The sequence below is a fragment of the Streptomyces sp. P9-A2 genome (genome assembly GCF_036634175.1).
Classification (GTDB): domain Bacteria; phylum Actinomycetota; class Actinomycetes; order Streptomycetales; family Streptomycetaceae; genus Streptomyces; species Streptomyces pratens.
Map to the genome: position 1 here is coordinate 2,515,375 of NZ_JAZIFX010000001.1, position 115,343 is coordinate 2,630,717.

95 protein-coding genes, 2 tRNA genes and 5 pseudogenes (1 of these 102 running past the window's edge) are annotated in these 115,343 nt (G+C 70.9%); 28 read left to right on the plus strand and 74 right to left on the minus strand.

Going from position 1 to position 115,343, the window contains the following annotated elements; translation table 11 throughout:
* Nucleotides 1-119: 119 nt before the first annotated feature.
* Genes V4Y04_RS11450 through V4Y04_RS11470 form a run of 5 tightly spaced genes read right to left on the minus strand, consistent with a single transcriptional unit; the run spans nt 120 to nt 5,688 of the window.
* Complete coding sequence (locus V4Y04_RS11450; protein ID WP_332427485.1) at nt 120-1,154, minus strand: SCO2521 family protein; 1,035 nt, start codon at nt 1,152-1,154, stop codon at nt 120-122.
* A gap of 1 nt (nt 1,155) precedes the next feature.
* The gene (locus V4Y04_RS11455) at nt 1,156-2,121 is read right to left on the minus strand and encodes an SCO2522 family protein (RefSeq protein WP_332427487.1); all 966 of its coding nucleotides are present in this window, start codon (nt 2,119-2,121) and stop codon (nt 1,156-1,158) included.
* Entirely contained in the window at nt 2,118-3,035 is a 918-nt protein-coding gene (locus tag V4Y04_RS11460) for an SCO2523 family variant P-loop protein (RefSeq protein ID WP_332427489.1), read from the minus strand. The genes V4Y04_RS11455 and V4Y04_RS11460 overlap by 4 nt, the downstream gene beginning before the upstream one ends.
* Before the next feature lie 3 nt (nt 3,036-3,038).
* Nucleotides 3,039-4,880: an SCO2524 family protein gene (locus V4Y04_RS11465; protein WP_332427491.1), complete on the minus strand. Its 1,842-nt coding sequence runs from the start codon at nt 4,878-4,880 to the stop codon at nt 3,039-3,041.
* Nucleotides 4,881-4,935: 55 nt separating this feature from the next.
* Nucleotides 4,936-5,688: an SCO2525 family SAM-dependent methyltransferase gene (locus tag V4Y04_RS11470; protein WP_332427493.1), complete on the minus strand. Its 753-nt coding sequence runs from the start codon at nt 5,686-5,688 to the stop codon at nt 4,936-4,938.
* A 347-nt stretch (nt 5,689-6,035) separates the two neighbouring features.
* On the opposite strand from V4Y04_RS11470, the gene V4Y04_RS11475 reads away from it, so the two are divergent.
* Nucleotides 6,036-6,584, plus strand: coding sequence for a GNAT family N-acetyltransferase (locus tag V4Y04_RS11475; RefSeq protein WP_332427494.1), 549 nt, complete (start codon nt 6,036-6,038; stop codon nt 6,582-6,584).
* A gap of 52 nt (nt 6,585-6,636) precedes the next feature.
* Here V4Y04_RS11475 and V4Y04_RS11480 read toward each other — a convergent pair whose 3' ends face one another.
* On the minus strand, nt 6,637-7,338 hold the full coding sequence (locus V4Y04_RS11480) for a TerB family tellurite resistance protein (protein ID WP_332427495.1): 702 nt from the start codon (nt 7,336-7,338) through the stop codon (nt 6,637-6,639).
* A gap of 183 nt (nt 7,339-7,521) precedes the next feature.
* Nucleotides 7,522-9,243 carry a 2-isopropylmalate synthase gene (gene leuA, locus V4Y04_RS11485; RefSeq protein ID WP_332427497.1) on the minus strand — a complete coding sequence of 574 codons (1,722 nt, stop codon included), beginning with the start codon at nt 9,241-9,243 and terminating at the stop codon, nt 7,522-7,524.
* A 352-nt stretch (nt 9,244-9,595) separates the two neighbouring features.
* On the opposite strand from leuA, the gene V4Y04_RS11490 reads away from it, so the two are divergent.
* The 3 genes from V4Y04_RS11490 (at nt 9,596) to V4Y04_RS11500 (ending at nt 12,445) form a co-directional block, all read left to right on the plus strand.
* Complete coding sequence (locus V4Y04_RS11490; protein ID WP_332427499.1) at nt 9,596-10,666, plus strand: M4 family metallopeptidase; 1,071 nt, start codon at nt 9,596-9,598, stop codon at nt 10,664-10,666.
* A gap of 107 nt (nt 10,667-10,773) precedes the next feature.
* On the plus strand, nt 10,774-11,040 hold the full coding sequence (locus V4Y04_RS11495) for a protealysin inhibitor emfourin (protein WP_332427501.1): 267 nt from the start codon (nt 10,774-10,776) through the stop codon (nt 11,038-11,040).
* A 73-nt stretch (nt 11,041-11,113) separates the two neighbouring features.
* Nucleotides 11,114-12,445 (plus strand): GH1 family beta-glucosidase, encoded by a 1,332-nt coding sequence (locus V4Y04_RS11500; RefSeq protein ID WP_332427503.1) that lies wholly within the window; start codon nt 11,114-11,116, stop codon nt 12,443-12,445.
* A gap of 37 nt (nt 12,446-12,482) precedes the next feature.
* Here V4Y04_RS11500 and era read toward each other — a convergent pair whose 3' ends face one another.
* The 14 genes from era to V4Y04_RS11570 form a co-directional block, all read right to left on the minus strand.
* The gene (gene era / locus V4Y04_RS11505; RefSeq protein ID WP_332427505.1) at nt 12,483-13,436 is read right to left on the minus strand and encodes a GTPase Era; all 954 of its coding nucleotides are present in this window, start codon (nt 13,434-13,436) and stop codon (nt 12,483-12,485) included.
* A 161-nt stretch (nt 13,437-13,597) separates the two neighbouring features.
* Nucleotides 13,598-14,074, minus strand: coding sequence for a hypothetical protein (locus V4Y04_RS11510; protein ID WP_332427507.1), 477 nt, complete (start codon nt 14,072-14,074; stop codon nt 13,598-13,600).
* A gap of 221 nt (nt 14,075-14,295) precedes the next feature.
* Nucleotides 14,296-14,649 carry a cytidine deaminase gene (locus V4Y04_RS11515; protein WP_332427509.1) on the minus strand — a complete coding sequence of 118 codons (354 nt, stop codon included), beginning with the start codon at nt 14,647-14,649 and terminating at the stop codon, nt 14,296-14,298.
* A 118-nt stretch (nt 14,650-14,767) separates the two neighbouring features.
* A complete protein-coding gene (locus V4Y04_RS11520) occupies nt 14,768-15,127 on the minus strand; it encodes an MmcQ/YjbR family DNA-binding protein (protein WP_332427511.1) in 360 nt (119 codons plus the stop codon).
* Nucleotides 15,124-16,485 carry a hemolysin family protein gene (locus V4Y04_RS11525; RefSeq protein ID WP_332427513.1) on the minus strand — a complete coding sequence of 454 codons (1,362 nt, stop codon included), beginning with the start codon at nt 16,483-16,485 and terminating at the stop codon, nt 15,124-15,126. The genes V4Y04_RS11520 and V4Y04_RS11525 overlap by 4 nt, the downstream gene beginning before the upstream one ends.
* Nucleotides 16,482-16,979 (minus strand): rRNA maturation RNase YbeY, encoded by a 498-nt coding sequence (gene ybeY / locus V4Y04_RS11530; RefSeq protein WP_332427515.1) that lies wholly within the window; start codon nt 16,977-16,979, stop codon nt 16,482-16,484. Before ybeY ends, V4Y04_RS11525 begins: the two co-directional genes overlap by 4 nt.
* Nucleotides 16,980-16,991: 12 nt before the next feature.
* Complete coding sequence (locus V4Y04_RS11535; RefSeq protein WP_332427516.1) at nt 16,992-18,062, minus strand: PhoH family protein; 1,071 nt, start codon at nt 18,060-18,062, stop codon at nt 16,992-16,994.
* A 210-nt stretch (nt 18,063-18,272) separates the two neighbouring features.
* Nucleotides 18,273-19,457, minus strand: coding sequence for a carbohydrate kinase family protein (locus V4Y04_RS11540; protein WP_332432794.1), 1,185 nt, complete (start codon nt 19,455-19,457; stop codon nt 18,273-18,275).
* A gap of 176 nt (nt 19,458-19,633) precedes the next feature.
* On the minus strand, nt 19,634-20,935 hold the full coding sequence (locus V4Y04_RS11545) for a glucarate dehydratase family protein (protein ID WP_332432795.1): 1,302 nt from the start codon (nt 20,933-20,935) through the stop codon (nt 19,634-19,636).
* Nucleotides 20,936-21,185: 250 nt separating this feature from the next.
* Complete coding sequence (locus V4Y04_RS11550; protein WP_332427517.1) at nt 21,186-22,178, minus strand: adenosine deaminase; 993 nt, start codon at nt 22,176-22,178, stop codon at nt 21,186-21,188.
* Nucleotides 22,179-22,198: 20 nt separating this feature from the next.
* On the minus strand, nt 22,199-23,104 hold the full coding sequence (locus V4Y04_RS11555) for a ribonuclease Z (RefSeq protein ID WP_332427518.1): 906 nt from the start codon (nt 23,102-23,104) through the stop codon (nt 22,199-22,201).
* 10 nt (nt 23,105-23,114) lie between these two features.
* The gene (locus tag V4Y04_RS11560; RefSeq protein ID WP_332427519.1) at nt 23,115-23,468 is read right to left on the minus strand and encodes an HIT domain-containing protein; all 354 of its coding nucleotides are present in this window, start codon (nt 23,466-23,468) and stop codon (nt 23,115-23,117) included.
* 359 nt (nt 23,469-23,827) lie between these two features.
* The gene (locus V4Y04_RS11565) at nt 23,828-27,076 is read right to left on the minus strand and encodes a S41 family peptidase (protein WP_332427520.1); all 3,249 of its coding nucleotides are present in this window, start codon (nt 27,074-27,076) and stop codon (nt 23,828-23,830) included.
* Between the two features lie 45 nt (nt 27,077-27,121).
* Nucleotides 27,122-27,616, minus strand: a complete 495-nt coding sequence (locus V4Y04_RS11570) for a hypothetical protein (RefSeq protein ID WP_332427521.1) — start codon at nt 27,614-27,616, stop codon at nt 27,122-27,124.
* Nucleotides 27,617-27,789: 173 nt separating this feature from the next.
* On the opposite strand from V4Y04_RS11570, the gene V4Y04_RS11575 reads away from it, so the two are divergent.
* Nucleotides 27,790-28,182: a hypothetical protein gene (locus V4Y04_RS11575; protein WP_332427522.1), complete on the plus strand. Its 393-nt coding sequence runs from the start codon at nt 27,790-27,792 to the stop codon at nt 28,180-28,182.
* 85 nt (nt 28,183-28,267) lie between these two features.
* Here V4Y04_RS11575 and V4Y04_RS11580 read toward each other — a convergent pair whose 3' ends face one another.
* The 4 genes from V4Y04_RS11580 to hrcA all read right to left on the minus strand — a co-directional run bounded on the left by V4Y04_RS11580 (nt 28,268) and on the right by hrcA (nt 32,553).
* Nucleotides 28,268-29,008, minus strand: coding sequence for a 16S rRNA (uracil(1498)-N(3))-methyltransferase (locus tag V4Y04_RS11580; RefSeq protein WP_332427523.1), 741 nt, complete (start codon nt 29,006-29,008; stop codon nt 28,268-28,270).
* Nucleotides 29,005-30,078 carry a nitronate monooxygenase gene (locus tag V4Y04_RS11585; RefSeq protein WP_332427525.1) on the minus strand — a complete coding sequence of 358 codons (1,074 nt, stop codon included), beginning with the start codon at nt 30,076-30,078 and terminating at the stop codon, nt 29,005-29,007. The genes V4Y04_RS11580 and V4Y04_RS11585 overlap by 4 nt, the downstream gene beginning before the upstream one ends.
* Nucleotides 30,079-30,399: 321 nt before the next feature.
* Complete coding sequence (gene dnaJ, locus V4Y04_RS11590) at nt 30,400-31,536, minus strand: molecular chaperone DnaJ (RefSeq protein ID WP_332427526.1); 1,137 nt, start codon at nt 31,534-31,536, stop codon at nt 30,400-30,402.
* Nucleotides 31,537-32,553, minus strand: a complete 1,017-nt coding sequence (gene hrcA / locus V4Y04_RS11595) for a heat-inducible transcriptional repressor HrcA (protein ID WP_332432796.1) — start codon at nt 32,551-32,553, stop codon at nt 31,537-31,539.
* A 190-nt stretch (nt 32,554-32,743) separates the two neighbouring features.
* Between hrcA and V4Y04_RS11600 the strand changes: the two genes are divergently transcribed.
* Both V4Y04_RS11600 and V4Y04_RS11605 read left to right on the plus strand, forming a co-directional pair.
* Complete coding sequence (locus V4Y04_RS11600) at nt 32,744-33,469, plus strand: MBL fold metallo-hydrolase (RefSeq protein ID WP_332427527.1); 726 nt, start codon at nt 32,744-32,746, stop codon at nt 33,467-33,469.
* A gap of 43 nt (nt 33,470-33,512) precedes the next feature.
* Entirely contained in the window at nt 33,513-34,325 is an 813-nt protein-coding gene (locus V4Y04_RS11605; RefSeq protein WP_332427528.1) for a DUF3097 domain-containing protein, read from the plus strand.
* Here the strand turns inward: V4Y04_RS11605 and V4Y04_RS11610 are convergent.
* The 4 genes from V4Y04_RS11610 to V4Y04_RS11625 all read right to left on the minus strand — a co-directional run bounded on the left by V4Y04_RS11610 (nt 34,303) and on the right by V4Y04_RS11625 (nt 39,062).
* Complete coding sequence (locus tag V4Y04_RS11610; protein WP_332427530.1) at nt 34,303-34,881, minus strand: Uma2 family endonuclease; 579 nt, start codon at nt 34,879-34,881, stop codon at nt 34,303-34,305. The two genes, V4Y04_RS11605 and V4Y04_RS11610, sit on opposite strands and share 23 nt — an antisense overlap.
* A gap of 100 nt (nt 34,882-34,981) precedes the next feature.
* Entirely contained in the window at nt 34,982-36,214 is a 1,233-nt protein-coding gene (gene hemW, locus V4Y04_RS11615; protein ID WP_332427532.1) for a radical SAM family heme chaperone HemW, read from the minus strand.
* Nucleotides 36,215-36,294: 80 nt separating this feature from the next.
* The gene (locus V4Y04_RS11620) at nt 36,295-38,505 is read right to left on the minus strand and encodes a SpoIIE family protein phosphatase (RefSeq protein ID WP_332427534.1); all 2,211 of its coding nucleotides are present in this window, start codon (nt 38,503-38,505) and stop codon (nt 36,295-36,297) included.
* A gap of 179 nt (nt 38,506-38,684) precedes the next feature.
* Nucleotides 38,685-39,062 carry a nuclear transport factor 2 family protein gene (locus tag V4Y04_RS11625; RefSeq protein ID WP_332427536.1) on the minus strand — a complete coding sequence of 126 codons (378 nt, stop codon included), beginning with the start codon at nt 39,060-39,062 and terminating at the stop codon, nt 38,685-38,687.
* A 94-nt stretch (nt 39,063-39,156) separates the two neighbouring features.
* Here V4Y04_RS11625 and V4Y04_RS11630 point away from each other — a divergent pair, with 94 nt between their 5' ends.
* From V4Y04_RS11630 to V4Y04_RS11645, 4 genes are all read left to right on the plus strand, one after another.
* A complete protein-coding gene (locus tag V4Y04_RS11630; protein WP_332427538.1) occupies nt 39,157-39,300 on the plus strand; it encodes a DUF4291 family protein in 144 nt (47 codons plus the stop codon).
* A 282-nt stretch (nt 39,301-39,582) separates the two neighbouring features.
* A complete protein-coding gene (locus tag V4Y04_RS11635) occupies nt 39,583-40,176 on the plus strand; it encodes a DUF4291 domain-containing protein (protein WP_332427539.1) in 594 nt (197 codons plus the stop codon).
* 109 nt (nt 40,177-40,285) lie between these two features.
* Entirely contained in the window at nt 40,286-40,864 is a 579-nt protein-coding gene (locus V4Y04_RS11640; protein WP_332427102.1) for an IS607 family transposase, read from the plus strand.
* A complete protein-coding gene (locus V4Y04_RS11645; protein WP_332427100.1) occupies nt 40,857-42,494 on the plus strand; it encodes a transposase in 1,638 nt (545 codons plus the stop codon). The genes V4Y04_RS11640 and V4Y04_RS11645 overlap by 8 nt, the downstream gene beginning before the upstream one ends.
* 152 nt (nt 42,495-42,646) lie before the next feature.
* On the opposite strand, the pseudogene V4Y04_RS11650 reads toward V4Y04_RS11645, so the two are convergent.
* Both V4Y04_RS11650 and V4Y04_RS11660 read right to left on the minus strand, forming a co-directional pair.
* A pseudogene (locus V4Y04_RS11650) lies at nt 42,647-42,839 on the minus strand (DUF4291 family protein); the annotation flags it as partial.
* 183 nt (nt 42,840-43,022) lie between these two features.
* Nucleotides 43,023-43,529, minus strand: a complete 507-nt coding sequence (locus tag V4Y04_RS11660; protein ID WP_332427540.1) for an ATP-binding protein — start codon at nt 43,527-43,529, stop codon at nt 43,023-43,025.
* A 136-nt stretch (nt 43,530-43,665) separates the two neighbouring features.
* On the opposite strand from V4Y04_RS11660, the gene V4Y04_RS11665 reads away from it, so the two are divergent.
* The 5 genes from V4Y04_RS11665 (at nt 43,666) to istB (ending at nt 47,425) form a co-directional block, all read left to right on the plus strand.
* The gene (locus tag V4Y04_RS11665; protein WP_332427541.1) at nt 43,666-44,556 is read left to right on the plus strand and encodes a helix-turn-helix domain-containing protein; all 891 of its coding nucleotides are present in this window, start codon (nt 43,666-43,668) and stop codon (nt 44,554-44,556) included.
* Entirely contained in the window at nt 44,546-44,740 is a 195-nt protein-coding gene (locus V4Y04_RS11670) for a DUF397 domain-containing protein (protein ID WP_332427542.1), read from the plus strand. Before V4Y04_RS11665 ends, V4Y04_RS11670 begins: the two co-directional genes overlap by 11 nt.
* A gap of 208 nt (nt 44,741-44,948) precedes the next feature.
* A complete protein-coding gene (locus V4Y04_RS11675; protein WP_332427543.1) occupies nt 44,949-45,080 on the plus strand; it encodes a hypothetical protein in 132 nt (43 codons plus the stop codon).
* A gap of 230 nt (nt 45,081-45,310) precedes the next feature.
* A complete protein-coding gene (istA, locus tag V4Y04_RS11680) occupies nt 45,311-46,591 on the plus strand; it encodes an IS21 family transposase (RefSeq protein WP_332427545.1) in 1,281 nt (426 codons plus the stop codon).
* Entirely contained in the window at nt 46,592-47,425 is an 834-nt protein-coding gene (gene istB, locus V4Y04_RS11685) for an IS21-like element helper ATPase IstB (protein WP_332427546.1), read from the plus strand.
* A gap of 119 nt (nt 47,426-47,544) precedes the next feature.
* Here istB and V4Y04_RS11690 read toward each other — a convergent pair whose 3' ends face one another.
* On the minus strand, nt 47,545-48,024 hold the full coding sequence (locus tag V4Y04_RS11690; RefSeq protein ID WP_332427547.1) for a hypothetical protein: 480 nt from the start codon (nt 48,022-48,024) through the stop codon (nt 47,545-47,547).
* A 91-nt stretch (nt 48,025-48,115) separates the two neighbouring features.
* On the opposite strand from V4Y04_RS11690, the pseudogene V4Y04_RS11695 reads away from it, so the two are divergent.
* The 3 genes and pseudogenes from V4Y04_RS11695 to V4Y04_RS11705 form a co-directional block, all read left to right on the plus strand.
* A pseudogene (locus tag V4Y04_RS11695) lies at nt 48,116-48,469 on the plus strand (MerR family transcriptional regulator); the annotation flags it as partial.
* 186 nt (nt 48,470-48,655) lie between these two features.
* Nucleotides 48,656-48,816 (plus strand): annotated as a pseudogene (locus V4Y04_RS11700) (DUF4291 family protein); the annotation flags it as partial.
* A gap of 77 nt (nt 48,817-48,893) precedes the next feature.
* Complete coding sequence (locus V4Y04_RS11705; protein WP_332427548.1) at nt 48,894-50,255, plus strand: variant leucine-rich repeat-containing protein; 1,362 nt, start codon at nt 48,894-48,896, stop codon at nt 50,253-50,255.
* Nucleotides 50,256-50,637: 382 nt separating this feature from the next.
* On the opposite strand, the gene V4Y04_RS11710 is transcribed toward V4Y04_RS11705, so the two are convergent.
* Together V4Y04_RS11710 and lepA are read right to left on the minus strand one after the other, a co-directional pair.
* Complete coding sequence (locus V4Y04_RS11710; RefSeq protein ID WP_332427550.1) at nt 50,638-52,512, minus strand: AMP-dependent synthetase/ligase; 1,875 nt, start codon at nt 52,510-52,512, stop codon at nt 50,638-50,640.
* A gap of 400 nt (nt 52,513-52,912) precedes the next feature.
* Nucleotides 52,913-54,781 carry a translation elongation factor 4 gene (gene lepA, locus V4Y04_RS11715; protein ID WP_332427551.1) on the minus strand — a complete coding sequence of 623 codons (1,869 nt, stop codon included), beginning with the start codon at nt 54,779-54,781 and terminating at the stop codon, nt 52,913-52,915.
* Nucleotides 54,782-55,138: 357 nt separating this feature from the next.
* Between lepA and rpsT the strand changes: the two genes are divergently transcribed.
* Nucleotides 55,139-55,405, plus strand: coding sequence for a 30S ribosomal protein S20 (gene rpsT / locus V4Y04_RS11720; protein WP_332427552.1), 267 nt, complete (start codon nt 55,139-55,141; stop codon nt 55,403-55,405).
* A gap of 253 nt (nt 55,406-55,658) precedes the next feature.
* On the opposite strand, the gene holA is transcribed toward rpsT, so the two are convergent.
* The 8 genes and pseudogenes from holA to leuS all read right to left on the minus strand — a co-directional run bounded on the left by holA (nt 55,659) and on the right by leuS (nt 66,798).
* Nucleotides 55,659-56,648: a DNA polymerase III subunit delta gene (holA, locus tag V4Y04_RS11725; RefSeq protein ID WP_332427554.1), complete on the minus strand. Its 990-nt coding sequence runs from the start codon at nt 56,646-56,648 to the stop codon at nt 55,659-55,661.
* 58 nt (nt 56,649-56,706) lie between these two features.
* Entirely contained in the window at nt 56,707-56,952 is a 246-nt protein-coding gene (locus V4Y04_RS11730; protein ID WP_332427556.1) for a hypothetical protein, read from the minus strand.
* Nucleotides 56,953-57,067: 115 nt separating this feature from the next.
* A pseudogene (locus tag V4Y04_RS11735) lies at nt 57,068-57,328 on the minus strand (arylamine N-acetyltransferase); the annotation flags it as partial.
* 1,200 nt (nt 57,329-58,528) lie between these two features.
* Nucleotides 58,529-60,670 carry a ComEC/Rec2 family competence protein gene (locus V4Y04_RS11740; RefSeq protein WP_443079995.1) on the minus strand — a complete coding sequence of 714 codons (2,142 nt, stop codon included), beginning with the start codon at nt 60,668-60,670 and terminating at the stop codon, nt 58,529-58,531.
* A complete protein-coding gene (locus V4Y04_RS11745; protein ID WP_332427558.1) occupies nt 60,667-61,896 on the minus strand; it encodes a ComEA family DNA-binding protein in 1,230 nt (409 codons plus the stop codon). The genes V4Y04_RS11740 and V4Y04_RS11745 overlap by 4 nt, the downstream gene beginning before the upstream one ends.
* A gap of 117 nt (nt 61,897-62,013) precedes the next feature.
* Entirely contained in the window at nt 62,014-62,859 is an 846-nt protein-coding gene (locus tag V4Y04_RS11750) for a DegV family protein (protein WP_332427560.1), read from the minus strand.
* A gap of 86 nt (nt 62,860-62,945) precedes the next feature.
* A complete protein-coding gene (locus V4Y04_RS11755; protein ID WP_332427562.1) occupies nt 62,946-63,722 on the minus strand; it encodes a hypothetical protein in 777 nt (258 codons plus the stop codon).
* Between the two features lie 196 nt (nt 63,723-63,918).
* Entirely contained in the window at nt 63,919-66,798 is a 2,880-nt protein-coding gene (leuS, locus tag V4Y04_RS11760) for a leucine--tRNA ligase (RefSeq protein WP_332427563.1), read from the minus strand.
* 524 nt (nt 66,799-67,322) lie between these two features.
* On the opposite strand from leuS, the gene V4Y04_RS11765 reads away from it, so the two are divergent.
* Nucleotides 67,323-68,642, plus strand: a complete 1,320-nt coding sequence (locus tag V4Y04_RS11765) for a ferric reductase-like transmembrane domain-containing protein (protein ID WP_332427564.1) — start codon at nt 67,323-67,325, stop codon at nt 68,640-68,642.
* A complete protein-coding gene (locus V4Y04_RS11770; protein WP_332427565.1) occupies nt 68,639-70,246 on the plus strand; it encodes a ferredoxin in 1,608 nt (535 codons plus the stop codon). The genes V4Y04_RS11765 and V4Y04_RS11770 overlap by 4 nt, the downstream gene beginning before the upstream one ends.
* A 105-nt stretch (nt 70,247-70,351) precedes the next feature.
* Here V4Y04_RS11770 and V4Y04_RS11775 read toward each other — a convergent pair.
* The 8 genes from V4Y04_RS11775 to V4Y04_RS11810 form a co-directional block, all read right to left on the minus strand.
* Nucleotides 70,352-70,424, minus strand: a tRNA-Ala gene (locus V4Y04_RS11775).
* Between the two features lie 125 nt (nt 70,425-70,549).
* A complete protein-coding gene (locus V4Y04_RS11780) occupies nt 70,550-70,783 on the minus strand; it encodes a hypothetical protein (RefSeq protein WP_332427566.1) in 234 nt (77 codons plus the stop codon).
* Nucleotides 70,784-71,169: 386 nt separating this feature from the next.
* Nucleotides 71,170-71,242 (minus strand) — tRNA-Ala (locus tag V4Y04_RS11785).
* Between the two features lie 395 nt (nt 71,243-71,637).
* Complete coding sequence (locus V4Y04_RS11790; RefSeq protein ID WP_443079996.1) at nt 71,638-72,315, minus strand: histidine phosphatase family protein; 678 nt, start codon at nt 72,313-72,315, stop codon at nt 71,638-71,640.
* Nucleotides 72,306-72,752, minus strand: coding sequence for a ribosome silencing factor (gene rsfS, locus V4Y04_RS11795; RefSeq protein ID WP_332427568.1), 447 nt, complete (start codon nt 72,750-72,752; stop codon nt 72,306-72,308). The genes V4Y04_RS11790 and rsfS overlap by 10 nt, the downstream gene beginning before the upstream one ends.
* Nucleotides 72,753-72,882: 130 nt before the next feature.
* Nucleotides 72,883-74,784 (minus strand): LCP family protein, encoded by a 1,902-nt coding sequence (locus V4Y04_RS11800; RefSeq protein WP_332427569.1) that lies wholly within the window; start codon nt 74,782-74,784, stop codon nt 72,883-72,885.
* A 16-nt stretch (nt 74,785-74,800) separates the two neighbouring features.
* The gene (gene nadD / locus V4Y04_RS11805) at nt 74,801-75,565 is read right to left on the minus strand and encodes a nicotinate-nucleotide adenylyltransferase (RefSeq protein ID WP_332427571.1); all 765 of its coding nucleotides are present in this window, start codon (nt 75,563-75,565) and stop codon (nt 74,801-74,803) included.
* Nucleotides 75,566-75,792: 227 nt separating this feature from the next.
* Nucleotides 75,793-75,957, minus strand: a complete 165-nt coding sequence (locus tag V4Y04_RS11810; protein ID WP_332427573.1) for a hypothetical protein — start codon at nt 75,955-75,957, stop codon at nt 75,793-75,795.
* A 503-nt stretch (nt 75,958-76,460) separates the two neighbouring features.
* On the opposite strand from V4Y04_RS11810, the gene V4Y04_RS11815 reads away from it, so the two are divergent.
* A complete protein-coding gene (locus V4Y04_RS11815; RefSeq protein WP_332427575.1) occupies nt 76,461-77,600 on the plus strand; it encodes a M48 family metallopeptidase in 1,140 nt (379 codons plus the stop codon).
* Between the two features lie 10 nt (nt 77,601-77,610).
* Here V4Y04_RS11815 and V4Y04_RS11820 read toward each other — a convergent pair whose 3' ends face one another.
* The 5 genes from V4Y04_RS11820 to proB form a co-directional block, all read right to left on the minus strand.
* Nucleotides 77,611-78,681 carry an SCO2583 family membrane protein gene (locus tag V4Y04_RS11820; RefSeq protein WP_332427577.1) on the minus strand — a complete coding sequence of 357 codons (1,071 nt, stop codon included), beginning with the start codon at nt 78,679-78,681 and terminating at the stop codon, nt 77,611-77,613.
* A 110-nt stretch (nt 78,682-78,791) separates the two neighbouring features.
* Entirely contained in the window at nt 78,792-79,376 is a 585-nt protein-coding gene (locus V4Y04_RS11825; protein WP_443079997.1) for an SCO2584 family spore wall biosynthesis protein, read from the minus strand.
* A gap of 75 nt (nt 79,377-79,451) precedes the next feature.
* Nucleotides 79,452-80,738 (minus strand): glutamate-5-semialdehyde dehydrogenase, encoded by a 1,287-nt coding sequence (locus V4Y04_RS11830; protein ID WP_332427581.1) that lies wholly within the window; start codon nt 80,736-80,738, stop codon nt 79,452-79,454.
* Between the two features lie 437 nt (nt 80,739-81,175).
* Nucleotides 81,176-81,634, minus strand: a complete 459-nt coding sequence (locus tag V4Y04_RS11835) for a hypothetical protein (RefSeq protein WP_332432797.1) — start codon at nt 81,632-81,634, stop codon at nt 81,176-81,178.
* Nucleotides 81,635-81,779: 145 nt separating this feature from the next.
* Complete coding sequence (gene proB / locus V4Y04_RS11840; RefSeq protein WP_332432798.1) at nt 81,780-82,886, minus strand: glutamate 5-kinase; 1,107 nt, start codon at nt 82,884-82,886, stop codon at nt 81,780-81,782.
* 759 nt (nt 82,887-83,645) lie between these two features.
* On the opposite strand from proB, the gene V4Y04_RS11845 reads away from it, so the two are divergent.
* Nucleotides 83,646-85,724, plus strand: a complete 2,079-nt coding sequence (locus V4Y04_RS11845) for a hypothetical protein (RefSeq protein WP_332427582.1) — start codon at nt 83,646-83,648, stop codon at nt 85,722-85,724.
* Here V4Y04_RS11845 and V4Y04_RS11850 read toward each other — a convergent pair.
* From V4Y04_RS11850 to V4Y04_RS11890, 9 genes are all read right to left on the minus strand, one after another.
* Nucleotides 85,690-86,919, minus strand: a complete 1,230-nt coding sequence (locus V4Y04_RS11850) for a glycosyltransferase family 2 protein (RefSeq protein WP_332427584.1) — start codon at nt 86,917-86,919, stop codon at nt 85,690-85,692. The two genes, V4Y04_RS11845 and V4Y04_RS11850, sit on opposite strands and share 35 nt — an antisense overlap.
* Before the next feature lie 239 nt (nt 86,920-87,158).
* Nucleotides 87,159-89,246, minus strand: coding sequence for a hypothetical protein (locus V4Y04_RS11855; protein ID WP_332432799.1), 2,088 nt, complete (start codon nt 89,244-89,246; stop codon nt 87,159-87,161).
* 184 nt (nt 89,247-89,430) lie between these two features.
* Nucleotides 89,431-90,927, minus strand: coding sequence for a bifunctional cytidylyltransferase/SDR family oxidoreductase (locus V4Y04_RS11860; RefSeq protein ID WP_332427587.1), 1,497 nt, complete (start codon nt 90,925-90,927; stop codon nt 89,431-89,433).
* Nucleotides 90,928-91,433: 506 nt separating this feature from the next.
* Complete coding sequence (locus V4Y04_RS11865; RefSeq protein ID WP_332427588.1) at nt 91,434-92,987, minus strand: alkaline phosphatase D family protein; 1,554 nt, start codon at nt 92,985-92,987, stop codon at nt 91,434-91,436.
* 253 nt (nt 92,988-93,240) lie between these two features.
* Complete coding sequence (obgE, locus tag V4Y04_RS11870) at nt 93,241-94,689, minus strand: GTPase ObgE (protein ID WP_332427589.1); 1,449 nt, start codon at nt 94,687-94,689, stop codon at nt 93,241-93,243.
* A gap of 118 nt (nt 94,690-94,807) precedes the next feature.
* Nucleotides 94,808-95,062 carry a 50S ribosomal protein L27 gene (gene rpmA, locus V4Y04_RS11875; protein ID WP_007449530.1) on the minus strand — a complete coding sequence of 85 codons (255 nt, stop codon included), beginning with the start codon at nt 95,060-95,062 and terminating at the stop codon, nt 94,808-94,810.
* 14 nt (nt 95,063-95,076) lie between these two features.
* A complete protein-coding gene (gene rplU / locus V4Y04_RS11880) occupies nt 95,077-95,397 on the minus strand; it encodes a 50S ribosomal protein L21 (RefSeq protein WP_003976204.1) in 321 nt (106 codons plus the stop codon).
* 239 nt (nt 95,398-95,636) lie between these two features.
* Entirely contained in the window at nt 95,637-96,023 is a 387-nt protein-coding gene (locus tag V4Y04_RS11885; RefSeq protein ID WP_332427591.1) for an ankyrin repeat domain-containing protein, read from the minus strand.
* Between the two features lie 166 nt (nt 96,024-96,189).
* Complete coding sequence (locus V4Y04_RS11890) at nt 96,190-97,653, minus strand: catalase (RefSeq protein ID WP_332427592.1); 1,464 nt, start codon at nt 97,651-97,653, stop codon at nt 96,190-96,192.
* A gap of 188 nt (nt 97,654-97,841) precedes the next feature.
* Between V4Y04_RS11890 and V4Y04_RS11895 the strand changes: the two genes are divergently transcribed.
* Entirely contained in the window at nt 97,842-98,255 is a 414-nt protein-coding gene (locus V4Y04_RS11895; protein ID WP_332427593.1) for a Fur family transcriptional regulator, read from the plus strand.
* Between the two features lie 126 nt (nt 98,256-98,381).
* Here the strand turns inward: V4Y04_RS11895 and V4Y04_RS11900 are convergent.
* From V4Y04_RS11900 to V4Y04_RS11940, 9 genes and pseudogenes are all read right to left on the minus strand, one after another.
* Nucleotides 98,382-98,646: pseudogene (locus V4Y04_RS11900) on the minus strand (Rne/Rng family ribonuclease); the annotation flags it as partial.
* 272 nt (nt 98,647-98,918) lie between these two features.
* Nucleotides 98,919-99,512 (minus strand): dTDP-4-dehydrorhamnose 3,5-epimerase, encoded by a 594-nt coding sequence (gene rfbC, locus V4Y04_RS11905; RefSeq protein WP_332427594.1) that lies wholly within the window; start codon nt 99,510-99,512, stop codon nt 98,919-98,921.
* 11 nt (nt 99,513-99,523) lie between these two features.
* Nucleotides 99,524-101,539 (minus strand): glycosyltransferase, encoded by a 2,016-nt coding sequence (locus tag V4Y04_RS11910; protein WP_332427595.1) that lies wholly within the window; start codon nt 101,537-101,539, stop codon nt 99,524-99,526.
* Complete coding sequence (gene rfbD / locus V4Y04_RS11915) at nt 101,536-102,459, minus strand: dTDP-4-dehydrorhamnose reductase (protein WP_332427596.1); 924 nt, start codon at nt 102,457-102,459, stop codon at nt 101,536-101,538. The genes V4Y04_RS11910 and rfbD overlap by 4 nt, the downstream gene beginning before the upstream one ends.
* A gap of 160 nt (nt 102,460-102,619) precedes the next feature.
* Nucleotides 102,620-103,642, minus strand: a complete 1,023-nt coding sequence (gene rfbB, locus V4Y04_RS11920) for a dTDP-glucose 4,6-dehydratase (RefSeq protein WP_332427598.1) — start codon at nt 103,640-103,642, stop codon at nt 102,620-102,622.
* Complete coding sequence (locus tag V4Y04_RS11925) at nt 103,639-104,706, minus strand: glucose-1-phosphate thymidylyltransferase (protein ID WP_332427599.1); 1,068 nt, start codon at nt 104,704-104,706, stop codon at nt 103,639-103,641. Before V4Y04_RS11925 ends, rfbB begins: the two co-directional genes overlap by 4 nt.
* 212 nt (nt 104,707-104,918) lie before the next feature.
* A complete protein-coding gene (locus tag V4Y04_RS11930; protein ID WP_332427600.1) occupies nt 104,919-109,277 on the minus strand; it encodes an Rne/Rng family ribonuclease in 4,359 nt (1,452 codons plus the stop codon).
* 262 nt (nt 109,278-109,539) lie between these two features.
* Entirely contained in the window at nt 109,540-110,316 is a 777-nt protein-coding gene (locus V4Y04_RS11935) for a TIGR03936 family radical SAM-associated protein (protein ID WP_332427602.1), read from the minus strand.
* A gap of 48 nt (nt 110,317-110,364) precedes the next feature.
* A complete protein-coding gene (locus V4Y04_RS11940) occupies nt 110,365-111,489 on the minus strand; it encodes a hypothetical protein (RefSeq protein WP_332427603.1) in 1,125 nt (374 codons plus the stop codon).
* Nucleotides 111,490-111,645: 156 nt separating this feature from the next.
* On the opposite strand from V4Y04_RS11940, the gene tnpA reads away from it, so the two are divergent.
* The 3 genes from tnpA (at nt 111,646) to V4Y04_RS11955 (ending at nt 114,539) form a co-directional block, all read left to right on the plus strand.
* The gene (gene tnpA, locus V4Y04_RS11945; RefSeq protein WP_332432800.1) at nt 111,646-112,068 is read left to right on the plus strand and encodes an IS200/IS605 family transposase; all 423 of its coding nucleotides are present in this window, start codon (nt 111,646-111,648) and stop codon (nt 112,066-112,068) included.
* Complete coding sequence (locus tag V4Y04_RS11950; RefSeq protein WP_332427604.1) at nt 112,065-113,273, plus strand: RNA-guided endonuclease InsQ/TnpB family protein; 1,209 nt, start codon at nt 112,065-112,067, stop codon at nt 113,271-113,273. Before tnpA ends, V4Y04_RS11950 begins: the two co-directional genes overlap by 4 nt.
* A 279-nt stretch (nt 113,274-113,552) precedes the next feature.
* On the plus strand, nt 113,553-114,539 hold the full coding sequence (locus tag V4Y04_RS11955) for an ion transporter (RefSeq protein ID WP_332427605.1): 987 nt from the start codon (nt 113,553-113,555) through the stop codon (nt 114,537-114,539).
* 87 nt (nt 114,540-114,626) lie between these two features.
* Here the strand turns inward: V4Y04_RS11955 and V4Y04_RS11960 are convergent, their stop codons facing one another.
* A protein-coding gene (locus tag V4Y04_RS11960; RefSeq protein ID WP_332427607.1) for a TIGR03960 family B12-binding radical SAM protein crosses the window boundary here: on the minus strand, nt 114,627-115,343 show its 3' end. Its footprint extends 1,248 nt past the window's final position; 717 of the gene's 1,965 nt are visible here — the last part of the coding sequence; its start codon lies beyond the right edge, outside the window; the stop codon is at nt 114,627-114,629.

The window sequence follows — 115,343 nt, forward strand, 5'->3', positions numbered from 1 at the left end:
GCCCTCGGACTCAGATGATGGTGCCGTGCTCATCTCGCTCTTCCCCCCGTTGGGATACACGTCGGATCGGGATGCGGAAATGTGCTTGGGGCCGGGTACGGCGGTTGCCCGGTGTCCGGTCAGGGACCCATGTCCGCCTCCCGGTGGGGGGACGGGATCGCGTGCAGGGTGAGCTGGTCGCGGATGCGCTGCACAAGGGTCTGCCACTGCCGGGTGAAGCCGGGCCGTTCCTCCAGCGCGTCCCAGAGCGGCGCCAGGTCATGCGCCACCCGGGCCCGCGGCATCCACAGGTGCAGCAGATGGTCGACGGTGGGCCGCAGCGCCCTGACCACGGCGGGAAGCTCCTCGCCCGCTCCCTGACGCTGCCCCGGCCGCCGCCGGGCCGGCGGTGCTCCGGCCGCCCCGGCGCCGGCCCCCAGCCGGATGCCGTCGAGGATGCGGACCACGGTGGTGAGCAGCCAGTCGTGCAGGGCGAGGTCGTCGCAGAGCCCGGCGAGCTCTTCGCCGGTGGTGCCCTCGGGCACCCGCAGCCGTACCGTGCGCAGCTCGTCCTCGGCGAGGGTGAACCGCTCGATCGACGGGCCGGCGCCCGGGTCCGCGGGCAGGGCCACCCAGCGGAGCCGGGTGGGGCGGGACCTGAGGGGCGGCCGGTGGTCGAGCAGGGGGTGGCGCAGCAGTCTGGTGTGCAGTCCGTCCGCGATCAGGCCGACGTCGAGATCGCCGTGCCGCCCGCCGGTCAGCACGCCCTCGGCGACCGCCTCGTGGGGCAGCTTCCCGAACGGCTCGACCACGCCGGGCCGTACCAGGTAGTGGCCCCACGGCCGCCGGTGGTCGGGGCCGGTGGCGGGCATCGTGAAGTACGCGGAGGTCTGGAGGAGGCGTCCCTCGGTGAGCGCGGCCCGTGCGGCGACCGTGCCGACGGCGCGGACCCGGGCGCCGTTGGCGCTGGGCAGGGGGCAGTCGACGCCGGTGAGCGTGTCGGGCGAGCGCCCGTAGAGGTTGGGGCGCTCGGAGAGCAGGACGCGTTCGTCGGCTCGCAGTCCGAGGAGCTGGGCGGCGGCCCGGCTGTCGAGGGCCTGCAGGGCCGGGAGCAGCGAGGTGCGGACCTCTCCGCAGGCGAGCACGACACGCGGTGCGGTCTTCGCCGGCCCCATGTCACGGCCCCGCGTAGAAGACGTAGGAGACGCGGTCGGCGACCGAGTCGGGGACGGGCACCTTCTCCCCGGCGGACCGGCGGGCCACCTGGCCCAGCGCTTCGGGGTCCACCTCGGTCTGGTCGAGGATGACGCGGACGGCGTGCTCGACGGGCAGGAACCGGTTGGGCACCACCGAGCAGGTGCGGTACGCGGCGAACGGGTCCGCCCGGGGGTTGAGCCGGAGCAGCGGGGGCAGTTCGTCCCACTCCTCGGGGAAGCCGTCGGCGGTGTGCGGCTGGGGTTCGAGGACGGCCTCGCCCTCGGTGCGCAGCAGCCCGAGGCGGGAGAGCTGCCAGACCGCGGCGAGGAAGGGGCAGGACCAGGTGCGCTGCCCGTCGGGTGCGTCGCTCCAGAGTTCGACGTCCAGGAAGACGGAGTGGCGGCGGGACGCGGTCTCCTTGGGCGGCTGCCAGACGACGGCCTTCTTCATCGCCTGCGGGGCGCGTGCGGCGGGGCTGCGTTCACCGTTGGCCAGCCAGCCGGTCTGCGCGGCCGGCGGGCGCAGGCCGTAGCTGCCGGGCGGTGGTTCCTCGACGAGCCGGCCGGCCACCGCTTCCGCGACCGGCACCTTGCCGGCGACCGCGCAGCCGGACTCTCGTGCCAGGTAGTCGACGGCCAGCCCGGCCCGGTCCGCCTCCGCCAGCAGCAGCGGGACGAGCTCGGCGGGGCTGGAGAAGCGGGTGAAGTAGTCGTCGATCAGGAAGCAGGTGCTGATCCGGGGGCGTTTGCCGTCCGTCCGGGCGGCCGCCGCGGCCCGCGCCGCGTCCGCCCAGGGCCGTACCTGCGCGAAGTGCCGCCGCAGGTTCTCCGGACCGGCCTCGAAGTCCTCCATGTAGAGGTGGCCCAGCTCCAGGGAGAGGTGGGACAGCGGCACCGCCTGGGTGCGCGGTTCGGCGGTGGTCTCGCGGAACACTGCGTCCGTCATGGCCGCCCCCAGCAGGAGTCGTCGGTCAGGCGTCGTGCGATCTCCTCCAGCGCCTCGAGCGTCTCCTTGTTGGCGATCTGGGTGGAGAGCACGTCCTCTTCGGTGATCAGCTGCTCGCGCCACTGCAGGACGGGTTCCAGCGGTACGGCGCCGAGCACCACGCTGTCGCCGATGCGGTGCTCCGAGGCGAGCCGGCGCAGGGAGTCGTCGCAGGACTGCATCCAGGCCGCCTGGGCGGGCGAGCCCTGGGCCCACAGCGGCGAGTCGGGGTCGGGCACGGCGGCCCGGACGAACCGGATGGCGCCGCGCAGGGCCTCCTCGTCGTGCCCGCGGTCGACGCCACCCCTGATGATGCCGTGTTCCTTGTGGACCAGCCCGGCGGCGGCGATCACGTGCTGCCGGGTCCAGCGGTGGAAGACGAGCCAGCGGAAGGGGACGTAGCGCATCCGGGGGTGGGCGGTCGCCGCCAGGACCATGTCCACGGCGTAGCTGCGCCCGGCGCTGAGGTCCACGATGGTCAGGTCGAACTCGCCGTTCAGCCTGAGCAGGAGGTCGACACAGCGGTCGAGGGTGTCCTCGCCGGTGACGAACTCGCCGCCGCCGGCGTCGCCGGGTAACAGGGCCAGGCGGCCGGACTGGTTCGGCCGGGCGTGCAGTTGGGGGTGCTCGGTCTGCCGCCAGATGTCGATCCTGGCCGGTTCCGTGACCTCGCCCTCCAGGTAGGAGTGCAGGCCCCGCTCCGCGATGCCGCGCATCGCGCTCGGTACGTCGAAGACGGCGGCGGCCGTGGGCGAACCGAAGTCGAAGTCCACGTAGGCCACGTGATCACCGGTGAGGGCGCGCTGGTAGGCCAGGTTGGCGCTGGTGACCGAGCGGCCCGTGCCTCCCTTGTCGGAGGCGGCGAAGACGAGCACGGCTCACATCTCCTCTGCGGCGGCGCCGCGGGCCTGGGCCAGGGTGTCGAGTTCCTGGAGCACGGGCAGGGCGAGTGCGAACGCGGTGGCGGGCCGCTCGTCGACCAGGTCGCGGGCGTGGTCCAGGCGGTTCTCGATGCTTCGCATGGCCCGTCCCCGGCTGCCGTCGGCGGTGACGGAGGCTTCCAGCTGTTCCTTGCCGAACAGATGGGCGGCCTCGCTGAGCAGTTCGCGGGCCAGCTCGGCGAGTTCGGGGCTGCGGATGGGCCGCTGCTCGTACAGGCCGCGGGCGGCGACCAGGCACTCGGTGACGCGCTCGGTGATGCTCCAGGAGAGGCGCAGGCCGAGGGCGGCGTCCGGGAAGACGGCTGCCGCGTTGTCCCAGAGGCCGGCTCCGTCGCCGTCCTCGATCCGCCGGTTCCACAGGTGCTCGAACGTCTGCTCGCCCAGGCGGATCAGGCGGTCCTGCGCCTCGATGTTCCGGGAGAGTGCCGCGAGCTGGATGATCCGCTTGAGCAGCTGGGCGGAGAAGTCGGTCATCCGCCACTCCAGCGGCGCGCCGGACCGCTCGGACCCGGCGAGCGGCATGGTGACCCCCGGGTGGTGCAGCCGGACGGTGGGGTCGTTCCTGGTCATCCGGCTGGTGACGCGGCCTCTGTCGGCGAGGCGTTCCATGATGGCGACGGTGCGGGTGAGGTCGTCGTCGGTCGCTTTCCGGCGGATCAGGTCGTGGACGAGGATGGCCGCCACGGTGAGGGAGAAGTACTCCGACTCCAGCCGCAGACCGGTGGTCTGCCAGGGGAGGTCCTCCAGGGGCCAGCGCTCGGTGCCGAAGCGGGCGATGGCCGACCAGTACTGCTGGCTGAGTTCCCAGCGCAGGCGTAACGCCTCGGCGAGCTTCTGCTGGTCCTCGTCGAGGAGCCCCAGGGTGAGGGTGCGCTCGGAGAACAGGTCCTGGATGCCGTCCAGGGCGACGACGGTGAAGTACACGTAGGGCAGCCGGTCGGCGATGCCGTCGGGCTGGCCCTTGACCGGAACGTCCAGGTCGGTGATGGTCGGCGCGCCCTTCACCACGCCCCAGGCCCAGCCGCACTCGAAGAGCTGGCTCTCGTCCCGGATGCTCTCGTCGACCTCGATGCCGCGGCTGAGGCTTTCGATGATCGTGGCGCGCAGCGGGCGGAATCTGCGGGAGAACTGCTGGAGCACGGCCCGGTCGGACTGCTTGTTCTGCCCGATGACCTGGATGAGCCGCCGGCCCTGCTCGGACTCGGCGTCGAAGACGTTGACGGTGAAGGAGCGCAGCAGGCTGACCATCGCGGCGGTCAGCCGGATGTTGGTGGCTTCTCTCAGTTCACCGAGCGACCTGCGCACCTCGGGCCGGGTGGTGTTCTCCTCGTAGACCTTGAGGAATCCCAGGGTGGCCAGGCACAGCGTGACGGACATGGAGTAGGCGTCGACGACGCCCAGCTGGGTCTGTTCGTGGGTGGGTTTCTGCTTCGGGTCGGTCGGCCTGAAGTAGTGCCCGCCGGAGAAGGTGGGGCTGTCGTCCGGCCCGGTGTGGGTGCGCATGAACTGGGACAGGACGGTGATCATGTTGGGCGGGATCTCGAGCCGGCTGCCGACCCGGTCCAGCGCGCGCAGGACGTCCCGCTCGGTGGTGTCCGGTTGGTCGAGACGGAACGCGGGGACCTCGGTGGCGGGGTACAGCAGGCAGAGCAGCCGCTCCGCGTCCGCGACGGAACTCAGCCCGTCGGTTTCCCCCCAGACGAGCTTTCCGTCGTCGAACGAATGGCGGGCCGCGGCCTGCCAGATGTCCAGCAGATGCTGCCGTGGCTTGATCTGCATTCCCGCACCCCTCGTACAGATCTGGTTACCCGGTGTTCAGGGATGGTCCCCGTTCCTAGGGGGCGGCAATCTCCGAATTGCGCCGTCCCAGGGCGAGGATGATTCCCTCGTGACCCGGCCGCACCATGTGGTGCAGATCGTGGAGTTCCAGCTCGGAAGTGAAGGGCTCCAGGCTCTCGCGGACCCGGTTCTCGTTCACCCGGTAGGCCGGGTACCGGTGTTCGCCGACCTGGTAGCCGACCGACTCCTTCATGAACGCGGCGGCGAAGGGGGCCCCTTCGGTCAGCACGTCCATGAAACACCGTACGCCCCGCAGGAATTCGTCGGGGCATTCGGACATCGAGTCCGCCACGAAGAACATCGTCCCGATGTCCCAGCGCCGCTGTCCGTCGAGATCGAGCAGGTTGGCCCGCTCCACGCGGACGATCTCGCTGAACCGGGCTCTCGGTTCGACGGCGGCGTAGGCGGGGGCCTCGCTCAGCTCGTTCCAGAACGCGTCCCAGGCCCCGTCATAACCCTCGGGGGCCGTCTGCCGCTCCAGGTACTCCACGTTCGGCTGCGCGTACTCGAGCAGGACGATCTTCTCGCACCACGGGAGCATGGACAGGCCCGGATAGAGGTTCGCGCCGGCCCCGACGTCGACACCGCGCACCGCCCCCGAAACTCCCCGGCCGAAGCAGCCGCTGAAGTAATCGCGCATCAACCGCACGATCAGCAGGTCGACTTCGAGCGGCGTACGGTAGTTGAGGTCGACATACGCCTCAGGATCGAAATGCGACCACGGCGCGTCGGCGTTGCGATCCATCATCACCTGTCGTTTCCCATCAGTGTCGGACAAGACCCTGCGCCCTGTGCGCGTGTCCTCGCGGACGTCGACAGACGGAACAGCATCTGCCGGTACTTCGCACGGTAAACCGACGCGAAACACGCAGAGAGCCGGGAATGAGACAGTCCCCGACGAACAGGCGCACGACAGGCGCACGTCAGCACTTCGCCGACAAACCTGAACTCACCCTTGCGAGCGGCGAGTTGGACGCTCACTGTAGCGAGGTGAAACCGTCGGCCGCCACCGGGTCACCCATTCCTTATGAGTGAACTGCGCCGGGACCGCCGTGTTGACGCCCACACATCCCGAACGTCCCGACTGGGGGTGGCATGACTGCCGAGCCGCTGGAGCACGCCCTGGACCGCCGTGGGTATATCGGGGAACCGGATCCGTTCCCCGACCCCCGGCCCCTGGTCCTGCGGACGGCACAGGAATCCGACCTGCCCGAGCTTCGACGGCTCGACGAGGCGGTCTTCCAGGAGGTCGCGTACCCCGCGTTCCTGTTCCGCCAGCTCTACGAGATGTACGCCGAGCACCTGCTGGTCCTCGACGACGGCGAGGGACGCCTGCGCGGCTACGTCCTGGCCGCGACCACCGCGCTCAGCCGGGAGAGCTGGATCCTCGGCCTGTGCGTGGCCCAGGAGCGCCGCCGCCACGGACTGGGCCGGGAACTGATGGTGGCGGCCCTGGAACGGCTGCGCGACAGCGGCATCGAACAGGTCCGCCTGACGGTGGAGCCCGCCAACCGCGCGGCCGTCCTGCTCTATCGGTCCCTGGGCTTTCGTCCCGAGCAGCCCGGAGCCGGGCTGCGCCGGGACTACTTCGGCCCCGGCCAGGACCGTCTGATCATGCATCTCGGGCTCACCGGATTCCACTGAGCATTCCATTGAGCATGTGACCGAGCCGGGAGCCGGGCCGGCCCCGGGACGGTCAGGAGGGTGTCCGTGCCGCCGTCAGCAGGCGGGTCACGTCACTCGCGCAGATGGTGAGGGCCGCGCCGACCGTGGCGAGGGCGTCGCGTTCGGCGGGGGTGTAGGGGCCGTCCGCGAGGGCGATACGGGCGCCCTGGAGGAGGATGGATTCGCGGCCGGGGGCGGCCAGGTGGGGGGCCAGGGGGTCCAGGGCCTCGTGGAGTTCGATGGCGAGGCCCGCCGTGCAGGGCTCGCCGGTGAAGCGGCCGGTGTCGGCGGCCAGCGCCTCGACCAGGGCCGCCAGCTGATCCTCGGTGCAGTCGTCGAAGCCGGCCGCGCGCACGCCGGCGGCGGCCGTCTCCAGGGAGGCGCGGGAGCAGATACCGCCCGCGGCCAGCACCGCGAGGGCGACGGTGTGCACGGCGTCGCGGAGCATCGCGGAGAAGCGGGTGGTGGTGGGGTGGTCCAGGACGTCGGTGCCGAAGCGGCTGCGGCAGGCGGCGCATTCGACGACCGGGCCGGTCGCGCCGCGGGGCAGCAGGGGCACGCCGAGGAGGGCGAAGCGACGCTGTCCGGTCAGCCGCTGGTAGTTGCGGTCGCCGCCGCAGCCGGGGCAGAAGAACTCACCGTCGCCCACCGCCGTCCAGGCGGTCCGGTTGCCCAGCAGGCGCGAAAGTCTGGTGACAGCGCCATGGCCGTCGGGTCCCCGTCCTGGCAGCACGTCGCACCTCCGCATCGCCCCGGCTTCATCGCCGTGCCCCGTGATGTTAGCCACATCAGTGAGGCTGAGTCAGCACCTCGGACGAGACCTCTCCGTGACCTCCACCGGATGTGGCCGGTAAACGACGGGGCCCCGCCCGCCAAAAGTGGCGGGCGGGGCCGTCGAACCCCTCGAAGCGGCTGTTCAGCGGGCCGCCCGGTTGACGGCCGAGACGACCGCCTTCAGTGAGGCGCGGGTGGTGTTCGCGTCGATTCCGATGCCCCACAGAACCTTGTCGCCGACGGCACACTCGATGTACGAGGCGGCCTGTGCGGAGGCGCCCTCGCTCATCGTGTGCTCCTGGTAGTCGAGCAGGCGTACGTCGACGCCGACGGACTGCAGGGCCTCGAAGAACGCGGAGATCGGTCCGTTGCCGCTGCCGGTCAGCACGGTGTCGACGCCGTCGACGGCGGCCTCGACGGTGAGTGTGTCGATGCCGTCCCGGTCGGTGGTGGACTGGCCGTTGTTGACCTGGATACGGCCCCAGGGGTTGTCCGGGTTGGGCAGGTACTCGTCCTGGAACACCGTCCAGATGTCGGCCGGGGTGACCTCGCCGCCCTCGGCGTCCGTCTTCGCCTGGATGATCTTCGAGAACTCGATCTGCATCCGGCGGGGCAGGTCCAGCTTGTGGTCGTTCTTCAGGACGTAGGCGATACCGCCCTTGCCGGACTGCGAGTTGACGCGGATGACGGCCTCGTAGGAGCGGCCGACGTCCTTGGGGTCGATGGGCAGGTACGGCACCGCCCACTCGAGGTCGTCGACGGTGACGCCCTTGGCCTTCGCGTCGGCCTCCATGGCGTCGAAGCCCTTCTTGATGGCGTCCTGGTGGGAGCCGGAGAAGGACGTGTAGACCAGGTCGCCCACGTACGGGTGGCGCGGGTGGACGTCCATCTGGTTGCAGTACTCCCACGTACGACGGATCTCGTCGATGTCGGAGAAGTCGATCTGCGGGTCGACGCCCTGGGAGAACAGGTTCATGCCCAGGGTGACCAGGTCGACGTTGCCGGTGCGCTCGCCCTGCCCGAACAGACAGCCCTCGACGCGGTCGGCGCCGGCCATCAGGGACAGTTCGGCGGCGGCCACGGCCGTACCGCGGTCGTTGTGCGGGTGGATGGACAGGCAGACGTGCTCGCGGCGGGACAGGTTGCGGCCCATCCACTCGAAGCGGTCGGCGTGCGTGGACGGCGTGGAACGCTCCACCGTGGCCGGCAGGTTCAGGATGATCTCGCGGCCCGGACCCGGCTGGTAGACGTCCATCACCGCCTCGCAGACCTCCAGTGCGAAGTCCAGCTCGGTGTCGGTGAAGATCTCGGGACTGTACTGGTAGCCGAAGTGCGTCTCGGGGCCCAGCAGCTTCTCCGCGTACTCCACGACCAGACGGGTGCCGTCGACGGCGATCTGCTTGATCTCGTCCCTGGAACCGCGGAAGACGACCCGGCGGAAGACCGGCGCGGTCGCGTTGTACAGGTGCACGGTGGCGCGGTGGGCGCCCTTCAGGGACTCGACCGTCCGCTCGATCAGGTCCTCGCGGGCCTGGGTCAGGACGGAGATCGTGACGTCCTCGGGAATGGCGTCCGGGTCCTCGATGATGGAGCGCACGAAGTCGAAGTCGGTCCGGCCCGAGGCCGGGAAGCCGACCTCGATCTCCTTGTAGCCCATCTTGACCAGCAGGTCGAACATCGCGCGCTTACGAGCGGGCGACATGGGGTCGATCAGGGCCTGGTTGCCGTCGCGCAGGTCGGTGGAGAGCCAGCGGGGGGCGGTGGTGATCCGCTTTTCCGGCCAGGTGCGGTCGGGGATGTCGACCTGCTCGTAGCGGCCGTACTTGTGGATCGGCATGGAACTGGGCTGCTGGCGGTTCGCCATGGTGCGTGGGCTCCTCGATGGTCCGCGGTCATCCGGTGGGATCCGGAAGGGACGGCCGACGGCGCAGCGCCAAACTCCGCGGGGAGGGGGTCGGCCTCGTCTACAGGCCCTCGCCGCGGCAGCTAAGGAGGAGCAGCCCGAAACGCATGATGCCGCACACCCTAACCGAGACGCGCTCCCACGCGAGGGTCCGTATCAGTATGCGGGACCAGGGGGAGGAAGGGGGTAAAAAGTGCCGTATACCACTCGGATACATCCCCATGCGGGGATTGGCGGCACATTTCACCCATCACGACTGAGGATATGGTCGCTGATAGTGACATTTGAGTGACGCAGTGCGATGGTTCGGGGCATGACGACCAACGGGGGCTCCGAGCCCGTCTTCTGCACCATCGTCCCGCCGCACGTCCTGGACCGGCTCGCACAGGCCGACGACCCCGCCCTCTCCGGCCCCGCCCGCCGCACCCTCCAGCGCGACGCCTACGAGCGCACCCAGCGCCGTCTGACCACGGTGGTCGGCGCCACGGCCGTCGCGCCCCTCGCCGGGGCCGAGGCGGGCAAGCCGCACCGGACGATCCACGACGCCCGCCACCGCACCTCGCTGCCGGGGGCGAAGGTCCGCAGGGAGGGCGAGAAACCCGGCAAGGACGCCACCGTCAACCGCGCCTACGCGGGCCTCGGCGCCACCTTCGAGCTGTTCCTCAAGGCCTTCTCCCGCGACTCGATCGACGGCTCGGGCCTGCCGCTGGTCGCGACCGTGCACTACGACCGCGACTACAACAACGCCTTCTGGAACGGCGAGCAGATGGTGTTCGGCGACGGGGACGGGGAGATCTTCCTCGACTTCACGATCCCCATCGACGTCATCGGTCACGAACTCGCGCACGGCGTCACCCAGTACACCGCCAACCTGGCCTACTTCGGCCAGTCCGGCGCGCTCAACGAGTCGGTGTCGGACGTCTTCGGCTCCCTCATCAAGCAGTACTCGCTGAGCCAGAGCGCCGCCGACGCCGACTGGCTGATCGGCGCCGGACTGCTCGCCCCGCGGGTGACGGGGGTGGCACTGCGCTCGATGAAGGAACCGGGCACGGCGTACGACGACGACGTCCTCGGCAAGGACCCGCAGCCCGCCACCATGGACGACTACGTCCACACCGGCCGGGACAACGGCGGCGTCCACATCAACTCCGGCATCCCCAACCACGCCTTCTACCTGGCGGCCACCACCCTGGGCGGGAACGCCTGGGAGCGGGCGGGGCAGGTCTGGTACGACGTGCTGACCGGCGGCGAGCTGGTGGAGGACGCGCAGTTCACGGACTTCGCGACGCTGACGGTGAAGGCGGCGCGGGAGAGGTTCGGCGAGGGCGAGGAACTGCTGGCGGTGTCGAAGGCGTGGGAGCGGGTGGGGGTACCGACGCTGTGACGTCGGCAGGGGCCGGAGAAGCGCCGGGGCGGGCCGGAACGGCGCCAGGGTGGGTCGGAGCGGCGCCGGAGTGGGCCGCGGGCCCGTTCTCGTACTAGACAGGGACCATGCGAATTCAGGTGCGGCGTACGGGCGGCTTCGCGGGGATCGAGCGGCAGGCCGAGGTGGACACCTCGGGCCGGGCCGACGCCGGCGAGTGGCACGCCCTGGCCGAGCGGGCCGTCACCGCGGGCCGGGGCACACCACCGGCCGGGGTCCCGGACGGCTTCAGCTACCGGATCACGGTGGACGGGAGGTCGGTGTACTGCTCCGACCCCCGACTGACCGAGGAACAGCGCGCGCTGATCAGCAGAGTGCTCAAGGAAGGGGCGTAACCTCCCTTTCCAGCAAGGGAGTTGGCCGCACGGGCGTTGACTTCCCCCGCCGTCGGTGCGGATGATCCACCCCATGGTGACGACGAACCCGATCCCCCGCTTCCCGGACGGCTTCCTGTGGGGCGTGTCGACCTCGGCGCACCAGATCGAGGGCGCGGTGGACGCACGCGAACCGTCCGTGTGGGACGTGTTCACGGCCGAGCCGGGCCGGGTGCGGGACGGTTCGACGGCGGCGGTGGCCTGCGACCACGTGCACCGGTACCGCGAGGACGTGGCGCTCCTGTCCGGCCTGGGTGTGGACGCGTACCGCTTCTCCGTCTCCTGGCCCCGGGTCCGTGCGCGGGGCGGACTGGACTTCTACGACCGTTTGGTCGACGAGCTGTGCGCCGTGGGCGTACGGCCGGTGCCGACGCTGTTCCACTGGGACCTGCCGGCCGGCCTGGACTGGCTGGATCGGAGCACCGCGGAGCGGTTCGCGGAGTACGTGTCCGAGGTCGCCGGGCGTCTCGGCGACCGTGTGGAGCGCTGGATCACCCTCAACGAACCCGCCGAACACACCCTGCTGGGCCACGCGCTGGGCGTCCACGCCCCCGGACGGAAGCTGCTCTTCGACGCGTTGCCGGTGGCACACCACCAACTCCTCGCGCACGGGCTGGCGGTACGCGCCCTGCGCGCCGCCGGTGCCGGTGACATCGGCATCGCCAACTCCCACGGCCCGACCTGGCCGGCCTCCCCCGACCCGGCGGACGTGGCGGCGGCGGACTTCTACGACACGCTCCTGAACCGCCTGTTCGCCGACCCCGTACTGCTCGGCCGCTACCCGGACGGCCTCGGCGACCTGATGCCGGGCGACGTCGAGGCGGACCTGAGGATCATCGCGGAACCGATCGACCGGTACGGCGTCAACTACTACGCGCCGACCCGGGTGGGCGCCCCGCAGGGCACGGAGATCGACTTCGGCGGCGTCCGGATGCCGGCCGACCTTCCCTTCTCCGTCCGGGAGATCGAGGGATACCCGGTGACGGACTTCGGCTGGCCGGTGGTCCCCGAGGCCCTGACCGAACTCCTCACCACCTTCCACGCCCGCTACGGCGACCGGCTCCCCCCGATCGTCATCACCGAGAACGGCTGCTCCTACGAGGGCGTCGACGACCAGGCCCGCATCGCCTACCTCGACGGCCACATCCGTGCCCTGCACCGGGCGCTGGAGGCGGGCGTGGACATACGCGGCTACTTCGTGTGGTCCCTGATGGACAACTTCGAGTGGGCCGAAGGCTTCGCCCGCCGCTTCGGCCTGGTCCACGTGGACTTCGAGACCCGGCGGCGCACACCGAAGTCGTCCTACGGCTGGCTGCGGGAGACGCTGCGCGAACAGCACCGGGGCCGGAACCCGTCCGGAACCTGATCCCGTCCCGGCCCCCGGCCCCGCGCCCGGTGCGGCGTCAGAACCCCAGCTTCCGCAACTGCTTCGGATCCCGCTGCCAGTCCTTGGCCACCTTGACGTGCAGGTCGAGGAAGACGGGGGTGCCGAGCAGGGCCTCGATCTGCTGGCGCGACTTGATGCCGACGTCCTTCAGGCGCTTGCCCTTGGGGCCGATGACGATGCCCTTCTGGCTGGTGCGCTCGATGTAGAGGTTGGCGTGGATGTCGAGGAGGGGCTTGTCGGCGGGGCGGTCCTCGCGGGGCAGCATCTCCTCCACGACCACGGCGATGGAGTGCGGCAGTTCGTCGCGGACGCCTTCCAGGGCGGCCTCGCGGATCAGCTCGGCCACCATGACCATCTCGGGTTCGTCGGTCAGGTCGCCCTCGGGGTAGAGGGCGGGGCCCTCGGGCATCAGCGGGACGAGGAGGTCGGCCAGCAGGTCGACCTGCTGGTTCGCGGTCGCCGACACCGGGACGATCTCCGCCCAGGTGATCCCGAGCTCCTTGCCGAGCAGGTCGACGGCGATCAGTTGCTCGGCGAGCGCCTTGCCGTCCACCAGATCGGTCTTGGTGACGATGGCGACCTTCGGGGTCTTCTTGATCCCGGCCAGTTCCTTGGCGATGAAGCGGTCGCCGGGGCCGAGCTTCTGGTCCGCGGGGATGCAGAAGCCGATCGCGTCGACCTCGGCCCAGGTGGTGCGGACCACGTCGTTCAGCCGCTCGCCGAGCAGGGTGCGCGGCTTGTGCAGGCCGGGGGTGTCGACGAGGATCAGCTGCGCCTCGGGGCGGTGGACGATGCCGCGCACGGTGTGCCGGGTCGTCTGCGGCCGGTTGGAGGTGATCGCCACCTTCTGCCCGACCAGAGCGTTCGTGAGGGTGGACTTGCCCGCGTTGGGGCGGCCCACGAAGCAGGCGAAGCCGGCCCGGTGGTCTGCTTCGGCCGGCTGGTCGGATGACTGGGTACGAACACTCATGCCGCCCATTCTCCCTGATCCCCGGAGCCCCGCCGTACCACCCGCCCGCGACGGGCCTCGGGGGCCGGGCACCCCGTGAGATGCCCGGCCCGGGAGACGGCGGGATCAAGCGGCGATCGAGCCGTGGCCGTCCAGGCCTCGAGTGGGGGGCGAGGCCTGGATCAGTCGAAGACGAACGGGCCCGGGGACTGCGGGCCCTGCGCCGTGCACGTGATGGTGATGAAGCCGAACGCGGTCACCTTCAGCGTGCCGCCGAACGCCTCCAGGCTGTCGCCGGACGCCACGGTCCCGGAGAGCGGGCCGACCTCGAGGGCGTCCCCGGTCGCCATGGCCGGGTTCTTGGTGCCGGAGAACTGGACGGTGCCGCCGCCGGCCTTGACCAGGGTGAGCCGCGAGACGAGCGAGTCCTTGCTGATCGCGAGGGGCGCGGTGACCGCGGAGGTGTTGATGGTGATGGTGGCGGACGTGCCGCTCTGGGTGGCCGTGAGGGTGGCGTCGCCACCGCCCCAGCTTCCGCAGTCGGCGTTGACGGTCGCCGTCCCGGGGGCGACGGCGGCGGCGGAGGGGGCGAAGGCGAGCCCGCAGGCCGCCACGGCGGCGACCAGGGACGCGCCGGTGCCGATTCGTGTGCCTCTCATGGAGTCCGGTTCCCTTTCCGTGGGGGGAAACGCCCGGCAGGGAGAGCGGTCCTCACGCTGCGCGGGGCAGGGGACCGACGGACCGTGTCTGACGGTCCGTCGGGACAACGGTTCCATTGATGCGCGGGAGGCAGAGGGCGGCAAGGTGGAATTCCAGCCTATTTACCGCCGGTAACCCCGAGGGGGCCGAGGGCGGGGCGGGTTCTCCGAGGCCCCCAGGGTCACCCCGCGGTCGACGTCTCCCGCACCGTCCCGTCCGGGGCGGCCAGGAGCACCGGGGTCCCGGGGCCGCCGAGGTCCCGTACCGCCGCGCGGTCCGCCTCCGGCACCGAACCGGCCTCCGTCACCACGGCCGCCGCCTCCAGCGACTGCGCCCCGGACGCCACCGCCATCGCCACCGCCGTCTGCAGGGCGGTCAGCTTCAGGGAGTCCAGGGCCACGGTCCCGGCGACATAGGTCCGGCCGTTCTCGTCCCGTACGGCGGCCCCCTCGGGCACACCGTTGCGGGCCCGCGCGGAACGGGCCAGGGTGACGATCTTGAGGTCCTCGGGGTCGAGCGCGCTGCTGTCGGTCATGGCCCCGAGCATACGGAGCGCGGACCCTCGAGCCCGCCCCAGGGCTGCTCACGGCGCCGCGCCACGGGACCGCGCCACAGGACCCGCGCCGCCTCAGCGTCTCAGCGTCTCAGCGGCCTCACGGCCGGTCGAGGCGGAGGCGTTCGGCGCGCGGCAGGCCGGCGACGACCAGGTCGTAGGAGTCCTCGACCAGCTCCCGGACCAGCCGGTCCGGGAGGCCGCCGTCGACGGTCACCGTGTTCCAGTGTCTTTTGTTCATGTGCCAGCCGGGGACGATCAGCCCGGGATGCCCGGCGCGGAGCCGGATCGCCTCGTCCGGGTCGCACTTGAGGTTGGCCTTCAGGGGCCGCGCGTCCAGGTTCGTCAGGGCGAAGAGCTTGCCCCCGACCTTGAAGACCGAGGTCTCCGGGTTGAACGGGAAGTCCTCCACGGCCGCGTCGAAGGAGAGGCAGAGGGCCCGCAGTCGTGCCGGGGTCATGCCGACGGCTCCCCTGCCCGCTCGTCCCTCTCCCGCGCCTCTTCCTCCCCGTCCCGGGACGGGTCGGTCGACTCCCCCGGGTCCTCGGGGCCGACCGGCTCCACCAGCACGGTGACGATCTTGTTCCGGCGGCCGGCCGCCGCCTCCGCGGTCAGCCGCAGCCGGCGCTCGTCGGGGAGGTCGACCACCGCGGACGCGCCCGCGATCGGCACCCGGCCGAGCCGCTTGGCGAGCAGCCCGCCGACGGTCTCCACGTCCTCGTCGTCGTACTCCTCCAGGCCGTACAGCTCGCCGAGGTCGGTGATGTCGAGGCGGGAGGTGACCCGGTAGCGGCCCTCGTCCAGTTCCTCCACCGGCGCGATCTCACGGTCGTACTCGTCGGTGATCTCGCCGACGATCTCCTCGAGGATGTCCTCGATGGTGACGATGCCGGCGGTGCCGCCGTACTCGTCGATGACGACGGCGACGTGGTTGTGTTCCTTCTGCATCTCGCGCAGCAGGTCACCGGCGTTCTTGGTGTCGGGCACGAAGTACGCGGGCCGCATCGCCGTGGACACCAGTTCACTCTCCGCGTCCCGGTTGATGTGCGTCTTGCGGGCCAGGTCCTTCAGATACACGATGCCGACGACGTCGTCCTCGTTCTCGCCGGTCACCGGCATCCGGGAGAAGCCGGAGCGCAGGGCGAGGGTGAGGGTCTGCCGGATGGTCTTGTAGCGCTCGACCACCACCAGGTCCGTGCGCGGGACCATGACCTCACGGACCAGGGTGTCGCCCAGTTCGAAGACGGAGTGCACCATGCGGCGCTCCTCGTCCTCGATCAGGGACTCCTGCTCGGCGAGGTCGACCAGCGCGCGCAGTTCCGCCTCCGAGGCGAAGGGGCCGCGCCTGAAGCCCTTGCCGGGGGTGAGCGCGTTGCCGATGAGGATCAGCAGACTCGGGATCGGGCCCATGATCCGGGCGAGCGGCAGCAGGACGTACGCCGCGGCCGTGGCCGTGTTCATGGGGTGCTGGCGGCCGATGGTGCGCGGCGAGACGCCGACGGCGACGTAGGAGACGAGGACCATGACCGCGATGGCGATCAGCAGGGCCTCGGCGGTGCCGTTGAACTGGCTCAGGCAGGCGTAGGTGACCAGCGCGGCGGCGGCCATCTCGCAGCCGACGCGGACCAGCAGCGCCACGTTGAGGTAGCGGGTGGGGTCGGCGGCGACCCTGGCCAGCCGTGCGCTGCCCCGGCGGTCGGAGCGCACGGCCTCCTCGGCCCGGAAGGTGGAGATCCGGGCGATGCCCGCCTCCGCGCAGGCGAACAGCCAGGCGACGACGACCAGGGCGATCGCGCCGAGAACGAGGTGCGGACTCATGACACGGTCGGGGCGGGGGACGGGCCGCTGATGCCCTTCTCCGCGCGCCAGCCGTCGACGATGGCGGCCTGGAGGCCGAACATCTCGGCCTTCTCGTCGGGCTCCTCGTGATCGAAGCCCAGCAGGTGCAGCACACCGTGGACGGTGAGCAACTGGAGCTCCTCGTCCATGGTGTGCTGCGTCGGCGCCTCGGCGCCCTGTCTGGCGGCGACCTCGGGGCACAGCACGATGTCGCCGAGCAGCCCCTGCGGGGGCTCGGTCTCGTCCTTCGTGGGCGGCCGCAGCTCGTCCATCGGGAACGACATGACGTCCGTCGGCCCCGGCAGGTCCATCCACTGGATGTGGAGCTCTTCCATGGCGGCGGCGTCCACCACGATCACCGAGAGCTCGGAGAGCGGGTGGATGCGCATCCGCGCGAGCGCGTAGCGGGCGATGTCGAGGACCGCCTGCTCGTCGACCTCGGTTCCGGACTCGTTGTTGACGTCGATCGACATCTGCTGCTCGGTCTACTTCCCCTTGTGCCCGGACCTGCCCCGGCCGCTCTGGTGCGTGCCGTTCTCGGTGCCGTGCTCGCTGTCGTACTGCTCGTACGCGTCGACGATACGGCCCACCAGCCGGTGACGTACGACGTCCTGCGACGACAGCCGGGAGAAGTGGACGTCCTCGAGGCCCTCCAGGATGTCCTGCACCTGCCGCAGCCCGGACTTGGTGCCGCTCGGCAGGTCGACCTGGGTGACGTCACCCGTGATGACGATCTTCGAGTCGAACCCGAGCCGGGTGAGGAACATCTTCATCTGCTCGGCGCTGGTGTTCTGCGCCTCGTCCAGGATGATGAAGGCGTCGTTCAAGGTCCTTCCCCGCATGTATGCGAGTGGCGCGACCTCGATCGTGCCCGCCGCCATCAGGCGGGGGATGGAGTCGGGGTCGAGCATGTCGTGCAGGGCGTCGTAGAGCGGGCGCAGGTACGGGTCGATCTTCTCGTAGAGGGTGCCGGGCAGGAAGCCCAGGCGCTCTCCGGCCTCGACCGCGGGGCGGGTCAGGATGATGCGGTTGACCTGCTTGGACTGCAGGGCCTGCACCGCCTTGGCCATGGCGAGGTAGGTCTTGCCCGTACCGGCGGGGCCTATGCCGAAGACGATGGTGTGCTTGTCGATCGCGTCCACATAACGCTTCTGGTTGAGCGTCTTGGGTCGGATCGTGCGGCCCCGCGAGGACAGGATGTTCTGGGTGAGCACCTGGGCCGGGGTCTCCTGGCCGTCGCTCTCCCCGTTCTCGTTCGCCTTCAGCATCGCGATCGAGCGTTCCACCGCATCCTCCGTCATCGGCTGCCCGGTGCGGAGCACCAGCATCATCTCGTCGAACATGCGCGAGACGAGGGCTACTTCCGTGGCATCGCCGATCGCGCTGATCTCATTGCCCCGGACGTGGATGTCGGCCCCCGGGAAGGCCTTCTCGATCACGCGGAGCAGGGAGTCGCCCGACCCCAGCAGGGTCACCATGGGGTGCTTGGCCGGGACGGTGAGCTGTACTCTCGCCTGCTCCTGCGCGGGGGTGCGAGCTGTGGGTGTCTGAGTCATGGGCCGGCGCTGAAGGCCTGCGATTCCTCCTCGTCAGGGCCGCGCAGCTGAGGGCGGCCTCGCGACTCCCAGCGTACGACGCGGGAGTGACAACCCCGTAGGCCTTTTCACAGCGGGGTGGTTGCGGGAGGGTGGGGGCGAGGTGACGGCCGCCCGCACCCGCCACCCGCACCGGCGGGCCGAGGCGAGGCCGGGACGAGGCCGGGGTGGTCAGGCCGACCGGCCGAAGCCGATCGTCGGGACCGCACGGCGCAGGGGCCAGGGGCGGATCAGGTCGTCGGGGACCAGGTCCGCCAGGAACGCGTACCGTCGCAGGGCGGCCGGGTCCTGGCCCTGCAGGGACTGGACCTCGCGCCACCAGGCGGCGATCTCCGACCAGCCGGGGGCCGACAGGGAGCCGCCGAACTCCTGGACGGAGAGGGCCGCGGTCAGGCCGGCGAAGGCGAGGCGGTCGGCGAGCGGCCAGCCGGCCAGGCTGCCGGTGACGAAGCCGGCGACGAAGACGTCCCCGGCACCGGTCGGGTCGAGCGCCTCGACGGCGATGGCGGGCACCTCGGCGCTCTCACCGGTGCGCCGGTCCACGGCGTACGCCCCGTCCGCGCCGAGGGTGACGACGGCGACGGGCACATGCTCGGTGAGGGCGTGCGCGGCGGCGCGGGGGCTGTCGGTGCCGGTGTAGCGCATGGCCTCCTCGGCGTTGGGCAGGAAGGCCTCGCAGTACCGCAGGTCGGGCAGCGCGGCCAGGTCCCAGGCGCCGGTGTCGTCCCAGCCGACGTCGCCGAAGAAGCGGGTGCCCTGCGCGGCGGCGCGGGCGATCCAGGCGTCGCTGCGGCCCGGGGCGAGGGAGGCGACGGCGGCGCGCGCGCGGGGCGGGCAGGGCGGCAGGGCGGCGCCGGGAGGGAGCCGCTTGCGCGCGGTGGGGTCCGACGTGCGGGAGGGCTGTTCCGCCTGTTCCGCCTGTTCCGGGGGCGGTTCGTGGCCGTGGGAGATCATCGTGCGCTCCCCCTCGTACGCCATCGAGACGGTGACCGGGGAGTGCCAGCCGGGCACGGTGCGCGACGGGGAGAGGTCGATGGCCTCGCCCTGCTCCAGGGCATCCCAGCAGTACTCCCCGTAGTGGTCGTCGCCGAAGGCGGCCGCGAGGGAGGTGCGCAGGCCGAGGCGGGCCAGGGCGGTGGCCATGTTGGCGACGCCGCCGGGGCTCGACCCCATCCCGCGCGCCCAGGACTCGGTCCCGCGCACCGGGGCGGAGTCGAGCCCGGTGAAGATGATGTCGAGGAAGACCGTGCCGGTGAGGTAGACGTCCCAGGGCGGGTCGTCGGGTGTGCGCAGCGCGGCGAGCGGGTCGGTCTGCGGCTGGCAGTGCGCCCCCGCCGGGACGCCGCCGTGGCCGATGACGTCCTGAGCGGCGCTGTCGGTGGTTGCCTCTCCGGCTGATGTGGCGGACGCCTTCACGATGCGCTCCCTGGCCTGGTGCGGTTCCGGCCAGTGTGCACCACGCCACCGACAACGCACCGCCCGTCACGCCGGAGCCGCTCCCCGCTCCCGGATCCGGCGTGCCGCCGGACCTCTCACCAGCGGGGCACCGCCGGGGGGAGCCAGTCGGGGTCGGCGATCCGCATGGCCGCCGCGTCGTCGCGGTCGCGGTGCGCGCCGTCGTCCTCCAGCCACCGCCGGTGCAGCGCGGCGAGCCGGTCGCGGTCGAGGGTGACGCCGAGGCCGGGCGCGTCGGACACCCGTACGGCGCCGTCCTCGAAGGTGAGGCGTTCGGTGAGGACGTCCTCGGACTGCCACGGGTAGTGGGAGTCGCAGGCGTGGTGCAGGCCCGGGACGGTGGACGCGACATGCGTCATCGCGGCGAGGCTGATCCCGAGGTGGGTGTTGGAGTGCATGGAGACGCCCACCCCGAAGGTGCGGCAGACGGCGGCGAGGTGCAGGGTGTTGCGCAGTCCGCCCCAGTAGTGGTGGTCGGAGAGGACGACCTGGACGGCGTCCGTGGTGAACGCCTCCTTGATCTCGGCGAACGTCGTCACGCACATGTTGGTCGCCAGCGGCACGCCGGTGCGTGCGGCGACCTCGGCCATGGCGGAGGTGCCGAGCGTCGGGTCCTCCAGGTACTCCAGGATGCCGCCGACCGCCTCGGCCACCCCGACCGAGGTCTCGACGGACCAGGCACCGTTGGGGTCGAGCCGCAGCGGGTGGCCGGGGAAGGCCTCGGCGAGGGCGCGGACGGCGGCGATCTCCTCCTCGGGCGGGAAGACCCCGCCCTTGAGCTTGAAGGAGCCGAAGCCGTACCGCTCCTTGAAGGCGCGGGCCTGCGCGACGACGCCGGCCGGGTCCAGGGCGGCACCCCAGTCGTCCTTCTCGGCCGGGACGCCGTCGGGGTGGCCGGCCCACTTGTAGAAGAGGTACGCGCTGTACTCCACGGTGTCGCGGAGCTTGCCGCCGAGCAGTGCGTGCACGGGCAGGCCGAGGGTCTTGCCGAGGGCGTCGAGGCAGGCGACCTCGAAGGCGGAGGCGATGGACAGCCGCAGCTTGTCGGCGGTCTGCACACCGCGCAGCCCGCCGACGTCGACGGCGTTGTCGACCCGGGCGGCCGCGACGGCGATCTCGTCCAGGAGCGCGAACAACTCGTTCACATCCGTGACCTTGCGGCCCTTGAGCTGCTCGGCGAAGGGGCGGGCCAGTTCCAGGTACTTGGTGTCGCCGTAGGTCTCCCCCACACCGGTGGTCCCGTCCGCCGTGACGATCTCGACGATCAGCCGGGGCGTGTACGGCTGGTGGACGCCCTGCGTGTTCAGCAGCGGCGGGTCGGCGACCAGGATCGGCGTGAGCCGTACCTCGGTGATGGTCAGGTCACGGGCGGTCGGCACGGCCGACACGGTCTGCGCGGTCACAGGGCGGCTCCTACGAGGTCAAGGCCGGCGGCGGGCAGGGCCTTGAGGTCGGCGAGACCGGCGGACGAGGGGCGCCGCCTCCGTTCCCGCACCGCGACCCACCCGCGCCGTCCTCCCGGACGGACGTCATCCACGTACAGGAACAGAGGTTAAATAGGCGAACAGGGCCCGTCAATGGGAAAGGGCCCGTCAATAGGTAAGGCGGCACCGTGTTCGACGCCGGGGTCTACCGGAAGGCGTACGCCTCCACCTCGGCGAGGTATCGGCTCCGTCGGTCCTCGTCGTCGTCCAGGAAGGCGGCGAGGAAGGAGTTGCGGGCCAGCTCGCGCAGCCGCTCCGGGCCGAGGCCGAGGGTGTCGCGCACCGCGTCGAAGTTGTCGCCGGCGTAGCCGCCGAAGTAGGCCGGGTCGTCGGAGTTCACCGTGCACAGCAGGCCGGCGTCGAGCATCGCGGGCAGCGGGTGGTCGGCGAGGGTGTCCACGGTGCGCAGCCGGACGTTCGACAGCGGGCACAGGGTCAGCGGGATCCGGTCCCGCACCAGCCGTGCCACCAGTGCCGGGTCCTCCACGCAGCGCAGCCCGTGGTCGACCCGTTCGACGCCGAGGACGTCCAGCGCCTCGGTGATGTACTCCGGCGGCCCCTCCTCGCCGGCGTGCGCCACGCGCCGCAGCCCGAGCGCGGCGGCCGCCTCGTACACCTCGCGGAACTTCGCCGGCGGGTGGCCGACCTCGGCCGAGTCCAGGCCGACACCGGTGATCCGGTCCAGGTGGGGCTTCGCCGCCTCCAGGGTCGCCAGGGCCGACTCGGCGGACTCGTCCCGCAGGAAGCACATGATCAGCCGGGTCGAGACCCCGTGCGTCTCCTCACTGCGACCCAGCGCCCGCCACAGGCCCTCGACCACCGTGTCCATGCCGACGCCGCGCGCCGTGTGCGCCTGCGGATCGAAGAAGATCTCGGCGTGCCGTACGCCCTGCGCCGCGGCGCGGGCCAGGTAGGCGTCGGCGAGGTCCTCGAAGTCCCGCTCGGTGCGCAGCACGGCCATGAGCTCGTAGTACAGGTTCAGGAACGACTGGAGGTCCTGGAACCGGTACGCCTCGCGCAGGGCGTCGGTGTCGGCGTAGGGCAGGTCGACGCCGTTGCGGGCGGCGAGGGCGAAGGCGAGCTCGGGTTCGAGGGTGCCTTCGATGTGAAGGTGCAGTTCGGCTTTCGGTACGGGCATCGAAGCATCGTACGGGGGGCTCAGCGGCGTTTGGGGAGCGGCACTCGCAGCAGGTCGCGGGCCACGGTCAGCTCGCCCGCGTACCCGGCGGCCCGCGCCTGCCGCTCGAACTCCTCCGGGTCGCTGTAACGCTGGCTGAAGTGGGTGAGCACCAGATGCCGCACGCCCGCGTCCCGCGCCACCCCGGCAGCCTGACCTGCCGTCAGGTGACCGTACTCGACGGCGAGTTCCTCGTCCTCGTCGAGGAACGTGGACTCGATGACGAGCAGGTCGCAGCCCTCGGCGAGCGCGTACACCCCCTCGCAGAGCCGGGTGTCCATGACGAACGCGAACCGCTGGCCGCGCCGCGCCTCGCTGACGTCCTCCAGCGCGATCCCGTCGAGCGTGCCCTCGCGCTGGATGCGGCCGACGTCCGGGCCCTTGATGCCGTGCGCGGCGAGCCGGTCGGGCAGCATCCGCCGGCCGTCGGGCTCGACCAGCCGGTAGCCGTACGACTCGACGGGGTGCGACAGCTTCCGCGCCTCCAGTGTGTACCCGGGGGTGCGGGCGAGCGGCCCGTCGGCGCCGACGGGTTCCTCGGTGATGCCGACCGTCTCGCGGTAGGCGGTGGCGTACCGCAGCCGGTCGAAGAAGCGCTGCCCGGAGCCCGGGTAGTGGGCGGTGACGGGGTGCGGGACCCGGTCGAGGTTGATGCGCTGGATCACTCCGGCGAGGCCGAGCGAGTGGTCGCCGTGGAAGTGGGTGACGCAGATCCGGTTCAGGTCGTGCGCGGCGACCCCGGCGCGCAGCATCTGGCGCTGGGTGCCCTCGCCGGGGTCGAACAGGATGCCCTCGCCGTCCCAGCGCAGCAGATAGCCGTTGTGGTTGCGGTGGCGGGTGGGGACCTGGCTGGCGGTGCCGAGGACCACCAGTTCGCGTACGGACAAAGGGGGCTGCCTATCCGGGCGGCCAGTGGAGACCGCGGCCGCCCAGGACGTGGGCGTGCGCGTGCCAGACGGTCTGGCCGGCGCCGCCGCCGGTGTTGAGGACGATGCGGTGGCTCTCCAGTTGCTCCTGGTCCGCGACGGCCTGCGCCTCGCGCAGCACGTCCGCCGCGACCTCGGGGGCGGCCGCGGCGAGGGCCGCCGCGTTCTCGTAGTGCGCCTTCGGAATCACCAGGACGTGCGTGGGCGCCTGCGGGTTGATGTCGCGGAAGGCGACGGTGGTGTCCGTCTCCCGGACGATCGTCGCCGGGGTCTGCCCTGCGACGATCTTGCAGAACAGGCAGTCGTCCTGCGGTTCCCCTGCCATGGGCCCTCCTCGCTCCGTGGTGATCACGCGTACGAGGGCATCGTAGTCGCCCGGACCACCACGGGCGGGCGTCCCGCAGAGGACGGTCGGTCCCGCACCGGACGGCCGGTGCCACAGAGGGCGGGCGGTGCCACGACGAGCGGCCGGTACCACAGAGGGCGAGCAGCCCCATGACGAGCGGCCGGCACCGCGACGGACAGCCGGTCCCGCGACGGGTGGCGTCCCGCGACGGACAAGCGGTCCCGCAGCGGGCAGCCGGCCTTGTGGCAAGCGTCCGGTGCCGCGACAGGCGGGCGGTGCCGTGGCGGTGGCCCGGGTGGACGTGGGGCGTGCCCCGGGTCCACCCGGTACCGGTGTGCCTACTCCACCGTCGGCGGCGTCTTCGCCGGTGCCTCCTCGAGCGCGGCCAGCGCCAGCCGTACCGCCTCGTCCAGCTGGACGTCCCGGCCCGCCGCGTAGTCCTGCGGGCGCTGGACGACCTCCACGTCCGGGTCCACGCCGTGGTTCTCCACGCCCCAGCCGTAGCCCTCCAGCCAGAAGGCGTACTTGGGCTGGGTGACGAGGGTGTGGTCGACCAACCGGTAGCGGCTGTCGATGCCGACCACACCGCCCCAGGTGCGGGTGCCGACGACCGGGCCGATACCGAGCGCCTTGATCGCCGCGTTGACGATGTCGCCGTCGGAGCCGGAGAACTCGTTGGCGACGGCGACGACCGGGCCGCGGGGCGCGTCCTGCGGGTAGCTCTCCGGACGCATGCCGCGCGGCAGGTCCCAGCCGACGATCCGCCGGGCCAGCTTCTCCACGACGAGCTGGGAGGTGTGGCCGCCGCGGTTCTCCCGGACGTCCACGATCAGGCCCTCGCGGATCACCTCGACCCGCAGGTCCCGGTGGATCTGGGCCCAGCCGGGAGCCTGCATGTCGGGGACGTGGATGTAGCCGAGCCGGCCGCCGGACAGCTCGTGGACATGGGCCCGCCGGTCGGCGACCCAGGCGTGGTAGCGCAGCGGTTCCTCGTCCGCGACGGGGACGACGACCGCGTGCCGCGGGTCGCCGCCGCCGGCCGGGGAGACGGTCAGCTCGACGGGCTTGCCCGCGGTGCCGACCAGCAGCGGGGCCGGTCCGGCCACCGGGTCGACCGGCTGCCCGGCCACGGCGACGATCGCGTCACCGGTGCGGATCGCGACGCCGGGCGCGGCCAGCGGGGAACGGCCCTGAGGGTCGGAGGTCTCCGCGGGCAGGATGCGGTCGACGCGCCAGCTGCCGTCCTCGTGGCGGGAGACGTCCGCGCCGAGCAGGCCCTGCCGGGCGCCGCCGCCGAAGCCGCCGCGCGGGGTGACGTAGGCGTGCGAGGTGCCGAGTTCTCCCTGGACCTCCCAGAGGAGGTCGACCAGGTCGTCGTGGGTGGCGAGCCGGTCCAGGATCGGCCGGTAGCGGTCGAGGACGGCGTCCCAGTCGACGCCGTTCATGTCGGGCCGCCAGTAGTTGTCCCGCATGATGCGGCCGGCCTCGTCGAACATCTGCCGCCACTCGGCGGCCGGGTCGATGAACTGGCGGACCCGGTCGAGGTCGACGGTGATGTTGCTGTCGCTGTCGTCGTCGCCCGACGCGCGCCGGTCGCTGGGAACGACCTTGAGCCGGCTGTCGGTCCACAGCAGCACCCGCTTGCCGTCACCGCTGACCTCGAAGTGGTCGGCGTCCGAGGCCAGATGCTCGAGGCGCTGCTGGGCGAGGTCGTACCGCTCCAGCTCGGTCTTCGGGTCGGGGTCGTCGGGGGTGGCCCGGGTGGCGCCGAGGACGCCGCGCACCGGGTGGCGCAGCCACAGCACCCCGTCCTTGGCGGCGCGCAGGTCGGAGTAACGGGCGGCCTCGACCGGGAACGGCACGATCCGGTCGGCGAGCCCCTCCAGATCGATCCGGGTGGTGGGGGTGCCCTCGCTGTCGGGGGTCTCGTCGCGGTCCGGCGTCTCGAAGGGGCGGCCGTGCCGCTGCGGGCCGAACGGCGACGGCGTCGTCGCGGCGAGGGTGATCAGGTGCGGCCGGGCGCCCTCCACGAAGGCGAGGTCGAAGACGTGCTCGTCGTAGACCGGGTCGAAGGAGCGGGTCGACAGGAACGCGAGGTGTTTGCCGTCGAGGGTGAAGGCGGGCGCGTAGTCCTGGAAGCGCAGCGGGGTCGCCTCGGTGACCTGGAGGTCGGTGGTACTGGCGAGCCTCAGCTGGCTGAGCGGGCGGGGGCCGGGGTGGGACCAGGCGAGCCAGGCGGAGTCGGGCGAGAAGGCCAGTCCGGAGACGTCGCCGTCCTCGCTGCGGTCGACCTCGCGAACCTCACCGGTCTCCCGCTCGACGAGCAGGACGCGGCCGTCGTGCGAGGCGACCGCGGCGCGGCTGCCGTCCGGCGCCATCGCGAGCCCCAGGACCCGGCCGAGCTGTCCGGCGGCGATCCGGCGCGGGGTCGCGCCGGGGGCGAGGCCGGTGGCCGGGGCGAACTCCAGGGCGTCGTCGCCGTCGGCGTCCGTCACCCACACCACCCACTCCTCGCCGTCCGCGCGGAAGGTGCGCGGGCGCCGGGCGCGGACGCCGGGGGTGGCGGCGAGGGCGCGGGCGGGCCCCGACCGGTGGGTGACCCAGTGGACGGTGCCGCGCACACAGACGGCACTGCCGCGCGCGGTGTGGTCGGGGGCGGCGGAGCCGAACCAGCGGGCGGCGTTCACCGGGAACGGCTGGAGGTCGACGCGCTGGCCGCCGAGCCGGATGTCGAGCGGGCGGGGCTCGGCGCCGTCCAGGTCGTCCAGTATCCACAGCTGCCCGGCGCTGGAGTAGACGACGCGGGTGCCGTCGGTGGCGGCGTGCCGGGCGTAGAACCCACCGAGAGGGGTGTGCCGGCGCAGGTCGGACCCGTCGGCGAGGGAGGAGTACAGCGCGCCGGTGCCCTCGTGGTCGGAGAGGAAGGCGACTCTCGTTCCCACCCAGAGCGGATACTCGATGTTCCCGTCGAGGTCGGCGTGCAGGCGGGCGAACTCGCCGGAGGGCGCGGTGCCTTCGGGAGCTCCGGTGGCCTCGGGGTCTCCCGTCTCCTGCTCGATCCACAGCTTGCCCGCCGTGCCGCCCCGGTAGCGCTTCCAGGAGGCGGCCTCGCGGCCCATCGTCGCGGACAGCAGTACGGTGCGCGGCCCGTGGGCGATGTCGCCGACGGGGCCGTAGGGCAGTGTGGTGGCGGGCCCTCCGTCGAGGGGGATCGCACGGGCCCAGGTGCGGCGCAGGCTGGCCTGGCCGTGGGTGCTGAGCGCCAGGACCTTCCCGTCCGGGGTCCAGCCGCGCACCTGGGTCTTCATGCTCCCCCAGTGCGTCAGGCGCCTGCCGGGGCCACCCTCGACCGGCGCGACGTGCACCTCGGGGGCGCCGTCACGGGTGGAGGTCCAGGCGACGGTGGTGCCGTCGGGCGAGATGCGGGGCGTCGTCACCGGCACGTTGTCGGCGCTGGCCCGCCAGGCGCGGCCACCGTCGAGCGGGGCGAGCCACACGTCGTCCTCGGCGGTGAAGGCGACCAACTCGCCGTGCAGATGCGGGAACCGGAAATAGGCGGCGGAGGCAATCGATGCAGGCTGTGTCACCCGGTCACCCTATGCAAGCGCGGTCGGCGTGGACAGGGGCTCGGATCACTTGCCCTCGACAGGGCGACAGGAGGGGTACTGGTCGCACCACACGGTCGTCGTGACGGTGACCGTGACGGTGGGTCGCGGGCCGCGGTCCGTGGGCTCGCCCACCGCCGGCGGACTGGTGGCGTCGCAGTCGCCCAGGCCGTCGACCCGGAACACCTGTTTGCCGTCCACCTTCGCGGTGATGTCCCCGCGCACACAGGCGCCGTTGACGGCGTGGGTGATCTTCCCGGTGACGGTGATCTCCTTGCCGCTCTCGGTCTCCCCGTCGCAGTCCACGGTAGCCACGGTCCTCGCGCTCGCGCTCGCGGACCGCGACGACGCGCTCGCGTCGTTCCCGTAGGAGGCGGCGCAGTTGAGCCACCGCACGCCGTCCTTCTGGCGGTTGAGCTCCTCCGTGACCGTCTCGTCGGTCGTGAGTGCCACCGCGGCCGAGCCGACCGAGCCCGGCTCGCACGCCACCGCCCCGCCCACGGCGGCCACGGCGAACCCCACGGCCAGTACCGGCCGCCGCCACCGTGCCCCTCGCCGGGTCCTTGACCACGACCTCGGCCGGGTCCCGCGCCAACTCCCTGTCAGTGCCCTCTTGGACGCCATGAACGGCAGCCTGCCACCGTCCCGGGCGTGACGGTAGGGCGCATACGGCCACCGCGCACTACCGTGGGCGGATGCGCAGCGAACGCCGGCTCAGAAGGCTCGTCGTGGACGGTCCCGTCACTGGTGGGACAGCCGTCTATCTGTGGTCGGTGCGTCATCGGCACAGTACCGAGGACCCCTGTCAGGAGGTACTCACCCTGCATGGCGACGGGAGGACGGCGCGCCTCGTGTTCCGGGGCGGCGAGGGGCGTTTCGTCCCCGACGGCTTCCTGCACTCGGGGTGCGTGGCCGTCAGTGGCCAGGGGACGCTGAACCTGCACGAGCCCGGTGTCGTACGGGCCTTCATCGACGAGGCGGCCCGGCGCGGGCTGCTCCCCGGGGCCGGATCCGGGCCCGGTTCCGCGGAGCTCGACGGCTGGGAGCTGTTCCCCGCGGTCGCCGCCGGCCGCGCGGCGGACGACTGACCGGGGCCCGGCAGCGCGGACCGTCAGGGGCCCGGGGCCCGGCAGCCCGGACCCGTCACGACCAGCGGCCCGACAGCCCGGCCCGTCACGACCAGCGGCCCGTGCGGGCCAGGAGTACGGCCGTCGCCGCGGTGCCGGCGGTGGAGGTGCGCAGGACGCTGCGGCCCAGGCGGTAGGGCTTGGCGCCGGCCTGCGCGAAGAGCTCCAACTCCTCCGGCGAGACGCCGCCTTCGGGGCCGACGACCAGCACGATGCTTCCGGAGGAGGGGAGTTCGGCCCTCGCGAGGGGTTCGGTTCCGCTCTCGTGGAGGACGGCGGCGAAGTCCGCTTCGGCGAGAAGTGACGCAACCTGTCGGGTCGTGGCCGCGTCCGCGACCTCCGGGAAGCGCGTACGGCGGGACTGCTTGCCGGCCTCGCGGGCCGTCGCCCGCCATTTGCCGAGGGACTTCAGCCCGCGCTCGCCCCGCCACTGGGTGACACAGCGCGACGCCGACCACGGTACGACCGCGTCGACGCCGACCTCGGTCATCGTCTCCACGGCCAGCTCGCCCCGGTCCCCCTTGGGCAGGGCCTGGACGACCGTGAGCCGGGGCGACTCCACGGGTTCCTCGACGACGTCGCCGAGGCGCACGATCAGCCGGTCCTTGCCTTCGGTGCCGGTGACCTCGCCCTCGGCCCGGCGGCCGGCGCCGTCGGTGAGGACGACGGTCTCCCCGGCCCGCAGCCGTTTCACCGAGACGGCGTGCCGTCCCTCGGGGCCGTCGAGCACATGCCGGCCGGAGCCGTCCGTGCCGAAGTCGTCCACGACGAAGACCGGGGCGGTCATCGGGCACCTCCCGCCGACAACGCGTTCCGGGTGGCGGCGAGTTCGGCGGCCAGCACCTCCACCAGCTGCCCGGCGGGCAGCTCACGGGCCATCCGGTGGCCCTGTCCCGCCCACAGCGCCATGCCCTGCGGGTCCCCGGCGGCGGCCGCGGCCTTGCGCAGCGGGGCGGTCAGATGGTGGACGTCCGGGTAGGCGGCGGGCGCGTACGGGCCGTGCTCGCGCAGGAAGCGGTTGACCAGGGCGCGGGCCGGGCGTCCGGAGAAGGCGCGGGTCAGTTCGGTGCGGGCGTACAGGGGGTCGGTCAGCGCCCGCTTGTGCAGGGCGTGCGCGCCGGACTCGTGGGTGGCGAGGAACGCCGTGCCGAGCTGGGCCGCCGAGGCGCCGGCCGCGAGGACGGCGGCGATCTGGCTGCCGTGCATGAGGGCGCCGGCCGCGACGACCGGGATGTCCACGGCTTCCCGTACCTGGCTGATCAGGGACAGCAGTCCGAAGCCGGCACCGTCGGCCTCCGGGTCGTCCCGGTGGGTGCCCTGATGGCCGCCGGCCTCGACACCCTGCGCGATCACCGCGTCGGCGCCCGCCTCCTGGACGGTCCGCGCCTCGTCGGGGGTGGTGGCGGTGGCCAGCGTGAACGTGCCGGCGCGACGCAGGGCGTCCAGGACGTCACGGGAGGGCACGCCGAAGTGGAACGACACCACCGGCACCGGGTTGTCGAGCAGGACGGCGAGTTTGGCGTCGTAGCCGTCGTCGCGGCCGCAGTCGGGGTCACCGAGCTCGGTGGAGTACCAGGGGGCCTCACCTGCCAGCTGGTGGGCGTAGACGCCGACGGCGGCGGGGTCGGCCGTCTCGGGCTGCGGCATGAAGACGTTGACGCCGAAGGGGAACCCGGTCAGCCCGCGCAGCTGTTTGATCTCCTGGTACATCCCGTCCGCGGTCTTGTACCCGGCGGCCAGGAACCCGAGTCCGCCCGCCTCGGACACGGCCGCGGCGAGCTGCGGCACGGCGACTCCACCCGCCATCGGGGCCTGCACCACGGGGTGCCGGAGGAGGTCGGTGAAGGCCAAGGACATGACGGCATGTTGCCACGTCCTTCGGACATCTCCGAATTGGATCAGGACGGATCGGAGACAGATCGGGGGGGGCGGACCGGAGACGGATCAGGGAATGGACCGGGGGTGGATCAGGGAGCAGACCGGGGGCAGACCAGGGAGCGGACCGGAGACGGATCAGGGGGTGGACCGGAGACGGGCCGGAAACGGTTCGGGCCCGGATTCGAGGCCGACCCCGCCCTTGGCGCGGCACGCTTCCGGGAGGGTGCCGCGGAGACCTGGTCCGGTCCCCGCGGAAAGCACCCGCCCGTATGTCCGCCCGTCCGTATCCCTCAGCGCGTGTCAGCGCCCGTTGAAGGCGTCCTTCAAGCGGGAGAACAGGCCCTGCTGGCCCGGCTGGAACTGGCCCAGCGGCCGCTCCTCGCCACGGAGCTTGGCGAGTTCGCGCAGCAGACGCTCCTGCTCGACGTCGAGCTTGCCCGGGGTCTGCACCTCGACGTGCACGATGAGGTCGCCCCGGCCGCCGCCGCGCAGATGCGTGACGCCCCGGCCGTGCAGCGGGATCGACTGGCCGGACTGGGTGCCGGGCCGGATGTCGACCTCCTCCATGCCGTCCAGTGTCTCCAGCGGCACTTTGGTACCGAGGGCGGCCGCCGTCATCGGGAGGGTGACCGTGCAGTGCAGGTCGTCGCCGCGCCGCTGGAACATGTGGTGCGGCAGCTCGTGGATCTCGACGTACAGGTCGCCGGCGGGACCGCCGCCGGGGCCGACCTCGCCCTCACCGGCCAGCTGGATCCTGGTGCCGTTGTCCACACCGGCCGGGATCTTCACCGTCAGGGTGCGGCGGGAGCGGATCCGTCCGTCGCCCGCGCACTCCGGGCACGGGTTCGGGACGACGGTGCCGAATCCCTGGCACTGCGGGCAGGGGCGCGAGGTCATGACCTGGCCCAGGAAGGACCGCGTGACCTGCGAGACCTCGCCCCGGCCGCGGCACATGTCACAGGTCTGCGCGGTGGTGCCGGGTGCGGCGCCCTCACCGCTGCAGGTGGTGCAGACGACCGCCGTGTCGACCTGGATGTCCTTGGTCGTGCCGAACGCGGCCTCGTCCAGCTCGACTTCGAGGCGGATCATCGCGTCCTGGCCGCGGCGGGTGCGCGAGCGCGGACCGCGTTGCGACGCCGTGCCGAAGAACGCGTCCATGATGTCGGAGAAGTTCCCGAAGCCGCCCGCGCCGAAGCCGCCCGCGCCACCGCCGCCGGCCTGCTGGAGCGGGTCGCCGCCGAGGTCGTAGACCTGTTTCTTCTGCGGGTCCGACAACACCTCGTAGGCGGCGTTGATCTCCTTGAACCGTTCCTGCGTCTTCGGATCCGGGTTGACGTCCGGATGCAGCTCGCGGGCGAGTCGCCGGAAGGCCTTCTTGATCTCTTCCTGCGACGCGTCCCGGCGTACGCCGAGTACGGCGTAATAGTCGGTGGCCACTTACGACTCCGCCAGGATCTGTCCGACGTACCGTGCCACTGCGCGTACCGCTCCCATCGTTCCCGGGTAATCCATGCGTGTCGGTCCGACCACGCCGAGCTTGGCAACAGCCTCGCCGCCCGAACCGTAGCCCACCGACACGACGGACGTGGAGTTGAGTCCCTCGTGGGCGTTCTCATGACCGATACGGACGGTCACGCCCGGATCCTTCGCCTCTCCGAGCAGCTTGAGAAGCACGACCTGCTCCTCGAGCGCCTCCAGAACAGGCCGGATCACCAAGGGAAAGTCATGTCCGAAGCGGGTCAGATTGGCGGTGCCGCCGATCATCAACCGCTCCTCGTTCTCCTCGACCAGTGTCTCCAGCAGAGTGGAGAGCACGGTCGAGACCGTACCGCGTTCCTCGGGGTCGAATCCCTCGGGAAGGTCCTCGACCAGGGATGGTACGTCGGTGAAACGGCGGCCCGCGACACGGCTGTTGAGCCGCGCCCGCAGATCCGCCAGGGTCGCCTCGCCGACCGGCGCCGGGCAGTCGACCATGCGTTGCTCGACTCGCCCGGTGTCCGTGATCAGCACCAGCATGGCGCGCGCGGGCGCCATCGCGAGCAGTTCCACGTGCCGCACGGTCGAGCGGGTCAGCGACGGGTACTGCACGACGGCGACCTGCCGGGTGAGCTGCGCGAGCAGCCGCACCGTGCGGGCCACGACGTCGTCCAGGTCGACGGAGCCCTCGAGGAAGTTCTGGATGGCGCGCCGCTCGGGCGCGGTCATCGGTTTGACGCCGGCGAGCTTGTCCACGAAGAGCCGGTAGCCCTTGTCGGTGGGGATGCGCCCGGCGCTGGTGTGCGGCTGGGCGATGAAGCCCTCGTCCTCCAGGGCCGCCATGTCGTTGCGCACGGTGGCCGGGGAGACGCCGAGGTTGTGACGCTCGGTGAGGGCCTTGGAGCCGACGGGCTCCTCGGTACCGACGTAGTCCTGGACGATGGCGCGCAGCACCTGGAGCCTGCGTTCACTGAGCATCACGCATACCTCCTCAAACCGTCCGCCCGGTACCTTCTCTGGCACTCTTCGCACGCGAGTGCCAGACTCCCCGCCCAGTGTACGACCGGGGGGTACTCCCCGGGCAAGGCCGGTCCCGCACCGTCCCGCACCGTCGCGCACCGTCGCGCACCGTCGCGCGGCGAAAGCCGTAGGCCGTTAGCGTCGCGGTATGACGGTGGCTTGGGAAGAGTCGGGATGGGAACGGCTGGCGCCGGGAGTGGGGCGGTGCCGGCTTCCGGTGTGGGACTGCACGGTGGGGCTCGTGGCCGGTACCGGCGCGGTGCTGCTCGTGGACGCCGGTTCGTCCCTGCGCGAGGGCGCGCGGTTGCGGGCCGAGGCGCAGGCGCTCGCCGGGCGGCGTGTGACGCATCTCGCGCTCACCCATCCCCACTTCGACCATGTGCTGGGGGCGGCGGTGTTCGCGGGCGCGGAGGTGTTCGGCGCGGTGGGCCTGGACACGGTGCTGGCGCGGGGCCGCGAGGAACTGTGCGCGGACGCGGAGCGCCACGGTCTGGACGCGCGGGCGGCCCGGGAGGCGGTGGACGCGCTGGTCCGCCCCCGGCACACGGTGTCCGGCGAGTGGACGCTCGACCTGGGCGGCGGACGGCGGGCACTCCTCGCGAACGTGGGCCCGGGGCACACGGCGCACGATCTCGCGGTGCTGGTGCCCGGCGATCCGGATGTGGTGTTCTGCGGCGACCTGGTGGAGGAGTCCGGCGAGCCGCAGGCCGGCCCCGACGCCGTGCCGTCGCAGTGGCCGGGCGCCCTGGACCGGCTGCTGGCCCTGGGCGGCGAGGACGCGGTGTACGTTCCCGGCCACGGCGCGGCGGTGGACGCGGTGTTCGTACGGGCCCAGCGCGACGCCCTCGCGGCTCGCTTCGGCGTGTCGTGCTGAGCCTTCGGCCGAACGGGGGGCCGCTTCTCCTATCGTCATCAGAATGCGCTCGTACTCTCCTGATCTGACTCCTGGGTGGAAGAAGTCCCGGCCCGTCCCCGAGGTGCCGGCCGAGCCCGGTCTGGTCGTGGAGGAGCCCGGCAGCGGATTCTGCGGCGCGGTGATCCGCTGCGAGGCGGGCACGGTGACCCTGGAGGACCGCTTCGGCAAGCACCGGGTGTTCCCGCTGGAGCCGCGCGGCTTCCTGCTGGAGGGGCGCGTGGTGACGCTGGTGCGGCCCGCCGCCGGTCCGTCCCGGCCGACCCGTACGGCGTCCGGTTCGGTGGCGGTCCCGGGCGCACGCGCGCGCGTGGCGCGTGCCGGGCGCATCTACGTCGAGGGCCGGCACGACGCCGAACTGGTCGAGAAGGTGTGGGGCGACGACCTGCGCATCGAGGGCGTGGTCGTGGAGTACCTGGAGGGCGTCGACGACCTCCCGGCGATCGTCGAGGAGTTCGGTCCGGGCCCGGACGCACGGCTGGGGGTCCTGGTGGACCACCTGGTGCCGGGTTCGAAGGAGTCGCGCATCGCCGAGGCCGTCACCAGTGAGCACGCCCTGGTCGTCGGCCACCCCTACATCGACGTCTGGGAGGCGGTGAAGCCGTCGTCCCTGGGCATCCCCGGCTGGCCCCGGGTGCCGCGCGGCCAGGACTGGAAGACGGGGGTGTGCCGGGCCCTGGGGTGGCGTGTGGCGAACACCGGCGAGGCGTGGCAGCACATCCTCGGCTCGGTGCGCTCCTACAGGGACCTGGAGCCGGCGCTCCTGGGCAGGGTCGAGGAACTGATCGACTTCGTCACGGAAAGCGGTGGGGCCTGACGCCCGGGAAGGTGCCGAATTCACTGGTGTCCAGGCCGATGCCCAGCATGTCGAGCGGCAGTCGATCACCGAAGTCCAGCTTCAGCTGTGCCTTGTAGTCGGCTGCGTCCCCCTCTCCGACGGGCATCGTGAGCAGGACGCAGTGCTCCATGATCGGGTCGATGATGAGGTACCCGGGAACCTTGCCGGCGGCGTAGATCGACCGCTTGACGAGGTAATCCCGCACCACACTGGTCTTGGAGACGACCTCCACCACCAGCGTGATCAGCTCGGACGGCAGCAGCCGCCCTGCCTCGGGCGTGGCATCACGCTTGAGGACCACCAGATCCGGCACGGGCTCACTGGCCTCGTCGATGATGTCGACGTCCTGGGTCTGAAGGCGGGCCCACTGCTTGCGTGGGATCTGGTCCAGGACGTCTTCCACGATCATGTTGTGCACAAGATCGGGACCGGCCATCATGACGATTTCCCCCCGGAGAAGCTCGACCCTGGCCCCCTCGGGAGGCTCGAACTCCTCGAAGAACCTGGTCATCCCACGCTCGTCCACAGCGGTCATCTCCGTGGCCCTCCACATCCGCCGCGTCCTTTTAGCGGCAGCCTACGAACCAGGTTAGGGACCGAACCCGCGTTCCGTGGTGATTCACTCCGCCGAGTGATCAGTCCACCAGATCCCTGACCACGGCGTCCGCCAGCAATCGTCCGCGCAGGGTGAGGGCCGCGCGCCCCTCCTCGTACGGGCCCGGCTGGAGCAGGCCGTCGGTGCGGGCCCTGCCGGCGGCCCGGAGGCCCTCCGCGCGGAGCAGCGACAGCGGGACGCCCTCCTTGAGGCGCAGTTCCAGCAGGATGCGCTCCACCCGGCGGTCCTCCTCGGAGAGAATCTCGCGCCCGGCACCCGGTGAGCGGCCCTCGGCCAGGGCCGCCGCGTACGCGCCGGGGTGCTTCACGTTCCACCAGCGCACCCCGCCCATGTGCGAGTGTGCCCCGGGGCCCGCGCCCCACCAGTCGGCGCCGCGCCAGTACAGCTCGTTGTGCAGGCAGCGGCCCGCGTCCGAGGTGGCCCAGTTCGACACCTCGTACCAGTCGAATCCGGCCGCCGACAGAATCTCCTCGGCGATCAGATAGCGGTCGGCGTGGACGTCGTCGTCGGTCATCGGGACCTCGCCGCGCCGGATGCGGCGGGCGAGCTGGGTGCCCTCCTCGACGATCAGGGCGTAGGCCGAGACGTGGTCGGGGCCCGCGCCGAGGGCCGCGTCCAGCGAGGCCCGCCAGTCGTCGTCGGACTCGCCGGGGGTGCCGTAGATCAGGTCGAGGTTGACGTGCTCGAAGCCCGCCGCCCGCGCCTCGGCGACGCACGCCTCCGGACGGCCCGGGGTGTGCCTGCGGTCCAGGACCTTCAGTACATGCTGCCGGGCGCTCTGCATGCCGAAGGAGATCCGGTTGAAGCCGCCCTCGCGCAGGGTGGCCAGATAGGCGGGGTCGACCGACTCCGGGTTCGCCTCGGTGGTGATCTCGGCGTCCGCCGCGAGCCCGAACTCGTCACGGATCGCGGCCAGCATCCGTACGAGGTCGTCGGCGGCCAACAGGGTCGGCGTACCGCCGCCGACGAAGACCGTGCGGACCTCGCGCGGGTCGTCGCCGAGCACCTTGCGGGCCAGGCGGACCTCGTCGGTCAGCGTGTCGGCGTAGTTGTCGCGGGACGCCAGGACTCCCCCGCTGCCGCGCAGCTCGGTGGCGGTGTAGGTGTTGAAGTCGCAGTAGCCGCAGCGGGTCGCGCAGTACGGCACGTGCAGGTAGAACCCGAGGGGGCGGTCGGCGGCCCCGGCGAGCGCGAACGCGGGGAGCGCGCCGTCGGCGGGGACGGGATCGCCGTCGGGGAGTGCGGAAGGCATGTGCTCCATTGTCCCGCACTGGTCCCGGTCCTTTCCCGCGTCTCCTTTCCGCCCCTCCTTTCCGCTCCGCGTCGCGGGTGTCAGTCCGCCTGGAGCACGAGCAGGGCGAGATCGTCGGCCGGCGGCCGCTCGCCGAACTCGTGGACGAGCTGATGGATGCGTTCCGCCGTCAGCTCGGCGTCCAGTCCCACGCACCCGGCCAGCGCCGTGGCGAGCCCGTCCCCGTCGTCGAACTGGCGGGAGCCGGAGCGCCGCTCGGTGACGCCGTCGGTCACGCAGAGCAGGGTGTCACCGGAGCACAGCTCGAAGGTCTCGCTGGTGTAGGTGGCGTCCTCGACGACCCCGAGCAGGGTCTGCGGCTGGGCGACGGTACGGACCGTCCCGTCGGGCGAGAGCAGCAGCGGCAGGGGGTGCCCGGCGGAGCCGAGGGTGACACGGGCACGAACACGGCCGCCGCCGGCATCGGCACCGCCGCCGTCTCCGTTGCCTTCCTCACCTTCGTCTTCGACGAGGGTGAGCTCGCCGTAGAGGAGGGACAGGAAGCGGGTCTGGGGTCCGTCCCCGGGTGCGGTCGGGCGGGCGCCGGCGGCGACGAGGGCACGGGCGGCGGCGTCGGCGGCTTCCGTGGCGTCGTCCAGGAGCAGCTGGTTGACGCGGTCGAGGACGTCGGCGACGCGGTAGCCCTCGCGGGCGAGCAGCCGCAGCCAGGGGCGGGCCAGCCCGATGACGACGGCGGCCTCGGGGCCCTTGCCCTGGACGTCGCCGATGGCGAAGCACCAGCGGCCCTCACCGGCCTGGAACAGGTCGTAGAAGTCGCCGCTCGGTCCCCCCTTGTCGAGGGGCTCGTGGACGAACGCGGAGCGCAGGCCGGGGATCTCGGCGACGGCGCCGGGCAGCAGCCCACGCTGGAGCACGGCGGAGATGGTGGCCTGGCGCGCGTACTGCCGGGCGGCGCCGATGGCGAGCGCCACGCGCCGCCCGAGATCCTCCACCAGCCCGGTGACCTCGTCCGGGAACCGCCCGATCCCGGCCCGCCCGATCACCAGTGTCCCCAGCGGCCGCCCACCGGCGACGAGACGGTAGGCGAGGGCGGTACCGAGGGCGGTGCCTGGGGCGGTGCCTGGGGTGGTGCCTGGGGTGGCCACGGAGACGCCGTAGTCGTACGGCAGGGTGTCGTACGACACTTCCGGCAGGCCGAAAGGCGTCTCCGGCAGACCGAAGCCCTCCGGCAGACGGCCGAGTCCGGCCTGCGGCGGGTCGAGCGCCTTCTCGGGCCAGGGGTAGCCGAGCGGGCCGGGGCACAACGGGTCGGAGAGAGGCGGCGGATTCTGCTCGAGCGCCCTGCTCAGTTCCTCGACGCGGCTCTCGTCCGCGTGCCAGACCCGGACGAGGCGGGGCCCGCCGGCCCGTGACCCGTCGCTCCAGTCGCCATGGCCGGTGCTCTCGTCCTCCAGCCACACCGCGCACCAGTCGGCCAGCCGCGGCACGATCAGCTGCCCGGTGAGCGCGGCGACGAGATCCTCGTCGAGCTGCCCGGCGAGCAGGTCGGACGCCTCGGCCAGGAACGACAGCGCCCCGCGCCCCAGCCAGGCCCCGTCCCGCCGGTACGGCCGGGACGCACGCCATGCCTCCCCGTCGGCCCCGTCCCGCGCAACGGGGACTCCGGCCCCGCGCGGTAGCCCCGGCTCCGACTCCCCCTCGTACGCGTACGCCTCGATCCAGTCGTCCGCACCTGCCGATTCGTCGATGCCGTCCGAGTCGCCCACGTCGTCCGTGCCGTCCACCGCGAGGCCCCGGGCCGGGATACGGGCCCAGACCGACTTCGTGTGCGTGCCGGGCCGGTAGGTGATCCCCCAGGCTTCGGAGAGCGCGGCCACGAGCCGCAGACCGCGCCCGTGGTCGGCGCTCTCGGGGCCCTCGCCGGGCGGCGCGTCCGACTCGCTGTCGCGCGGGGAGCGGGAGGGGTGGCGGTCGGCGACCTCGATGAGGAGCGCGCCGGTCTCCGCCTCGAGCCGGCAGCTCAGCCGTACCTCGGTCCCGGCGTGCACGACGGCGTTGGTGACCAGTTCGCTGGCGATGAGCGTGGCGTCGTCGCCGGCCCGGGTGGTGAGGTGCTCGGCACCGGGCAGTGCGCTTTCCGTCCACTCGGCGAGCGCCGCCCGCACCAGGGCCCGCGCGGACCCCGGGGCGAGAGGGCCGCCGGTCAGGGTCGCGTCCGCCCGCGCATAAGCCCGCGTGGACGCCTCCGAGGCGACACACGAGGTCTCCCGTTGCGTCGGAATGGCCCCCATGGGCAGCTCCCGGACTGTTCGTACGAATACACCTCGATCAATACCGTCAGGGTGACAGACCGACCCTACCCATAAGCAACGAGTTACCGAAGTGGACCACCGAGAGCGGGAACAGTGCCCCACACCCGGTCAGGAACTGGCCGAAAATCGATCACTTTCGAGCAATCACGTCGGAACGCTCAGATGCGCTGAACGTAGGGAGCCCGCCACGCGGGCGAAGGGTCCGCGCCGAGCTCCGTCCAGTATTCGCGGCCGCTGGTGATCAGACCGTCGTGAACGGTCCAGAAGGACGCCACCCGGTGAACGCCCATCGTGTCGTGCGGGACCTCGACCTCGGAGACCACGTCGTCCCCGGACGACACGATGCGCAGGACGTCGATCGACCATCCCTCCGGGTACTCCGCGTTGATCCGCACGTAGTTCTCCCGGCCGAGGATGCGCTCACCGCTGACCGGCCACTCCACGACGACATCGGCTGCCAGCAACTCGCCGACGCCTTCCCAGTCCCGGTCCTGCATGCGACCCCAGAGCATCCGAACAGTGGCTGCAGATTCCATGACCGCATCCTGCACCGCACCACTGACAGCGGGGTCGGGCTCCCGCCACCGTAATTCGATGGCGTGCGCGCACCAGCGTGCCCACCCTGTTCCCGTGACAGAACCCAAGTACCGGATCCGCGCCCTGCACACGGACTCCACGATCACCGTCCACCAGGCGTACCCGCCGGAGATCGGCCTGCCGGCGGCCGGGGAAGGCCGTTTCCCCCCGGTGCGGCAACGGGACCGGATGACATGAGCCATCAAGCCGCGTTCACAGACCTTGCACGTCTCCGGGCACCTGACGACGGCCACACGTAGCTGATTGCCCTGGTTGGAACGAACCGGGGGGCGTCTTGTGCGATAGGGATCGCCTCAGCACCGCAGACCACGAATAGCCGCCCTTTGTGAATCCGGTGTCTGAAGAAGGTGGCCATGAGACCGGCAACTCGCACGGTGCTGCGGCTGGTGTGCTCCGCTGTAGCGAGCAGCGGTCGAAAATCGGTGGCCACCTGAGCCGGCCGCCCCCACGCTGTACGCCATGGAAGAACCGCACCGCGGGATCCGCGCGCTCCACACGGCATCCACGATCACCGTCTACCAGGCGTACGCCCCGGAAATCGGACTGCCTGCCGTCCGCGACGGCCGCTTTCCGCCCGCGTGGCTGCGGGATCGCATGACGTGGATTAAGCCCAGCTTCCTGTGGATGATGTACCGCTCCAACTGGGGCACGAGCACCGGGCAGGAGACCGTTCTTGCTGTGGAGATCGCTCGCGACGGCTTCGACTGGGCGCTGCGCCACGCCTGTCTGTCGAGCTACGTCCGCGGGCTGCACCCTGATCGAAGCACCTGGCAGCGCGACCTCAAGCGCGCACCGGCCCGTGTCCAATGGGATCCCGAACGCGATCTGAACCTACGTCCCCTGTCGTACCGCTCGCTGCAACTCGGGCTCTCGGGTGAGGCCGCGACGCGTTACGCGGACGAGTGGACCCTGTCCATCAGAGACGTGACACCACTCGCCCGCGAAATCCGCACGCTCGTCAGTCGCGGCGATACGGCCTCCGCGACACGGCTGCTTCCCCAGGAACAGCGATATCCCGCCAGCGACGAACTGCTGGCCCACCTGTGTCCCTGACCAGCGATCCGAACAAGGGGAGGTCGGCATCGCTCAGGGGTTGTAACTGCTCTCGAATGAGTGTTCATAAGTGTCTTTTAGGTGTTATGAGTGCTGTATGGTCTCGTGTATGAACCTGACGGAATGGGCGCGCGCACAGGGAATCGCCCCGCGTACCGCGTATCGCTGGTTCCGTGAGGGCACGTTGCCGGTCCCTGCGGAGCGAGTGGGGCCGCGCACGATCCTGGTCAACATCGACGCGAACACCTCACCCTCGGCGACAGGTGGTGTGGGCCTGTATGCCCGCGTCTCCTCTCACGATCAGAAGGCCGACCTGGAGCGGCAGACCGCCCGCTTGTCGGCGTGGGCCGCAAAGGCCGGACACCAGGTCGTCCGTGTCGAATCCGAGATCGCCTCGGGCATGAACGGCGCCCGTACCAAGGCGCGTCGCCTGCTGGCCGACCCGAAGGTGACCACCGTGGTGGTGGAACACAAGGACCGCCTCGGCCGCATGAACGTCGAACTCGTCGAAGCCGCACTGTCCGCCACTGGCCGCCGACTCGTTGTCCTCGGTGACGGCGAAGTCGAAGACGACCTGGTACGCGACATGGTGGAGGTACTGACCTCGTTCTGCGCCCGCTTGTACGGCCGCCGCAGTGCGAAGAACCGTGCCGAGAAGGCCCTGGAAGCGGCTGCCGCCGATGAGTAAGAAGCAGATCCGTACCCTCGACGATCCGTTCGTCGCCCCCGGCCCGTCCGGGGTGGCGATACGTGACCGCCTCAAGCAGCTCACTCCAGAAGACGAGAAGGTGTTGCGCCTGGTCGGCGGACACCTGGGGCGCCTGGCATCGCTGGACCTCAAGCAGCGGTGCTCCGACGGCCTGGAGCACAACAGTGACATGTGGGCGGCCCGTAAGCAGGCACTGACGGCCGAGTCGTCCTCACGCTGGGCCGGGAGCATCACGAAGGCGACCCACGATCAGTGGGCGCTCTCCCGGCGTTGTCAGCTTGCGCACCTCCAGGGCCTTGAGGCCGGTGCGCGGACGCTGATGCACCGCCTGTCGCAGCCCATCGGGGAGAAGGGAACCAAGCGGGCTCCGGGCGGCTACCGGTCGAAGGGAGAGTGGTTTTACAAGTCCCGACGCCTGGCGGTCCTGGAGCACCGTCTCGACGTGGCTCGCGCTGAGCGTGAGGCCGGCGTCGTGCACGTCGTTCGCGGCGGCAGGCGGATGCTCAACACCCGGCACAACCTGGAAAAGGCCGGGCTCACCGAGGATCGGTGGCACGAGCGTTGGGAGGCCGAGCGCTGGTTTTTCGCCGCCGACGGCGAATCCGGGAAGCGGTTCGGGAACGAGACGATCCGCGTCACCCCGGACGGCGAGGTGTCCATCAGGCTGCCGGCACCGCTCGCCCACCTGGCCAACAGCAAGCATGGCCGGTACGTGCTCGCCTCGAAGGTCGCCTTCGTCCACCGGGGCGGCGAGTGGCGCGACCGCATCGAGCAGAACCGGGCCGTCGCCTACCGCGTCCACCTCGACGTGCGGCGCGGCCGCTGGTACCTCACCGCCTCGTGGACCAAGCCCGTCGTCAAGACGGTTCCGCTGGAGACCGCCCGCGCCCGGGGCATGGTCGGTGTGGACACCAACGCCGACCACTTCGCCGCCTACCGGCTCGACCGGCACGGCAACCCGATCGGCTCTCCGCGCCGCTTCGCCTACGACCTGTCCGGCACCGCAGAGCACCGCGACGCCCAGATCCGGCACGCCCTCACCCGGCTCCTGCACTGGACCAGGCAGACCGGCGCGCAGGCGGTCGGGATCGAGAACCTGGACTTCGCCGCCGAGAAGACCCGTGAGAAACACGGCCGCAAGAAGCGGTTCCGGCAGCTCATCTCCGGCATGCCCACCGGCAAGCTCAAGGCCCGCATCGTGTCCATGGCCGCCGAACACGGCATTGCCATCGTCGCCGTCGACCCGGCGTACACCTCCATGTGGGGCGACCAGCACTGGCGCAAGCCCCTCACCGGCAAGACCCGTCACATGACCCGCCATGACGCCGCCTCGGTGGCGATCGGCAGACGCGCCCTCGGGCACCCGATCCGGCGACGGACGGCACCGCCCCGGCATCACCAGAGCGATGGTGCCGGGCATCGGACCGTCCAGGCCGATCGTGGTGACCGAGGACGTGAGGAAACCCGCCACCCCGTCACGGAACGTGCACAGGATGCACGCCGCCGGACAGGGACAACCAGAACGCGGGAGACCAGCACATCCAACACCGTTCGGGATGCGCGCAGTTCCGGGACGTGGGTCCAAGACCCACTCCTGGACACTGTTTAGGAACGGTTACATGGCAGCACAGGCTCACTGGGACGGAGGGCAAGCCAGATGACCTCCCGCCTCAGGGCCGCTGTCCGTCCCACCCGCGAGGCGAGGTACACGCTGGCAGCCGTTCTCGGTCATGCGAGCAGCATGGATGAGGTCTGTGAACGCGGCTTGATGACCCACGTCATTCGATCTCGCTGCCAGGCTGCGGGGAAGCGGCCCTCCCGGGCTGCGGGCAGGCCGATCTCCGGTTGGATAGGCCTGGTGGACGATGACCGTGGAGTCGGTGTGGCGGGCGCGGATCCGGTGCTTGATTTCTCCCACGGTGACAGCGTGCGGAACCTGTTCGACGCGCGCCATCGAATTATCCGGGCACTCAGTCGCGTTCCGCGCCACGCGTAGCGACGGTGCAGCCGTCGACACCCCGACCACCACGTCACTATGCGTTCCACGGTCCAGCGACGGCGGCCCGGCCGACGCGACCCCTCGACGTCTCGACGGGCCGCGTGAGGTGCCGTCACCATCCGGGCCGAGGCGTACGGGTCAGGCTCGGGGTGGCAGGACTCGCGCGGGGCCCGCTCCGGCGGGGCCTCGCAGCTCGGCCCAGACGGTCTTGCCGGAGGGGTGACGGGGTGTGACCCCCCACCGGGCAGCGAGTGCGTTCACGAGGAGCAGTCCCCGACCGTGCTCGCCGGTCGGGCACGAGGTCTCCGCCGGGGCGGGCAGCCGCTCGCCCCGGCAGTCGGCGACCTCGACCCGCAGGGTGCTCACGCAGCTTCCGGGGAGCGGGGTGAGGGTCATCGTGAGCAGGAAGTCCCGCCCAGGCACGACACCGTGCGTGACCGCGTTCGCGGCGAGTTCACCGACGACCAGTGCGGCGGACTCCAGATGTTCGCTGCCCGTGGCCCACCCCCAGTCCGACAACTTCTGGACCGCCAGCAGGCGTGCGAGGCGCGCCCCGTGCCGCGTCGAACTGAGCTGCCGGCTGAAGCGCGCGGGAGGGGACGCGATGGGAGACGAGAGGCGATGGTCACCGATTTCATACTTCATGTGACAGAGCGTGTCCAAGTGGTCGTACGCTGACCAGAGGAATCATCGGTACCACAGGCGCCTGTACCGCCGCTGACGGTTGCGTGTCCGTACTGACGGAAGTAACCGTGCGGCGCGCGAGCGAGTTGGGGGACGAGTGACGACATCAGGATCCCGGCAGAACGACACCGGAAACCACCCTGCTGACACTCCGGAGGACGCAGACGGCCTGCTCGACCTGAACCGGGCCGTGGGCAGGCAGGTCAAACTGCTGCGGGAACGGGCAGGCATGACCCAGAAGGAGTTGGGCGACCGGCTGGGGTACAGCGAGGACCTCGTCTCCTCCCTGGAGCGCGGCCGGAGAACGCCTCAACCGGAGTTCCTCGACGCGGTGGACGGCCTGCTCGACGCCGGAGGGATGCTGAAGGCGACGAAGGAGGACGTCGCGCGGGCGGAAGCCCGTGCCCGGGTCCGCCACCCGGCGTGGTTCCGGGACTATGCGCGGCTGGAGGCGGAGGCGGTAGAGATCAACTTCTACAACAACCACGACATCCCCGGGCTGTTCCAGACCGAGGGGCGCACCCGCGCCTTGTACGAGATGCGCAAACCTCTGCTCGACGAAGAGATGATCGAACAACGCGTGGCCTCACGCATGGACCGCCAGGGAGTCCTGACCCGACGTCCCCTTCCCATACTGACCGTGGTGATCGAAGAGGTGGTACTCCGTCGACCGCTGGGAGGGCGCGAGGTCCACAAGAAGCAGTTGGGCCGACTGCTCGAACTCGGACGGCTGCGTACCGTCGAGTTGCAGGTCATGCCCACGCACCGGACCGAACACTCAGGCATGGGAGGCTCGTTCACCCTGCTGATGCCGAGGGGGAAGCCGCAGGTGGCGTATACGGAAGTGCAGACCTCCGCACGGCTGGCCACAGAGCTGGACGAGGTCCGTATCCTGGCCGCACGCTACGGCAGCATCAGGGCCCAGGCGCTCACTCCGCGAGAGTCTCTGACCCTGATCGAGAGGATGCAGACGGAAGATGCGCACTGAGAGCCGTCGACGACTTGTCTGGCACAAGAGCAGCTACAGCGGTAACGAAGGCGGCGAGTGCGTCGAAATAGCCGTCACCCCGGGAACCGTCCACGTCCGCGACTCCAAGGACCTGGACCGACCGCAGCTCACCGTCCACGCGGCCGGCTGGACCGCGTTCGTGAACTTCGCGACGGACCGCTGAGCCCTCCCCAAGACCTGTCCGGAAAAGCGTGAGCACTTCGGCCACCACTGCCCATATTCCGCTCATTTGAGCGCTTAAGTGACATTAGGTCGTGGGCTGCTCACGCCTCTCGCGTGCCCGAGTGCATCTCGTCAATGAGGTGCCGGTACTCGTCTGCTCGCGCTCGGCCACAGGGGCGCTTCAGCCTCAGGCTCAGGCTGATCTCGCCATGCTCGATGTCGCGGAGCGGGAAGCGGGTTTCCCTCCCTCCGGGAAGACCCTCGCCGTCGCGACGAGCAGTGAAGTGTCTCTGTGGACCCGTCGAGCCGAGCGCAGCAACGGCAGCAACGCCCAGCGCTGACCGGTCCGCGACCCGGGCTCCGCACCCGAGCGAGCCAAGAGGTCTGTGAACACGCCTTGACGTGGGGCATCAAGCCGCGTTCGCAATCCGTTCCGCAGATGGAAACCGGTGGAACGGGAAGGCGGGCTGTCGGCGTCGTCTGAACGGTGACCCTCTGGCGGCGGATCAAAACTGACTCACTTCGTGGCATCCATACCAACCTGATCTTGATTGGAGATCGGGAGGAGAGGGTGATCCAAGTGGAGGACTGGGCAGAGATCCGCAGGCTGCACCGGGCCGAGGAGATGCCGATCAGGGCGATCGCAAGGCATCTGGGCATCTCGAAGAACACCGTGAAGCGGGCGCTGGCCACCGACCGGCCGCCGGTGTATTCCCGGCCGCTGAAGGGCTCGGCGGTCGACGCGGTCGAGCCGCAGATCCGTGAGCTGCTGAAACAGACCCCGACGATGCCGACGACGGTGATCGCGGAGCGGATCGGCTGGGACCGCGGGATGACGATCCTCAAGGACCGCGTCCGCGAGCTGCGGCCCGCCTACCTCCCCGTCGATCCGGTCTCGCGCACCACCTATCAGCCCGGCGAGCTGGCCCAGTGCGACCTGTGGTTCCCGCCGGTCGACATCGCGCTCGGCTATGGCCAGTCCGGGCGGCCACCGGTGCTCGTGATGGTCTCGGGCTATTCGAGGATCATCGCCGCGCGGATGCTGCCGAGCCGGACGACAGGTGATCTGATCGACGGTCACTGGCAGCTGCTGACCGGCTGGGGCGCGGTGCCGAAAATGCTGGTCTGGGACAACGAGGCCGGTATCGGCCAGGGCAAGGTCACCGCCGACTTCGCCGCCTTCGCCGGACTCCTCGCGGTCAGGATCTTCCTCTGCCGGCCCCGTGACCCAGAAGCGAAGGGGCTGGTCGAGAGGGCCAACGGCTACCTCGAGACGAGCTTTCTACCCGGCCGCACCTTCAGCGGACCCGGCGACTTCAACATCCAGCTCGAACAGTGGCTGGCCATCGCCAACCGGCGCATCCACCGCACCCTTGGCACCCGCCCCATCGAGCGGTGGGACGCCGACCGGGCCGGCATGCTCGCCCTCCCACCCGTCGACCCGCCCCGCTGGTCGCGCTTCTTCACCCGCATCGGACGCGACCACTACATCCGCGTCGACACCTGTGACTACTCCGTGCACCCCCTGGCGATCGGCAAGAAAGTCCAGGTCACCACCAGCACCGAGGAAGTCGTCGCCACCCTCGCTCCCGGCGGGGCCGTCGTGGCCCGCCATGCCCGCTGCTGGGCCAAACACCAGACCATCACCGATCCCGACCACGCCCGCACCGCCGCTGCCCTGCGCGGTGAGTACCGCCACCACACCGCGGCCCGGGCCGCCCGACTCCGCGCCACGGCCGCCGCCGACCACCTGGTCGACGTCGAGCAACGCGAACTGACCGACTACGACCGCGTGTTCACCCTCATCGAGGGCGACGCCGGCCGCGACGAGACCGGGGACGGGGTGTCCTGAATGGCCCGCACCACCACCAAGCCCACCGCCTCCTCGCAGAAGACCGGCAACGGCCGGACCGGCGAGCAGACCGCATCCGACCTGGCCTTCTACTCCCGTGCGATGAAGGCCCCGGCCCTGCTGGACGCCGCCGAGCGCCTCGCCGAGCGGGCCCGCACCGAATCCTGGACCCACGCCGAGTTCCTGGCCGCCTGCCTGCAGCGCGAAGTCGCCGCCCGCAAGAGCCACGGCGGCGAGGCCCGCATCCGCGGCGCCCGTTTCCCCGCGATCAAGACGATCGAGGAACTCGACGTCACCCATCTGCGCGGCCTGACACGACAACAGCTCGCGCATCTGGGCACGTTGGACTTCATTACCGGCAAAGAGAACACAGTTTTCCTGGGACCACCGGGGACGGGAAAGACCCATCTGGCGATCGGGCTCGCGGTCCGCGCCTGCCAGGCCGGCCACCGCGTCGCATTCGCCACCGCCGCCGAATGGGTCGACCGCCTCGCCGCCGCCCACCACGCCGGAAACCTCCAGGCCGAGCTCACCAGACTCGCCCGCTACCCGCTGATCGTCGTGGACGAGGTCGGCTACATCCCCTTCGAAGCCGAGGCCGCGAACCTGTTCTTCCAGCTCATCTCGAACCGATACGAACGCGCGTCCGTGATCGTCACCAGCAACAAGCCCTTCGGACGCTGGGGAGAGGTATTCGGCGACGAGACAGTGGCCGCCGCGATGATCGACCGCCTCGTCCACCACGCCGAGGTCCACTCCCTCAAAGGCGATTCCTACCGCATGCGTGGACGGCAACTCGGCCGGGTCCCCACCGCCACAACAGAAACCGACTGAACCACCACCAACCACACGCCACACGGGTCACGGTTCAACCGACCAGGATGGGTCCGCGTTCAACCGCCGCCGACACGGGCACGCTCACCGGTGCGCGGCACGGGTGAGCGTGCCCCACGTCACGGACTGGCTGTGCCGAGCGGGCGTCCGCCGGCCGGGCCCGCGTCGTTGCCTACGAGGTCTGCGTTCCGGCCCCACCTCCACGGGACGAGCTGAAGAGCGCCGAACACCACCTCGACGCCAAAGAACAGCCACAGGATCCGCGACGCGCCGTGGACCAGTGCGTATGCCTGCCACGTCGCGAACAGGGTGCGCGCGATGCCGTCGAACAGTCCGTGCTCCGGCAGCGGCCCGACGATGCGCAGAACGGCCCAGACGACCACCACCGAGCCCATCAGGTTGGCGAACAGGGTCTGCCACAGGTCGGGTTCGGGTAAAGCGCCGAGCCCGAGTGCGCTGCCGCCCGATGACAGCGCGTCGTGTACCAGCGCGTAGGTCCACGGGGTTGCGAATCCCGCCGTGACGACCAGGTCGTACCAGGCGCTCGTGCGTACGACGCGGAGGTAGGCGGGGTGCGTGGGGACGCGAAGACGGCTCACGATGAGGCTCCTGCTGGTCCGGTGGCGGCGATGCCTCACGCTAAACAGTGGAGTACGGTCCAAGGTCAAGCTCGGCATCCGACGGAGGGGCATGCGCATCGGGGAGCTCGCCGCGCAGGCAGGCATGACCAGAGACACGATCCGGTTCTACGAGAAGGTCGGCCTTGTCGAAAGCCGGCGTCTGTCCAACGGGTATCGCGACTTCCCGCCCGAGACGGTGGCCTGGCTGCAGTACATCCGCACTGCGCAGGCGCTCGGATTCTCCCTGGCGGAGATCGCGCGGACCGGCGAGAAATTACGCGAGGCACCGGACACCGCGGTAGCGCTGTCCGCGCTCTTCGAGGAGAAGATCCAGGTCATCGAAACCCGTATCACCGAACTTGCCGCACTGCGGGCCGACCTGGCCGCGCGCGTCGGTACTGGATGCCCCCTGCGGACGTCCGGCCGGTCCGCCGGAGCAGCGGATCGAGGGCGTCACGGCTCCGGGCGGTATGTAGCGACCGACGGGATTGATCGACCGGGCGGGCAAGCCGATCACCATGGACATGCGCGGGATTGATCGACGACTGCCGGTAGTCCCGGCGGTCCGTCCAGGGCTCGCTCCGCGAGAAAGGGCTGTGAGCACGGTTCGACATGGATCGAGCCGTCGTTCCGTGGATGATGTACCGCTGCGGACGGGGCACCGAGGAAGGCCAGGAAACCGTTCTCGCCGTCGAGGCCACCCGGGAAGGCTTCGAGTGGACCCTGGAACACGCCTTCCTGTCCCACCACGAGCACGGGCTCCGCGCCGACCTCACGAAGGGCCCTCTGCCCGGGCACGGGGAGGTGGGCCGGCAGAAGGTACGCACAGGGCCGATTAGGTTGGGCGCATGACGAGCCTCGCTCATCCGCAACTGTCCGGGCTGGGGCGGAACCCGGCGGCCCCGCAGGATGTACTGGTGCGCTTGGCCGCACACGCGGCCGGCCGACATGGGATATCACTGCGTCGCGGGCGGCTGGCGGACGCGGTCGTCGAGGCTCTGCTGACGCACGGCGGCAGGGGAACCGCGACAGGCCTCCACGGGGACCGGCTCTCCCCGGCGATGCGCCGCAGGGTCGCCGAGCATCCAGATCCGGCGATCCGTGACGCGTACCCGGACTTCGTCCGAGGCACGGTGGACCTTGGGGTTCCGCTCGGCATCGACGCCTTGGAGGAAACCTACGGCCGGCCCCGGGCGGTACTCGCCGGCGCGCCGAGCCCGAAGCTGCGCGCCGCGGTCGCACGCAGCTGGCACGACCGGCCTCCCACCGTGCAGGAGGGGCTGCTCGCCGACCCGGATCCACAGGTCCGCGCGGCCGCCACCGAGCACAAGCAGCCTGGTGTCCCGCCCGAGTGGAGGGACCGTTGTCTTGCCGACCCGGCCGTGCGCGCCAACGTGGCACGCTACGTCCCCCTCGCCTCGGACCGGTTCGCACAGCTCATGCGGAGCGAGGACGAGACGGTCCATCAGGCCGTCGCCGGAAACCCGCATCTGTCGGCGGAGATGGTGGCCCGGCTCCTGGACATCGATGATCCGTTCGTGCGCGTCGCGGTGGCGCAGAGCCGCCATGTGGACGCCGAAACCCGGGACGGACTGTACGCGCTCGTGGAAGCCGAGCTCGCGGACGGAAACATCGAGGCCGAGGTGGCTCTGAGCTGGAACTTCACCGGGCCGGACTGGCTGCGCGATGTGCCCCTCGAGGAACGGATGACCTACCTGGACTGCCCGTACGCGGCATTCCGGCGCGTACTGGCCTCCTGCCACGACCTGCCCGAAGAGGCATGGCACCGGCTGGACAACGATCGGGAGCTCATGGTCCGCCGTGCTGCCGCCCGTCGACCGGATGCACCACCGGAAGTCCTGGAACGGCTGGTCCGCGCCCACGGCGACGTGTTCCACATCCGACCACTGCTCGTCGATCACCCCAACTTCCCTCGTCACACACTGCACACGTTCGTCGACGAACCCAGCCCGAACGCACGCTACGTCGCCCTGCAGGACCCGGAACTGCCCGTGGCATCCCTTCAGCGACTCGCCGGCGATTCCGAACCCTTCCTGCGTCGCGGGGTCGCCCGTCATCCCAACGTCACGGAAGCGCTGCTGGAGCAACTGCTGTCGGACAGGGATCCCGAGGTCGTCGACGACGCCGCTGCCAACTCCGCGCTGCGGCTCTCGCCGATGCACCGAATCCTCGCCACTGCCGGCTTGTGATTCCAGACAGCACGAGGCGCGCCCTCACTCCCCAGAGCCGCCGCGAGGCCGCGGACCTGCCGGGCAGCCGTCACCACCGGCCCGACCCTGCCCTGGAGTTCGGGCGTAACGGACCACTGAGCCTCCCCAGGGTGTGTCCGGGAAGCACGCCACTGGACCACACTGTCCGTGCTGTGCAAGGAGCCCCGAAGCCTCCAGCCATGCGTCAAAAGCGTGAGCACTTCGGCCGTTCCTGCCCACGCGCCGCTCGTTCGAGTGCTCAAGTGGCATTGGGCTGCCGGCTGCTCACACTCTTCCGCAGGGCCTCCGCTTCCGGCTCCGCGGTTCCGAGAGCGCGCGTTCCGCCCCGGTGCTCACGTCCTGCGGGGGCGTCCCGTGCGGCTCACGCCTCGCGGGCGCCCGCGTACATCTCGTCGATCAGGTGCTTGTACTCCCGCTCGACCACCGGGCGCTTCAGCTTCAGGCTCGGGGTGATCTCGCCGTGCTCGATGTCGAGGTCGCGGGGCAGGATGCGGAACTTCTTGATGGTCTGCCAGCGCTGGAGGCCCTCGTTGAGCTGCTTGACGTAGCCGTCGACCATCTCGACCGTGGCGGGCGCGGCGACGATCTCCGCGTAGGGCTTGCCCCCCAGGCCGTTCTCCTGGGCCCAGGGCGCGAGGGCCGCCTCGTCGAGGGCGATGAGGGCGGTGCAGTAGTTCCGGTCGGCGCCGTGTACCAGGATGTTGGAGACGTACGGGCACACCGCCTTGAACTGTCCCTCGACCTCGGCGGGCGCGATGTACTTGCCGCCGGAGGTCTTGATGAGGTCCTTCTTGCGGTCGGTGATGCGCAGGTAGCCGTCGGGAGAGAGCTCGCCGATGTCGCCGGTGTGGAACCAGCCGTCGGACTCCAGGACCTCGGCGGTCTTCTCGGGCAGGTTGTGGTAACCCTCCATGATGCCGGGGCCGCGCAGCAGGATCTCGCCGTCGTCGGCGACGCGCACCTCGGTGCCGGGCATCGGCTTGCCGACGGTGCCGGTGCGGTAGGCCTCGCCGGGGTTGACGAAGGAGGCCGCGGAGGACTCGGTGAGGCCGTACCCCTCCAGGATGTGGATGCCGGCGCCGGCGAAGAAGTAGCCGATCTCGGGGGCGAGGGCCGCCGATCCGGAGACGCAGGCGCGCAGGTTGCCGCCGAACGCCTCACGGATCTTGGCGTAGACGAGCTTGTCGGCGACGTTGTGCTTCGCGGTGAGGCCGAAGGGGGCACTGGCGGTGCCGGTGCGGCGGAAGTTGTCCTGGGTGACCTTGGCGTACTCGCGGGCGACGCCGGCGGCCCACTGGAAGATCTTGTACTTGGCGCCGCCGCCGGCCCGTGCCTTGGCGGCCACCCCGTTGTAGACCTTCTCGAAGATGCGAGGGACGGCCGCCATGTAGGTCGGCTGCACCACCGGCAGGTTCTCGATGATCTTGTCGACGCGGCCGTCGACGGCGGTGACGTGGCCGACCTCGATCTGTCCCGAGGTGAGTACCTTGCCGAAGACGTGCGCGAGCGGCAGCCACAGGTACTGCACGTCGTCCGGCCTGACCAGCCCGGTCGTGGCGATCGCCTTCGCCATGTACGACCAGTTGTCGTGCGGCAGGCGTACGCCCTTGGGGCGGCCGGTGGTGCCCGAGGTGTAGATGAGGGTGGCCAGCTGGTCCTTGGTGAGCGCGGCGACCCGCTCCTTGACCAGCCCGGGGTCCTTCTCCAGCCGGGCCGCCCCCCGGCGCTCCAGCTCGGCGAGGCTGATCACCCAGTCGTCCGTCTGGACGCCGTCCGTGTCGATGACCACGACCTGGCCGATGTGGGGCAGCTCGGCGCGCTTCGCCACCGCCTTGGCGACCTGCTCGGCGTTCTCCGCGATCAGCACCCGGCTGTCGGAGTCCGACAGGATGTAGGCGGACTCCTCGAGGTTCGTCTGCGGGTAGACGGTGGTGGTGGCGGCGCCCGCGCACATGATTCCGAGGTCGGCGAGGATCCATTCCACCCGGGTGGCGGAGGCGAGCGCCACCCGCTCCTGCGGGTTCACGCCCAGCTCGATCAGTCCGGCCGCGATGGCGTTGACCCGCTCGGCGGCCTCGGCCCAGGTGAGCGACTTCCAGTCGTCGGGGCCCTCGCCGGTGGCGGACGGGACGGGGTAGCGATATGCCTCGGCGTCCGGTGTGGCGGCGACACGCTCCAGGAAGAGGGTCGCCACGCTCGGCGGCCGGTTCTCGATCAAAGTCTGTGTGTCGCTCAAGACATCCTCCGGGGCCCGCGACGGTGCGGCTGGCTCAGATGCGGCTGGTGTACGACTGACGTGCGGGTGGTGATCGGCTGGTTACACTCACGTACCCTTGTTTAACTCGCGAGTAACCGTCGGGCAGGGACAGAGTAAAGGCCCACCGGCGGCTGCGTAAGGGGCCACGGCCTGTCACTTCGCACAGAGATCCCTTTGACGCGTCACAACGGAACCGACGACGGGCCGGCCACAGGACCCCGCCCACGGGCCGGCCGCGAACGCGGAAGGGCCCGCCGTGCGTGCGCACGACGGGCCCCGCTCCGCCCGGAAGCGGCCGGAATCGCTCCCCCGGGAACCCCCGGGAACCCCCGGAGCCCCCGGTGACCCCCGGCGGCCCCAGTGACCCACAGCAGCCCGGTTACTTCTTGCCCTTGCCCGATCCCGCGTTCTCGTCGCTGGAGAGAACGGCGATGAATGCCTCCTGCGGGACCTCCACGGCACCCACCATCTTCATCCGCTTCTTGCCCTCCTTCTGCTTCTCCAGCAGCTTGCGCTTGCGCGAGATGTCACCGCCGTAGCACTTGGCGAGGACGTCCTTGCGGATGGCGCGGACGGTCTCGCGGGCGATCACCCGGGAACCGATGGCGGCCTGGACGGGCACCTCGAAGCCCTGCCGCGGGATCAGCTCCCGCAGCTTGGCGACGAGCCGCACGCCGTACGCGTACGCCTGGTCCTTGTGGGTGATCACCGAGAAGGCGTCCACCTTGTCGCCGTGCAGCAGGATGTCGACCTTGACCAGGCTGGAGGACTGCTCGCCCGTGGGCTCGTAGTCCAGCGAGGCGTAGCCGCGGGTCTTGGACTTCAGCTGGTCGAAGAAGTCGAAGACGATCTCCGCGAGCGGCAGCGTGTAGCGGATCTCGACCCGGTCCTCGGAGAGGTAGTCCATGCCGAGCAGGGTGCCGCGCCGGGTCTGGCACAGCTCCATGATCGCGCCGATGAACTCGGTGGGCGCGAGGATCGTGGCCCGCACCACCGGCTCGAAGACCTCGTCGATCTTCCCCTCGGGGAACTCGCTCGGGTTGGTGACGATGTGCTCGGCACCGTCCTCCATGATCACGCGGTACACCACGTTGGGCGCGGTGGCGATCAGGTCGAGCCCGAACTCGCGCTCGAGGCGCTCACGGATCACGTCGAGGTGCAGCAGGCCCAGGAAGCCCACGCGGAAGCCGAACCCGAGGGCCGCGGACGTCTCCGGCTCGTAGACCAGGGCCGCGTCGTTGAGCTGGAGCTTGTCCAGCGCGTCGCGCAGCATGGGGTAGTCGGAGCCGTCCATCGGGTACAGGCCGGAGAAGACCATGGGCTTGGGCTCCTTGTAGCCGCCCAGCGCCTCCTCGGCCCCCTTGTGCTGGCTGGTGATGGTGTCACCGACCTTGGACTGGCGGACGTCCTTCACACCGGTGATGAGGTAGCCCACCTCGCCGACGCCGAGACCGTCGGAGGACAGCATCTCCGGCGAGTTCGTACCGATCTCCAGCAGCTCGTGCGTCGCGCCCGTGGACATCATCCGGATGCGCTCGCGCTTGTTGAGCTGGCCGTCGATGACCCGGACGTACGTCACGACGCCGCGGTACGAGTCGTAGACCGAGTCGAAGATCATCGCGCGGGCCGGGGCGTCCTTGACGCCGACCGGGGCGGGAATCTCGGCGACCACCCTGTCGAGCAGCGCCTCGACGCCGAGCCCGGTCTTGGCGGACACCTTCAGCACGTCGTCGGGCTCGCAGCCGACCAGGTTGGCGAGCTCCTCGGCGAACTTCTCGGGCTGCGCGGCCGGCAGGTCGATCTTGTTGAGCACCGGGATGATCTTGAGGTCGTTCTCCATCGCCAGGTACAGGTTGGCGAGGGTCTGCGCCTCGATGCCCTGCGCGGCGTCCACCAGCAGGACCGTGCCCTCGCAGGCGGCGAGCGACCGCGACACCTCGTAGGTGAAGTCGACGTGCCCCGGCGTGTCGATCATGTTGAGGATGTGCGTGCTGCCCTTGTCGTGAGTGGGCGCCCACGGCAACCGCACCGCCTGGGACTTGATCGTGATGCCGCGTTCGCGCTCGATGTCCATGCGGTCGAGGTACTGGGCGCGCATCTGCCGCTGCTCGACCACACCGGTCAGCTGGAGCATCCGGTCGGCGAGCGTGGACTTTCCGTGGTCGATGTGCGCGATGATGCAGAAATTGCGGATCAGAGCCGGGTCGGTACGGCTCGGCTCGGGCACGTGGATGGGGGTCGCGGGCACGCAGGGTCCTGATTCTTGAGGCGTCCGCAGTGTCTGCGGTCTCGGGTCGGATCGGATCTATACGTAGCTTCCATGGTCCCACGGGCGAGGGGTGTGGCGCCCCTGGTGGGAAACAGAAGCCCGGCCGGTGCCGGACCGGGCCTGTGCCGGACCAGAGCCGTGCCGGACCGGGCCTGTGCCGGAGCCGTGCCGGACCGGAGCCGTGCCGGACCGGCGGGGCCGGGTTTGGGCCGCTCGTCGGACCGCTGGTAACGTGGGGCGTTGTGTCTCTTGCCCTCTCGGTGCGGGGCACGTCTCAAGAAATTCACCGGTCCGGGACCCGTGCGGCCCCGGACCAGAACCTGTAGAGGCTCATTCGTGGCGAACATCAAGTCCCAGATCAAGCGGAACAAGACCAACGAGAAGGCCCGGCTGCGCAACAAGGCCGTCAAGTCCTCTCTGAAGACCGCGATCCGCAAGGCTCGTGAGGCCGTCGCCGCGGGCGACGCCGAGAAGGCCGCCGAGTACCAGCGCGTCGCCGCGCGTCAGCTCGACAAGGCCGTCTCCAAGGGCGTCATCCACAAGAACCAGGCCGCCAACAAGAAGTCGGCGCTGGCTCACAAGGTCGCGCCCCTCAAGGGCTGAACCACTCGCTGATCTGATCGGATTCGATCCGACCGCCGGCAGGACCCAGGGCGGGCCCTCTCTCTCCGCCCCCGACCGGCACCCCGAGCCTGTACGCGGCCTGCGTTCGCCACGCGGGTACGGGCTCCGAGCTTCACCGAGGACCCCGCTCCGCCCGCCCTTCCCCGGGCGGCGGAGCGGGGTCCTCGGCTTTGCACGGAGCAGTGGCACAGGGCGAGCAGTGGTACGGAGCAGTGGCACGGGCCAGAACGTCCTACGCCCGGCCCTTCGACCTGGCCGCGCGGGCGATGATGACGACCGCCTTCTCCAGGGCGTACCCCGGGTCCTGCCCGCCGCCCTTGACTCCGGCGTCCGCCTCGGCCACCGCGCGCAACGCCACGGACACGCCGTCGGGGGTCCAGCTCCGCATCTGCTGCCGCACCCGGTCGATCTTCCACGGCGGCATGCCCAGCTCCCGCGCCAGATCGGCCGGTCTGCCCCCGCGCGCCGACGACAGCTTCCCGATCGCCCGTACACCCTGGGCGAGCGCGCTGGTGATCAGCACCGGTGCCACCCCCGTCGCCAGCGACCAGCGCAGCGCCTCCAGCGCCTCCGCCGCCCGCCCCTCGACCGCGCGGTCGGCGACCGTGAAGCTCGACGCCTCGGCCCGCCCGGTGTAGTACCGGCCGACGACGGCCTCGTCGATCGTGCCCTCGATGTCCGACGCCAGCTGGGACACGGCCGCCGCCAGCTCCCGCAGATCGCTGCCGATCGAGTCGACCAGCGCCTGGCACGCCTCCGGTGTGGCCGACCTCCCGGTGGCCCTGAACTCGCCCCGCACGAAGGCCAGCCGGTCCGCCGGCTTCGTCATCTTCGGGCAGGCCACCTCCCGCGCCCCCGCCTTGCGCGCCGCGTCGAGCAGGCCCTTGCCCTTGGCGCCGCCCGCGTGCAGCAGGACGAGCGTGATCTCCTCGGCGGGCGCCCCGAGGTACGCCTTCACGTCCTTGACGGTGTCGGCCGACAGGTCCTGCGCATTGCGCACGACCACGACCTTGCGCTCGGAGAAGAGCGAGGGACTGGTCAGCTCGGCGAGGGTGCCGGGCTGGAGCTGGTCCGGAGTGAGATCGCGTACGTCCGTGTCGGCGTCGGCCGCCCTCGCGGCGGCCACCACCTCCTGCACGGCACGGTCGAGCAGGAGGTCCTCCTGGCCCACGGCGAGCGTCACCGGGACGAGAGGGTCGTCTTGAGCTGTCTTCCTGGCCATCGCGACAAGCATCGCACGCACCACTGACGGCGATGGTCGTCGACCTCACGACGCCGGGTCAGGGCTCTTCGCGCCAGCCGTCCCACTGAGCCGCGAACTCGTCCAGCGCACCGGGGTCCAGCCGTTCCCTCTCGTCGCGCAGGACGACGAGCCACTGGGCGTCCTCGGCGTCGTCCTCACCGGCAAGGGCGTCCCGGACGAGCTGCGGCTCCTCGTCGACGCCGAACCGCTCACCCAACTCCTCCACCACCGCTTCCGCGGCATCCCGGTCGGGCAGCACCAGCACATGTCTCACATCGCTCACGGCAGCCATTGTGTCGGGCACCCGGCGGACGGCGAAGACCGGGCCGTCCGGTCACCTTCCAGCCGCCGCCCGGCCGTCGCCCGGTCGCCGTCCGGTGCCGCCGACGGGTTCCCGATCAGCCGGCCCGGTGGGGATTCCTCACGGTCGGCACCTGGGCGAGGCGGATCGCGAACCGGTCCCGGTAGTACGCGAGTACCTCCTCGTCCGTCCCCAACTCCCGTTCCTCCCGCGTACCGGTCGCCGTCGTCGTGGTGACCCGGCGGCCGGCGAGCGTGATCCTCCCTCCGTCCTCGGTGACCCGAGAGCAGACGAGCGACCGGGTGAAATGCGACTGCGGCGAGGTGCTGTGCCACCACACCCCGGCCACGAAGTCGCCGGGCCCTCAGGCTTTACGCCATTGTTACCGCCACGTCTATGGCGTCCAGATGCGTGGGCGATTCTTCCCCCTTCCAGTGTTGCGCATGACGATCAGCATATTGGTGATCCAGGTGCGCTCAGGATCTCACATTGTTCCCTCAGTTACCAATTTCTCAAGCTTTGGCATTGCCTTCCCAAGCTGGCGTCAATTACAAGTGCCATCAGATCTCCACCCTGCAGTTTTAGCAAAATAATCTTACAGATTACCGACCGTCATATTCATACCATGCGACGGGTGATATAATGCCAAGGCGTGAAACACAAAATACCGGGAGCCAAGCCCAGGATTATTTGGGCTCTCTCGCGGCGCTCACTGCCTTCCAGCGTGTTCAGTCAGCACGATCATCATGTGAAGATGAGTTGAGGTTCCTCATTTGGTCTATGAATTAAGTGCTGAAAGATGTGAAAATCTTTTGCATCATGTTGAGTTATGGTTTGGGCGACATCGACGCCATTATATGGAAGTAAATCTTTGCTTTGCGCATCGGGTGACTACCGCGTTTAAGCATCATGTCGTAACCGAGACCTGGTTATCTCAGATGTGACTCCAGTTTGGTTCATCTCAGATCAACATTCCACAGTTAAGACATCCACGCGTTATAATATTAGTGCGCATTTATCATTTTATCGTTGTTTGCGATTCTCATTCATCACTATTAACGGCCGTTTTTCAGTTGCCGTAAGGTCCGCTCCGTTTTCCAATTTGTTTCCACCAGCACAGCGATGTACTCATGGCGGAGTGCCATGAGTGCATGCCGGCAGATCAGTGACCGGAGCTTTCCATTATTCTCACGGGATGAGATCCGATATGTTAGTTGCTGCGGAAGTGAGCAGCCTGGGCGTCGAGCGTCGCAGTCTTTTTGCGGCGAAGCCTAACGAGCCGCTGTTTGATGGATTTCTCCATGTCTGATGTTTGGCATGCGCGAGCCGCGACTCCGGACGGGTGTTTTACTCGGGTCAGTTCAGCGCTCGCCGGAGCATTAAGCGCAAACGTGATGTTCAGTGGTGGCCACCACCTCAAGATTACACGGTTTTATGTTACGCCACTTTCACCTGACGTTATATCTGGTGGTATGATCGTGCGAAATCGCCGGCGAAGCTTTGATCGGCGGGCGATCTTCTGGATGCGTGGTCTTTGTAGCAGCCACCAGAAAAAATATCACGTGCGGGTACCGAGCGACCGCCATGCGGCGCTGGTCGGCGTGAGATGATTAACCACGTTCCAGTGGTTCCGGTTGCCACAGAAGCTGGCGGCGTGCGGGGCCGGGTCCGGACCGGCGTCCACGACCACACCGGTGTCCTCGCCCGCCGCCAGCACCATCGCGTCGCCCTGCCCCACGTCGCACATCACCATCCGCCAGCCCGGCGGCGGCCAGCCCGTGACCGCACGGGTCAGCGGTGGCGGCTGCACCACCAGCAGGACCAGGAGCAGGGCGCAGGCCCCGCACCACCAGGGGTGCCGCAGCAGTCTCCGGCCGACCGGCAGGAGGACCAGGGTGAGAGCCCCGAGCAGTGCCGCCCCGGCCCAGCCGCCCGGCCAGTCGACCCCGGCGCCGGGCAGCGCCGCCCCGGTCCGGGCGATCCACGCGATCCACTCCGCGGGCCAACTCGCGCACCAGGCCAGCGCCTTCGCCACCGACAGCGCCGGCAGGGCGGTGGCCAGAGCCAGGAAGCCCAGCACGGTGGCCGGGGCGAGCGCGAACTCGGCGAGGAGGTTGCACGGTACCGCCACCAGGCTCACCCGCGCCGACAGCACCACGACCACCGGCGCGCACACCGCCTGCGCGGCACCCGCCGCGGCCAGCGCCTCCGCGAGCCGTGGGGGCATTCCGCGCCGTCGCAGCCCAGTGCTCCAGCGCGGCGCGAGGGTGAGCAGGGCGCCGGTGGCCAGCACGGAGAGCAGGAAGCCGTAACTGCGGGCCAGCCACGGGTCGTAGAGGACCAGCAGCAGGACGGCCGTCGCCAGCGCCGGGATCAGGGACCGGCGGCGGCCGGTGGCGAGCGCGAGCAGCGCGACGGATCCGCAGGCGGCGGCCCGCAGCACGCTCGGGTCCGGCCGGCACACGACGACGAAGGCGAGCGAGAGCGCCCCGCCGAGCAGCGCGGTCGTACGCAACGGGAGACCGAGGCGGGACGCGAGCCCACGGCGCTCGGCATACTGCGCCAGCCCCGGCGGGCCGAGGAGCAGGGCGAGGAGGATCGTGAAGTTCGCCCCGGAAACAGCCAGGGTGTGCGTGAGGTCGGTTTCCCTGAACGCCTCGTCCAGTTCCGGGGTGACGCGTGAGGTATCGCCCACGACCAGTCCCGGCAGCAGGGCGCGCGCGTCCGCCGGCAGCCCGTCGGTCGCCGCCCGCAGTCCGGCGCGCAGCCGCCCGGCCAGCCGCTGCGGTGCCGACGGCTCCCCCACCGTCTTCGGCCCGTCCGTTCCCCTGACGCGCAGCACGGCCGCGAACCGGTCACCGCCCGCCGTCGCGGGTACGAGCCGGGCCTCGACCCGCAGCCGGGTGGACGGCAGCAGCCCCAGCCACGGCGAATTTCCCTCCGGGCCCCGCGCCCGCTCCTGCCCGTCGTCCCGTGTGACGGGACGGGCCGAACGCGCATCGACGATCATCAGCACCGGCGCCCGGGTCGCCACCTCCGCTCCGTCCCTCGCCGTCTCCACCCGCCGCACGTCGGCCTCGATGAGAACGGCAGTCGGGACCACATGGCTGCCGCCGGCCCGCGGCCGACTGAGCCGGGGGTCGGCGGTGAGTTCGACCTCGGCGGTGACCGAGGCGTACTCCCGCGCCAGCTCCGGCACCGGCCCCCGCCGCAGATCGGCACCGTGCAGACCCGCCGATCCGGCGGCAGCGGCGACGCACAGCAGCACCGCGGCTCCGGAAACCCGCGACCGGACCCGTCCACGTGCGCGTCCCGGCACCGCGGGTCCCGGAGCCGTCCGCCGGCTTCGCACCGTGAGGAGGACTCCGGCCAGGAGCAGGGAGGCGATCACTGTGCTCGTCACGAGGCCGGGAGGGGTGTGCAGCATCACCGCCGCCGTGGCCCAGGCCGCCAGCGCGGGTGGTACGAGCCGCAGGTCGGCCGGTCCCTCCTGCCGGGGATGGGAGGCCCCGAGCCGCTTCCCGGAGGCGGCGTGCACGGCCGGCCGGGCGGTGGCAGCGGGGTCCGTGGGGTCCGTGGGAGCGACGTGCCCCGTATGCGTCCGCCCGGGGTCCGTCGTGTCCGTCCGGCTCCTCACGCCCGCCACGCCCGCCACGCCCGTAGCACCCGTCACGCCCGCCATGCCCGCCACACCCGTCATGGCCGTACGAGATTCCGCAGGTCCGCGAAGCGGCGGTCGCCGATGCCGTTCACTTCCCGCAGTTCGTCCACCGAGCGGAAACCACCGTTGCGGGTGCGGTAGTCGAGGATGTGCTGGGCCAGTACGGGGCCGACCCCCGGGAGGCCGTCCAGCTGGTCCAGCGTCGCGATGTTGAGGGACACCGGTGTCGCGGCTCCGGCGCCCGGTGCCGTTCCGGCCGGGCCGCCCGCCGCCGGTGCCGGACCGACTCCCGGCGCCGATGCCGGTGCCGGGCCACCGACGATCAGCTGCTCCCCGTCCACGAGGAAGCGGGCCCGGTTGAGCCCTTCGGTGCTGGTTCCGGGCCGTACTCCGCCCGCCGCCCGCAGCGCGTCCGCGACCCGTGAGCCGGCCGGGAGACGGTGGACCCCCGGGTCGCGCACCTTGCCGCCGACGTCGACCACGATCTCGGGCAGCGCCGTACCCGCGCCCGCCACGCCCGTGCCCGTACTCGTGCCGCCGGCCTCGTCAGCGGCTCCCGCCGAGGCCACCGGCGGGCTCTCCGTTCCGTTCCCGCGGTGGGGCACGGCCGCCCCGACCACCTCCGGTGCCCGCACGGGCTGCGTCCGCCCGGCCCAGAAGTGCTGCACCGCGAACCCCACCGCCACCACCAGCACCACCGACAGCGCGACCACGCTCCGCCGTTCCAGCCCGCACCGCGTCCGCACCCACAACGGCAGCCGTTCCCTCAACGCGAGCCCCACCCGACCGGTCGGCCGACGCTCCCCCGGCACCACCGGGTCCGGGGCGACCGGCTCGGGAACCTCCTCCCACGTCCGCCCGCCCCCGACGTCCACATCCCCCTCGGTCGCGACCGTGCCCCTCCGGGATCGCGCCACCGGCTCGTCCCCGTCATCCACGGCCCAGTTCGGCACACCCCGGGCACGCCCGGCCCCTCCGACGCCCCGGCTGTCGCGTCCGGCCGGTTCCCCGAACAGCGCCTCCGCCCTGCGCCGAAGCTCCTCCGCCGAGGCAGCACGGTCCCGTCCGTCCCGGAGCCGGTACGCGCGCCGAGCCCGCCCGCCGGGCCTCGGCCCGGTCCCCATGGCGATCCCGGCCCCGGCCCCGACAGTGGCCGGCCGACGGTGCCGGGCGCGGCCGTCGGACGCGGGCGCGCGGCCCGGGCCACTGGTCGCCGCCGCCGAACGTGAAAGGGAACGCGAACGTGATTGTGATCGAAGTGCCATGCCAGGAGGATCGGGCACACCACCGCATTCGCGATGATCTTGCTTGATTCCCGTGGATTACTGCCTGGTTGTGGACAACTCCCTCACCCGCACGGGCCTGCGCAGGCCCGTGCGGCCTCACCGGGCCGAGACCACGACCCCCAGCAGGCCGGGCCCCGTGTGCGCCCCGATCACCGCGCCGACCTCACTGACGTGCAGCTCGGTCAGCCCGGTCACCCGCACCTTCAGCCGGTCCGCGAGGGCCGAAGCACGTTCCGGGGCGGCGAGATGGTGGACGGCGATGTCGACGTCGGCGGCGCCCGCCCGCTCGGCCGCGATCTCCTCCAGGCGGGCGATGGCCTTCGACGCCGTGCGTACCTTCTCCAGGGGTTCGATACGGCCGTCGGTCAACTGGAGCAGCGGCTTCACGGCGAGTGCCGACCCCAGCAGGGCCTGCGCGGCCCCGATACGGCCGCCCCGGCGCAGATAGTCCAGGGTGTCGACGTAGAAGTAGGCGGCGGTGCCGACGGCCCGTTTCTCCGCGGCCGTGACGGCCTCGTCCACGCTGCCCCCCGCCTCCGCGGCCTCCGCCGCCGCGAGCGCGCAGAATCCGAGCGCCATGGCGATCATGCCGGTGTCCACCACCCGCACCGGCACCGGCGCCTCCCGGGCCGCGACGACCGCCGCGTCGTAGGTGCCGGAGAGTTCGGCGGAAAGGTGGAGGGAGACGATGCCCGTGGCGCCGGCCTCGGCGACCCTGCGATAGGTCTCGGCGAAGACCTCGGGGCCGGGCCGGGACGTCGTCACCGGCCGCCGCTTCTGGAGGGCCTGGGCGAGGGAGCGAGTGGAGATCTCGGTGCCCTCCTCGAGCGCTCGGTCGCCGAGGACCACGGTCAGAGGGACCGCCGTGATGCCGTGCCGCTTCATCGTCCGGTCCGGAAGGTAGGCCGTTGAGTCGGTGACGATAGCGACATGGCGGGACATGAGCTGGAGGTTACCTGGCGTACCGCCCTCTGGGCAGCCCGGCCCCGCCCGCCGGGTGGGGCCGTGTCCGGATCAGTGCGCCCGGATCAAGTGGTGCTCTCCGGGCGGGGCTTCTTCTGCCACGGGTAGGTGGGACGCGGCGCGGCCGGTGTGATCGCGGGCCGCGCCGGTTCGGACGCGGGTTCCCGCGCGGCGTCGGACCGCGAGGTGTCCGGCCGGGTCCGACCGGCCGCCGGGCCGTCCGGGGCATGTGCTTCGGGCCGGCTCGGGGGCGAGGACGCCGACGTGGCCGCGGGCCCGGGTGCGGGCTGCCGGCCGGTGGTCGTCCAGTGCCGCAGGGCGCCGCTCTCGAGGTCGATCTGGGTGCTGAGCGAGTCGAGGTCGTCGTCCGCGAAGTGCTGGGCGCGGTCGCGGGCCGCCCAGCGCAGGGAGTCCGCCGACCGCGCGATGCGGTGGGTTCGCTCACGCAGCTCGGGCAGCCGCTTGCCGAGGGTGCCGCGGTCCGGTTCGGACTCCAGGCGCTTCAGTTCGGCGTCCAGTTCGTGCCCGTGCGCGCTGAGCCGCTCGAAAAGGCCGAGGGATTCCTTGAGGGACTGGTCCTCCGAGGCTCCGGACTGCAGCGCGTCCTGGGTGGCGCGCATGGACGTCCGCAGCTTGAGCCTGAGTTGGGCGATCTCACCGGCAGGGCCGGACTGGGCGAAGGACTTGACCTTCAAGGTGTGGTCCTCGACCGTGCGGCGGGCCTGGGTGAGGTGACGGTCCGCACTGCGCTTGGCGGCGCCGACGACCTTCACGGTGGCGTACACGCCCAGTATGACGAAGAGCATGAAGAGGAGGGCCATTACTGCGATCGCTGCTTCCACGAGACTCCTCCTCCGGGCCCTGGGGCCGCCCTCCACACACCGCGCCGTTCTTCCACGGTAAACGCTACGGGCAGGCCCGGAGTTCCGGAGGAACCCCGGGCCTGCCCGTAGGGGATCACCCCGAAGCCGCAGCCCACGACCGGCCGACCGGCCGACCGGCCGACCGGTCGGCCGTCGCGGCCCCGGGCCTACGCCGTCACGCCGTCACGATGTTCACCAGCTTGGGCGCCCGCACGATCACCTTGCGGATCCCGGCCCCGTCCAGCGCGGCGACGACCTTCTCGTCGGCCAGCGCGGCCTTCTCCAGCTCCTTCTCGGAGATGGCCGGCGGGACCTCCAGGCGGGCCTTCACCTTGCCCTTGATCTGCACCACACAGGTGACGGTCTCGTCGACGACGTACGCCGGGTCGGCGACCGGGAAGTCCTGGTGGACGACCGAGTCGGTGTGGCCCAGCGCGCGCCACAGCTCCTCGGCGATGTGCGGGGCCAGCGGCGCCACCAGCAGCACCAGGGCCTCGGCGACCGGGCGCGGTACCGGGCCTCCCTGCTTGGTCAGGTGGTTGTTCAGCTCGGTGACCTTGGCGATGGCGGTGTTGAAGCGCATCCCCTCCAGGTCCTGGCGCACCCCGTCGATCGCCTTGTGCAGGGCGCGCAGCGTGTCCTCACCGGGCTCGCCGTCGACGACGGTCACCTCGCCGGTGTTCTCGTCGACGATGTTGCGCCACAGCCGCTGCAGCAGCCGGAACTGGCCGACCACCGCGCGGGTGTCCCACGGCCGTGACACGTCCAGCGGGCCCATCGCCATCTCGTACAGGCGCAGCGTGTCGGCCCCGTACTCGGCGCAGATCTCGTCCGGGGTGACCGCGTTCTTCAGGGACTTGCCCATCTTGCCCAGCAGCCGGGAGACCTTCTCGCCCTGGTGGTAGTAGGCGCCCTCGCGCTCCTCCACCTCGGCGGCCGGCACCGCGATGCCGCGGCTGTCACGGTAGACGTAGGCCTGGATCATGCCCTGGTTGAACAGCTTGTGGAACGGCTCCACCGACGACACGTGCCCCAGGTCGTACAGCACCTTGGACCAGAAGCGCGCGTACAGCAGGTGCAGGACGGCGTGCTCGGCGCCGCCGACGTACAGGTCGACGCCGCCGTGCGGCATGCCCTCGCGCGGGCCCATCCAGTACTGCTCGATCTCCGGGTCGACCAGCTTCTCGCTGTTGTGCGGGTCCAGGTAGCGCAGCTCGTACCAGCAGGAGCCGGCCCAGTTGGGCATGGTGTTGGTCTCGCGCCGGTACGCGCGCGGGCCGCGGCCGTCGCCCAGGTCCAGGGTGACGTTGACCCAGTCCGCGTTGCGCGACAGCGGCGTCTCGGGCCGGGTGTCGGCGTCGTCCGGGTCGAAGGTGCGCGGGGAGTAGTCGTCGACCTCGGGCAGTTCCAGCGGCAGCATCGACTCGGGCAGGGGGTGGGCGGTGCCGTCCTCGTCGTAGACGATGGGGAAGGGTTCGCCCCAGTAGCGCTGCCGGCTGAACAGCCAGTCACGCAGCCGGAAGTTGACGGTGCCCTCGCCGATGCCCCGGCGCTCCAGCCACTCGGTGATGCGCGCCTTGGCCTCGGCGACTCCCAGGCCGTCCAGGCTCACCTCGTCGTTGGACGAGTTGATGATTTTCGCGTCGTACGACGCGAAGGCGTCCTCCCACGTGGCGGTGTCCGTGCCGCGGCCGTCCGTCGGCTCGACGATGCAGTGGATCGGCAGTTCGAAGGCGCGCGCGAACTCGAAGTCGCGCTGGTCGCCCGCGGGTACGGCCATGATCGCGCCGGTGCCGTAGCCCATCAGGACGTAGTCGGCGATGAAGACGGGCACCTGCTCGCCGTTGACCGGGTTGGTCGCGTAGGAGCCGATGAAGACGCCGGTCTTGTCCTTGGCCTCGGCCTGCCGCTCCACGTCGGACTTGGAGGCGGCCTGCGCGCGGTAGGCGGCGACGGCCTCGGCCGGGGTGGCGTGACCCCCGGTCCAGACGTCGTGGGTGCCCTCGGGCCAGGCGGCCGGGGTGAACTTCCCGACCAGCGGGTGCTCGGGGGCCAGCACCATGTAGGTCGCGCCGAACAGGGTGTCGGGGCGGGTGGTGAAGACGGTGATGTTCTCGCCGTCCACGGGGAAGTCGACGCGGGCGCCCTCGGAGCGGCCGATCCAGTTGCGCTGCTGCAGCTTGATGGCCTCGGGCCAGTCCAGGGCGTCCAGGTCCGACAGCAGCCGGTCGGCGTAGGCGGTGATGCGCATGTTCCACTGGCGCAGCTTCGCCTTGAAGACCGGGAAGTTGCCGCGCTCGGAACGGCCGTCGGCGGTGACCTCCTCGTTGGCCAGTACGGTGCCCAGCCCGGGGCACCAGTTGACCGGCGCGTCGGAGGTGTAGGCCAGCCGGAAGCCGCCCAGGACGTCGGCGCGCTCGGCCTCGCTCAGCTCGCTCCACGCGCGCGTGTGGCCCGGTACGGGGCGCTCACCGGACTCGAAGCGGGCGATCAGCTCGGTGATGGGGCGGGCCCGGCCGGCCTCGTCGTCGTACCAGGAGTTGAAGATCTGCAGGAAGATCCACTGGGTCCACTTGTAGTAGTCCGGGTCGATCGTGGCGAACGACCGGCGCCGGTCGTGGCCCAGGCCCAGCCGGCGCAGCTGGGCCTTCATGTTCGCGATGTTGGCCTCGGTGGACACGCGCGGGTGCGTGCCGGTCTGGACGGCGTACTGCTCGGCGGGCAGGCCGAATGCGTCGAAGCCCAGGGTGTGCAGGACGTTGTGGCCGGTCATGCGCTGGAACCGGGCGGAGACGTCGGTGGCGATGTATCCCAGGGGGTGGCCGACGTGCAGTCCAGCACCCGAGGGGTAGGGGAACATGTCCATGATGAACTTCTTGGGCCGGGCCACCGTCTCCGGGTCGCCCGCCAGGTCGCCCACGGGGTTCGGTGCGGCGTACGTCCCCTCGGCGTCCCAGAAGTCCTGCCAGCGTGCCTCGATCTCGGCCGCCAGGGCGGCCGTGTAGCGGTGCGGCGCGGCCACTTCGGGGGTGGCCACGGGGTTCGTCTCGCTCATGATCCTCAAAGCTCCATCGATCGTCTGCGCCCACGGCTGCTGCGACATTCGGAAATGAAAAATCCCCTCGCGCAGGAGGGGACGCCGCACCGATTCCGACCGACTGGTTCGACCACGGTCGGGACTGATCAGTGCGGCTCGCTAAGCAGAAGGCGTACGGCACGCATGGCGCCAGGGTACCGCAGGCCCGGAGCGCACCGCGACGCACTTCGCCGCGCCCGCGGGAAGCACTCCACCCGACCAATTTTCTGAATATCAGTCAAAACTTACTCCGCGTAACATCCCCTATGGGGCATTACAGCAGCCGGATTGTCTTTTGATAACAGCGCAATAACTCAAACCTCGTACTCCCCGGTACAACGAGGTTTAGAGTGCGCCCCGGGACCGCTTCTCCCGAACGTTCGGAGTTCCCCCATGAACCCTCGTCCAGACAGCAGCCCGCCGCCCGTTCAGGGCCGGTCGGCTGCCGGTCGGTCGTACCCGCATGCCGTCGTTCTTTCCGTCGTGACGTGGGGAGGTAGGGCATGAGGCCGGACGACAGCACGGCGGACGACTGGTTCGCCGAGTTCCTCAACTTCGGCGTGGGCGTTCTGTCGCTCGTTTGCCTGAGCTGCTCGGTGATCTGGGGACTGGTCGCCCAGGACCGGGTCCTGCTCGGTCCGCGCCAGCGCATCCTGGCGCAGGCGGTGCACCGGACGACCGCGGTCGCCTCGGTCGCCTTCCTGCTGGTGCACATCGGCATCAAGCTGGCCCTGGACCACACGACGTGGATCGCCGCGGTGATCCCCTTCGGCCTGCTCCTCACCGACGACGAGGCGGTGACCGGCAGGTCCTTCCTCATCGGCCTGGGCACCCTGGCCGGAATGCTGATGATCTTCGTCGGCATCACCGGCGTCCTGCGCAACCGCTTCGCCTCGCCGGCCCCCGTCGCGGCCCGCTGGCGCGCCATGCACATGCTGGCCTACCCGGCCTGGTGCGCCGCGCTGGTGCACGGGCTCTACGCGGGTCGATCGGCGAAGCCGATCTTCCTGATCCTGTACGGCCTGTCCCTGCTCGGCGTCATGGCGGCCCTCTTCCTGCGCGCCTCCCCGGCGCGGGTCAAGCGCAAGGTCGCCGACCGGGTCACCGCCGTGCTCGGCCTCGCCGAACAGCAGGGCCGCGACAAGCTCGACGAGAGCCGGGCCCGCTCCGCGGAGGCGTCGTCTCCCGGGTACGAGGGCGGCGGCAGACGGGACTCCCGGCCCCGTTCCGAGCGCCCCGCGCCGGCCGCCCGGCCGTTGTACGAGACCGCCGAACGCGTCGCACCGCCGGCCCCGGACCCCGCGAACGGCTTCGCGGCCGCCTACCGCGCGGTCTCCACCCCGCCCCAGCCGCAGCAGCCCCTCTACGCCGACCAGACCGCCCGCATGGAGCTGCCTCTGGACATGCAGCCCACGCAGGCCGTCCCCACCTTCGACGGCCAGATGATGGGCGGCCAGGCGATGGGCGGGCCGACCATGGGCGGACAGACCATGGAGGCACCGCGTGTGGACGGCCCCTCCAGCACCTCGGGCAGCTGGCCCGTCCCGTCCCCGCCGCCGGTCGGCGAAGCCCCGCCGTCGGCCTACGACCCGCTCCAGGACACCGGATACAGCATCCCCACCTACGACAATTCGGCCGCCTCCGGCTACGGCTCGAGTGATGTGCGCGACACCGGTGAGTCGAACGGCCTCTACAACGCGTACAACCCGAGTGACACGTACAACAGCGGTCCCGCCACTGATCCATCTCCCGGTGCGTCGTACGACTTCGACGCACCGGGATCGGGCGAACCTTGGAACACGCCTTCCGGAGGCTTTAAGTGAACGAGGCTCTGCCCGACGTACCCGAAGTCCGCGTCGTCGGGCTTCCCCAGCTCACGTCGGGCTTCGACCTTGTCGACCGGCTCGATCTCCCCATGCACCTCAAGGTGCACGGGCCACTCGAACCCATGGGCGGCGAACAGCTCGCCCAGCTCTCTGAACGCATCAACCTCAGGGGACGCGGCGGCGCCGGCTTCCCCTTCCACAAGAAGCTGCGTTCGGTCGCCGAGACGGCGATCAAACGCGGCGTCCGGCCGGTCGTCGTCGTCAACGGCAGCGAGGACGAACCGGCCTGCCGCAAGGACACGGTGATGATCAACCGTGCTCCGCATCTCATCCTGGACGGCGCACTGCTGTGCGCCGAGGCCATGGGTGCCCGCACGCTCGTGGTGGGGGTCACCCGGGAGTCCACCAAGCGCTCCATGGAGGCCGCGCTCGCCGAACGGGGCCTCAACAACGGGCGCCGGTCCGCGATGCGCGCCCGCGTGCAGCTCAACCCGGTGCGCATGGTCACGGGCGCCGCGGCCTCACTGATCCGCTCCATCGACGGTGGTCCGGCGATCCCGCCGGGCCGCAAGGTCAGCGCCTCGAAGAACGGTGTGGGCGGCGCGCCCACCCTGCTCTCCAACGCCGAGACCTTCGCGCAGCTCGCCATCGCCGCCCGCATCGGCCCGGAGCGCTACTGCAACACCGGCTTGTACGACGAGCCGGGCACCGTCATGCTCACGGTCTCCGGGGCGGTCGCCCGCCCCATGGTGATCGAGGTCCCGACGGGCGTACCGCTGCGTTACGTCCTCCAGCTCGCCGGCGCGCCGCCGATGCCGCAGGGCGTGCTCACCGGCGGCTACCACGGCAAGTGGATCGACGCGGCGACCGTCAACGAGGCGATCGTCTCCCGCAACTCCCTGGACGCGGTGGGCGGCGCGCTCGGCGCGGGCGCGATCCTGCCGATCAGCCAGGACACCTGTCCACTGGGCGAGTCCCTGATGGTGGCGAAATGGCTGGCCGAGGAGAGCGCCGGCCAGTGCGGCCCCTGCTACCTGGGCCTGCCGGCCGCCGCGCGCGGCCTGGAGGACATCCTCAACGGCGGCGGCCCGGCCGCCCTGGAGGCCGTCAAGCAGGTCGCCAAGAGCGTGAAGCGGCGCGGCGCGTGTTCGCATCCGGACGGCTCCGCGATGTTCCTGGAGTCGACCGTCAAGGCGTTCACCGACGACCTCACCGCCCACGTCATGGGCAACGGCTGCGGGCGCCCCGTGGAGGGCGTGCTGCCGCTCTTCGAGGGCGGCAGGGCCCCTACGGGCATCCCGGGCGGGGGCGGGGAGGAGAACGGCCCCAGCCGCCAGAAGATCTTCGTCGACTGGACGCTGTGCCGGGGCCACGGCCTGTGCGCGGACATCCTCCCCGAGGTCTTCCAGCTCGGCGCGGACGGCTTCCCGACCGTCGCCCAGGCCCAGGTGCCACGCGACGCGGAGGCCAAGGCGATGCGCGCGGTGCGCCGCTGTCCGGCGCTGGCCCTGCGCGTCGAGGAGGGAGCGCAGTCCAAGGCGCCCTCCCGCAATCTGCCGGTACTCTCCCAGGGCCGCGGCCGGCGAGCGCTGGGCCGCTGACACGGGTCCGTGCGGGCCGCCCCTCAGGGGCGGCCCGCACGGCCGCGCTTCCGACAACGCGTAGAGGGCGGATCATCCGATCGGATGATCCGCCCTCTACTGCTGTGGAGCTAAGGAGAATTGAACTCCTGACCTCCTGCATGCCATGCAGGCGCTCTACCAACTGAGCTATAGCCCCAGGTCACATCCCGCCCGGTTGCCCCGGCGGCGACGCCAACTTTACACGGTCATCCGGGCCCGACACCACATCGATTCCGTTGCGCCCCGTTCTGTCCGTATTCTCACCTCAACCGCAACGCGCGGTCACGCGGTCACGAACGAATAGAAGCGTTTGAGCGTGCAGTGCTCCTCGAGGAGCCGGCCGTAGATCGGTTCCCCTTCGAGCTCGCGGTAGGTCTCGATCGGGTCGCCTTTTATGATCAGCGCCCGCGCGCACTCCTCGCACCAGTACTGGTAGTCGGGATTGACCGGCTCCATGTCCCGGACGATCGGCGTGCCTCTGCGGCACCAGTCGCACCTTCGCCTGTGGGCACCCATCGCTCAGCTCCAGCTGTGGCCGCAGGCCGTACATACGTAGGAGACACCGCCGTTGCCACCGAGGACCGGGGCCGTGTCTGCGGAACCGGAGGAAGGACGGCGGAGTCGGGTCGAGGTCCGTCGTGTCAACACCCCGCCGAAGAGGTGGTCGACCTCCCCGTGGATGCTCGCAGGCATCAACAACTCCCTCCCGTCGGGCCGCGCCCCCTTCCGGCCGTTTGATTCTGCCACGGCCGGACCAATACGGTCAGCGACGCCGGGGTACCGGTCGGGATACGGCCGGGCGTCTCACAGAGGTATACGCCCGTCGGCGTCTCCCCGCTCAACCAGGGACAACGAAAGATCCCGCCCTCGTACCGAGGACGGGATCTTCGTCATGTGATCTGTGGAGCTAAGGAGAATTGAACTCCTGACCTCCTGCATGCCATGCAGGCGCTCTACCAACTGAGCTATAGCCCCGAGTGTTCTTCCCGCTCGGCGGGCGAACAAGAAGAACTTTAGCCTGCGACCTGCCGGAAAGTGAAATCCGGCCCCCGGGCCACGCCCGGGGTTCAGGGCAGGCCCTAGGGCCTGTCCGGCGGATCATGCCGGAGACGTGGGGTCTGGCACGCTCTCCCCCGAGCTCTTCGAGCAGGGGGGACCCCCAGCGGCGTTGTCGTCGGTTGCCGACTCCCCCACTCTCGACTGCGCTCGAGCGGGAGGGACCCCCATGCGCGGGAGGGACCCCCATGCGCGGGAGGGACCCCCATCGCGTCGGCGCCCTCCTCCGCCTTGCAGCTGAACGCACCAGACCCCACTTGTCCCAGATGGACGGACACCGCCGATTACCTCCGACTTGATCCGCCGGACAGGCCCTAGTCGTCGTCGCCGAGCACCGGTTCCGGCAGGGTGCCGGCGTTGTGCTCGAGCAGCCGCCAGCCCAGGGCGCCCTCGCCGAGGACGGACCAGCAGCAGTTGGTGAGCCCGCCCAGGCTCTCCCAGCTGCGCGGGTCGAGGCCGATCAGCCGGCCGATGGTGGTACGGATCGTGCCGCCGTGGCTGACCACCACGAGTATGCCGTCGTCCGGGAGCTTGTCCGCGTGCCGGAGCACCACCGGAGCGGCGCGGTCGGCGACCTCGGTCTCCAGTTCGCCGCCGCCCCTGCGCACCGGCTCGCCGCGCTTCCAGGCGGTGTACTCGTCGCCGTACCTGGCGATGATCTCGTCGTGCGTCAGGCCCTGCCAGACGCCCGCGTAGGTCTCCCGCAGGGCCTCGTCGTGGACCGGCTGCAGGCCGGTGAGGGCGGCGAGTTCCGCGGCGGTGTCGGCGGCCCGCCTCAGGTCGGAGGCGATGATCGCGTCGGGCTCGAGACCGGCGAGGAGGCGGGCGGCCCGGCGCGCCTGGGCGACGCCGGTCCCGGTCAGCTCCACGTCGGTACTGCCCTGGAAGCGGCGCTCCACGTTCCAGGAGGTCTGGCCGTGCCGCCACAGGATGACGCGACGGCCCCGGCTTCCGCCGGAGCCGAACGTCTCAGCGGCAGGGCTCACCGCCACTCACCACCCGGCTCCACGGTCTCCTCGGCCTCCTTCTGCCGGGCGTGCTCGGCGGCCTTGCCGCGGGTGGCCACGGCGTCCTCGGGCAGCTCCAGTTCGGGGCAGTCCTTCCACAGCCGCTCCAGGGCGTAGAAGACGCGCTCCTCGCTGTGCTGGACATGGACGACGATGTCGACGTAGTCGAGCAGTACCCAGCGGGCCTCGCGGTCGCCCTCGCGGCGGACCGGCTTGGCGTCGAGCTCCTTGCTGAGCCGCTCCTCGATCTCGTCGACGATCGACTTGACCTGACGGTCGTTGGGCGCGGAGGCCAGCAGGAAGGCGTCGGTGATGGACAGCACGTCACTGACGTCGTAGGCGACGATGTCGTGCGCGAGCTTGTCGGCCGCGGCCTGGGCAGCGGTGGAGACGAGCTCGATGGAACGGTCGGTTGCGGTCACTACAAGGCTTTCGCTCGGCGGTCGTTTGCCTTCAAGGGTCTCACGGACCGCCGGGCGCGCCCCACGCGTTTCGGGGTGGGCCCGGCCGGACGCCCCGTGAGGGCTTCCGGCCGGGCGTACCGCGGTCCGGTCAGGTGCCCGGCTCGTAGTCCTGGCCCAGGACCACCGAGACCCTGGCGTTCCCGGAGACCTTGCCCTTGGTGACGGACTCGGTGGGCAGTCCCAGGGTCTTGGCCACCTCGGAGGCGTTCTCCTTGTCGGCGTCGTCCGCGTAGACGACCTCGGAGGCCGCGGCCGCGGTGGCGGTCCCGCCCTCCAGGAAGGTGAAGCCGCCGTTGAGGAGCACGACCCTGGCCTTCTCGGTGTTGTCCGCGACACCGGTGGCGTTGCGCACGGAGACGCTGACGGCCGCGTCCTTGTCGGGGCTCTTCGCGGTGCCGCCGAGCACCTCCTTGACCACGCTGTCGCTCGTCTCCGCGGTGAGCGTGCCGTCGTCCTGGACCGGCAGCAGCGTGGTGCCGTGGTCGCCGCCCTTGGCCAGGTCGGCGAGCCGGGCGAGGAAGGAGCCGAGGTCCTTGTCGGTCAGGGGCGGCTCGATGATCTGCCCCAGGGTCTGGATGGTGGTCGTCGCGGCGCCCGCGTCGGACGTCATCTTCCGCAGCACCCCCTGCATGACCTGCCCGAACCGCTCCAGCTGGGCGTTCTGCGCCTCGCCGGAGGCACGGTGGGTGGCGTAGGCGACGGCCGCCTTCCCGCTGAGGGTCTGGCCCTTCCCCTTCCTCACCAGGGGGGTCTCGCCCTTCTTCTTCGCGTCCGGGTCGGGCACGTCGGCGTCGGTGTCGATGACGATGTTGCCGATCAGGTCGACGAGGTTCTGCAGATAGGGCGTGTCCAGCCGCCAGGTGCCCTCGATGTCGGTGCCGAGGGCCGTGTCGAGGGCGCTCCGGGTGCCGCCGGATCCGTCGTCCTCGACCGACTTGGCGAGTGTGGTGGTGGTGCCGTCCTCCGCGGCGAGGGCCAGGGAGTTGGGCAGCAGGACGGTGGTGCCCTGCTTGGTGGTGGTGTTGTCGACGAGCAGCGCGGTGGCGGTGCCGCCCCCCTTGGTGTCGTGCAGGTGGACCACGAGGACGTCCCGCTTCTGGGCGCCCGCGGCCGTCGTGGTGCCCGTACCGGTGTCGGAGCCGGACAGGCCGGGGAGCTTTCCGGCGTACCAGAGGTAGCCGACGCCGCCGGCCGCGACCAGGGCGAAGACCACGACCAGGGCGACGACCCGGCTGCGTGCGCGGCGTTTGGCCTCTTCGCGGCGCTCGGTGCGGTTCTCGGTGAACTGCAGCCAGTCGATGACGTCCTCGGAGTCGCCGTCCGGTTCCTCGACGAAGGCGAACTGCTCGGTGCGGTATTCCCGTTCGGGCGTCTCGGAGTCCGCGGCCGGGCGGTCGTCACGGTCGTCACGGTCGTCACGGTCGTCGGGTCCGTCATAGCCGTCGGGGCCGGTTCCGTCGTCGGCCGGGCCGGGCTGCTGCGGGATGTGCGCGGTCTGTTCGGCGACCCGGGGCTGCTGCCCGGTGCCGCCCTGCGCGGTCTGCCCGTAGGAATCACCGTAGGGGTCGCCGTAGGGGTCGTACGGGGCGGCCGTTCCGCCGCCCTGGGGGGTGCCGTAGCCGCCCTGGGCCCCGTAGGGGTCGTAGGAGGGCGTCTGCGACTGCTGCCCCGTCCCGGTCCCGGCCCCGTAGGGGTCGTAGGACTGCGGGGGGTGTTGCTGCGAGCCGCCTCCGGGGACGTACGGGTCGTAGTCGTAGCCGCCGTCGTAGCCCTGCCAGCCCTGCCCGTACGGGTCCTGCTGCCCCTGCTGCCCGTACGGGTCCTGCTGCCCCTGTGACCGGTACGGATCGTACGGCTGCTGCGGGGCCTGCTGGGCCGTTGCCTGGGTGTCGGCCTGGCGGTAGACGGGCCGGCCGTACTCGTCGTAGCCCACGAGCCCGTAAGGATCGTCCCCTCCGTCGCCGTATCCCGCGTCGTATCGGTCGTTCACCGGTGCCCCTCTCGGCTCACTCGCCGCGGTACAGCTCACGCTTGGCGATGTAGCGCACGACCCCGTCCGGCACCAGGTACCAGACGGGATCTCCCTTGGCGACTCTCGCACGGCAGTCCGTCGAGGAAATGGCCAGGGCGGGAACCTCGACGAGCGAGACGCCCCCCTCGGGCAGGCCCGCGTCGGTCAGATGATGGCCGGGCCTGGTGACGCCCACGAAGTGCGCGAGGGAGAACAGTTCCTCGCTGTCCCGCCAGGTGAGGATCTGCGCGAGGGCGTCGGCTCCGGTGATGAAGAACAGGTCTGTGTCGGGGTTGAGCGCGCGCAGGTCACGCAGGGTGTCCACGGTGTAGGTGGGCCCGCCGCGGTCGATGTCGATCCGGCTCACCGAGAACTGCGGGTTCTCGACGGTCGCGACGACCGTCATCAGGTAGCGGTCCTCGGCCGCGGAGACCAACCGGTGGCTCTTCTGCCACGGCTGCCCGGTGGGGACGAAGACCACCTCGTCGAGGTGGAACCGCGCGGCGACCTCGCTGGCCGCCACCAGGTGCCCGTGGTGGATCGGGTCGAAGGTGCCGCCCATGACGCCGAGGCGGCGCCTGCCAGGCTGCGGCGGGCCGTTGCCCGGGCCGCCGGCCCGGCGCGGCGCCGGACGGTGCTCGGCGCCGCTCACCGGCTGCCTGGCCGTGCCCTCGGCCCCCGCCCCGGTCGTGACTGCGGCCTCGATCGGTTCCCCGGCCGTGTCATCCACCGGACCGGTAGGCATGTCCTGCTCTCCCATGCGTGCAGACCCTACCGGCCCTCCCTGAACGCTCCGGCCGCCAGGTGCACCCTTTGGCCACGCCCGAACGGGATCCGGGGATCCGGGGATCCGGGGATCCGGGGATCCGGGGATCCGGGGATCCGGGGATCCGGGGATCCGGGAGTCCGGGAGTCCGGGAGTCCGGGAGTCCGGGAGTCCGGGAGTCCGGGAGTCCGGGAGTCCGGGAGTCCGGGAGTCCGGGGAATCTACCGGTCGCGGTTGAAGCGGGTCGTGATCAGCAGCAGGAGCAGCAGGCCGGCCAGGACGCAGCCGCCGACCAGGTAGGGGTTGAGGCTCTCGTGGTTGCCACTGTGCTCTCCGCCCTCGGCGGCGAGGGTGACCAACTGGGCAGCGGCGCTGTGGAAGCTCATCTTCGGCAGTACCTATCACGTGTGGGCGGGATAAAGACGTCGGCTCATCGTATGCGGGCGTCTTCGCGCCGATCACTCCGACTCCGCCGTTGCGGGCCCCGGCCGCCTCTCCGGTACCTCCCCGCGCCTCCCCGGCGTCCCTCCGTCGCCTCCACGGTCGTCTTCCCACCGGTCTTCCCACCGGTCTTCCCACCGGTCTTCCCGCCGGCTCTTCCCGAGCGGGTGGGCCGGCAGGGTCACGCAACCATCCCGCGGTCCTGATCGTCCTTCCCGGAGAGCCGGGCGGCTCGGGAACGACACTCCACACGCGCGCTCCCGGCCTCGTTGCTCTTCCGCTCCACCGGTCCGCTCCACCGGTCTGCCGGTCCGCGCCTTCTCCACCTAGGCTGGGCCCCGCCCCGGGGCGGTCGAAGGACCGAACAGGGGACCGCCGAGGGACGGTACCGGTAACCGCGAAGATCACAACGGACCGCGAAGGTCACACAGACGCACATGGGGGACACATGTCCGACGGCCATCAGCACAACGGGCACGAGAAGGTGCCGAGCAGGCAGCGCAGGCGTTTCCCCGGAATCTCCTCGCGTGCGTACGAACACCCCGCCGACCGCTCCGCCCTGGTGGCGCTGCGCAAGCTGACCGGTTTCGACACGGTCTTCAAGGCTCTGAGCGGCCTGCTGCCCGAGCGCAGTCTGCGGCTGCTCTTCCTGTCCGACTCGGTGCGCGTCTCGGAACGGCAGTTCGCGCACCTCAACGTCATGCTGCGGGACGCCTGCTACATCCTGGACCTGGAGAAGGTCCCGCCGATGTACGTGAAGCAGGACCCGACGCCGAACGCGATGTGCATCGGCATGGACGAGCCGATCATCGTGGTCACCACGGGGCTGGTCGAGCTGCTCGACGAGGAGGAGATGCGGGCCGTCGTCGGGCACGAGGTCGGGCACGCGCTGTCCGGGCACTCTGTGTACCGGACCATCCTGCTGTTCCTGACGTCCCTCGCGGTGCGGGTGGCCTGGATCCCGCTGGGCAGCGTCGCGGTCATGGCGATCGTGACGGCGCTGCGCGAGTGGTTCCGCAAGTCGGAGTTGTCCGCGGACCGTGCGGGGCTGCTGGTGGGCCAGGACCCCCAGGCCTCGATGCGCGGCCTGATGAAGATCGCCGGCGGCAACCACCTGCACGAGATGAACGTCGACGCGTTCCTGGAGCAGGCCGAGGAGTACGACGCCGGGGGCGACCTGCGCGACTCCGTGCTGAAGATCCTCAACGTGCTGCCCCGCTCCCACCCGTTCACCACCGTCCGGGCCGCCGAGCTGAAGAAGTGGGCGGAGACCCGCGAGTACCAGCGGGTCATGGAGGGCCACTACCCGCGACGCGACGAGGACAAGGACGCCTCGGTACGGGACTCCTGGCGCGACTCGGCGAGCAGTTACGCCGGCGACGTGAAGAACTCCAAGGACCCGCTGATGAAGCTGGTCAGCGACATCGCGGGCGGCGCCGGCGACCTGGGGGGCCGGGTCCGCCGCGGCTTCGGCGGCTTCACGTCCTCGGGACCGGGGTCCGCGCAGGCGCCGGGCGGGACCCGGGAGCCGGGCACGTCGTCGGACCCGGACGCCGGGGACGACCGGCCGCCGCGCGACGGCGCCTGAGACGCGGGCGTCACACCCTGGGCTGTGCTGCCGCCGCCAGCGAGCCGCACAGGGCCGGGGTGCCGTCCGTGGCGTACGGGTCGGTGCCGGCGGGTCCGCCCTCCTTGGCCGTGCCGCCCGCCAGCAGGGGGCGCAGACGGCTCGTGGAGTCCTCGGCGCAGGACAGCGGGCCGGCCTGGACGTGGGAGACGACGAGCTGCGTCTGGTGCAGGCGCAGGTCCTCGCGGTCGAAGCGGAAGTGCAGTTCGCGCCGGACGGTGAACAGCGACACCCGGGCTCCCTGGCCCGCGTCGGCCGGCCGCAGCGCGTACACCGAGGTGTGGTCCGCGGTGACCTCGAGGGTGCCGGAGTCGGCCTCGGACGCCTGCAGGGTGCCCCGGACGCGGATCCTGCGGTCGGCCAGCTCCGTGCGGGAGGGATCGAAGCGGACGAGCCATCCGGTGGGCGCGTGCCGCCCGTCCGGGGCCGGCCGGGTGAAGCTCCGGTCGAACTGGTCCTGCTGGTCGACGCCGAGCAGGACGCGTACGGAGCGGGTCTCCCCGCCGGTGAGCACCTGGGGGTCGAGGGCGGACCGGACGATGTAGTCCTTCGCGGTGAGCAGCGCCGTCACGACCTGCCCGTCCGAGAAGTGCTCGGTACGCCGGGATGCCGGGAGGGGCACCCCCTTCGCCCCGACGCTGAACTGCGCCGCCGGGCTGCTGTCGTACAGCCGTTGGGAATCGGTGGTGCCGGGCACCTTGCCCTCGGGGGCGAGCGGGATCACGGTCATGCGCAGCGACTCGGCGGCCTCACCGGCGCCGGGCGCCCGGGATGGATGGCGTACGCCCATGTAGATCGCGGTGCCGAAGGCCATGGCGATCAGCACCACGAGGAGCAGCACCTGCCGGGACAGGCCCCGGTGCCGGGGCGGCCGGCGGCGCACGGCGGGGGCGTGGTCGGTGATGCGCTCCTGGGCGGAGAACTCCTGAAGGCGGGCAGCCCGGACAAAGGTCTCGTCGAAGACGACGGACCGGTACTCGTCCTCGCCACCTCCGGGGGTGCCCTCGGGTGCTCCTCCGGGTGGGTCCGCAGGCCCTGCCATATCTTCAGAGTAGGTCGCGGGAGGCCCGTGTAAACACCGTGGCGTGCGCCAAGTCGTGGCGGCTTCCCGGCTCGGGCGGACGGCCTCGCCGCCCGCCCGCACGACGAGCCTCAGGGGCTGCTCGGGATCACCGTGACGTCCGGCCGGGAGTAGTCGGCGGAGGCGGACGGAGCCGCGCCGCCGCCCTGCTCCAGGCCGGTCGAGGCGGGCGGCGGCACCGGGTCCTGCCGGTTGTTGGCGGAGGACCCCCGGTAGACGGCCGAGAAGGCGAGCGCGACCATGCCGACGCCCATCACCAGGGCGAGCATCCAGGCGACCGGGCGGTGCCAACGGACCTGTCTGCCGTACGGCCCCGGGGAGCCGTAGTCGTCCTCCGGGGTGTCGGGGCCGTCGTCCCCGCCGGTGAGGTCGTCACCGGCGCCGTCGTCCCGGTGGCGGCGGCCGTACCATCCGTGACCGTCGTACCGATCGGTCGTCGGGCGGGTGCGGTGGGCCTCCGCCTCGGAGGCCTCGGCTCTGGCCTGCGCGGCGGCGAGGAGGCGTTCGACGGCGGTCGGCTCGTGGACCACGGCCGCGCCGATGAAGGCCTCGTCGAAGACCACGGGGCCGAACTCCTCGTCCGACACTCCGCGGTCGTGGTCGTCGTCGGGCTCCCCGCCGTCAGGGAACGGCGTGCCCCCCACGTCCTCCGGCACCCCTCCAGAGTAGACCGGAGGGGTCATTTTGGGCAGACGGTACGGAAATTCGTCCGTCCGCCCCCGCGGTGTGGGTCAGCGGCGGACGTGCCCGTCGCCGGTCACGATGTACTTGGTGCTGGTCAGCTCCGGCAGGCCCATCGGCCCCCGGGCGTGCAGCTTCTGCGTGGAGATGCCGATCTCCGCGCCGAAGCCGAACTGGCCGCCGTCGGTGAACCGGGTGGAGGCGTTGACGGCGACGGTGGTGGAGTCCACCAGTTGGGTGAACCGGCGGGCCGCCTGCTGCGAGGTGGTGACGATGGCCTCGGTGTGGCCGGAGGTCCACAGCCGGATGTGCTCCACGGCCCGGTCGAGCGAGTCGACGACGGCCGCGGCGATGTCGTGGGAGAGGTACTCGGTCTCCCAGTCCTCCGTGGTGGCCTCCACGACCGTCGCCGCGGAGTCCTTGGCGTATGCCATCACCCGCTCGTCGGCGTGCACGGTGACCCCGGCTTCGGCCAGGGCCTCCAGGGCGCGCGGCAGGAACGCGGGGGCGATGTCCTGGTGGACCAGGAGGGTCTCGGCGGCGTTGCACACGCCGACCCGCTGGGCCTTGGAGTTGACCAGGATCTCCACGGCGGTGTCGAGGTCCGCGTCGGCGTCGACGTAGACGTGGCAGTTGCCGGTGCCGGTCTCGATGACCGGGACGACCGACTCCTGGACGATCGTGTTGATCAGGGAGGCACCGCCGCGCGGGATGAGGACGTCGACCAGGCCGCGGGCGCGCATCAGCTCGCGCACGCTGTCCCGGCCCTCGCCGGGCACCAGCTGCACGGCGTCGGCGGGCAGCCCGGCGCCGCCCACGGCGTCGCGCAGCACCCGGACCAGTGCGGTGTTCGACCGGTACGCGGAGGACGAGCCGCGCAGCAGGACCGCGTTGCCGGACTTCAGGCACAGGGCGGCGGCGTCGACCGTGACGTTGGGGCGGCCCTCGTAGATGATCCCGACGACGCCGAGCGGCACCCGGACCTGCCGCAGGTCGATGCCGTTGGGCAGGGTGGAGCCGCGGACGACCTCGCCGACCGGGTCGGGCAGCGCGGCCACGTCCCGCACGTCGGAGGCGATCGCGCGCACCCGCTCCGGGGTGAGGGTGAGCCGGTCGATCATGCCCTCGCTGATGCCCGCCTCACGTGCCTTGGCGACGTCCTGGGCATTTGCTTCGACGATCTCGCTCGCCCGGACCTCCAGCGCGTCCGCGACGGCGAGCAGCGCGTCGTCCTTCGCCGCGCGTGGCAACGGCGCGAGGGTGGCGGCGGCCCCCTTGGCCCGGTATGCGGCCTGGTTGACCGGAGACATCGAGTCGTATGGCGAAAGCGTGGTCATGGGGGAAGGGTAGTGCGGCCGGAGGGCCTGATCACCGGTATCCCGAACCCCGAGACACCGGGAGCCGTGACCGGCCGGTACACGGGAGCCGTGGCCGCCGGTACAAAGGGCCGTGGTCGCTCGCGGAGGGCCGAACCGATCCCCCGGGTCGGAACGGATGCACCCCCACCGACGTCGCCGGCGCCGGGCCGTAGCCCGCGCTCCTCTTTGCGCCTCGACCGGCGCCGCTCTCGCGTATGCGGTGGCGCGCCGTAGGGGTTGCTCAGTTGCTGGTTGCGGTGCGTGGCCGTATGTGGTGGTTGCGGGCCGTGGTCGCCGTCCGTGCTCGCCGTCCGTGGTTGCGGGCCGTGCTCGCCGTCCGTGGTTGCGGGCCGTGCTCGCCGTCCGTGCTCGCCGTCCGTGGTTGCGGGCCGTGGTCGCGATCGGCCGCTGTCGGTCTAGAACGGATGCACCCCTACCGGCGTCGCCGGCGCGGGGCCGTAGCCCGCGGCGATGCGCTGGTGGTAGGTGACCCGGTCGATGACCTCCAGGCCGACGATCTCCCAGGGCGGCAGTCCCGCGGTCTGCCGGTGCTCGCCCCACAGCCGCAGCGCCACGGCGGCGGCGTCGTGCAGGTCACGGGCCTCCTCCCAGTAGCGGATCTCCGCGTGGTCCTCGGCGTACCGGCTGGTCAGCAGGAAGGGGTGGTCGTGAGCGAGCTGTTCCAGGGCGCGGCGGACCTCGGTGATCGGCGCCCGGCCGCCGGAGACGCTGAGGGTGATGTGCCACAGACGCGGGAGGTCCCGGGACTCGCCGCTCTGGAACCGGTCGCCCGCCGCGACACTGGCCAGTGCGCGTTCCTCGCCGACCGCGCGGGAGCCGGCACCACCGCGGGACGTCGTCGTCCCAGGGCGCACTCGTCTCACGACGGCCTCCTTCACGCACAGGCCGGCCCCTGAGGCCGGGCAGATGTGTTCCCTGGAACAAAGTGGAGCAGGCCGCCGGGCGTCGTGGGGCGGTTTTGCGGAACGTCCACCACGGGGGGCGCGCGATCCGGCACATTTACGGATGCAGGACCACCAGATCGTCCCTGTGTACGACCTCGCGTTCGTACTCGGGGCCGAGGTCCCGGGCGAGGTCGTGGGTGGAGCGGCCGATCAGCCGGGGGATCTCTTTGGCGTCGAAGTTGACCAGGCCGCGGGCCACCGGCCGCCCCGCGCGGTCCCGCAGCTCGACCGGGTCGCCCGCGCTGAACTCGCCTTCGACGCCCGCGATCCCGGCCGGCAGCAGCGACTTGCGGCGCTCGACGACCGCGCGCACCGCGCCGTCGTCGAGGGTGAGCGAGCCCTGCGGGGTGGACGCGTGCTGGAGCCACAGCAGCCGGTCGGCGGAGCGCCGGCCGGTGGGGTGGAAGTAGGTGCCGGTGTCCGCGCCGGCGAGGGCGTCCCCCGCGTGGACGGTGCTGGTCAGTACGACCGGGACGCCCGCGGCGGCGGCGATCCGGGCGGCCTCGACCTTGGTGACCATGCCGCCGGTGCCGACGCCGGCCTTCCCGGCGCTGCCGATCTCGACGTGGGCGAGGTCCTCCGGGCCCCGCACCAGCGAGATCCGCGAGGTGCCGGGCCGGGCGGGGTCGCCGTCGTACACGCCGTCCACGTCGGACAGCAGGACCAGCAGGTCGGCGTGGACCAGGTGGGCGACGAGGGCGGCGAGGCGGTCGTTGTCCCCGAAGCGGATCTCGTCGGTGGCGACGGTGTCGTTCTCGTTGACGACCGGGAAGGCGCCCATCGCCAGCAGCTTGTCGAGGGTGCGGGAGGCGTTGCGGTGGTGGGCGCGGCGGCTCATGTCGTCGGAGGTGAGCAGCACTTGGCCGACGCGGACGCCGTAGCGGGCGAAGGATGCGGTGTAGCGGGCCATCAGCAGACCCTGGCCGACGCTGGCGGCGGCCTGCTGGCGGGCGAGGTCGCGCGGTCGCCGGGTGAGGCCCAGGGGGGCGAGCCCGGCGGCGATGGCACCGGAGGAGACGAGGACGAGTTCGCGCTCTCCCCCGGACCGTACTTTGGCGAGCACGTCGACGAGTGCGTCGACCCGGTCGGCGTCCAGGCCGCCCGCCGCGGTCGTCAGCGACGAGGATCCGACCTTGACGACGATCCTGCGGGCCTCGCCCACGGCCTGCCTTGCCCCTGCCACCTGGTGTGCCGTCCCCTCGCGTCTGACGCGTGTCGATCGATCGCTCACCGGGAAATCTACGGGAAGGGGCGGTGCGGTGCGCTGCCGTTTCACGCTGCGGACCGCACCGCGGAACCGGTTCGGGCTCCGCGAGCGGCTGCGTCCTCAAGACTGCCGGGCACGGAGAAGCGCACCGTACGTCCGGGTCCGAGCCGGCTCGTCGCATGGCCGGGCGGCCTTCCAGCGCGTGTTCATGGGTGAACCTACTCGAAACAACTCAGCCACTGAACCCACGCTGGAGCAAGGCGCGGACTCCCTGGGAATCGAGGAGTCACGGCCACACCACAGCAGACGGGTGCCTGAAGCCGGAATCGGCCAACCCCGGTCATTCCCCCCGCACACGGCGCGGATCGACCTTCACCGGCTCCGGCTCTTCCTCCGTCCTCACCGCCCGGCCTGAAACGGGATCAGCATCACGCTCATCCGGATCACCGTGACCTGCTTGAGAGGAAATGCCCGCTCGGTCCTGACTGTCGGGGAGCGGTGACGGGTCATAGCAGTTCACGGTCGGGCCGGCAGGTGGACACGCCCGTGTCGTCCGGGGGTCGGTGCACGTTAATCCCCAGACGTCCTTCGTGTGACGACTTTGGAGTGACCGCAGTGCACGTACCTCTTCCCCTCCGATGGTTCGCGGCAGGACTTCCTCACCGACGAACCGCCCTGAAAGCGTGTGTCGCCACCGCTCTCGTGGGAGCCGTCGTGGCGCAGGCCGTCGGAGCCCTGCTCGCGAACGTCCCGCTGCTGCTCACCGCGACCGTCGTGTCCCTGGCGGTCGAGGGCGTCCTGTACCGGTGGCAGCCCGGCATGCTGCCGTTGTTCGTCAAGGCGCACGCGGACATCACCGTCCGCCACCTGCTGCGGGACCTGCTGCTGGTGGTGGGTCTGCTGCGGCTCACCGAACAGCACCGGGAGGCCCAGTACACTCCGCTCGTCGCCGGTCTGCTCGTCTTCTACGCGCTGCACTGCGCGATCCAGGCCGTGTCCGTGCTGGTCCGCCGCACCCGCACGCCGCCGGTGCTGACCCGGAACATCGACGCCTCGGTCCTGCGGCTGCCCCCCGCCCCGGCCGCGCTGCTGCGCCGCCCCGGACATCGGCTGCTGCTCCTGGGCCTGCCCGCGACCGCCGGCCTGGCCACGGCGGCGGTGACCCGGGAGTCCTTGCCCGCGGCGGCCGGGGTCGCGGTGTCGGTCGTGCTCGCGGCGGCCGGCCTGGGCGCCCTGCTGATGCGGCTGCTGCCCTCCCGGCGTCCGGCGGGCGAGCAGGAGGTGCTCGACTGGTTCGACGCCTGGCTGGCCGAGTACCGGCCCACGGTCGGCCTGTACTTCTCCGGCGGGGTGTCCTCCGCCTACCAGGCCAACATGTGGCTGGAGACGATGAGCAGACTCGACGGACGGCCCGTCGTCATCCTGCGCGAACGGTTCATGACGGCGAGGATCGCGACGACCGACCTCCCCATCGTGTGCCTGCCGAAGGTGTCCACCCTCATGCGGCTCGAGCACTCCACGCTGCGGGTGCTCATCCACCCGTCGAACTCCGGCAAGACCTCGCAGGTGCTGCGCATCCCCACGATCAAGCATGCCTTCGTCAACCACGGAGAGAGCGACAAGCTGTCGTCCTGCAACCCGTACGCGAAGGCCTACGACGAGGTGTGGGTGGCCGGCCCCGAGGCGCGTGAACGGTACGCGCGGGCCGGGGTCGGGGTCGAGGACAAGGACGTGGTGGAGATCGGGCGTCCCCAACTGGACGCCGTACGACCCTGGTCGGGCCCGCCGGCGGCCGGCGCCCGGACCACCGTGCTGTACGCGCCGACCTGGGAGGGATGGGACGGCGACCCGGGCAACACCTCGGTGATCGCGGCCGGGGAGAACCTCGTACGGGTGCTGCTCGCGGACCCGGGTGTGCGCCTGCTGTACAAGCCGCACCCGCTGACCGGCTCGGTGGAACCCGCGGCGGGCGCCGCCGACCGGCGCATCCGGGAGCTGATCCGGGCGGCGAACCGGGAGCGGCCCTCGGCATCCGCGCGACCCGCGCGATCCGCCTCGGAGCTGGACCGGCTCACGGCCGAGCTGGACCGGCTCACGGCGGCCGGGGTCCGGGAAGGCGCCGACCAACTGGAGCGGATGCTGGCCCAGTCCGTCCCACCGCCCGGCCGGGCCGAGGCGGTGGCGAGGGCCACGGCGGCCTGGGAGGAGGCCTACTGGGCGTCGCTGCCGGAGGCGGAGCACCAGATCGTCACAGGCGTACGGCCCGCCCTGTACGCCTGCTTCAACATCGCCGACCTGCTGGTCAGCGATGTGTCCAGCGTCATCAGCGACTTCCTCGCCAGTGGCAAACCGTACGCGGTGGCGAACACCAGCGGGCTGTCCGAGGACGCTTTCCGCGCCGCGTTCCCGACGGTGGCGGCGGCGACCGTGCTGCTCCCGGACGCGGGCGGGGTGCCGGCTCTGCTGGAGGCGGTCCGGCACCCGGAGAAGGACGAACTGGCGGACGCCCGTACGGAATTGAAGCTGCGGCTACTGGGCCCCGACGAGCCGACGTCACAGGAGCGCTGCAACGCGGCCCTGCGCGACCTGTCCGCGGCGGCCCTGGACACCAGGGCACACCGTGACCGGGCCGGGGCACGGCACCCGCGACCGCAGCGGCTCGCGGAGGACCTGCCCGGTCCCCGTCGGGATTCCGACGCCGCCCCGGGTGCCGGCACGCACTCCGGCACCGCGGCCGACGCGGCTGCGGCGAGGCCCGTCACGCCGCCGTCGCGGTCGGTGCCTCCGGGGTGACCTTCTCGGCGGGGGCCAGCAGGCGGCGGGCCCGGCGGGCGACGCGGCGCAGGACGGTGGGCGTGCCGCCCTCCCGGTAGCCGGGGAAGGCGCGGGCCTCACGGGGCTCGGCGAGGTAGACGGCGTCGGGGATGCCCGCCGCCCGGTCACGGAAGTGCGGATACCCGAGGTAGAGGCGTCGGCCCCGCCGTTCCAGGAGGGGCGGCGCCTGCTTCTTCGACGCCGTGAACCTCACCGCTTCGATGAGGAGTTCGAGCCGCTGTTCGGCCACCAGGTGCAGCCGCAGCCGCTCCCCGACCTTCAGATGCCGGGCGACGCCCTCGGTCCAGTGGGCGTCCGTCAGCGGCTTCGCCAGCTCCAGTTTGCGCCGCCGCACCCGGTCGCCGTCCTTGAGGAATCCGGGGCCGAACTGCGGGAGCAGGGTGATGGTGAAGGGCCGCACCATCAGCCTGTCACGCCGGGGGCCCTCCGGGACGAGGCCGGCGATCAGGTTCATGAGAAGTCGGGCGGAATCGAACCGCAGGGCATAGCCCCCGCTCTTGGTCACGTGCTTGCCGTCGTCGCGGCCCACCAGGTAGTAGCAGGTGTGGTCGGCGACCACGGAGACGCCGTCCGCCCTGAGGTACGCCTCCATGGTGAACAGCGCGTCCTCGCCGGTGTAGAGCGACTCGTCGAACCGTATGCCGTGCCGGTCCAACAGGGCGCGGCGGAACAGCTTCTGTGCGCTGAGCGTGTACATGATGTTGGAGGAGTGCACGTCGGTGCGCTCCACCGTACGGCCGAACATCGACTTCGGGGCGCCGCGGTCGACGCCCTCGATCCGCCCCAGGACGACATCGGTGCCGGCCCGGTCCGCCATGGCGACCATCCGCTCGAGGGCTTCGGGGCCCAGCCGGTCGTCGGCGTCCAGGAAGAAGACGTACCGCCCGCGGGCCCTGTCCAGTCCGACGTTGCGCGGGCCGCTGGGACCGCCCGAGTTCGCCTGCCGGAGCACGGTGACGCGCAGGGGCGCACGCTCCGCGAACTCCTCCAGGTACTCCCCCGTGCCGTCGGTCGAGCCGTCGTCGACGGCGACGACCTCGATGCGCTGCGGACCGATGGTCTGCGCCTCCACGGAGGCGAGGCAATCGACCAGGTACGGCATCGCTTCGTACGCCCCGATGACCACGGTGACGTCAGGCTGCGCCACGGTCACGTTTCCCCCTTGTTATGGGATATTTCCCTCTGTATCGCCTCATTCGCTACTTGGTTAGACGGGTGTTCGAGGTAGGAGGTTGCTTCAAACTCCCGTTCAAGTGGTCTACACCCCAAGGGTGTTGGGGAGACTCGGCCAACGGCTGCCCGTACAGAAGGGCTCGGCTCCGAGGAGTTGTTCCTCGGAGCCGAGCCCTGTCAGGTGTTCGGGTGTCCGGGTGTCCGGGTGTCCGGGGCCGGTCAGTTCGCTCCGGTACCGTCCGTCTCGCCGGTCACCGACGCCGCCTGTGCGGGCAGCGCGTCCGCCGGCTCCACGTCCGGGCCGCCGACCACGGTCCGGGACTCCTGGCCGAGGTTGCGCGTCTCGGCCTTCCGGGCGAGCCGCGCGACCGCGGCGTTGAACTGGTCGATGGAGGCCGGCTCGTCCGAGCCCAGCAGGTAGCGCTTGAGTTCGTCCCGCTCCCCGGCCAGCGGATCGGCCTGCGGGTCGCGGACCGCCTCGAGCAGCTCGGCCAGCCCGGTCGCGTCATTGGACAGGACCACCGCGGCGCGCACCGCCGTGTTCTGCCGCTTGAACTTCTCCGCCCCCAGCCCGGCGGAGTCGGTGACCGCGTACGGCTTGCCGCTGGCGATGAAGTCGGAGACCACGCTGGAGATGTCGGAGACCATCGCGTCGGACACGTTGAAGCAGTCGTACAGGCGCGGCTGGGCCTCCGTGATGACGCGGTGCTCCCAGTCGGGGAAGGAACTCCAGTACGCGGTGTTCCACTCGGCGCGCAGCCGGGCGGTCTCCTCGTGCAGCGCCACGTCGATCAGGCCGTCGCGGCTGGTCTCGGCCTCGTCCCCCTTGTCGGTGGAGCCGGCCAGGTCGGCCAGCCGGGCCTCGATACGGGCCAGCTCGGCCCGCGCCCGGTCCTGCGCCGCCGTGTCGACGGTGAAACGGGCGTCGGCGGCGCGCTCGGCCGCGGCCTGTTCGATCAGCTCGGTGATCCGCCGGTGGGCGGCCTTGGCCTGCCCGCTGCGGGTGCCGGTGAAGGGGTGCGGCTTGTAGAGGACGCGGACCGCGGGGTCGGCCGCGATCAGCCGCTTCACGATGTTCTCGCCGGCCAGCAGGAGCGAGGTGTTGCCCGGGTTGTCGTCCCAGCCCTCCCAGGTGGGGGCGTAGAGCACCGTCGGGCGGTGGTCCTCGGCGGAGCCCGCGGCCGTGGCCTGCCAGGTCTCGATGGGGGCCAGTTGCGGGCGGCCGACCTCGACGATGTCGTCGTCACGGACGCCGACGTCGGCGATGGCATAACGGTCGCGGCCCGCGCGGCCGGCCGTCCACACCTCGTCGTAGACCTTGCTGAACGGGTTGACGCTGGCGATCTTGTCACTGTCGCCGTGCCCGACGAAGACGTGCTTCATGGTCGGCACGCGCAGCAGGTGGATGTTCTTGCCGACGTTCGCCGCGTACAGCGCGACCCGCACCGTGGACAGGTCCAGGTTCATCAGGTGCACCCCTCCGGGCACGCAGATGACCGGCACCGTGGCGGGGGCCAGGTTGGTCAGTATGGCCCGCTCGCGCAGGATGACCAGCGGCCGGGTGTCCAGCTGCTCCATGGTCTCCAGCCACATGTTGACCTGGTACACGGAGTCCCTGGAGCCGGAGAAGTACAGCACCGTCTCGGGCCGGTACTCGCGCAGCCAGTCGTCGACCGCCACCAGAACCTGGTCGGCCTTCGGCGGTATCCGTTGGCCCCGCACGTAGGGCACCAGGGCCAGCACGTAGGCGAGGCTCAGGACCACCGTGATGCCGATACCGACGAAACCGAGGAGGGCCGAGTCGAGGGCCGCGGCGAGCAGTATGCCGCCGACCGCCGCCAGGTCGAGGTGGAGCATCTTCTCCGCGGCGCGGTGCGTCAGCGCGCGCGGCGGCGCGTCCGGGATCCGGATACGGGACGCCAGGTCCACGTTGCGGGTGGCCACCGGCATGCGCCGGCGGCTGCGGATCAGTGTAGTCAGCGCGCCGTGCGGGGCCTGAAGGCCGTAGAACGCGATGAAGCAGGCGATCGCCCCGTAGTAGATCAGGTTGTCCGCGAGGGACATCCGGGCCAGCAGCAGGATCAGCAGCAGCTGGCGGATCAGGAAGCGGATCGACAGGCCCGCCCGCACCTTGCTGAGGCGGTTGACCAGGTAGCTGCCCCTGCGGTGCAGATAGTGGTCGGCCAGGTAGGTCACGGCGGCCGCTGCGGCGAAGGCGGGAACGCTCGGGACGAGCGCGGCCAGCATGAGGCAGGGGAAGCCCAGCATCACGAGGACCGCTGCGGCCAGCTCGGCCGCGCTGCCCACCCGGGCGACGCGAATAGCGGTGGATATCAACGGAGAAACCTGCTCTTGGAGGGGGGAGTGCGGGTTTGTACCTGTGGGTAATTCGTTGACGACGGACTCAGGCCCCCGCGAACACCCGCGCAGGAACTGCGTAAACGGGAGGCCGCAGAGGCCTGAATTACCGAATTCTATTTGCCGCCAATTATTACACGCCGTCCTGACGGTCCAGCACCGACGCGAGTGCCTGCTCGAAGCCGCTGGCACGGGCCGCGCCCGCCGTCGGGTCCTGCTGCCGCACGTCGATGACATGGCCGGTGAGCTCGGAGAGCAGCACGTCCAGGGACGTACGGGCCACCGCCTCCGAGGACAGCAGACTGCCCGCCGGCTCCTGGCCGAAAGCCTTGGTCCGCATCGGCGTGGCGGTGCGCTCCGGGTTGACGCAGTTGACGCGGACACCCTCGCCGGCCCACTCGTCGGCCAGCGCCTGGGTGAGGTTCACCATCGCGGCCTTGGTGGAGGAGTAGAGGCTGTACTCGGCGCGCCCCCGGGTGTAGCTGCTGGAGGTGTAGAGCAGCAGCTGGCCCTTGCTCTCGGCGAGGTACTTGTAGGCCGACCGGGCGATCTGCACGGGGGCCAGGTAGTTGACCTTCAGCGCCTCCTCGATGGTGGCGTTGTCGGTCTCGGCCAGCTTCCCGATGCGCAGCACACCGGCCGTGTTGACGACGTAGTCGATGCGGCCGGTCTCGGCGTACGCCTTGGACAGCGCGTCGTCGACCTCCTCCGGGTTCTCCACGTGGGTGCCGGTGGTGGAGCGGCCGAGCGCGTACACCGTGGCGCCGTAGGACTCGGCGAGCTCGCAGATGTCCTTGCCGATGCCGTACGAACCGCCGAAGACGACGACGGTCCTGCCGGTGAGCAGCTCGCGATAGGCGGCCTCCCCCATCTGCTCGGGGGTGGCCGTGGAGGCGAGCTGGAACAGCTTGTCGGCGATGAAGACGTCGACCGGCTGGGTGACCTTCATGTTGTACTCGTCGCCCGCGACGACGTGGATCGGCACGTCGGGCAGGTACTTGAGTACGACCGAGCAGTCGTCCGTGGCCTGGAAGTTGGGGTCGTTGGCGGCGACCTCGTAGGCACGGCGGATCGTGGACAGCTTGAACGCCTGCGGGGTCTGGCCGCGGCGCAGCCGGGCGCGGTCCGGGATCTCGGTGATGAACTCGCCGTCGTCGCCGTGGGTCCGCGTGACGATGATGGTGTCGGCGGACGGGATGGCCACGTCGACGGCCTGGTAACGCTCCAGGGCGCTCACACAGTCGTCGATGACGCGCTGCGACAGCAGGGGGCGGACGGCGTCGTGGAAGAGGACGTTGCGGTCCTCGCCCTCGGCCAGGCCCTCGCCGAGCGCCGAGATGGCCCGCTCGGTGGTCTCGTTCCGCGTCGAGCCGCCCTCGATGACCCGGGTGACCTTCTTGAGCCCGGCCTTGGCGACGATCTTCTCGATGTCGGGCACATAGCCCGGCGCCATCAGCACGATGATGTCGTCGATCGAGTCGGCGTTCTCGAAGGTGGTCAGGGTGTGCTCGATGACTGCCTTGCCGGCGATCTTCAGCAACTGCTTGGGAATCGAAAGACCCACCCGCTGACCGGTGCCACCGGCCAGGATCACTGCGGTGGTACGGGGCTTGGCTATGGACTGGGACACAGGTGACCTACCTTGAGGCATCAGGGAACTGCAAAATGGTCCCACTTGTGGTTACCGCGATGCAAGGTGAGCGCCCTTCATCGCATATGTGCGCGCAACCTTTCATTCACCTTAGACCCCTGGTGGCCGGACGAGGGTTCCCGGGTCGCCCGGATCGTTGCTGTGAGTAACCGCACAGGCGGGAAGCCCGTGACCGCGTGTACGCCGACGGTCGCCGCGGCAGCCCGGCCCTCTTCCGGAAGGTACGGATCTTCACGGCCCGCAAGGCGGGGCTGCACCTTTTCTTCATATTCGGGGTGCGGTAAAGGGGGAAGCGCCCGACAACAGGAAATTCATCTTGTCCGTCCACCCTTTACCGAAGAATTCTCCATAAAGATTCGGCGACTTTTCGGTGTCGGTGAGGAAAACGGAGCGGAGCCCGGGACCGTACCGGTCCCGGGCTCCGCCCTCGTCGAGTGGCGGCCCGACGACTGAAGGCCGGCCATCAGCCGGCCGTCAGTCGGACGTCACACCACGTGGACGCCGGGGCGGCCCGCCGCCACCCGCAGCCGCGCCAGCGTACGGGGCGTGGCCTGCGGCTTCACCACGGTGTCCACCACCCGCACCCGCGCGTCGATGCCGCCCTGGCGGATGTCGAACAGGTGGTAGCCGCGGTGGGCGTCGAGCAGCTTCCAGTGCGGGTTGTCCGCGCGCCGCGGGTCCCACTGCTCGCGGAAGGCGGCCTGGTCCTGGTCGCCGTTGCTGGAGATGGACGTACCGACGAACTCGGCGCCCACGACCGCGGAGGACGGGTCGGCGAAGTCCTCCTTGAGGTCGCTGATCATCGTCAGATGGCGGTCTCCGGTGAGCACGACGGGATTGCTCACCCGCCGGAACTCCCGGAGCAGCGCGTTGCGTTCGGCCTGGTAGCCGTCCCAGGCGTCGTAGAACCAGAGCTTGCCCTCACCGGCCTGGAGGTCGGTCTCGGCCATCATGATCTGCGAGGCGATCAGGTTCCAGCGGGCGGGCGAGTGGCGCAGTCCGTCGACCAGCCACCGTTTCTGCGCGGCGCCGAGCATGGTCAGCGACGGGTCCTGGGCGCCCTCCTGGCTGGTCGCCTGGTCGCTGCGGTACTGCCGGGTGTCCAGCACGTTGAGCCGGGCGAGCCGGCCGAACTCCAGCCGGCGGTGCATCCGGATGTGCGGGCCGTCGGGGACGGCGCTCGCGCGGACCGGCATGTGCTCGTAGTACGCCTGGTAGCCCGCGGTCAGCCGGGCCGTGAACGCGTCGTGCGGCTGCTTGCCGGGGTCCTGCGGGATCTCGCCGGCGAAGTCGTTGTCGATCTCGTGGTCGTCGAAGGTGACCACGAAGGGGGCGTTGGCATGCATCGCCGCGAGGTCCGGGTCCGAGCGGTACTGGGCGTACCGGTTGCGGTACTGGGTCAGGCTGTACGGCTCCCCGCCGCCCTCGTGACGGCGTACGCCGGTCGCCGACGGGGCGGACTCGTAGATGTAGTCGCCGACGAACACGACGACGTCCGGGTCCTGCCGCAGCATGTCGGCGTACGGCGTGAAGTAGCCGTGCTGCCAGTTCTGGCAGGAGGCGAGCGCGACCCTCAGGTGGCCGCCCGTGCTCCGCGCGGGGGGCGCGGTGCGGGTGCGGCCGACCCGTGAGAGCTGTCCGTCGGCGCGGAAGCGGTACCAGTACCGCCGGTCCGGGCGCAGCCCGCGTACGTCGACGTGGACGCTGTGGCCGTAGGCGGAACGGGCCCAAGCGGTGCCCCGGCGGACGGTCCTCCTGAAGCGGGAGTCCTCGGCGAGCTGCCACTCGACGGGTACCGCGCGGTCCGGCATCCCCCCGCCGTTCAGGGGGTCGGGGGCGAGCCGGGTCCACAGCACGATCCCGTCCGGCAGAGGATCGCCGGAGGCTACACCCAGGCTGAACAGCCCGTCGGGCAACGGTTTCCGCTCCACCGCGCGAGCCGTGGCCGGCAGCCACAGCTGGGCGGAGGCCGCCGCGCCGAGCGCGGCGGCACCGGCGGTCAGAACGCGGCGGCGGTCGGGTGACACTGCTCCGGACATAGGTGGACTCCCCTGCCTCGCATGCGACGTGGACACTGGGAAGTTCTCGGTCCGGAAGGTCCCCGCACTGAACTCAGCGGGGTGCGTGCATGACAAGAAAGCGGACAAGAGGAAACCCGCCCCGGCACGGGAACGTCCCCTTGCCTGGGCGGGTCCTGAAGGTGAGCGGCGGACGGCGGACAGGGATCCCGCCGTCGGAGCCGTCCCGGGGTTCTCCACAGGCCCTACAAGCTCTGCAGGTCCCCCGCGGGGCTTACGACTTGTCGCGGAACGGGTCGAACTCGTCGTACTCCTGCTCGGCCTCGTCCCGTTCGGCCTGCCGGTCGCGACGGCGCTGGGCGGCCGGGCGGGGCTCCTCGAAGCGGTGGTCCTCGCCACGCCGGCCGAGCATCTCCGCTCCGGCGGTCACCGTCGGCTCCCAGTCGAAGACGACGGCGTTGTCCTCGGGGCCGATGGCGACACCGTCGCCGGTGCGGGCCCCGGCCTTCAGCAGCGCCGCTTCCACCCCGAGCCGGTTGAGCCGGTCGGCGAGGTAGCCGACGGCCTCGTCGTTGGTGAAGTCGGTCTGGCGGACCCAGCGTTCGGGCTTCTCGCCACGTACCCGGAACAGTCCTTCGTCCTCGAGGGTGACGGCGAACCCGGCGTCGTCCACGGCCTTGGGCCGGATGACGATGCGCGTCGACTCCTCCTTCGGGCGGGCGGCCCGCGCCTCGGTCACCAGCTGGGCCAGCGCGAACGACAGTTCCCGCAGCCCGAGGTGGGCGACGGCGGACACCGCGAAGACACGGTAGCCGCGTGCCTCCAGGTCCGGCCGCACCATCTCGGCGAGGTCCTTGCCGTCCGGCACGTCGGTCTTGTTGAGGACGACGACGCGGGGCCGGTTGTCGAGGCCGCCGTACTGTCGCAGCTCCTCCTCGATGATGTCGAGGTCGGAGACGGGGTCGCGGTCGGACTCGAGCGTCGCCGTGTCCAGCACGTGCACGAGCACACTGCACCGCTCCACGTGCCGCAGGAACTCGAGCCCGAGGCCCTTGCCCTGGCTGGCGCCCGGGATGAGCCCCGGCACGTCGGCGATGGTGTAGACGGTCGAACCGGCGGTGACCACACCCAGGTTGGGCACCAGGGTGGTGAACGGGTAGTCGGCGATCTTCGGCTTGGCGGCGGAGAGCACGGAGATCAGCGAGGACTTGCCCGCACTGGGGTAGCCGACCAGCGCCACGTCGGCGACGGTCTTCAACTCCAGGCCGATGTCCCGCAGGTCTCCCGGCTCACCGAGCAGCGCGAACCCGGGCGCCTTGCGCCGCGCGGAGGCGAGGGCGGCGTTCCCGAGCCCGCCCCGGCCGCCCTGCGCGGCGATGTACGAGGTCCCGTGCCCCACCAGGTCGGCGAGTACATTGCCCGCCTTGTCCAGGACGACGGTCCCGTCCGGCACCGGCAGGACCAGGTCCTGGCCGTCCTTGCCGCTGCGGTTGCCGCCCTCGCCGGGCTTGCCGCTGGTGGCCTTGCGGTGCGGGGAGTGGTGGTAGTCGATCAGGGTGGTCACGGACTGGTCGACGGTGAGGATCACATCGCCGCCCCGCCCGCCGTTACCGCCGTCGGGTCCGCCCAGCGGCTTGAACTTCTCACGGTGGACGGAGGCACAGCCGTGACCTCCGCTACCCGCGGCGACATGCAGCTCGACGCGGTCCACGAAGGTGGTCATGTGGGGTGCCTCCAGAGGCGGTGAGGTGTACGTACGTAGGTGTTTCCTGTGCCAACACGCGAAAGGCGGACCCACCTTCCCGTCAGGGAAGTGAGGTCCGCCTCGCGAAAGCTTCCGATCAGGCGACCGGAACGATGTTCACGACCTTGCGGCCACGGTGGGTGCCGAACTGCACCGCACCGGCCTCCAGCGCGAACAGCGTGTCGTCGCCACCACGGCCGACGCCGGCGCCCGGGTGGAAGTGGGTGCCACGCTGACGGACGAGGATCTCACCCGCGTTGACGGCCTGACCGCCGAAGCGCTTCACGCCGAGCCGCTGGGCATTGGAGTCGCGACCGTTCCGGGTGGACGATGCGCCCTTCTTGTGTGCCATCTCTCCTCAGTCCCTTACTTCGCAGCCGCGGGGATCTCAGTGACCTTGATCGCCGTGTACTGCTGGCGGTGGCCCTGACGACGGCGGTAGCCGGTCTTGTTCTTGTAGCGCAGAATGTCGATCTTCTGGCCCTTGTGGTGGTCCACGATCTCAGCCTGGACCTTGATACCGGCCAGCACCCACGGGTCGCTGGTCACGGCGTCGCCGTCGACGACGAGCAGGGTCGAGAGCTCGACCGTGTCGCCGACCTTGCCCGTGGAAATCTTGTCAACCTCAACGATGTCGCCGACAGCAACCTTGTGCTGGCGACCACCGCTGCGCACGATGGCGTACACGCGGATCTCACTCTCACTCGAAGAACGGCACCCCGCAGGCCAGCCGCCCACCGGATACAGGGGGCAACCTCTCCCGAGCCGGTCCATGCACCCGGGAGGAAAAGGTTTACGGGGATGTGGCGGTCCCGATGGACACGCCGAGGGTCAAGGTTACGGTGCGTGGCCCCAAGGGGTCAAACCGGGCCCGAACCACCGGTGACGGTGACGGGCGCCCGGTGGACGGGGTCCCGCCCGGCGGGTCAGCCCCCGAGCAGGTGGGCGCGCCCGAACATGGTCGCCGCGACCCGCGCGGTCGGCGTGCCGGAGTCCAGATCCGCACCGGCCTCCCGCAGCACCCCGACCACCTCGTCCGCGCCCTTGAACAGGGCGCCGGCGATGGGGGTCTGGTCCCGGGCGTTGCGCAGATCCGGGTCGGCGCCGAGCCGGATCAGGGCCCGCACGGTGTCGGCGTGGCCGTGATAGGCGGCGAGCATCAGCAGGGTGTTGCCGGCCGCGTCGGTCACGTCCACCGGCAGTCCGTGCTCCACGAACTGCACCACCTGCTCGGTGCTGCCCTCGCGGGCCAGATCCATGGCGAGGGCCACGACGCGCTCCGTCTGCTCAGGTGTCAGACCGTCCCTGCTCATGCGCATCTCTCCTGATCGAGCGGTCGTGCCGGTCCAGCGGTCGTGCCGGTCGCGTCCATGAGGACGTCGGGGGGTGACTGCGCCGTGCCCGGCGCGGACCACCGGGTGGTCCGCGCCGGGCACGGCGGGGGGGCGTACCGCCTGCCCCTCCTTTGAGCGGTCAGGCTCAGAGGTTGCCGGCGGCCAGGGCCTCGATCGCCTTGCGGACGCCTTCGCCGTAGGCCGGGTCGGCCTGGGTGCAGTTGGCGATGTGCCGTTCGACGGTCTGCTCCGACGCGCCGTTGATGGCGCGCGCCGTGTTCTCGAAGAGAACCTGCTGCTGCTCGGGGCTCATCAGGCGGAAGAGGTTCCGGGGCTGCTCGAAGTAGTTGTCGTCGTCCTCACGGAAGTTGAACCGGTCGGCGACGGCGCCCACGGCCTGGCTCGGCTCGCGGTAGGCCGGCTGGTCGGCCCAGCGGCCGTAGGAGTTGGGCTCGATGCCCGGGGTGGATCCCTGGTTGCCGTCGATCCGCATGGCACCGTCGCGGTGGTAGGTGTTCACCGGGTTCTTCGCGGCGTTGACCGGGATCTGGTGGTGGTTCACACCGAGGCGGTAGCGCTGGGCGTCGCCGTAGGAGAAGAGGCGGCCCTGCAGCATCTTGTCGGGCGAGTAGCTGATGCCCGGAACCACGTTCGCCGGGGTGAAGGCGACCTGCTCGACGTCCGCGAAGTAGTTCGCGGGGTTGCGGTTGAGCTCCCATTCGCCGACCTCGATCAGCGGGTAGTCCTTCTTCGACCAGACCTTGGTGAGGTCGAAGGGGTGGAAGCGGTAGTTCTCCGCGTCGGCCTCCGGCATGATCTGGACGAACATCTTCCACTTCGGGAAGTCGCCGTTCTCGATCGAGTCGTAGAGGTCGCGCTGGTGGGACTCTCGGTCCTTGCCGACGAGGGCCTCGGCCTCGGCGTCGGTGAGGTTCTTGATGCCCTGCTGGGTGCGGTGGTGGAACTTGACCCAGAACCGCTCGCCCTCGGCGTTGATCAGGCTGTAGGTGTGCGAGCCGAAGCCGTGCATGTGCCGGTACGAGGCGGGGATGCCGCGGTCGGACATGACGATCGTGATCTGGTGCAGGGCCTCGGGGAGGTTGGTCCAGAAGTCCCAGTTGTTCTCGGCGTCGCGGAGGTTGGTGCGCGGGTCGCGCTTCACCGCGCGGTTGAGGTCCGGGAACCTCAGCGGGTCGCGGAAGAAGAAGACCGGGGTGTTGTTCCCGACCAGGTCCCAGTTGCCCTCGTCCGTGTAGAACTTCAGGGCGAAGCCGCGGATGTCGCGCTCGGCGTCGGCCGCGCCGCGCTCACCGGCGACGGTGGAGAACCGGACGAACAGGTCGGTCTTCTTGCCGATCTCGGAGAAGATCTTCGCGCTCGTGTACTGCGTGATGTCGTGGGTCACCGTGAAGGTGCCGAAGGCGCCCGAGCCCTTGGCGTGCATCCGGCGCTCCGGGATGACCTCGCGGTCGAAGTGCGCGAGCTTCTCCAGGAACCACACGTCCTGCAGGAGCATCGGACCGCGGGGACCGGCCGTCAGGGCGTTCTGGTTGTCGGCAACCGGCGCGCCGGCGGCCGTCGTCAACGGCTTCTGGTTGTTCTCGGTCAAAGCTCGCTCCTCGGTGAGTGGTTCTTCGCTGGGAATCAAGGCCTGCGGTCCGGGCCGTCCGAGCATCCGCGCAAGCCGCTCCGCGGCTCTCATCGTATACCCTACGTTGGACAAGGTCTAAGTCAAGGCAACCTTCAGAACCATACCTGTTCTTGAGCTGGGTTCCATCGCTGATTAGGGTGACGTGCATGAGCGATCTCTTGAAGAGGCTTCGGGAACGTGGCTGGCGCCTGACCGCACAGCGGCGTGTCGTCGCCGAGGTCCTCGCCGGAGACCACATCCACCTGACCGCCGACGAGGTGCACGCGCGGGCGACGGAGCGGCTGCCCGAGATCTCCCGGGCGACGGTCTACAACACCCTGGGCGAACTGGTGTCCCTGGGCGAGCTCCTCGAGGTCTCGACCGACCACCGCGCCACGCGCTACGACCCGAACGCGCACCGCCCCCACCACCACCTGCTCTGCGACCGCTGCGGAACGATCCGCGACGTGCACCCGACGGGCAACGCCCTCTCGGCCCTCCCGGAGTCGGAACGCTTCGGATACACGCTCTCCGCCGTCGAACTGACCTACCGCGGAACCTGTCCGGACTGCATGACCTGATACCGGAGCAGCTCTCGCGCCGGCTCCATGACCGCTCGCCGGACGCCCGGCCCGGCGTGTCCCGGCGGCCGCGGGTGCGGACCGGGCGGGGACGGCGGGGGGCGGCACACGGACCCGGGCGGTGATCCGCAGCCGCTCGACGTCACGGCGCGAATCGCCCTCGCTCGCGCCCTCGGCGGCGGTGCGCACGACGACATCCGCGTCCTCGTCCTCGGGGACGTACACGAGGCAGCGGCCCACGAGGGAGACCCGGCCGGACGGACGGGCACCCTATGTGCCCGATCGGGTCCTTCGTCACCCGGGCGAGGACCGGCCGGCCCGGCTTCGGCGCGGCCTCGGTCCGACGCGGGCCGTCGGCCATGCCCAGGCGCTCACGCGGGGTGTCTCCAGAGGCGGTCCGGTGTACGTGCGTACGCGGTTCCCGGTCGACACGCGAAAGGCGGACCCGCCTTCCCGTCAGGGAAGTGAGGTCCGCCCCGCTTCTCGCGAGCCGGTCCGCGCACCCGGGAGGAAGAGGCTCACGGGGATGCGGCGGTCCCGGTGGGCGCGCCGGCGGTCGAGGTCACTGGCCCGCCCAGAGCGGGCTGAACCGGCCGGGGCGGGCCCGGTCCGGCCCGTTCAGCCGGTTCAGCCGGTTCAGCCGGTTCAGCCGGTTCAGCCGGTTCAGCCGCCGAGGCTCTCCCGGTAGGCCACGCATTCCTCGTAGGAGGGCAGCAGGCCCTGTTCCCGGGCCTCGGCCAGGGTGGGCGCCTGCTCGTCCTTGGCGGAGAGCAGCGGCGTGAGGTCCTCGGGCCAGTCGATGCCGATCGCCGGGTCGAGCGGGTGGATGCCGTGCTCGCGCTCGGGTGCGTACCCCTCGGAGCAGAGGTAGATCACGGTGGCGTCCTCGGTGAGCGCCATGAAGGCGTGACCGAGGCCCTCGGAGAGGTAGACCGCGTGATGGTCCCGGTCGTCCAGGCGGACCGTCTCCCACTGGCCGAAGGTGGGTGAGCCGTCCCGGATGTCCACGATCACGTCGAGGACCGCGCCGCGCACGCACTTGACGTACTTGGCCTGGCCGGGCGGCACGTCGGCGAAGTGGATGCCGCGCAGGGTGCCCCGGCTGGAGACGGACATGTTGGCCTGGGCAAGCGTGAGCGGGTGGCCGGCCGTCCCGGTGAAGACCGGGGCCTTGAACCACTCGTGGAAGCTGCCCCGGCCGTCGGGGAAGATCTTCGGCTCGTGCACCCAGGCGCCGGAGAGGGAAAGGGGTCGCATCGGAGGGGTCCTCAGTTCTTCTTCTGCTGCTGGTTCGTCAGTGAACGCTTGATACGCCCGGCGGCCCGACGCCACAGGGGGCGGGACGGCGCGGACGGCACCGGGTCCGGCTTCCCCGGGGCGGGCGCGGCCGGCGGGGTGTGCCGGTCGATCACCCGGGCGGTGCCGTCGGCGGAGACCACCACGTCGACCGGGAGCCGGGTCCATTTCGCCTCGCCGCGGCCGGCGGACGGCACGCCGATCCGGACGGCCCAGCGCTTCCCGGTGAGCTTCTCCAGCGGCAGCGTGGCGCTCACGGTGCGGCCGGACACCTCGGCGTCGGCCGGGAACTTGCCCACGTTCTTGCGCTCGAAGCGGAGCTGCACCGGGTTCCCGGTGTCCGCCGCGACGTGCAGCGGCAGCGGCAGCCGTACGGCGGAGCCCTCGACCACGGCCCCGGCCGGGTCCATCAGGGCCACCGCCTCGCGCTCCAGCTTGTTGGTGTGCTGGTCGACGTCGAGGGAGAGGTTGCCCGGCCCGTCGGTCCAGTACGGCAGGACCAGCCGCCTCGGCTCACCGGTGAGCGCGGCCAGCCGTCCGGCCTCCGCGTCCTCGCCGCGTACCGCGCCGAGCCGGGTCTCCTTGCTCCAGCCGCAGGACTTGATGCGCAGGTGCAGGTCCCAGATGCCCTTGTCCAGGGGCTTGCCCGCGGCCGCGGTCTCCGGGTCGAGAACGGCGCGCGCGGTGATCCGCTGGCGGAAGGAGCCGGCCTCCGCGTCCAGGCGGTGCCGTTCGCACTCGACCGGGAGGTAGTACTGCACGGCGTTCTCGCGGTGCCGGACCACCAGGTCCACGTCGCTCTTGTCGACCGGGGCGGCCAGGGTGACGCCCTGACCGGCCAGCGCCTCGAGCGCCTTGTCGGACAGCGGCAGGCCGAGCAGGTCGTGCTCGCCCTCCCCCTCGCCCTCCCGGCGGAAGGTCATCGGCTCGCCGTCGATCTGGTACTCGGAGGTGAATCCGATGTTCAGGACGCCGCCCTCCCAGACCAGGGAGTCCAGGGTGCCGGTGGGCCTGATCCCGGCCTCCCAGTGGGCGAGGGCGCGGATGTCCTCGTAGTGACCGGCGGCGATCAGTCCGGCCACCACCCGCTGCGTGGGGGCGACCCTGGCGAACACGCCCGGGCCGAAACGCTCGGTGACCACACCCCGGATCTCGCGGTACAGCTCCTCGGCGTAGTCCTCGGGGAGCTTGAGCAGCCGGTCGCCGCGCAGCCGCTCGACCATCTCGACGCGTAGCCAGCGGCTGAACAGCTTGTCGCGCAGCGGGCCGGGCTCGGTGAGCTCCTCGACCACGTCGAGGGCCTCACGAAGGTTGTTGAAGTAACCGGCCGGGTCGAAGCGCTGGAAGCCGGCGTTGGAGCCGTCGTCGCGGGTGATGTGGTAGTAGCACAGGTAGTCGCCGAGGACGGCGACGCTCTCGGCCCGCAGATAGGCCTCGACGACGAAGACGTGGTCCTCCAGCCGGCGGCGGCCCTCCTTGAATCGCATGGTGTGCTGTGCGAGGAACTCCCGCCGGAACATCTTGTGCGGGGTGAGACTGTCGATCAGAGGCGCGTTCTCCACCGTCGCGCGCGGCCGGTTGACCCGGAACAGCTCCTGCGGGACCGGGCGGCCGATGCCCGCCATCTTTCCCACGACCACGTCGGCGTCGTTCGCCCTGCCGTAGTCGTACATCCGCTCCAGGGCCTCGTCGCCGAGCCAGTCGTCGTGGTCGGCGAACATGATGTACTCGCCCCTGGCCGCGTCGATGCCGGTGTTGCGGGGCTTGCCGGACCAGCCGGAGGCCTCCTGGTGGATGACGTGGATGTGGGGGTGTTCGGCTGCCAGCCGGTCCAGCCGGGCGGGAGTCTCGTCGGTGGAACCGTCGTCGACGAAGAGGACCTCGAACTCGTCGGGGGTCAGGCTCTGCCGCAGCAGGCCAGTGATGCAGTCCTCCACGTACTTGCCCGGGTTGTAGACCGCGATGACGACGCTGACCTTGACTGTCACGCCGGGTTCTCCTTCTCGTGGACCCGGTGGATCTCCGGGAACGCCTCGGTGAGGGCCGCGCGCCAGTCACGCGGCGGCTCGATGCCGGCGGCGGCGAGGCGCTCGTGGCCGAGCACGCTGTAGGCCGGGCGGGGGGCGGGGCGGACGAACGCCTCGCTGGTGGTGGGACGGACCCGGTCCGGGTCGGCGCCGAGCAGGCGGAAGATCTCGCGGGTGAAGCCGTACCAGGTGGTCTCGCCGGAGGCGGTGCCGTGGTAGATCCCCGCCGGGGCGGTACCGGCCAGGGCTCCGCGCCCCAGCTCGAGCAGCAGACCGGCCAGGTCGGCGCTCCAGGTGGGCTGGCCGCGCTGGTCGTCCACGACGTCCAGGGTCTCGCGCCGGCCCTCCAGACCGATCATGGTGCGGACGAAGTTGGGGCCGCCCGTGCCGTACAGCCAGGCGGTGCGGACGACGTAGCCGCTGTCCGGGAGGGTCTTCAGGACGGCCTGCTCACCGGCGAGCTTGGTGCGGCCGTAGGCGCTGCGCGGGGCGGTGGGGGCGTTCTCGGCGTACGGCGTGGTGGCGTCGCCGGCGAAGACGTAGTCGGTGGAGACGTGGAGCAGGACGGCGCCGGCGCGGGCGCAGGCGTCGGCGAGATGGGCCGGGCCGTCACCGTTGATCGCGAGCGCCTCGGCCTCGTGGGTCTCGGCGTCGTCCACGGCGGTCCAGGCCGCGCAGTTGACGACCACGGCGGGCCGGTGGCGCTGAAGCGTCCGCCGCACGGCGTCGGCGTCCGTGAGGTCCAGCGCCGTCCGGTCGAGGGGGGTGGCCTGCTCACCCGCCGCGGCCAGCCGGGCCAGCACGTCCTGGCCGAGCATGCCGCCCGCCCCGGTGACCAGCCAGCCGGCCGGAGCGTCGGCCTGTTCCTTCATCGGGTTCATCCCTCTTCCCTCTTGTCCTCTGTGCCGGATGGCGCGGGCCGCCGCCGGGGGCCGGGCCGCGCGCGGATATGCCTGAGCGGGCCCGGGGCTTGTCCCGGGCCCGCAGAAGGTGGGGGCCCGGGGCGAGGGCGGACCCCGGCCCGCAGGGGGTGAAGGCGCGTCAGCTCAGCGCCGCCCGCTCCTTCAACGGCTCCCACCAGGCGCGGTTGTCCCGGTACCACTGGACGGTTTCGGCGAGGCCCTCGCGGAAGTCCTTGCGCGGCTCGTAGCCCAGCTCTTCGCGGATCTTCGTGCAGTCGACGGAGTAGCGGCGGTCGTGGCCCTTGCGGTCCTCGACGTACTCCACGCTGGTCTCCCAGTCGGCGCCGCACGCCTCCAGCAGCAGCCCGGTGAGTTCCTTGTTGGAGAGTTCGGTGCCGCCGCCGATGTTGTAGGCCTCGCCCGCGCGGCCCTTGGCGCGGACCAGTTCGATGCCCTGGACGTGGTCGTCGATGTGCAGCCAGTCGCGGACGTTGCCGCCGTCGCCGTACAGCGGGACCTTCCTGCCGTCGAGGAGGTTGGTGACGAAGAGCGGGATGACCTTCTCGGGGAAGTGGTGGTGTCCGTAGTTGTTGGAGCAGCGGGTGACGCGGACGTCCAGGCCGTGGGTGCGGTGGTAGGACAGTGCGATCAGGTCGCTGGAGGCCTTCGCCGAGGAGTAGGGCGAGTTGGGCTGCAGCGGGTGGGTCTCGGGCCAGGAACCCTCGTCGATCGAGCCGTAGACCTCGTCGGTGGAGATGTGCACGAAGGTCTTGATGCCGGTCCGGTGCGCGGCGTCGATGAGCGTGTGGGTGCCGACCACGTTCGTGCGGACGAACTCCGCGCCGCCGTCGATGGATCGGTCGACATGCGACTCGGCGGCGAAGTGCACCACCTGGTCGTGTTCTGCCATCAGCTTGCCGACCAGCTCCGGGTCGCAGATGTCGCCCCGCACGAAGGCGAACCCGGGGTGATCACGGACCTCGTCGAGGTTGGCCGGGTTGCCCGCGTACGTCAGTTTGTCCAGGACGGTGATCGCGACGTCACCGGGGCCCTGGGGGCCGAGCAGCGTACGGACGTAGTGCGAGCCGATGAAGCCGGCACCGCCGGTCACCAGGATCCGGGTCGGGCGGGCCGGGGAGGCTTGGGAAGAGGGGGCCGTCATGAGGAGATCTGCACCTTGCTGTGATCACCGAGCACGAGCCGGTGGGCCTTGGGGTTACGGGGAGCGGGCGTGACCTCGACATCGCGCCCGATGAGCGAGGCCTCCACCCGGCGCACACCGGTCACGGACGAGCCCCGCAGAACGATGGAGTACTCGATCTCGCTGTCCTCGATCCGACACCCCTCGGACACCGAGGTGAAAGGGCCGACGTACGCGTCGTTGACCACCGTACCCGCGCCGATGACCGCGGGCCCGACGATCCGGCTTCCGCTGACGCGCGCGCCCTCCTCGATGCGCACCCGGCCGATGATCTCGCTGGCCTCGTCCACCACGCCCGCGTTGTGCGGCTCCAGGGTCTCCAGGACGGACCGGTTGACCTCCAGCATGTCGGTGACGTTGCCGGTGTCCTTCCAGTATCCGGAGATCGTGGTGGAGCGGACGTCCCGCTTCTCGTCGATCAGCCACTGGATGGCGTGCGTGATCTCCAGCTCACCGCGCCAGGAGGGCTCGATGGAGCGGACCGCCTCGTGTACGGCCGGGGTGAACAGGTAGACGCCGACGAGAGCCAGATCGCTCTTCGGCTGCTTCGGCTTCTCCTCCAGATTCACCACCCGGCCGTCGCCGCCGAGTTCGGCGACGCCGAAGGAGGTGGGGTCGGGGACCTTGGTCAGCAGGATCTGCGCGTCGGGCCGCTCGGCCCTGAACTCCTCCACCAGTCCGGTGATGCCACCGACGATGAAGTTGTCGCCGAGATACATGACGAAGTCGTCGTCGCCGAGGAAGTCCTGGGCGATGAGCACGGCGTGCGCCAACCCCAGGGGGGCTTCCTGGGGGATGTAGATGGCCTCGATCCCGAAGCGGGAGCCGTCCCCCACCGCTTCACGGATCTCGTCCGCGGTGTCACCGACGATGATCCCGACCTCACTGATCCCGGCTTCGGCGAGTGCTTCCAGGCCGTAGAAGAGCACAGGCTTGTTGGCGACGGGCACCAGCTGCTTGGCCGAGGTGTGGGTGATGGGACGGAGACGGGTCCCCGCTCCCCCGGACAGCACGAGAGCCTTCACTTCTTATGCCCCAATACTCTGCTTACGCAGGGAAAAGTTCTCACTTGTCCAAATTTAACGCTATTCTTAAGTCGTATTATATCTCTGACGCGAGATCTTCGATTCGTCGGCCATTCACCCATTCGATTCTTGTGTGACAGCCGAGGTCCGGGACAAAAGCAATCCGCCCCCGGCGAGGCCGGGGGCGGATCACCATCCTCGTACGGTCGACGTCACTCCCCGTCGGTGGTGCTCGACACGGACGGCGAAGACTGCTGTTCGGCCGCCGCGGTCTTCTTCGCCGCGGTCTTCCTCACCGTCGTCTTCTTCGCCACCGTCTTCTTCGCGGCAGCCTTGGCGGCAGTCGTCTTGGCCGCGGTCGTCTTGGCCGCGGTCGTCTTGGCCGCGGTCGCCTTCTTCGCCGTCGCCTTCTTGGCGGTGGCCTTGGTGGCGGTGGCCTTGGTGGCGGTGGCCTTGGTGGCCGCCGTCTTCTTCGTGGCGGCCTTCTTCACCGTGGCCTTCTTCGCCACCGTGCGGGCGGCCTTCCCGGCCTGAGCCGTCGCGTCGGCTGCTTCCCCGACGGGCGCCTCCTCCGTGGCGGCCCCCGCCTCGTCAGCCTCGTCCGCCGTGGCCGACGGGACGACCACGACGGCCGCCTCCTCGGACGCGGTGGTGGACACGGTCGACTTGCGCACCGCGCGGCGGCGCGGGCGCGGCGGCGCGGCGGTCTCGGCCACCGGCTCGGGCGACTCCGCCGGCTCGGCCGGGGACTGCGCGGCCACCGGCTCGGACGCCTGCTCGGGCTCCGACGGGACGGCCGTGGGAACGGTCTCCGTGACCGTCACCACCGCGGCCTCGGCGCCCGCCGGGGAACCGGCCGGAGCGGACACCTTGCGGGTGGCCCTGCGGCGCGTACGGCCCTGAGGAGCGGCCTCCTCGGCGGCGGGTGCCTCAGCCGGGGTTTCGGCAGGGGCCTCGACGACCGGGTCCTCGGCGGCGGCCGGTGCGGCGTGCGCCTCGGCGGCCGACTCCGGCCGCACCGGACGCGCGGCTTCCTGTGCGGCCGTCGTGTCCTGGGCCGTCGGCGCCTGGACCGTCGACGCCTGGACCGAAGGCTCCTCGGCCGTGGCCGCGCCGCCCGTGGTCTCGGCGGTGGCCTGCTCGCGACGGCGCTCCTCGCGCCTCGGGGCGCCGGCCGGGGCCGAGGCCCTCCGGCTCACCCTGCGACGGCCGCGTCCACGGGTGGCCGCGGCCTCCGCCTCGGCGGCGCTGCTGTACAGCTCCTCGTCGGGGGTGTACTCGAGGGCCGGGAGCGCGACCGGCTCGGCGGCCTCGGCGGCGACCTCGGCCTCCGTCTCCGGCTCCGCTTCCGCCTCCTGCTCCTGCTCCTGCTCCTGCTCCGCCGTCGGGACGACGTCGGCCTCGTGCTCGTGGAGGTGCTCCTCGGCCCGCGGCCGCTTCCTGCGCTTGCCGCCGCCTCCGGCGGAGGTGGGCTGGTCCAGGTGGACGATGACACCGCGCCCGTTGCAGTGGACGCAGGTCTCCGAGAACGACTCCAGCAAACCCTGGCCGACCCGCTTGCGGGTCATCTGCACCAGGCCCAGCGAGGTCACCTCGGCGACCTGGTGCTTCGTACGGTCCCGGCCCAGGCACTCGAGGAGGCGCCGCAGCACCAGGTCCCGGTTGGACTCCAGGACCATGTCGATGAAGTCGATGACGATGATGCCGCCGAGGTCGCGCAGCCGCAGCTGACGCACGATCTCCTCGGCCGCCTCCAGGTTGTTCCTGGTGACCGTCTCCTCGAGGTTTCCGCCCTGACCGGTGAACTTGCCGGTGTTGACGTCGATGACGATCATCGCCTCGGTCCGGTCGATCACCAGCGAACCGCCGCTGGGCAGCCAGACCTTGCGGTCGAGCGCCTTGGCGAGCTGCTCGTCGATCCGGTACGTGGCGAAGACGTCGACCTCGCTGGTCCACTTCTGCAGCCGGTCGGCCAGGTCGGGCGCGACATGCGCGACATACCCGTGGATGGTCTGCCAGGCCTCGTCGCCACTGACGATGACCTTGGAGAAGTCCTCGTTGAAGATGTCCCGCACGACCCGGACGGTCATGTCCGGCTCGCCGTACAGCAGCGTCGGCGCGTTCGAGCTGCCGCCGTTCCTGGACTTCTTCTTGATGTCCTCCCACTGTCCCTGCAGCCGCTCGACGTCACGGCGCAGCTCGTCCTCGCTCGCGCCCTCGGCGGCGGTGCGCACGATGACGCCCGCGTCCTCGGGGACGACCTTCTTGAGAATGGTCTTCAGCCGGGCCCGCTCGGTGTCGGGCAGCTTGCGGCTGATGCCGGTCATCGAGCCCTCGGGGACGTACACGAGGTAACGGCCCGGGAGGGAGACCTGGCTGGTCAGACGGGCGCCCTTGTGCCCGATCGGGTCCTTCGTCACCTGGGCGAGGACCGGCTGGCCGGACTTCAGCGCGGCCTCGATCCGGCGCGGGCCGTGGGCCATGCCCAGCGCCTCGAAGTTGACCTCACCGGCGTAGAGCACGGCGTTGCGGCCCTTGCCGATGTCGATGAAGGCGGCCTCCATCGACGGCAGCACGTTCTGCACCTTGCCGAGGTACACGTTGCCGACGTACGAGGTGGCCTGCTCCTTGTTGACGTAGTGCTCGACGAGCACGCCGTCCTCCAGGACGCCGATCTGCGTACGGTCGCCGTACTGCCGGACCACCATGACGCGCTCGACGGCCTCGCGGCGGGCCAGGAACTCGGCCTCGGTGATGATCGGGACGCGTCGGCGGCCCTGCTCACGGCCTTCCCGGCGGCGCTGCTTCTTCGCCTCCAGACGCGTGGAGCCCTTGATGGACTGCACCTCGTCCGACGGCTCGGAAGCCTTGCGCGGCTCGCGCACCTTGACGACGGTGCGCTCGGGGTCGTCACCGGAGACCTCGGCCTCGCTGCCGCCGTCGCCGGCCCTGCGGCGCCTGCGGCGACGGCGACGGCTGCTGCTGGAGCCGCCCGCGGCGCCGGTGTCGTCACGGTCCTCGGCCGACTCCTCGGTGTCGTCCGTGTCGTCCGTGTCGTCGGCGGACCCGTCGTCGGTGTCCTGCTCGGCGTCGCCCCCGGACTCGTCGTCCTCGGCGTCGGCATCGGCATCGGCGGACTCGCCGCGCCTGCGGCGACGGCCGCCCCGGCGACGGCGACGGCGGGAGCCGGGGCCCTCGTGCTCGTCCTGATCGTCGTCCGCGTGGTCCTCGGCCTGGTCGTCGACGTCCGCGTCGGCGTCCGTCCCGTCCTCGGCGCGGGTGTCGACAGCGGGCTCGGTACGGGTGCTGCCGGAAGCGGTCCGGGCGGCCGGTGCCGCCTCGGTCTCGTCCGCGGCGCCCCGGCGACGGCGCCGGCGGCGGGAGGCGACGGGCTGCTCCTCCGGCAGCTCCTCGGTCTCCTCCGGCTCATCGGGCTCCACCGTGCCGACGGCCTCGGCCGCCGCTTCGGCGGCGGCCCGCTCCGGGGTCTGGAACTGGGGCTCGGTGAACACGGGAGCCTGGAAGACGGCGACCGCGGGACGTGCGGGACGCTTCGCCGTCCCGGCCTCGGCGGCTTCGGCCGACCCTGCGGCGGGGCGGGCGGGCTCGGCGAATCCGGCGGCGGGCTTGCGGACCGCACGGCGTCGGCGGCGCGGAGCGGCATCGTCCGCGGCGGGCACCTCGGGCGCCTCGGACGCCTCGGATGTCGCGGACGCCTCGGATGTCGCGGGGGGCTGCGAGGTCTCTCCGGTGGTCTCGCTCACGGGAGCCTTCGCCTCCTCGGCGGGGGAGGCGGTGGCCTCGGCGGTCGCGGGGGCGGAGACACGGCGTGAGGCGCGACGCCGGGTACGGCGGGGAGCCGCGTCGTCGGCGACGGCGGTCTCGGCGGTGTCCGCGAGGGCGGCCTCCGCGAGGGCAGCCTCCGCGGGGGCCGTGTCCACGGGGGCGGCGGTGCCGGAAGCAACCGCGGCGTCGGCGGCCCGCGTGCTGTCCGCGGTCACGGTGCTCTCGGCACCCGCGGAGCTCTGTGCCGGTTCGGCAGGTTCGGTGGTCCCGGCGACGGTGGCCGTCGGCGAGGTCACGCGGCGCGTGGCACGACGGCGCGCACGCGGCGGGGCCGCTTCCACGGCCGGCTCGGCCGGCTCGGCGTCCGCGACGGGCTCGGCGGCCGGAGCGTTCGGCACGGCCGGGGTCTCGGTCGCCGGTACGACGGTCTCGGCGGTGTTCGCCGCTTCCGGCGCGTCCGCGGACGAGGCCGGGCGGCGCACCACGCGACGGCGCCTGCGCGGAGCGGCGTCGTCCGCGACGGCCTGCGTCCCGGCCCGGGCCGCCGTCGGCTCGGGTGCTGCGGCCGTGTCGGTTCCGGTGCCTTCCGCGGCCTCGAGCTCGTCGTTCTCGTCGAGCGGCTCGGCGGCCGGTATGGCCGGGGCGGTCGTCTCCTCCGCTGTGCCGGAGGCCGCAGTGGGCGGGCCGGCGGGGCGGGACGCGGCCCGGCGCCGACGGCGCGGCGGCAGGGTGTCGCTGGGGCTGTTCGGTTCGGAGCCCTCTGTGGGCTCGGTCGGTTCGAGCATGCGGGGGTTTCTCCCGTCAGGCTCCCGGGCGCCGCACCTGGTCCGGCGATGCCGGTGACGTCCGCGGTTCGCGCGAAGCGCGGTTACCGCCGTCCGGGGCGCGGGCGCCGCACGGGAGCTCTCTAGTGTCCTGTCTCACCGGTTCCGTACACCGAATGCGCACGGCCTGGCGAAAGTCTTGTGGTGGGTGCGCTGCCCGACCCAGGTGGCTCCCGAGGTACGAGGGCGGCGCTACGACGTCCGTCCCTACGCGGGACCTTCCTTACACCGACGCCGTCGCGGTGGCAGTGGCACCGGCCGGATGCGGCGCGGTCGCTGCTGCCTCGCGGTCGGGCGCGAGCGGGTCGGTCACCGTGCCGGTCTCTTCATCGAGCAGCCCCTGCGCCAGCCTGGTCACCGCTGCGGGGACCGGCGGCGCCAGATCGGCCACGGCGCGGAGACCGGACAGGACGTCGTCGGGTCGAACGGCAGGCGTCACGTGCCGAACAACCAGCCGCAGTATCGCACAGGGCCGGTCGGTCGACCTATCAGCCGGTGAAGAGGGTGCTTCCACGCTCTCCAGTTCCACGACCGCGGAACGGGCGTCGAACGTACGGACGCCGCTCTTCGTCCGGCGCTGCACCTCGACGGTTTCCGCCGCGTTGAAGGCGTCCACCGCTCGACGGGCCTCCTCGGCGTCGACACCGTCCAGCCGCAGCTCCCACACCGAGGCCGTGAGCCGGTCGGCGAGCCCCGGGGTTCGGGCCTCTGCCGCCTCCACGATGTCGAGGCCGGTGGGCAGCGACTCGTCGAGGAGCATTCTGAGCGGTTCCGGATCACGCTGCTGGGTGAGCGCGATCTCGAGGTACTCCGCCTCACTGCCCGTGCCGGTGGGTGCGGCATTGGCGTACGAGACCTTCGGGTGCGGCGTGAACCCCGCCGAGTACGCCATCGGCACCTCGGCACGGCGCAACGCGCGCTCGAAGGCACGCTGGAAGTCACGGTGGCTGGTGAACCGGAGGCGGCCGCGCTTGGTGTAGCGCAATCGGATGCGCTGCACCGCGGGTGCGGGCGGCGGGCCTTCGGGCTGTCGCTTGCCCAGTGTCGTTCAGTCCTTCGTGAGTGCGGTCGTACTGCTACCAAGAGTACGCGTGTCACCGCCGATAGGTTCCCGTCGGTTCTCACCCCGTACCGGCCGCTGTTCCCCGACCAGCACCCGTCGCAGGTCGGCGCGCGTCCGCCGCAGCGTCAGGCGCGCGGAGGCGAGGGACTGCCGGACGGCCCGCCCCACGGCACGCGCCGCCTCGGCGGCGGGCCGCAGCACCGCGTCCCGCACCACGTGCCCCACCGGCGTCAGCACACGCGTGTACACCCAGCGCACCGGTTCCACGACGACCCACCGGAAGAGGGCCTTCAGGAACCGCCCCACCGCGAGCGAGACGTACCCGGCGACCCGCCAGGCATGCCCGAGGGCGTTCCAGATCTCCCGCGCGACGACGGCGAGCACCCGCCCGACCGGCACCAGGACCCAGCGCCATACGGCGAGCAGGGGCAGCACGAACAGGATCCGGGTGATCCAGTACAGCCCCGTACCGATGCCGGTGACGAGCACGCCCACCAGCCATGCCAGCCCTTTCGCACACCAAGCGACGGTGCGGCCGACGGGCGTGAGCACCCATGTGTACAGCCACACACCGGGCACGACGACGAGGTACCGCGTGAGCCAGGAGAGGGCCGCGAACACCCCGAGTCCGATCACGGCGGACACGGACCCGATCCCGCGCAGCACCCACATCACCCCGTGCCCGAAGGGCGTCAGCACGCGCGTGTACAGCCACACCAGCGCGTGCCCGAGCGGCACGAGCACGTACCGGTACAGCCACCCGGCGGGCACGACGACCACCAGGTTCCCGAGCCATGCGAGCGCTCTGCCGAGCGGCACGAGGACATACCGCCACAGCCCCACCAGCGGCCACACGAAGACCGCGCGCCCGGCCCACAGCAGCGCCCGCCCGAGCGGACGGAACACGGCGCGGTCCAGCCACCGCGCGGCGACGGCACACGCGTCCCACACCAGCCGCACCGGCAGAACCACGAGGAACACGACGATCCGCACCGGCAGGCGGATCGCCACCACCAGACATCCCTCGCCCGCCGCCACCTCCGGCTGCCGCGACGGATGCCGGTGTACGGGCGGTGCCGGCCTCTCGGCGTCCAGCTTCTCCAGGTCCATCAGGACCTAGCCAGGGGACGCCCCGCTTTAGCGGGGTGGGGAATGGCTTCTCTGTGCTGTTCTGACCTCAACCGGGTGCGCGGATCGGCACTGTTCACCTGAACCCACCTCTCTGGCGTACTAGACTTGTGGCGCCTGTATAGTGACTGCGTGACCGTGACCAGGAAGGTTCGCCGATTCTCCGGTGGCGTGTATGACCTGGGGCTCCACGTGGTGTGGTGCCCGAAGTACCGCCGGCCGGTCCTCGGTGGCCGGGTCGCGGAACGACTGGACGAACTGATCCGGCAGAAGGCCGACGAACGGGGGTGGGAGATCGTGACGCTCGAAGTCATGCCCGACCACGTCCACCTGTTCGTGAAGCACGACCCGAAGTCGTCGGCCTCGTACGTGGCCAACCAGTTCAAGGGCTTCACTTCCCGTGTACTTCGCGAGGAGTTCCCGCACCTGAAGTCGCGAATGCCTACGCTGTGGTCGTCGTCGTACTTCGCGGCGTCGGTGGGTGCCGTGTCGGCGGCGACGGTCGAGAAGTACATCAGCACCCAGTGGGAACGCCCGGGGAAGAAGGGGGACGGCCCGTGATCCGCGCGTACAAGTTCCTCCTGCGCCCCACCAAAGGTCAGGCGGCGGCCCTCACCGGCATGCTGCGGGACCACTGCTCCCTCTACAACGGCGCCCTCCAAGAGCGGCGCGACGCCTACCGGCACGCCTCGAAGACCACCGTCCGCTACGGCGACCAGTCCGCTCAGCTCAAAGACATCCGGGCGTTCGACCCGGAGCGTCAGAGCCGCTGGTCGTTCAGCTCGCAGCAAGCCACCCTGCGCCGTCTGGACAAGGCGTTCCAGGCGTTCTTCCGCCGGGTCAAGGCCGGGCAGACGCCGGGCTACCCCAGGTTCAAGGGTGTGGGGCACTTCGACACCGTCACGTTCCCGAAGGACGGCGACGGCTGCCGCTGGGACTCCACCCCGCACGATTGGCAGACCCGCGTACGACTGCAAGGCATCGGGCATGTCCGCGTGCACCAGCACCGGCCCGTGCAGGGCCGCGTCAAGACGATCTCGGTGAAGCGCGAGGGGAACCGCTGGTACGTCGTCCTCGCCTGCGACAACGTACCCGTCGAGGAGCTGCCGCCGACCGGGGCGATCGTCGGTATCGACATGGGAGTTGCCCACTTCCTGACCACCTCGGACGGCGAACACGTCGCCAATCCGCGCTTTTTCCAGACGATGGCCGACGAACTGGCCGAAGCGCAGCGGCATCTCGCGACGTTCCCGAAGCGGACCCGGCAGCGCACCAAGAAGCATCGCGCCGCTGCCCGGAAGGTCGCCAAGCTGCACGGCAGGATCCGGCGGCAGCGGGCCGACTTCCACCACAAGACCGCCCGTAAGCTGATCGCCGGCCACGATGTGATCGCGCACGAGCGGCTGAACACGGCGGGCATGACCAAAGCCCCCGCGCCCAAGGCCGACCCCGAGCAGCCCGGCGGTTTTCTGCCGAACGGTGCTGCCGCGAAGGCCGGGCTCAACCGCAGCATCCTCGACGCGGGTTGGGCGCAGTTCCTCGGAATCCTGGCGAACAAGGCTGAGAGTGCCGGTCGCCTGGCGGTTCCGGTGGACGCGCGCAACACCTCCCGCACGTGCTCCGAGTGCGGGCATGTCGCGAAGGAGAACCGTGTCACCCAGGAAAGGTTCCGGTGCACGGCGTGCGGGTTCGCGGCGAACGCGGACCACGTCGGCGCGACGAACGTCCTCAACAGGGCCGGGCTGGTCCTCTGCACGGCGGCTTAGCCACCGACGCAGGAAGCCCGCGCGTTTACGCGTGGGTGGAGTCACGCAAGTGAGGACGCCCCGGCAAGCCATTCGGATGCACCGGCACCGGCACCGGACCGACGCGCCGCCCTCCCCGCATCCGGCATCCGGCATCCGGCATCCGGCATCCGGCATCCGGCATCCGCGAATCTACAATGCTGTAGAAATCAGCTCTGGAGTGTCACCGCCGCGCGAACCCGCCGTCCTTATTCGCACCTCGGGCATGGCGCGCGGCACGAAGGAGCAGATACAAGCACGATGAACGACCACCCTGCCCCCACGGGCGCCACGCCCCGGCCCCGGTCTCCGCGGCACGTCCTGGCGCAGCGAGCCCGCGCCCTCACCGAAGCCCGCTGGTTCGCTCTGTCCGTCCTCGCCCTGATCATCGCCAACGCGCTCCTGCTCGGAGCCGAGACCTACAGCGGACTCGCCCGCGACTGGCACCACGGGTTACGTCTCGCCGAGCACCTCTGCCTCGCCGCCTTCACCGTCGAGATAGCCGTGCGCGCCTGCGCCCACGCCGACCGCCCCCGCGACTTCTTCCGCGACCCCTGGAACCTCTTCGACCTGGCCGTCATCGCCTGCGCGTTCCTGCCCCTGGTCCGCGAGAACACCACCGTCCTGCGGCTCCTGCGCCTCGCCCGCGTCCTGCGCACCGCCCGCTTCCTGCCCCAACTGCGCATCGTCATCGTGGCGGTGGCCCGCAGCCTGCCCGGCACCATCAGCTTCCTGCTGGTGGGCACGCTCCTGCTGTACGTCTACGCCATGGTCGGCTGGGTCTTCTTCGGCGAGGCCGACCCGGCCCAGTACGGCTCCCTCGGCCGCGCCGCCCTCACCCTCTTCCTGCTGATGACCCTGGACGGCCTCGGGGACGCGGTCCACGCGGGTCTGGAGGTCTCCCGCTGGAGCATCCTCTACTACGCCTCCTACGTACTGATCGCCTCGTTCGTCCTGGTCAACGTCCTCATAGGAGTCGTCATCAACTCCCTGGAGGAGGCCCGCGAACTGGAACGCGAGCAGTCCCCCGCCCCTGACGCCCCCTCGCCCCCTGCCCCGATCCGCACCACGATCCCGGCCCCGTTCCCGGCGCCACTTCCGACCCCGGATCCCGCCGTGGACCTGCGCACCCGCATCGCCATCGCCAGAAGGGCCTTGGACGATCTGGAAGCCGTCCTCCCGCCCCTCCTCACCACCCAGCCACCCGAGCCGGCCCTCGCACCCGCACCCGACCCGGCGCGTCCGTAACACCCCACCCCCGTCGCGGGCCGCGAACGCCGGTGGGCCCACTCCGATGTTCCGGAGTGGGCCCACCGAACGGCTCGGGACGACGACTCAGGACGTCGCACCGCTGGGAGCGGACGCCGCGTTCTTCACCGTCAGCGGGAGCAACTTCTTACCAGTTGGTCCGATTTGAATACTGGTGTCGAGCTGAGGACACACGCCGCAGTCGAAGCACGGGGTCCAGCGGCAGTCCTCGACCTCCGTCTCGTCGAGGGCGTCCTGCCAGTCCTCCCAGAGCCAGTCCTTGTCGAGACCGGAGTCGAGGTGGTCCCAGGGGAGGACCTCCTCGTAGGCGCGCTCGCGGGTGGTGTACCAGTCGAGGTCCACGCCGAACTGCGCCAGCGACTTGTCGGCGCAGCGCATCCAGCGGTCGTAGGAGAAGTGCTCGCGCCAGCCGTCGAAGCGGCCGCCGTCCTCGTAGACCGCGCGGATGACCGCGCCGACGCGACGGTCGCCGCGGGAGAGGAGGCCCTCGATGATGCCGGGCTTGCCGTCGTGGTAGCGGAAGCCGATGGAGCGGCCGTACTTCTTGTCACCGCGGATCTTGTCGCGCAGCTTGGTCAGGCGGGCGTCCGTCTCCTCGGCCGACAGCTGCGGGGCCCACTGGAAGGGGGTGTGCGGCTTGGGGACGAAGCCGCCGATCGAGACCGTGCAGCGGATGTCGCCGGAGCCGGAGACCTCGCGGCCCTTCTGGATGACGTTCATCGCCATGTCGGCGATCTGGAGGACGTCGTCGTCGGTCTCGGTGGGCAGGCCGCACATGAAGTA

Coding starts and splice junctions, on each gene's coding strand:
- V4Y04_RS11620 (WP_332427534.1), bottom strand. CDS start 38,505: ATGGGGGCCATTCCGACGCAACGGGAGACCTCGTGTGTCGCCTCGGAG.
- V4Y04_RS11895 (WP_332427593.1), top strand. CDS start 97,842: ATGAGCGATCTCTTGAAGAGGCTTCGGGAACGTGGCTGGCGCCTGACC.
- V4Y04_RS11455 (WP_332427487.1), bottom strand. CDS start 2,121: ATGACGGACGCAGTGTTCCGCGAGACCACCGCCGAACCGCGCACCCAG.
- V4Y04_RS11745 (WP_332427558.1), bottom strand. CDS start 61,896: ATGGCACTTCGATCACAATCACGTTCGCGTTCCCTTTCACGTTCGGCG.
- V4Y04_RS11750 (WP_332427560.1), bottom strand. CDS start 62,859: ATGTCCCGCCATGTCGCTATCGTCACCGACTCAACGGCCTACCTTCCG.
- V4Y04_RS11830 (WP_332427581.1), bottom strand. CDS start 80,738: ATGACCACGCTTTCGCCATACGACTCGATGTCTCCGGTCAACCAGGCC.
- V4Y04_RS11885 (WP_332427591.1), bottom strand. CDS start 96,023: ATGAGCAGGGACGGTCTGACACCTGAGCAGACGGAGCGCGTCGTGGCC.
- V4Y04_RS11515 (WP_332427509.1), bottom strand. CDS start 14,649: ATGACCGACAGCAGCGCGCTCGACCCCGAGGACCTCAAGATCGTCACC.
- V4Y04_RS11645 (WP_332427100.1), top strand. CDS start 40,857: ATGAGTAAGAAGCAGATCCGTACCCTCGACGATCCGTTCGTCGCCCCC.
- V4Y04_RS11765 (WP_332427564.1), top strand. CDS start 67,323: ATGAGGCCGGACGACAGCACGGCGGACGACTGGTTCGCCGAGTTCCTC.
- V4Y04_RS11820 (WP_332427577.1), bottom strand. CDS start 78,681: ATGGCAGGGCCTGCGGACCCACCCGGAGGAGCACCCGAGGGCACCCCC.
- V4Y04_RS11585 (WP_332427525.1), bottom strand. CDS start 30,078: ATGTCCTTGGCCTTCACCGACCTCCTCCGGCACCCCGTGGTGCAGGCC.
- V4Y04_RS11930 (WP_332427600.1), bottom strand. CDS start 109,277: ATGCTCGAACCGACCGAGCCCACAGAGGGCTCCGAACCGAACAGCCCC.
- V4Y04_RS11535 (WP_332427516.1), bottom strand. CDS start 18,062: ATGACTCAGACACCCACAGCTCGCACCCCCGCGCAGGAGCAGGCGAGA.
- leuA (WP_332427497.1), bottom strand. CDS start 9,243: ATGGCGAACCGCCAGCAGCCCAGTTCCATGCCGATCCACAAGTACGGC.
- V4Y04_RS11520 (WP_332427511.1), bottom strand. CDS start 15,127: ATGACCCCGGCACGACTGCGGGCCCTCTGCCTCTCCTTCGACGCGGCC.
- rfbB (WP_332427598.1), bottom strand. CDS start 103,642: ATGACGGCCCCCTCTTCCCAAGCCTCCCCGGCCCGCCCGACCCGGATC.
- V4Y04_RS11625 (WP_332427536.1), bottom strand. CDS start 39,062: ATGGAATCTGCAGCCACTGTTCGGATGCTCTGGGGTCGCATGCAGGAC.
- nadD (WP_332427571.1), bottom strand. CDS start 75,565: ATGGGAGAGCAGGACATGCCTACCGGTCCGGTGGATGACACGGCCGGG.
- V4Y04_RS11580 (WP_332427523.1), bottom strand. CDS start 29,008: ATGACCGCCCCGGTCTTCGTCGTGGACGACTTCGGCACGGACGGCTCC.
- ybeY (WP_332427515.1), bottom strand. CDS start 16,979: ATGTCGATCGACGTCAACAACGAGTCCGGAACCGAGGTCGACGAGCAG.
- V4Y04_RS11940 (WP_332427603.1), bottom strand. CDS start 111,489: ATGGACCTGGAGAAGCTGGACGCCGAGAGGCCGGCACCGCCCGTACAC.
- V4Y04_RS11525 (WP_332427513.1), bottom strand. CDS start 16,485: ATGAGTCCGCACCTCGTTCTCGGCGCGATCGCCCTGGTCGTCGTCGCC.
- rfbD (WP_332427596.1), bottom strand. CDS start 102,459: ATGAACCCGATGAAGGAACAGGCCGACGCTCCGGCCGGCTGGCTGGTC.
- hrcA (WP_332432796.1), bottom strand. CDS start 32,553: ATGCTCAGTGAACGCAGGCTCCAGGTGCTGCGCGCCATCGTCCAGGAC.
- V4Y04_RS11470 (WP_332427493.1), bottom strand. CDS start 5,688: ATGATGGATCGCAACGCCGACGCGCCGTGGTCGCATTTCGATCCTGAG.
- V4Y04_RS11510 (WP_332427507.1), bottom strand. CDS start 14,074: ATGAGAGGCACACGAATCGGCACCGGCGCGTCCCTGGTCGCCGCCGTG.
- V4Y04_RS11610 (WP_332427530.1), bottom strand. CDS start 34,881: ATGACCGCTGTGGACGAGCGTGGGATGACCAGGTTCTTCGAGGAGTTC.
- V4Y04_RS11670 (WP_332427542.1), top strand. CDS start 44,546: ATGCGCACTGAGAGCCGTCGACGACTTGTCTGGCACAAGAGCAGCTAC.
- V4Y04_RS11675 (WP_332427543.1), top strand. CDS start 44,949: ATGCTCGATGTCGCGGAGCGGGAAGCGGGTTTCCCTCCCTCCGGGAAG.
- V4Y04_RS11660 (WP_332427540.1), bottom strand. CDS start 43,529: ATGAAGTATGAAATCGGTGACCATCGCCTCTCGTCTCCCATCGCGTCC.
- V4Y04_RS11600 (WP_332427527.1), top strand. CDS start 32,744: ATGACGGTGGCTTGGGAAGAGTCGGGATGGGAACGGCTGGCGCCGGGA.
- V4Y04_RS11705 (WP_332427548.1), top strand. CDS start 48,894: ATGACGAGCCTCGCTCATCCGCAACTGTCCGGGCTGGGGCGGAACCCG.
- V4Y04_RS11605 (WP_332427528.1), top strand. CDS start 33,513: ATGCGCTCGTACTCTCCTGATCTGACTCCTGGGTGGAAGAAGTCCCGG.
- V4Y04_RS11450 (WP_332427485.1), bottom strand. CDS start 1,154: ATGGGGCCGGCGAAGACCGCACCGCGTGTCGTGCTCGCCTGCGGAGAG.
- V4Y04_RS11500 (WP_332427503.1), top strand. CDS start 11,114: ATGGTGACGACGAACCCGATCCCCCGCTTCCCGGACGGCTTCCTGTGG.
- V4Y04_RS11560 (WP_332427519.1), bottom strand. CDS start 23,468: ATGGCAGGGGAACCGCAGGACGACTGCCTGTTCTGCAAGATCGTCGCA.
- V4Y04_RS11955 (WP_332427605.1), top strand. CDS start 113,553: ATGAACGACCACCCTGCCCCCACGGGCGCCACGCCCCGGCCCCGGTCT.
- hemW (WP_332427532.1), bottom strand. CDS start 36,214: ATGCCTTCCGCACTCCCCGACGGCGATCCCGTCCCCGCCGACGGCGCG.
- V4Y04_RS11635 (WP_332427539.1), top strand. CDS start 39,583: ATGGAAGAACCGCACCGCGGGATCCGCGCGCTCCACACGGCATCCACG.
- obgE (WP_332427589.1), bottom strand. CDS start 94,689: ATGACCACCTTCGTGGACCGCGTCGAGCTGCATGTCGCCGCGGGTAGC.
- V4Y04_RS11495 (WP_332427501.1), top strand. CDS start 10,774: ATGCGAATTCAGGTGCGGCGTACGGGCGGCTTCGCGGGGATCGAGCGG.
- V4Y04_RS11550 (WP_332427517.1), bottom strand. CDS start 22,178: ATGCCCGTACCGAAAGCCGAACTGCACCTTCACATCGAAGGCACCCTC.
- V4Y04_RS11740 (WP_443079995.1), bottom strand. CDS start 60,670: ATGACGGGTGTGGCGGGCATGGCGGGCGTGACGGGTGCTACGGGCGTG.
- V4Y04_RS11465 (WP_332427491.1), bottom strand. CDS start 4,880: ATGCAGATCAAGCCACGGCAGCATCTGCTGGACATCTGGCAGGCCGCG.
- istB (WP_332427546.1), top strand. CDS start 46,592: ATGGCCCGCACCACCACCAAGCCCACCGCCTCCTCGCAGAAGACCGGC.
- V4Y04_RS11815 (WP_332427575.1), top strand. CDS start 76,461: ATGTCCGACGGCCATCAGCACAACGGGCACGAGAAGGTGCCGAGCAGG.
- rpmA (WP_007449530.1), bottom strand. CDS start 95,062: ATGGCACACAAGAAGGGCGCATCGTCCACCCGGAACGGTCGCGACTCC.
- leuS (WP_332427563.1), bottom strand. CDS start 66,798: ATGAGCGAGACGAACCCCGTGGCCACCCCCGAAGTGGCCGCGCCGCAC.
- rfbC (WP_332427594.1), bottom strand. CDS start 99,512: ATGCGACCCCTTTCCCTCTCCGGCGCCTGGGTGCACGAGCCGAAGATC.
- V4Y04_RS11640 (WP_332427102.1), top strand. CDS start 40,286: ATGAACCTGACGGAATGGGCGCGCGCACAGGGAATCGCCCCGCGTACC.
- holA (WP_332427554.1), bottom strand. CDS start 56,648: ATGGCCAGGAAGACAGCTCAAGACGACCCTCTCGTCCCGGTGACGCTC.
- V4Y04_RS11810 (WP_332427573.1), bottom strand. CDS start 75,957: ATGAGCTTCCACAGCGCCGCTGCCCAGTTGGTCACCCTCGCCGCCGAG.
- V4Y04_RS11865 (WP_332427588.1), bottom strand. CDS start 92,987: ATGTCCGGAGCAGTGTCACCCGACCGCCGCCGCGTTCTGACCGCCGGT.
- V4Y04_RS11475 (WP_332427494.1), top strand. CDS start 6,036: ATGACTGCCGAGCCGCTGGAGCACGCCCTGGACCGCCGTGGGTATATC.
- era (WP_332427505.1), bottom strand. CDS start 13,436: ATGAGTGTTCGTACCCAGTCATCCGACCAGCCGGCCGAAGCAGACCAC.
- V4Y04_RS11780 (WP_332427566.1), bottom strand. CDS start 70,783: ATGGGTGCCCACAGGCGAAGGTGCGACTGGTGCCGCAGAGGCACGCCG.
- V4Y04_RS11490 (WP_332427499.1), top strand. CDS start 9,596: ATGACGACCAACGGGGGCTCCGAGCCCGTCTTCTGCACCATCGTCCCG.
- V4Y04_RS11575 (WP_332427522.1), top strand. CDS start 27,790: ATGCGCAGCGAACGCCGGCTCAGAAGGCTCGTCGTGGACGGTCCCGTC.